The organism is uncultured Campylobacter sp. (assembly GCF_937997535.1).
Lineage (GTDB): Bacteria > Campylobacterota > Campylobacteria > Campylobacterales > Campylobacteraceae > Campylobacter_B.
On record NZ_CALKTT010000075.1, the window covers coordinates 1 to 89307 of the forward strand.

General features: G+C 47.2%; 85 protein-coding genes, 1 tRNA gene and 3 pseudogenes. 40 read left to right on the plus strand and 49 right to left on the minus strand.

The annotated features are described in order from the left end of the window. From Q0117_RS06845 to Q0117_RS06855, 3 genes are all read right to left on the minus strand, one after another. Positions 1-991: ABC transporter permease (locus Q0117_RS06845; RefSeq protein ID WP_297924020.1), on the minus strand; the 991-nt coding region annotated here is incomplete at its 3' end. Beyond that, entirely contained in the window at positions 988-1818 is an 831-nt protein-coding gene (locus Q0117_RS06850; RefSeq protein ID WP_297924022.1) for a hypothetical protein, read from the minus strand. The genes Q0117_RS06845 and Q0117_RS06850, both read right to left, overlap by 4 nt. Next, complete coding sequence (locus Q0117_RS06855) at positions 1805-3694, minus strand: ATP-binding cassette domain-containing protein (protein ID WP_297924024.1); 1890 nt, start codon at positions 3692-3694, stop codon at positions 1805-1807. Before Q0117_RS06855 ends, Q0117_RS06850 begins: the two co-directional genes overlap by 14 nt. A 427-nt stretch (positions 3695-4121) precedes the next feature. Between Q0117_RS06855 and Q0117_RS06860 the strand changes: the two genes are divergently transcribed. Beyond that, positions 4122-4766: a hypothetical protein gene (locus tag Q0117_RS06860; protein WP_297924026.1), complete on the plus strand. Its 645-nt coding sequence runs from the start codon at positions 4122-4124 to the stop codon at positions 4764-4766. A gap of 113 nt (positions 4767-4879) precedes the next feature. On the opposite strand, the gene Q0117_RS06865 is transcribed toward Q0117_RS06860, so the two are convergent. Together Q0117_RS06865 and Q0117_RS06870 are read right to left on the minus strand one after the other, a co-directional pair. Next, positions 4880-5845: an HlyD family efflux transporter periplasmic adaptor subunit gene (locus Q0117_RS06865; protein WP_297924028.1), complete on the minus strand. Its 966-nt coding sequence runs from the start codon at positions 5843-5845 to the stop codon at positions 4880-4882. Between the two features lie 349 nt (positions 5846-6194). Further along, the gene (locus Q0117_RS06870) at positions 6195-6677 is read right to left on the minus strand and encodes a flavodoxin domain-containing protein (RefSeq protein WP_297924030.1); all 483 of its coding nucleotides are present in this window, start codon (positions 6675-6677) and stop codon (positions 6195-6197) included. Positions 6678-6886: 209 nt separating this feature from the next. On the opposite strand from Q0117_RS06870, the gene Q0117_RS06875 reads away from it, so the two are divergent. From Q0117_RS06875 to Q0117_RS06885, 3 genes are all read left to right on the plus strand, one after another. Beyond that, positions 6887-7384 carry a hypothetical protein gene (locus tag Q0117_RS06875; RefSeq protein ID WP_297924032.1) on the plus strand — a complete coding sequence of 166 codons (498 nt, stop codon included), beginning with the start codon at positions 6887-6889 and terminating at the stop codon, positions 7382-7384. A 291-nt stretch (positions 7385-7675) separates the two neighbouring features. Beyond that, entirely contained in the window at positions 7676-8107 is a 432-nt protein-coding gene (locus Q0117_RS06880; RefSeq protein WP_297924034.1) for a hypothetical protein, read from the plus strand. A 2-nt stretch (positions 8108-8109) separates the two neighbouring features. Beyond that, a complete protein-coding gene (locus Q0117_RS06885) occupies positions 8110-8610 on the plus strand; it encodes a hypothetical protein (RefSeq protein WP_297924036.1) in 501 nt (166 codons plus the stop codon). 219 nt (positions 8611-8829) lie between these two features. Here Q0117_RS06885 and Q0117_RS06890 read toward each other — a convergent pair whose 3' ends face one another. From Q0117_RS06890 to mltG, 6 genes are all read right to left on the minus strand, one after another. Then, positions 8830-9384 carry a 2-oxoacid:acceptor oxidoreductase family protein gene (locus Q0117_RS06890; RefSeq protein ID WP_297924038.1) on the minus strand — a complete coding sequence of 185 codons (555 nt, stop codon included), beginning with the start codon at positions 9382-9384 and terminating at the stop codon, positions 8830-8832. A 1-nt stretch (position 9385) separates the two neighbouring features. After that, positions 9386-10231, minus strand: coding sequence for a 2-oxoglutarate ferredoxin oxidoreductase subunit beta (locus Q0117_RS06895; RefSeq protein WP_297924040.1), 846 nt, complete (start codon positions 10229-10231; stop codon positions 9386-9388). After that, on the minus strand, positions 10232-11353 hold the full coding sequence (locus Q0117_RS06900; protein WP_297924043.1) for a 2-oxoglutarate synthase subunit alpha: 1122 nt from the start codon (positions 11351-11353) through the stop codon (positions 10232-10234). Beyond that, positions 11353-11664, minus strand: coding sequence for a 4Fe-4S binding protein (locus tag Q0117_RS06905; protein ID WP_297924045.1), 312 nt, complete (start codon positions 11662-11664; stop codon positions 11353-11355). Before Q0117_RS06905 ends, Q0117_RS06900 begins: the two co-directional genes overlap by 1 nt. Positions 11665-11978: 314 nt before the next feature. Next, positions 11979-12860 carry a malate dehydrogenase gene (locus Q0117_RS06910; protein WP_297924046.1) on the minus strand — a complete coding sequence of 294 codons (882 nt, stop codon included), beginning with the start codon at positions 12858-12860 and terminating at the stop codon, positions 11979-11981. A gap of 109 nt (positions 12861-12969) precedes the next feature. Further along, positions 12970-13920 (minus strand): endolytic transglycosylase MltG, encoded by a 951-nt coding sequence (mltG, locus tag Q0117_RS06915; RefSeq protein WP_297924047.1) that lies wholly within the window; start codon positions 13918-13920, stop codon positions 12970-12972. A 49-nt stretch (positions 13921-13969) separates the two neighbouring features. On the opposite strand from mltG, the gene Q0117_RS06920 reads away from it, so the two are divergent. Together Q0117_RS06920 and Q0117_RS06925 are read left to right on the plus strand one after the other, a co-directional pair. Then, positions 13970-16639, plus strand: coding sequence for an AsmA-like C-terminal domain-containing protein (locus tag Q0117_RS06920; RefSeq protein ID WP_297924048.1), 2670 nt, complete (start codon positions 13970-13972; stop codon positions 16637-16639). Next, the gene (locus Q0117_RS06925) at positions 16636-17697 is read left to right on the plus strand and encodes a tyrosine-type recombinase/integrase (protein WP_297924049.1); all 1062 of its coding nucleotides are present in this window, start codon (positions 16636-16638) and stop codon (positions 17695-17697) included. The genes Q0117_RS06920 and Q0117_RS06925 overlap by 4 nt, the downstream gene beginning before the upstream one ends. A 947-nt stretch (positions 17698-18644) precedes the next feature. Here Q0117_RS06925 and Q0117_RS06930 read toward each other — a convergent pair. From Q0117_RS06930 to Q0117_RS06945, 4 genes are all read right to left on the minus strand, one after another. Next, complete coding sequence (locus Q0117_RS06930) at positions 18645-19289, minus strand: ferritin family protein (protein ID WP_297924050.1); 645 nt, start codon at positions 19287-19289, stop codon at positions 18645-18647. Between the two features lie 414 nt (positions 19290-19703). Next, positions 19704-20378 (minus strand): histidine phosphatase family protein, encoded by a 675-nt coding sequence (locus Q0117_RS06935; protein WP_297924051.1) that lies wholly within the window; start codon positions 20376-20378, stop codon positions 19704-19706. A gap of 44 nt (positions 20379-20422) precedes the next feature. Then, positions 20423-20980, minus strand: a complete 558-nt coding sequence (locus Q0117_RS06940) for a rhomboid family intramembrane serine protease (RefSeq protein WP_297924052.1) — start codon at positions 20978-20980, stop codon at positions 20423-20425. Between the two features lie 760 nt (positions 20981-21740). Then, positions 21741-22376, minus strand: coding sequence for an NlpC/P60 family protein (locus Q0117_RS06945; RefSeq protein ID WP_297924053.1), 636 nt, complete (start codon positions 22374-22376; stop codon positions 21741-21743). Positions 22377-22500: 124 nt separating this feature from the next. Here Q0117_RS06945 and murA point away from each other — a divergent pair, with 124 nt between their 5' ends. The 11 genes from murA to Q0117_RS07000 all read left to right on the plus strand — a co-directional run bounded on the left by murA (position 22501) and on the right by Q0117_RS07000 (position 33552). Next, positions 22501-23769: a UDP-N-acetylglucosamine 1-carboxyvinyltransferase gene (gene murA, locus Q0117_RS06950; RefSeq protein ID WP_297924054.1), complete on the plus strand. Its 1269-nt coding sequence runs from the start codon at positions 22501-22503 to the stop codon at positions 23767-23769. Positions 23770-24243: 474 nt separating this feature from the next. After that, positions 24244-25425, plus strand: a complete 1182-nt coding sequence (locus tag Q0117_RS06955) for a molybdopterin molybdotransferase MoeA (protein ID WP_297924055.1) — start codon at positions 24244-24246, stop codon at positions 25423-25425. Positions 25426-25486: 61 nt separating this feature from the next. Further along, a tRNA-Gly gene (locus Q0117_RS06960) sits at positions 25487-25561 on the plus strand. Positions 25562-25637: 76 nt separating this feature from the next. Next, positions 25638-26192, plus strand: coding sequence for a UbiX family flavin prenyltransferase (locus tag Q0117_RS06965; RefSeq protein WP_297924056.1), 555 nt, complete (start codon positions 25638-25640; stop codon positions 26190-26192). Beyond that, positions 26192-26668 (plus strand): pantetheine-phosphate adenylyltransferase, encoded by a 477-nt coding sequence (gene coaD, locus Q0117_RS06970; RefSeq protein WP_297924057.1) that lies wholly within the window; start codon positions 26192-26194, stop codon positions 26666-26668. The genes Q0117_RS06965 and coaD overlap by 1 nt, the downstream gene beginning before the upstream one ends. 73 nt (positions 26669-26741) lie before the next feature. After that, complete coding sequence (locus Q0117_RS06975) at positions 26742-27830, plus strand: hypothetical protein (RefSeq protein WP_297924058.1); 1089 nt, start codon at positions 26742-26744, stop codon at positions 27828-27830. A gap of 340 nt (positions 27831-28170) precedes the next feature. Continuing rightward, positions 28171-28299: a hypothetical protein gene (locus Q0117_RS06980; protein ID WP_297924059.1), complete on the plus strand. Its 129-nt coding sequence runs from the start codon at positions 28171-28173 to the stop codon at positions 28297-28299. Positions 28300-28340: 41 nt separating this feature from the next. Further along, complete coding sequence (tmk, locus tag Q0117_RS06985) at positions 28341-28967, plus strand: dTMP kinase (protein ID WP_297924060.1); 627 nt, start codon at positions 28341-28343, stop codon at positions 28965-28967. A 119-nt stretch (positions 28968-29086) separates the two neighbouring features. Then, a complete protein-coding gene (locus Q0117_RS06990; protein WP_297924061.1) occupies positions 29087-29245 on the plus strand; it encodes a hypothetical protein in 159 nt (52 codons plus the stop codon). A gap of 15 nt (positions 29246-29260) precedes the next feature. Further along, the gene (locus tag Q0117_RS06995) at positions 29261-29848 is read left to right on the plus strand and encodes a hypothetical protein (protein WP_297924062.1); all 588 of its coding nucleotides are present in this window, start codon (positions 29261-29263) and stop codon (positions 29846-29848) included. 653 nt (positions 29849-30501) lie between these two features. Further along, positions 30502-33552 carry a TonB-dependent hemoglobin/transferrin/lactoferrin family receptor gene (locus Q0117_RS07000; RefSeq protein ID WP_297924063.1) on the plus strand — a complete coding sequence of 1017 codons (3051 nt, stop codon included), beginning with the start codon at positions 30502-30504 and terminating at the stop codon, positions 33550-33552. A gap of 903 nt (positions 33553-34455) precedes the next feature. On the opposite strand, the gene ychF is transcribed toward Q0117_RS07000, so the two are convergent. The 12 genes and pseudogenes from ychF to secA form a co-directional block, all read right to left on the minus strand. Then, complete coding sequence (gene ychF / locus Q0117_RS07005) at positions 34456-35559, minus strand: redox-regulated ATPase YchF (RefSeq protein WP_297924064.1); 1104 nt, start codon at positions 35557-35559, stop codon at positions 34456-34458. Beyond that, positions 35560-37020 carry a leucyl aminopeptidase gene (locus tag Q0117_RS07010; RefSeq protein WP_297924065.1) on the minus strand — a complete coding sequence of 487 codons (1461 nt, stop codon included), beginning with the start codon at positions 37018-37020 and terminating at the stop codon, positions 35560-35562. It abuts the gene before it with no gap. Next, positions 36995-37612: a DedA family protein gene (locus Q0117_RS07015; RefSeq protein WP_177388946.1), complete on the minus strand. Its 618-nt coding sequence runs from the start codon at positions 37610-37612 to the stop codon at positions 36995-36997. The genes Q0117_RS07010 and Q0117_RS07015 overlap by 26 nt, the downstream gene beginning before the upstream one ends. Before the next feature lie 2 nt (positions 37613-37614). Next, on the minus strand, positions 37615-38163 hold the full coding sequence (locus tag Q0117_RS07020; protein WP_291937052.1) for an adenine phosphoribosyltransferase: 549 nt from the start codon (positions 38161-38163) through the stop codon (positions 37615-37617). Beyond that, positions 38160-38402, minus strand: coding sequence for a hypothetical protein (locus tag Q0117_RS07025; protein WP_177388948.1), 243 nt, complete (start codon positions 38400-38402; stop codon positions 38160-38162). Before Q0117_RS07025 ends, Q0117_RS07020 begins: the two co-directional genes overlap by 4 nt. Positions 38403-39052: 650 nt before the next feature. Further along, positions 39053-39295: pseudogene (locus tag Q0117_RS07030) on the minus strand (RpiB/LacA/LacB family sugar-phosphate isomerase); the annotation flags it as partial. A 306-nt stretch (positions 39296-39601) separates the two neighbouring features. Continuing rightward, positions 39602-39766: pseudogene (locus tag Q0117_RS07035) on the minus strand (RpiB/LacA/LacB family sugar-phosphate isomerase); the annotation flags it as partial. Between the two features lie 9 nt (positions 39767-39775). Beyond that, the gene (gene lepB, locus Q0117_RS07040) at positions 39776-40621 is read right to left on the minus strand and encodes a signal peptidase I (protein ID WP_297882772.1); all 846 of its coding nucleotides are present in this window, start codon (positions 40619-40621) and stop codon (positions 39776-39778) included. After that, complete coding sequence (folD, locus tag Q0117_RS07045) at positions 40622-41479, minus strand: bifunctional methylenetetrahydrofolate dehydrogenase/methenyltetrahydrofolate cyclohydrolase FolD (RefSeq protein ID WP_297924066.1); 858 nt, start codon at positions 41477-41479, stop codon at positions 40622-40624. It abuts the gene before it with no gap. Positions 41480-41798: 319 nt separating this feature from the next. Beyond that, positions 41799-41936 (minus strand): hypothetical protein, encoded by a 138-nt coding sequence (locus Q0117_RS07050; RefSeq protein WP_297924068.1) that lies wholly within the window; start codon positions 41934-41936, stop codon positions 41799-41801. 359 nt (positions 41937-42295) lie between these two features. Next, entirely contained in the window at positions 42296-43486 is a 1191-nt protein-coding gene (locus tag Q0117_RS07055; protein ID WP_297924070.1) for an ABC transporter permease, read from the minus strand. Positions 43487-44216: 730 nt separating this feature from the next. Continuing rightward, the gene (gene secA / locus Q0117_RS07060) at positions 44217-46835 is read right to left on the minus strand and encodes a preprotein translocase subunit SecA (RefSeq protein WP_297924072.1); all 2619 of its coding nucleotides are present in this window, start codon (positions 46833-46835) and stop codon (positions 44217-44219) included. 122 nt (positions 46836-46957) lie between these two features. Between secA and lolA the strand changes: the two genes are divergently transcribed. The 6 genes from lolA (at position 46958) to Q0117_RS07090 (ending at position 50431) form a co-directional block, all read left to right on the plus strand. Beyond that, a complete protein-coding gene (lolA, locus tag Q0117_RS07065; protein WP_297924074.1) occupies positions 46958-47470 on the plus strand; it encodes a LolA-like outer membrane lipoprotein chaperone in 513 nt (170 codons plus the stop codon). A 6-nt stretch (positions 47471-47476) separates the two neighbouring features. After that, the gene (locus Q0117_RS07070; protein ID WP_297924076.1) at positions 47477-48064 is read left to right on the plus strand and encodes a low molecular weight protein-tyrosine-phosphatase; all 588 of its coding nucleotides are present in this window, start codon (positions 47477-47479) and stop codon (positions 48062-48064) included. A gap of 65 nt (positions 48065-48129) precedes the next feature. Then, positions 48130-48582, plus strand: a complete 453-nt coding sequence (locus Q0117_RS07075; protein WP_297924078.1) for an FxsA family protein — start codon at positions 48130-48132, stop codon at positions 48580-48582. Continuing rightward, positions 48579-49508 (plus strand): hydroxymethylbilane synthase, encoded by a 930-nt coding sequence (hemC, locus tag Q0117_RS07080; RefSeq protein ID WP_297924080.1) that lies wholly within the window; start codon positions 48579-48581, stop codon positions 49506-49508. Before Q0117_RS07075 ends, hemC begins: the two co-directional genes overlap by 4 nt. Positions 49509-49517: 9 nt before the next feature. Further along, positions 49518-50153, plus strand: coding sequence for a hypothetical protein (locus tag Q0117_RS07085; RefSeq protein ID WP_297924082.1), 636 nt, complete (start codon positions 49518-49520; stop codon positions 50151-50153). A gap of 68 nt (positions 50154-50221) precedes the next feature. Further along, positions 50222-50431 carry a hypothetical protein gene (locus Q0117_RS07090; protein WP_297924086.1) on the plus strand — a complete coding sequence of 70 codons (210 nt, stop codon included), beginning with the start codon at positions 50222-50224 and terminating at the stop codon, positions 50429-50431. On the opposite strand, the gene Q0117_RS07095 is transcribed toward Q0117_RS07090, so the two are convergent. From Q0117_RS07095 to Q0117_RS07125, 7 genes are all read right to left on the minus strand, one after another. Then, on the minus strand, positions 50418-50651 hold the full coding sequence (locus Q0117_RS07095; protein WP_297924088.1) for a hypothetical protein: 234 nt from the start codon (positions 50649-50651) through the stop codon (positions 50418-50420). The two genes, Q0117_RS07090 and Q0117_RS07095, sit on opposite strands and share 14 nt — an antisense overlap. Positions 50652-50834: 183 nt before the next feature. After that, positions 50835-51602 carry a hypothetical protein gene (locus Q0117_RS07100; protein ID WP_297924090.1) on the minus strand — a complete coding sequence of 256 codons (768 nt, stop codon included), beginning with the start codon at positions 51600-51602 and terminating at the stop codon, positions 50835-50837. Between the two features lie 117 nt (positions 51603-51719). Then, positions 51720-52076 carry an MmcQ/YjbR family DNA-binding protein gene (locus tag Q0117_RS07105; protein WP_297924093.1) on the minus strand — a complete coding sequence of 119 codons (357 nt, stop codon included), beginning with the start codon at positions 52074-52076 and terminating at the stop codon, positions 51720-51722. Next, positions 52073-53275: a replication-associated recombination protein A gene (locus tag Q0117_RS07110; protein WP_297924095.1), complete on the minus strand. Its 1203-nt coding sequence runs from the start codon at positions 53273-53275 to the stop codon at positions 52073-52075. Before Q0117_RS07110 ends, Q0117_RS07105 begins: the two co-directional genes overlap by 4 nt. A gap of 694 nt (positions 53276-53969) precedes the next feature. Beyond that, entirely contained in the window at positions 53970-54884 is a 915-nt protein-coding gene (cysK, locus tag Q0117_RS07115; protein WP_297924097.1) for a cysteine synthase A, read from the minus strand. A gap of 9 nt (positions 54885-54893) precedes the next feature. Then, the gene (locus Q0117_RS07120) at positions 54894-55307 is read right to left on the minus strand and encodes an Rrf2 family transcriptional regulator (RefSeq protein WP_297924100.1); all 414 of its coding nucleotides are present in this window, start codon (positions 55305-55307) and stop codon (positions 54894-54896) included. Continuing rightward, positions 55307-56578, minus strand: coding sequence for an aminotransferase class I/II-fold pyridoxal phosphate-dependent enzyme (locus Q0117_RS07125; protein ID WP_297924102.1), 1272 nt, complete (start codon positions 56576-56578; stop codon positions 55307-55309). Before Q0117_RS07125 ends, Q0117_RS07120 begins: the two co-directional genes overlap by 1 nt. Positions 56579-56772: 194 nt before the next feature. Between Q0117_RS07125 and Q0117_RS07130 the strand changes: the two genes are divergently transcribed. From Q0117_RS07130 to Q0117_RS07160, 7 genes are all read left to right on the plus strand, one after another. Beyond that, positions 56773-57129, plus strand: a complete 357-nt coding sequence (locus Q0117_RS07130) for a hypothetical protein (protein ID WP_297924104.1) — start codon at positions 56773-56775, stop codon at positions 57127-57129. Continuing rightward, entirely contained in the window at positions 57130-58044 is a 915-nt protein-coding gene (locus Q0117_RS07135) for an HAD family hydrolase (RefSeq protein ID WP_297924106.1), read from the plus strand. Positions 58045-58417: 373 nt separating this feature from the next. Beyond that, positions 58418-58801 (plus strand): hypothetical protein, encoded by a 384-nt coding sequence (locus tag Q0117_RS07140; protein WP_297924108.1) that lies wholly within the window; start codon positions 58418-58420, stop codon positions 58799-58801. Between the two features lie 176 nt (positions 58802-58977). Then, a complete protein-coding gene (locus Q0117_RS07145) occupies positions 58978-59223 on the plus strand; it encodes a DUF2018 family protein (protein ID WP_297924110.1) in 246 nt (81 codons plus the stop codon). A gap of 1 nt (position 59224) precedes the next feature. After that, positions 59225-60217 (plus strand): polyprenyl synthetase family protein, encoded by a 993-nt coding sequence (locus Q0117_RS07150; RefSeq protein WP_297924112.1) that lies wholly within the window; start codon positions 59225-59227, stop codon positions 60215-60217. Continuing rightward, positions 60217-61773: a glutamyl-tRNA reductase gene (gene hemA / locus Q0117_RS07155; protein WP_297924115.1), complete on the plus strand. Its 1557-nt coding sequence runs from the start codon at positions 60217-60219 to the stop codon at positions 61771-61773. Before Q0117_RS07150 ends, hemA begins: the two co-directional genes overlap by 1 nt. Beyond that, on the plus strand, positions 61763-63481 hold the full coding sequence (locus Q0117_RS07160) for a proline--tRNA ligase (protein ID WP_297924117.1): 1719 nt from the start codon (positions 61763-61765) through the stop codon (positions 63479-63481). Before hemA ends, Q0117_RS07160 begins: the two co-directional genes overlap by 11 nt. 89 nt (positions 63482-63570) lie before the next feature. Here Q0117_RS07160 and Q0117_RS07165 read toward each other — a convergent pair whose 3' ends face one another. Both Q0117_RS07165 and Q0117_RS07170 read right to left on the minus strand, forming a co-directional pair. Beyond that, positions 63571-63987 (minus strand): cyclophilin-like fold protein, encoded by a 417-nt coding sequence (locus tag Q0117_RS07165; protein ID WP_297924119.1) that lies wholly within the window; start codon positions 63985-63987, stop codon positions 63571-63573. 53 nt (positions 63988-64040) lie between these two features. Continuing rightward, a complete protein-coding gene (locus Q0117_RS07170; protein ID WP_297924151.1) occupies positions 64041-65060 on the minus strand; it encodes an alpha/beta hydrolase in 1020 nt (339 codons plus the stop codon). Between the two features lie 226 nt (positions 65061-65286). On the opposite strand from Q0117_RS07170, the pseudogene Q0117_RS07175 reads away from it, so the two are divergent. Continuing rightward, a pseudogene (locus Q0117_RS07175) lies at positions 65287-65808 on the plus strand (AraC family transcriptional regulator); the annotation flags it as partial. 114 nt (positions 65809-65922) lie between these two features. Then, positions 65923-66192, plus strand: coding sequence for an AraC family transcriptional regulator (locus tag Q0117_RS07180; protein WP_297924153.1), 270 nt, complete (start codon positions 65923-65925; stop codon positions 66190-66192). Positions 66193-66282: 90 nt separating this feature from the next. Here Q0117_RS07180 and Q0117_RS07185 read toward each other — a convergent pair whose 3' ends face one another. The 6 genes from Q0117_RS07185 to Q0117_RS07210 all read right to left on the minus strand — a co-directional run bounded on the left by Q0117_RS07185 (position 66283) and on the right by Q0117_RS07210 (position 72335). Next, positions 66283-66861, minus strand: coding sequence for an NAD(P)H-dependent oxidoreductase (locus Q0117_RS07185; protein WP_297924121.1), 579 nt, complete (start codon positions 66859-66861; stop codon positions 66283-66285). Between the two features lie 137 nt (positions 66862-66998). Beyond that, on the minus strand, positions 66999-67619 hold the full coding sequence (locus Q0117_RS07190) for a Type 1 glutamine amidotransferase-like domain-containing protein (RefSeq protein ID WP_297924123.1): 621 nt from the start codon (positions 67617-67619) through the stop codon (positions 66999-67001). Positions 67620-68005: 386 nt separating this feature from the next. After that, complete coding sequence (gene lpxD / locus Q0117_RS07195) at positions 68006-68956, minus strand: UDP-3-O-(3-hydroxymyristoyl)glucosamine N-acyltransferase (protein WP_297924125.1); 951 nt, start codon at positions 68954-68956, stop codon at positions 68006-68008. Between the two features lie 31 nt (positions 68957-68987). Further along, entirely contained in the window at positions 68988-69458 is a 471-nt protein-coding gene (gene ilvN, locus Q0117_RS07200; RefSeq protein ID WP_005870631.1) for an acetolactate synthase small subunit, read from the minus strand. A 1-nt stretch (position 69459) separates the two neighbouring features. Further along, positions 69460-71154, minus strand: a complete 1695-nt coding sequence (locus Q0117_RS07205) for an acetolactate synthase large subunit (protein WP_297924127.1) — start codon at positions 71152-71154, stop codon at positions 69460-69462. Positions 71155-71609: 455 nt separating this feature from the next. Beyond that, positions 71610-72335: a helix-hairpin-helix domain-containing protein gene (locus tag Q0117_RS07210; protein ID WP_297924129.1), complete on the minus strand. Its 726-nt coding sequence runs from the start codon at positions 72333-72335 to the stop codon at positions 71610-71612. A 113-nt stretch (positions 72336-72448) separates the two neighbouring features. Between Q0117_RS07210 and pta the strand changes: the two genes are divergently transcribed. The 3 genes from pta to Q0117_RS07225 all read left to right on the plus strand — a co-directional run bounded on the left by pta (position 72449) and on the right by Q0117_RS07225 (position 76427). Then, a complete protein-coding gene (pta, locus tag Q0117_RS07215; protein WP_297924131.1) occupies positions 72449-74047 on the plus strand; it encodes a phosphate acetyltransferase in 1599 nt (532 codons plus the stop codon). Continuing rightward, positions 74047-75279, plus strand: a complete 1233-nt coding sequence (locus Q0117_RS07220) for an acetate kinase (protein ID WP_297924132.1) — start codon at positions 74047-74049, stop codon at positions 75277-75279. The genes pta and Q0117_RS07220 overlap by 1 nt, the downstream gene beginning before the upstream one ends. 524 nt (positions 75280-75803) lie before the next feature. Continuing rightward, positions 75804-76427 (plus strand): hypothetical protein, encoded by a 624-nt coding sequence (locus Q0117_RS07225; protein WP_297924134.1) that lies wholly within the window; start codon positions 75804-75806, stop codon positions 76425-76427. Between the two features lie 204 nt (positions 76428-76631). Here the strand turns inward: Q0117_RS07225 and Q0117_RS07230 are convergent, their stop codons facing one another. The 7 genes from Q0117_RS07230 to Q0117_RS07260 all read right to left on the minus strand — a co-directional run bounded on the left by Q0117_RS07230 (position 76632) and on the right by Q0117_RS07260 (position 84220). Further along, positions 76632-77804, minus strand: coding sequence for a HAMP domain-containing sensor histidine kinase (locus Q0117_RS07230; protein ID WP_297924136.1), 1173 nt, complete (start codon positions 77802-77804; stop codon positions 76632-76634). Continuing rightward, a complete protein-coding gene (locus tag Q0117_RS07235) occupies positions 77797-78459 on the minus strand; it encodes a response regulator transcription factor (RefSeq protein ID WP_297924138.1) in 663 nt (220 codons plus the stop codon). The genes Q0117_RS07230 and Q0117_RS07235 overlap by 8 nt, the downstream gene beginning before the upstream one ends. Continuing rightward, the gene (locus Q0117_RS07240; RefSeq protein WP_297902676.1) at positions 78459-78701 is read right to left on the minus strand and encodes a hypothetical protein; all 243 of its coding nucleotides are present in this window, start codon (positions 78699-78701) and stop codon (positions 78459-78461) included. Before Q0117_RS07240 ends, Q0117_RS07235 begins: the two co-directional genes overlap by 1 nt. A gap of 443 nt (positions 78702-79144) precedes the next feature. Beyond that, entirely contained in the window at positions 79145-80134 is a 990-nt protein-coding gene (locus Q0117_RS07245; RefSeq protein WP_297924140.1) for a methionine ABC transporter ATP-binding protein, read from the minus strand. 43 nt (positions 80135-80177) lie between these two features. Further along, positions 80178-81164: a diaminopimelate dehydrogenase gene (locus Q0117_RS07250; RefSeq protein ID WP_297924142.1), complete on the minus strand. Its 987-nt coding sequence runs from the start codon at positions 81162-81164 to the stop codon at positions 80178-80180. 58 nt (positions 81165-81222) lie between these two features. Beyond that, entirely contained in the window at positions 81223-81369 is a 147-nt protein-coding gene (locus Q0117_RS07255) for a hypothetical protein (RefSeq protein WP_297880516.1), read from the minus strand. Positions 81370-81409: 40 nt separating this feature from the next. Next, positions 81410-84220: a valine--tRNA ligase gene (locus tag Q0117_RS07260; RefSeq protein WP_297924145.1), complete on the minus strand. Its 2811-nt coding sequence runs from the start codon at positions 84218-84220 to the stop codon at positions 81410-81412. Between the two features lie 233 nt (positions 84221-84453). Between Q0117_RS07260 and Q0117_RS07265 the strand changes: the two genes are divergently transcribed. From Q0117_RS07265 to Q0117_RS07285, 5 genes are all read left to right on the plus strand, one after another. Continuing rightward, positions 84454-85230 (plus strand): MetQ/NlpA family ABC transporter substrate-binding protein, encoded by a 777-nt coding sequence (locus Q0117_RS07265; RefSeq protein ID WP_297924147.1) that lies wholly within the window; start codon positions 84454-84456, stop codon positions 85228-85230. 114 nt (positions 85231-85344) lie between these two features. Next, the gene (locus tag Q0117_RS07270; protein ID WP_297880512.1) at positions 85345-86169 is read left to right on the plus strand and encodes a peptidylprolyl isomerase; all 825 of its coding nucleotides are present in this window, start codon (positions 85345-85347) and stop codon (positions 86167-86169) included. A gap of 235 nt (positions 86170-86404) precedes the next feature. Further along, positions 86405-87004, plus strand: coding sequence for a DedA family protein (locus tag Q0117_RS07275; protein ID WP_297916153.1), 600 nt, complete (start codon positions 86405-86407; stop codon positions 87002-87004). A gap of 315 nt (positions 87005-87319) precedes the next feature. After that, entirely contained in the window at positions 87320-88726 is a 1407-nt protein-coding gene (locus tag Q0117_RS07280) for an aspartate ammonia-lyase (RefSeq protein ID WP_005870686.1), read from the plus strand. A gap of 286 nt (positions 88727-89012) precedes the next feature. Next, the coding region (locus Q0117_RS07285) for an anaerobic C4-dicarboxylate transporter family protein (protein ID WP_297924150.1) at positions 89013-89307 on the plus strand (295 nt) is incomplete at its 3' end.

An 89307-nucleotide genomic window follows, 5' to 3' on the forward strand; every position in this document is an offset into this window, starting at 1 on the left:
AATCTTGCGCCAAAACCTGCTCGATTACGCCTGCTACGTAAACATAGCTAAGAAGCGCAAGCTGCGACTGCGTGGCGTTTTGGATAAGGAAAATTTCGGCGCCGTCTTTATTCGAGCTGCTCGCGCCGCCTCCTGCACCATTTGGGCCGCCTACATTACTTGAGCTGCCGCCTGCACCGCTTGCTCCGTCGCCTGCACCGCTTGCTCCGTCGCCGTTATTTATAGCGTCGCCTGCACTACCCGCGCCGTTAGCGGAGGGGCTCGCATTGACGCCGCCGCTAGTATTTCGGATATCGCCTGCGCCGTCGATAGGGCCTACATTCGTATCGCCTGCCCCGCCGATTAAATTTACGCCGCCTTGATCTGCGCCTATGTCGCTTGCGCTGCTGCCGGTATCTACTCCAATGCCGCCGCCAAAAGAATTTGCGTTGCTACCCGCTTCCGCGCCGTTGCGGTGCAAACTCTCGCCGCTTGCACCGCCTGCGGAGGCGTTTATGCCGCTCTCCGTGCCGGCGTCTGCGCCTCTGTCCTCAAGCGGACGGACATTTTCGCCGCCGCTAGTATTTTGGATATCGCTTGCGCCGCCCGCGAAGGAGCTTTCGTCGATAGAGAGGTTTAAATTTATGCCGCCGCTTGCGCCGCCGAGCCCGCTCAAGGTGTTTTGAAATTTGGCCGCAAAGCGCGGATCAAAATACAAAATGCTCTCGATCTCGTGCGCCCTAAAATCCTTCCTCGCGCTCCCTAAGTCCGTGTAAACGCGGGTTTGCAGGTATTTTGAGCCCAAAAATCCGTCGAGCAGATCCCGCTCGATTTTTGAGCCCAGATCGCTTACGAAGCCCACCTTGACGGGCTTTATGTCCATTCGCATCGCGTATCCGTAGATCACGACCAAAATTAGCGGCATCAAAAACGCGATCACGAGCGCCGATCGGTCCTTTGCGATCTGCGCAAATTCCTTTTTTACGAGGATTTTTAAAAAGGTAAAGTTCATCCGCCCTGCCCCTGTGCTCGGATTTTGCGAAACTGCGCCGTTTGCGGTAAGCCTCTAAATTTTGATCGCGCAAATGCGGCGACTATCGCGCTTTGAAATTTTAGCCGCGGGGTCGCATTTGGCGCGCCCCTAAATTTTAATTGCGAAAGTGCGGCAACCGAGATTTGAAATTTTAGCAGTGCAGACCGACTGCCTGCGCCCATTTTACTCATCGCGCCCTGAAATTTTAATCGCGCGAGCGCATACGGCGAGCTTTGAAATTTCAAGCAGTTGCGCGGCACGGTCTCGCTGCTAGATTTTTGACGTAAAAGCTCTACGGCGGCGCAATATCCGCGATAAAATTTTTGCATCAGGGTTTTAAATTTACAAGCTACTCGCAGACTGACCGCCATTTTAAATTTGCGATCTGTTTGCAGAGCGGTCGCCCTTTTAAATTTATTATCTATTTGCGAGCTGCTCGCGCTTTGAAATTTATGGCGCAGATGAAGCGGGCTCGCTTTGACGCAGAGCTCGCGCAGTATCCGTCTACAAAATTTGCGCCGTGTCCTGCTGCGCGATGTCTCATTCAAAATTTCGCCGCCATTTAAAATTTTACTATCGCTCCAAATTTCGCCGCTGCTAAAAATCCCGCCGCCGCTTGGAATTTTACCGACGTTCAAAGCCCGGTCGCTCAAAATCCAGCCGCCGTTTAAAATTTCATCGCCCCGCAAGAGCCTTTCGCCGCTTAAAATTTTACCGTGCGGGCGCGCAGCTTTTCGCCCGGCTCGCATAAAATTCGGATCAAAAATCCTAGCCGCTCGCGCAAAATTCAGATCAAAAGCCCTCATCGCCCGCCTCGCTTCTAAATTTTTGCACCTCGTTTATGAAGGCCTGCTGCACGCTAAGCCGCCGCCCGTGCTGCACGCAGACCTCGTCGGGGCTGCCTAGCGCTAGGATTTTGCCGCGATCTTGGATCAAAAACCGATCGCAATACTCCGCCTCCTCCATAAAATGCGTCGTCACGACCACGCTCACGCCGGTGCGCGCCAGCGCGTTTATGCGGTTCCAAAAGAGCCTGCGCGAGAGCGGATCGGCGCCGCTGGTGACCTCGTCGAGAAACAAAATCTCGGGGCAGTGGATGAGCGCGCACGCCATGCTGAGGTTGCGCCCCGCGCCGAACGGCAGGTTTTGCCACGTCTCGTTTCGCAGCCGCTGCAAGCCAAACTCGCTCAAAAGCTCCTCTATGCGCCGCTTCAGCGCTACTCCGCCGATGCCGTAGCTGCGGCCGAAATACTCTAAATTTTGATAGCAGCTTAGCTTTTTATAAAGCGAAAATTTCTGCGAGACGTAGCCGATGCGCGATCTGATCGATGATTTGGCGTAGCGCAGATCCTCGCCCATGACCGAGATCTCGCCCCCGCTCATCCCCAAAAGCGCGCAGATCATGCGAAAGGTCGTCGTCTTACCCGCGCCGTTTGGGCCCAGAAGGCCGAAAATCTCGCCCTTTTTGACCTCGAAACTCGTATTTTCCACGGCGGTGAATGAGCCGAATTTTTTACTCACGTCGCGCACTTTGATGACGGTTTGAGCCGCATCGAAGCTCCTTTTTTCGTAGCCGAAGTTTGCCGCGCCGATTTCGGCTCTATTTAAAAAAATATACGCATCCTCTAGGCTCGCCTCGCGCGGGCTCAGTTTAAATTTAGCGCTTTCGCTCTCGTTAAATTTAATGCCCTCGTTGAATTTCATGCTTTCGTTTGAAATTTTAAAATTTTCGTCGCCTCCGTTTTCGCGCTCCGTGCTTTCGCTGCCTCCATTTTCGTCGCTGCCGCTTAGGCTCGCGTTTAAAAACTCCTGTAGATCGCGCAGGCTTATCGGCTCTTCACTTAGCAGATCGACGCTGCCGTCTCTGGGGCAGATATCGATGAGCGGGGAGTTTTTTAAAAATCTTTGCGTCTTAAACATAAGGCGGCGCGCCAGGCTCTGATAATCCTCGCTGCATATGCGAAAGGTGCGGTCCCGCAGCGCCGCGGTGATCTTTGCGGCACGCTCCTGCGCTATGATCTTGCCGCCGAGTAAGATCAGCGTCAGATCGGCATCCGCCGCCTCGTCGAAATACGCCGTCGAAAATATGCATTTCGCGCCGCTTTGATCCAGGTACTCGCGCACGATCGCCCACAGCTCGCTGCGCGAGAGCGGATCGACGCCGACGGTGGGCTCATCGAGCACCAAAAGCCGCGGACGAGCTGCAATCGCGCACGCAACGCCAAGCTTTTGTTTCATCCCGCCGGAGAGCGAATCCACGGCGTAATCTTTAAAGCTCAAAAGCCCCACGCGGCGCAAAAGCCCGCGCAGATACTCCTCGCCGCTTTTTAGATCAAGTCCTTTTAGGCCTGCGAAGATGTTTAAATTTTGCCAGACGCTAAGCTCCTCGTAAAGCCCCAGGCTCTGCGACATATAGCCGTTTGCGCGGACGAATTCTTTATTTTCGCCGCTAGGGATGAAGCCTGCGAACTTTATCTCGCCGCAATCGGGCGCGATGATGCCGCAGATGAGCTTTAAAAGTGTGGATTTGCCTGCGCCGTCTGGGCCCGCGAGGCTGATGAGCCGCGGCGTATCGTCAATTCGTAGATCAAAATTTTCAAAAACGACGTTTTTGCTGCGATCTTCGCGTAGGTAAAATTTCTTTAAATTTACGATATTTAGTAGATCCAAGCTTAGCTCCAAATTTTATTGCTCGCCCCGTCGCTTGGCGCGACGAACGAGACCTACGCATGCCTAAAAGGCACTCTTTGTCGCGGCGTCTTGCTTCTGCAGCCGCCGAGACGTCGTGGTTTTGCGGCCGCTACGGCATCTCGGTTCTACAACCGCCGCGCGCTTTAAATTTCGCAACGCACGCCGAACAATTTCGCCCAAACCTCGCATAAATTCGACGCAACTTACCGCAAGCGCGCGAAATCAAGCCCTATCGCGTCGGGGCGCCCTGCAATCGCCCGCTCGAATTTTGCGTGCCTGCACGATCGGTGTTGCTTACGGCTCGCGCCGAATATTCCGCGCGACGCCCGATCCGGTCTTGAGCGTGTGCTATAGCATCGGCTAGCCACGCCGCTAACAATGCGCACACAACGCGCATGGACGGGGCGGTCTCCAAAACATGAAGCGACCCGTAAGTATCCGCGATAAATTCGCTTCAAAACGCAAACAAAAGCGAGTTTTTAGACGCCTGGCGAGCTGTGAGCGCCGAGCTCTCTATCTGCGCTACGCCTTTTGCGGTGAAATTTTACCGCTGCCCGCCCTTTGGGTAAAATTTCACTTCCGCCTGCTTTTCGGGGTAAATTTACCGCCACCATCTCTTTTGGCGAAATTTTACCTAGTCTCGGCTTTCCTTAGCATAGTACCGACTTCGGCTACCGCGTCCTTTGGGCAAAATTTTACGCCGCTCGCAATCGACATTAATCGCGTCGCTTGTTTTGTAGCGAAATTTTACCGCTATCCGCAGTCGGCACTCAATTGCCGCTCGTTTATCGCAAAACGCCAGCTAGAAACAAAGCCCGTTACCTGCTATGCCGCCCTGCTTGTACTCGTTTCCGAGCCGCAAATTTTAAATTTAACTCACACTGCTTTGCGCCAAAATTTCGCCAAAATTTTACTCGCCGCCGAGACGATGTATTTTAGGAGCGGTGCAATTTCATCGCCCTACTCTCTGCCGAACAGGCGCCGTTTAAATTCCGCCTCGAAGCGCGTTTTTAAAATTTCATCAGGTTCACACCGTATGCACGGCTCGCGCAACATTGCATAAAATTTCTCGGACAGCGAGCTTGGCTATCCAAATTTTGCCCGCAGTGTTCGAAGTGCCGTCCGCGCGCTAAAATTTCGCTCATGCATTAAAATTTCACTCGCAGCGCTTGCATGTTAAAATTCCACGCTGATCGGCTGACCTAAGCGAAACTGCCCATCTTCGTCGCTAAAATCGGCGCGCGCCTCCCACACGAGATCGGCGCGCAGCTCCTCGGTCTGCACCGTGCGCGGCGTGTACATCGCGGTTTGGCTCACGTAGGCGACCTTTGCGCTCGCGCTAGAGCCGTCCGCAGCGATGATCCGCACGCTCTGTCCGGCACGCAGGAAGCGGAGCTGATTTTCGCTCAGATAAAATTTCGCGCGCTTGTTTTTTACTTCGCTGAGCTCAAAAACGCCCACGCTTGGTATGCTGATGTCGCCGAGCTCCTTAAGGCGCGCTCTGATCTGCCCGCTAAATGGCGCTTTTAGCACGCTTTGCGTCTCGATTTGGTAGTTCAGATATTTCAAATTTTCCTCGCAGCTTGTCAAATTTGCACGGGCGGCGCCGACATCCTCGCCGCGGTAGCCGCTTTGAAGCTGGCGCAGATTAGCCTGCGCGCTCTGCAACTGGGCTTGCGTGCGCTTCATCGAGTAAAACGCCTCGTCGATCTGCTGCTTGGACGCGGAGTTGGTTTTACCTAGGCTCTTTAGGCGCTCGTTCGTCAAAGTAGCGAGCTGTAGGGCGTTTTGCAGCGCGCTTACGTTCGCCGCCGCCATCTCGATCTCCTCGCTACGAAAGCCGCTTTGCAGCTTTTGCAAGCTAAATTTAAGCCCGTCGCACCTCGCGATCTGAACCTGTCTTTGAAAACTCAGATCCGCCGTATCCAGAGCCGCCAAAACATCGCCAGCCTGCACGAAATCGCCCTCGTCGCGGTAAAGCGCGCTAATGCGGCCGCTGCGCTCGAAGCTAAGCGAACTCTGCCTGATGTCGATGATGCCGTAGGCCTTGTGCGCGACCTCTTCGCGCCTATCGAGATTGAAGTAGATCGCCGCGGCGAGAGCGACCAGCGCAAAAACGACGAAAATTAGAAGCCTTTTCATAGATCGCCTTAAATTTTGATATACGGTTATTATAAAATAACTTTTCTAATGCGGCGCTGATATTTGAAGTTCGGGCGGTGATTTTATAACTTGATCGCATTAAATTGCCGTATTGAATTGGTCGCCGCGAGCGGGCTAGATTTTGAGCTTGGGAGGATAAAATTTCATCCTATCCGCGCGATTTTAAGCGGTACGGCTTGTAAAATACGCGACTTTTTGAATTAAAAATTTTAAAATTTTGACGAGGAGACCCCGCTCGGAAGCGGAGCGCGGAATTTAATGGCGAAATTTAGCGAGCATTGGGCTTTATGGGCCCAATGCTCGCTCGGTCGTACAAAAATTGAAATATTTAAAACTCGCCTTTAACCGCGGCGATCCATTTATCAGCCCTCGCCTGCCAGTGCTCGTCGCCTTTAAAATCGATCGTAAGACCTACGAATTTGCCGTTTATGAAGGCGCGCGAATGTTTAAATTTATAGCCCTCTGCGCCCCAAGCGCCGATGAGACGAGCCTTTTTAAGCACCGGCAAAAACGCGCTCATGCCGCTGCAAAAATCGCTGCCGTGGCGCTCGACATTGCCGACGCCCACGAGCGCAACCTTTCTGCCATCGAAGTCGGTTTTATTCAAAAGCTCCAATTTGTCGTCAAATTTAGCCTGGATCTGTCCGTCGCCGTGCGTCGAAGCCGCAAAAATAAACGCGCTAGCGCCCGCCAAATCCTCCTCATTTAGCTCTTTGGCTTCCTTGATCTCAAAGCCGAGCTTTGAAGCGATGTATTCGCTCACGACCTTCGTATCGCCGCCTTTGGTGGCGTAAACTAGTAGTTTTTTCATTTTTTCTCCTTTAAAATAATAACGATTCTAACAAAATAAGATAAATTTTGAATGAAATAAAAATTTTATAAGGCGCCTAGATACGGCGCGATGCCTCGTATCCAGCTAATTTTAAGCGGCAGCGAGCCGGTAAATTTTAACGCCGCCGCTTAACCGCTCGTATAAAAATCCGCAGTATAATGTCGCCAAGCTCATTACAAGGAGAGGATATGCGAAATTTTACATTATGTTTGATCGCAGCGATAGCGCTTTGCGGCTGCGCGACCCCGCAGGATCGATACGGCGGAGATATTTATGACGCGAGCGAGACGAACCGCATGAGGCAAAGCGATCGGATCGAGATCGTCGATGTCCTGCCCGCCAAAATAAACGTAGAGCGCTCCGAGGGCAATACTGGTAAAATTTTAGGTGGCGTCGCGGGCGGCACTACGGGCGCCATCATCGGGCATAAGCTCGGCAAACATAGCAGCAGTAGGCGTCTAGCCGAAACCGTGGGGCTCATAGGCGGCGCAGCAGTGGGCGCGGTCGCCGGAGATGCGATCCAAAACTCCCAAAAGACGGTGCAGGGCTCCAACATCATCTACAAGCTAAACGACAAGGAATACTCATCCGTGCAAGCCGATCCGCCGTGTAGATTTAAGCGCGGCAAAGCTCTGCTGATCCACACGGGCAGCGAAACGCGGGTGCAGCCGAACTCGGGATGCTAAATTACGGCCGCCCAAAGCTTGCGGTGAAATTTTAAAATTTCACCGCAGCGCTTAAATTTAATAGCGACGTTTAAAATCCCAAAGCGGCGCGGCTTACAAAAATAGCGCCGCTAAATTTAGCGGTGATCGAAATTTTAACTATGCAAAATTTTAAGAGCCCGCTAAAATATTTTAATATATAATCGCCGCTTAAAAACAGGGGGCGGCGATGAAAAAATTCTATCTTTTAAAATTTCTATACTCGTTTTTATAGTGGTATTTGCGGCGATCCCCGCTGCGGCGGCGGAAGGCTTGGATTATTTATTAAAAACCAAAGAGGAAAAAGATTTAGCGATTGCTTGCGATAGCGGCGAGGGAAAATACAGCGCATGCACGAGGCTAGTCGAAATTTTATCCAAAAAGTGCGACGGCGGAGATTACGAAAGCTGTGGGGCCGTCGGGATGATATTTACGGATTTGGGTCAATACGAATTTTCATCCGCTCCTTTGATCAAAGCATGTGAAGCAAATATCATGTCTTACTGCTCCTATCTTGCCATTAACGATATACTTTTTACGGGAAATCTTGAAAGAGCCGCTAAGGTTTTTGACAAAATTTGCAAAGAGGGAATTTCAGAGGACAAAAGGCTTGCTTGCAGCATAAGGAAAGAGATTGAAGACTGCTCTAAAGATGCAAAGTGCGATCCGCTAATGAAAGCCAAAGAAATTATCAAAGGACTATAACCATGAGAAAAATTTTATCATTAGCGCTACTTTTATCTATGCCTTTGCTGGCAACAAACGATATAGACATTGATATCTCTGCCGCAATAAACGATACAAACTTAAAAAATTTAGCGAATAAATGCGATTGGAACAAAGGCGATTATGAAGCTTGCTCGATATTAAAAGATACTTTATCGGCAAAATGCGACGAAAAAAATTTTGAAAGCTGCGGTGCATTGGGAATTTTATTAATATATTTGCGCAGAGATGAAGACTCAACAAAAGCGTTAAACAAAGCTTGCGATGCCGGATTATTAAATTTTTGCCTAAATGCAGGAATGCACGATTTGTACTATACGGGCAACATAAAAAGAGCATTTGTAAATCTTAAAAAGGTATGCGATGCGGCGATAGAGCCTTCGAAGAAAAAATTGGCTTGTAAGATGAGCTATGGTTTGGAGCCATGTTTAAATAACGACGAATGCAATCCTGTTAAAAAAGCTAAAGAACTTTTGGAATAAGATTAATTTAACAGGATAAAAGAACGGCAATAATTTATAAAGTTTGAAAAGATAAAAGGTCGCGGCGGGCAATTTGAATTAATACAACCCATCAAAAAAATAATGTAAGCAGTTGGCTATATAATTTTGAAATTCTAATCCAGAAACTTTGTATCTTACCTATAAAAATTTCTAAATTTTACTCTTGCAATTTTTTAATCATAAATTTATTCAAGCCTTTTAAATTTCCTCTAAAACATCTCTTGCGTATTTCATCCCCAAATCATACGCCTTTTCATTTAGCGCACGGGTTTTTTCAGGCACAGAGCGGAGCATTTGCTCTTTTACTAGTCCTGAGTCCATACAGCGGCTAAGCTCTACTGCGATCGCTAAAGCCACGACACTTTGAGTGATGACATTCCCAACTTCGTATTTTGCGATGGTGATGATCGGAATTTCATAAATTTTAAAGTTCATCCTATCCTCATCGCTCGGCGCTACTAAATTCGGCTCAATTACGATCACGCCGCCTTTTTTCACGCCATTTTTGAAAGCATCGTAGCTACTCTGCGCCGTTGCGAGCATGAAATCGATCTCGCCCTCACTCGCGTAAGGATATAGAATTTCTTCATCGCTTAAGATAATATCCACTTTCGTAGGTCCGCCGCGTACCTGAGAGGTATACGTAGATGCCTTGATTCCATAGCCGCCGTGTGCGATCTTTGCCGCAGCTAGAATCTCACCTGCTAGGATTACGCCTTGACCGCCCACTCCCACAAATCTTAATTGATTCATCTTATCTTAGTCCTTCAAAATTTATCGCTTCGCCGCTTTGTGCCGCGTCTATCACCTTTTGATACGCCTTTGTGTATTCGGTATGCTCATTATCTTCATGTAAAACCCCAAGCGGAAATAGCCCCGCTCGCTCATCCTTGCTAAGAGCGTCAAATTTTGCTTTGGAAATCGTGCGCGAATCAAGCCACTTTAGCATTTGCACTGCCTCGCTCATTTTATTTTTACGACCCAAATTTACGTGGCAATTGCTAAAAATATCAAAAAAACTATAACCCTCGTGCTCAAAGCCCTTGGCTAGAAGTCGCTCGATTTTTTCGGGATTTGTCACGCTCTCGCGTCCGACAAAAGTTGCTCCGGCAGCGATCGCAAGTTTCGCCGCATCAAAGCTGGGATCGACATTGCCGTATTGTGCCGTAACCGTCCAAAACCCGCGCGGTGTCGTAGGACTCGTCTGCGAGTTCGTAAGCCCGTAGATGAAATTGTTTACTAAGATATGATTTAGATCGATATTGCGGCGGCATCCATGGATCGTGTGATTGCCCCCTATCGCAAGCCCATCGCCATCGCCAGTGACTACTATTACGTGTTTGCCTGGATTTGCAAGCTTGATACCCGTAGCATAAGCTATCGCGCGTCCGTGCGTCGTATGGACGGTATTGCAGTCTATGTAACTCGACATCCTGCCACTACAGCCGATACCGCTTACCACGCACACATCGTCCATACTCCAGCCTATGCGGTCAATCGCGCGGATGATCGCTTTTAAGATCACTCCGTCGCCGCAGCCCCAGCACCAAAGCGTAGGCATCTTGTCCGTTCTTAGATATTTGTCGTAATCAAACGCCATTTAAAGCTCCTTTACTTTCTCGATAATCTCGCTAGGGCTGATCGGTCTGCCGTTTGCCTTAAGAAGCGTCTTAAAATCATCCCTCAAACAAGCGCGCTGCACCTCTAGCAGATACTGCCCTAAATTTAGCTCGGCGATCAAAATTTTATTAAATCTCTCCCCTAGCTCTCTTAGCTTGCGCACAGGGCTTGGCCACAGCGTGATCGGGCGAAAAAGTCCCACACGCACGCCTTGTCCTCGTAGCTTTAAAATCGCGTCTTTTGCTGCCAGGCTAACGCTGCCGTAGGCGATGATGCAAGCATCAGCGTCATCTAGCATAAATTCCTCATATTGCACGATCTCATCTTCATGCGCCGAAATTTTATTAAAAAGCCTTTTTATAGAGTGATCCACGATCTGCTCGTTTTCGGTCGGAAAGCCCTTCGCGCCGTGATGCAGCCCCGTTATGTGATAGTGATATCCCCTAAAAAATGGATTTAGCACCGCAGGCTTATCGGGTGCAGCGTCGTAGGGCTCATAATCTTTCGGACTACTTTTAAATTCCGCCCTGCGTTCGATTTTTAAATCCGAAATTTCAGGCAGCACCGCCTTAGCCTGCATATGCCCAAGCGTCTCATCAAGTAGCAAAAATACCGGCGTCATAAACCGCTCGGCTAGATTGAAGGCGCGCACGGTTTGCGTATAAGCCTCCTTTAGTGAGCCAGGGCACAGCGCGATGCTTTGAAAATCGCCGTGAGTGGGGTTGCGAGCTTGCAAAATATCGCCCTGCGCCACTCGCGTAGGAAGCCCGGTGCTAGGACCTCCGCGCATAACATTTACGATTAAAAGCGGAATTTCAGCGATGAAGCCAAGCCCGATCTGCTCTGATTTCAGCGAAATTCCAGGACCGGAGCTTGCCGTCATCGCCTTCGCACCGCTCATAGACGCGCCCAAAGCTACAGAAATGCCCGAAATTTCATCTTCCATCTGGATAAATTTACCTCCGACCTTAGGTAGCAAGCGACTCATCTCGTGCGCGATCTCGCTGCTCGGCGTGATCGGGTAGCCGCCGAAAAAATTACAGCCACAATCAATCGCCGCACGCGCAATTAAGGCGTTGCCTGTGGAAATTACCTCTCTCATTATGCGTCCTTGGGTTTCATAAAATTATTGTTTTTGATCTTTTCAGCCATCTCTCTAGCCTGAGAGCTTATACGAGCGAATTTAAAGCCCTTGGGCGCGACGAAAATCGCAAAATCTGGGCAGTGCAACTCGCACTCCCTACAGCCGATACAGGCGCCCTCATCCACCACGTCGATCATCATGCCCTGCACGGCGCCCTCGTCCTGTCTCATCGCGATCGCGCCGCTAGGACAGACGCTTACGCAGATGTTGCACGCCTTACAGCGGCTCTCATCCGTCCATACGGCGCGCTGGCTCTCATTTTCGCTCATATTTTCTCCTTAATTTATCAAAATCCGCACTAAATCCCGCTTCGCGATTTATTGAAATTTTGCGGCGTTTAAAAATTTTACGTCACGCAGAATTCTGAGCCAAAGTAAAATTTTAATCTACGAAATTTCACAGCGAGCAAAATTGCGCAAATTTTAAAATTCCGCAGCGAATGAAATTTTACGCTGCAAAATTCCGCGAGCTTAAATTTCTTGCCAAAGTGAAATTTGATGCTGCAAATTCTATCACAAGAATTCTGCGCTTTAAAATTTTAGCTCTGTAAATTCCGCGTCGCGTCAAATTCGCTTTATTTCCACTAAAACTTTAGCTCCGCTATCCGCTCACGCATCCGTTCAAGCTGCTCGTAAAACTCGCCCGAGTAGGCGAAATTTCTCTCTATCGCGCCCATTTTGCCGACGCTTACGAAGCGCCCCAAAGGCACTCCAGATCTATCCGCGACGCAGCAGGCAAGCGTGCCGCAGGTATCAAAAAGGATGTATTTTATGATCTTTACGATGCCCGCTGCAGGCGCCAAATACGCCGACGTACCCAGTAGCTCGCCGATCTGCGCGCCGGCGCATTTGGTATTTTGCACCGCACGATCAAAAATTTCATCCGAAATTTCAAATCCCAGCTCGTTTTTAAGCGCGATCATCTCTTCGCTATGCGGACCCACGATCGCGCTTCTCATTGATGAAATTTCCTTGCCGCTTGCGCGCGCGAGTTCAAATTTAAGCCGCGCGCCGTCTAGCTCGCCCGCCATGCCGATGACGCGCTCCTTTGCAAACCCGCTAGCCTGCAGCGCCGCATAAACCATCATATCAAGCGGATTGGTAACGACGACGATAATGGAGCCAGGCGCGTATTTTGCGGCATCTCGCGCGCATTGCGCGACGATGGCGGCGTTGCTGCCAAACAGCTCCTCCCTGCTCTGCCCCGCCTTTCTTGCATGCCCCGCCGTGATCACGACGATGCCTGCCTCCGCTATGTCGCCGGGCTCCGTACTGCCGCTTATACGTAGGTCGCGCTCATAAACCGCCGCCGTATGGGCTAGATCGAGTGCCTTGCCGCGCGCGATCCGCTCTACAGCATCCACAAGCGCAATGCTATCTATCTTTTGGCTCAAAGAATCGCTTACGATAAGATCGTTCGCTACCGCTGCGCCGATGTTTCCGGCGCCGAATATCGCTATTTTCATTGTTATCTCCCAAATATCGGCCCGCATTTTTATAACTGCGGGGGTTAAATTTTAAAATTTAAAGACGAAATCTCGTTTTTTAAATTTAATTCCGAAACGGCCTTAAATTTTACCTCTGCGCCTTTACGTTGCGCTCGTGCTCGGCTTGCGTGCGCGCAAAATCGTGAAGTCCCGTCTTTTTATTTCGCATAAAATACAGATACTCGCTCTTTGCAGGCGCGAAAACGGCGCGTATCGCATCGCGAGAGACCACGCACACGGGCTCTTTGGGAAGTCCGTCGTTGAGGTAGGTATTGTAGTGGCTGGTGTCGGTGCGGATGCGCTGCGGAGTGATCTTGACATGCGAAAACTCACCGTAATTTAGCGTACCGTCCATCTGAAGGCGCATATTTTTGGCTAAGCGGTTGTCGATGACGGAGGCTACGAGGGGCATCTCATCTGCATTTGCGGCCTCTTTTTGAATTACAGAGGCTTTGATCAGCACCTGCTTCCACGCCGTGGCGTTATATTCGCCGATAAGCTCGCGCGACAATCCTTCGTGGAATTTTTGTGCGCTTGAAACAAGGTGGTCGATGATATTTTTTTCGCTTTCGTTTTTGCCTATTTTATAGGTTTCTGGGATCAAAAAGCCCTCGTAAAACGGCGCTGTGGCGTTGTATTCGCGCTCAAGCTCGCTAAAGCTTAGCCCGCGATCTTTCGCAAGCTGTTTTAAAAACACGATCGTAGTCTCGCCCGGGATCAGCTTAATCTCGTTCATCACGGGTTTTGCGACGCTTAGCTCATATAAAAACTGATATTTGGGCAAATTTTCGCCGCTAAGCTCCAGCTCGCCGGTTTTTGCGCCGCCGTAAAAAGAAAGTAGCCTCGCATCAAATTTCGTAAATTTAGGATAGCTCTTTGAGAGTTGCGATAAAATTTTCGTTGAGCTGCCCTGACCTATCTGCACGGTTTTTGCGTTGCCGACGCGCTCGTGCAGATCAAAGCCCACGGCCAAAAGGACGATAGCCGCAAGCTCGATACAAACGCACGCCGCCTTGATGAGCTTTATAAAGAATTTCATGCGTTCCTTTCAAAATTTAGCTGAAATTATAGGCAAATAAGCCAAAATTTTGAATAAATTTCATATTATAAGCGCAGTTTTTCGGCACGCCCGATTTGGTTTTGGGGCGGAGTTTTTTGATGAGGCGATGATGTTTAGAACTTTGGCTAGATTTTTTTTGTGCATAACCATACTTTTTATAGTCTGCGCGGTAGGCCTAAAACACGGTGTTGCGATTTCGCAGCTGGACGTGGGCTTTGCAAAGCTTGAAAGGTTTTATCTCAAGCTAAATAAAGGTCTCGTGCTGCGCATCAAAAATCTTGAAATTACGCAAAATAATACACAAAATTTAGAGCAAAATTCCACCGATCTGCGCACGCAAAGCGAGAAAATTTTAGAATTTAGCAAAAAAATCTCGCTCATCAACTCCTTTTTTGAAGAGATCGATGTGCAAAATTTGAAGATCAAGGGCGAAAGCCTAAAGCTAAAATACAAAAGCGACGTTTTTTACGCCGACACGCGGTTTTTTAGGCTAAACTCGAAGATCACGCCTGGCGCAAACGGGCTAAACTTCGATCCGATCGAGCTTGAACTAAATGATTTTAATCTCACTTTGCACGGCACGGCGCGGGCAAATTTTAGAGCCGATACGTATGATTTTAACGGCACCTTCGCTTCACACGAGATCGCGGGCGAGCTTGACGTGCACAATATCGGTTCACAGCTAAATATCGAAATAAACCGCGCCTCGGCCTTGAGTCTGAAAAATTTTATGAATGAGCTGGGCGCACTTACGGGGCTAAATCCTCTTGCGAACGAGTGGATCTACGGCAAGGCGGTCGCGCAAAACTACTATATCGAAAATCTGCATGCCAAAGTCGATCTGAAAGATCCGCGCCCGATCGCCAAAAATGTCAGCGCCACGGCTTACGCGCAGGATCTTACGATAAAATTTCAGCCGCAAATCGAAGCCGTAACGGTAAAAGATGCCAACATCACGCTCAAAAACGATTTTCTAAGCTTCACGCTAAATGAGCCTAAATTTAAAGGTAAAAGCCTGGAGGGAAGCAGCGTGCGTATCGGCGGACTCTTTGAAGAGAGGCCGGTCGTATATCTGGATCTGCGGACCAAGGAGAGCTTGGGCAAGGACCTTGTGGATATTTTGCAAAGCTACGGCATAAACGAGCCCGTATATCCGCTAGGCGGCGGAATCGATGCGCGCGTGCTGATAGACGTGGACGTCGAAAAAGAAAGCGCCAAGGTGGATGCGAACGTGACGCTAAAAGACGCCGATCTGATGATCTCTAAAGCGAAATTTCACTCCAAAGCCGCGCGGGTGCATATCACCGAGAAAAAAATCGACATCAAAGACGCGAATCTGCAAAATGAAATTTTTAACGCCACTGCAAGCGGCAGTATCGATATCGCCACGCGCAAAGCTAAATTTAACGGCGTTATTCATAGCTTCAATCTCTCCCCGAACGGCAAAGAAATTTTAAAATTTGGCGACGCGCGAGATAATATAAGCCTTGATTTTAGCGGCAAAGCGCCGGTGCTGAGCTCGCAATTTTTAGGCGCGAAGATGAGCTTCGGCGAGCGGATCGAGATTAGCTCGCCCGATATTAGCGGAATTTTGCCCTTTTCTAAGACGCTTAAAAACGCGGGCATTAGCGGCGGAGATCTTAAAATTTTAACCAGCGATTTTACAAACTTAGATATCAGCAGCAGCAATCTCATCTTTGATTTCGGTCTGCTAAACAAAGACGGAAGCCATTATAAAAACGACTCTTTCGTGCTTCGGGTGCGCGGCGGCGATCTGGACGGCTCTAGCGGAAGCGGTAAAATTTCTCTTAAAATAAACAAAGGCGGTAACTTCGTCTCTTTAAAAGACGTGGACGTCGCGATCAATACGAGCGTGCAAACCAGCGAGTTTAATAGCGGCACGAAGGAGCGCTCGCCGATAAATTTCAGCGGGCAAAACTCTTCCATCGTGCTATCCGATCTTAATAAGACGCTGAAATTTACGCACTTTAACGGCGTGCTGGACGGTAAAAATATGAACCTGAACGCAAGCTTTAAACGCGGCGACGTGAAGTTGATCTTTAAAAAGAGCTTGCTTCAAATTTTTGCGCAAAACATCAGCGGCGAGGCGCTTAATCAATTCCTAGGCTCGCAGAGCTTCGACGGAGGGGTATTTACGCTAAAAGCAAGCGGCATCGATCCGCGAAACTACCGCGGCGAGATCAACGTGCAAAACACCTATCTGAAGGACTACATCATCTATCAAAGGCTGCTTAGCTTTATAAACTCCGTGCCGTCGCTGCTTACGTTTAAAACGCCCGATTTCAACGATCGCGGCTTTAGCGTGCAAAAGGGTAAAATTTACTTTCGCCGCAGCGGCGATAAAATTTATATAAACGCGATGAACTTTACCGGCAGTAGCGCCGACATCGCGGGTAACGGCGAAGTGGATATGAAAAGCGGCGCGCTAAATATCGATCTGGAGCTTAAATACCTCAAAGACGCAAGCTCGATAATCTCAAAAATCCCGCTGCTAAATCATATCATCTTGGGCGAAAACAATACGATCTCAACGATCATCGAAATTCGCGGCACGACGAAAAAGCCCACCTACTCGACCGGCGTTGCGACCGACGTGCTAAAAACGCCGTATAATCTTATCAAAAACACGCTGATGCTGCCTTTTGTAATCTTCGGCGACAGCGAGGAGAGCAAATGAAATTCCCGCTCGATTATAAGGATAGCTTTGAAAAATCGCTGCTGTTTTGGCTCGTAAAATTCGTGCGCTATAAGCTAAGCGCGCTATCGAATAAGGAGCTGAAAAACGACGCGCTGTTTCGCCGCGCGAGCCTGGCTCTAAATCACGAAGTAGCAAGTATCGGCGAACTCGAGCGCCTTGCAAAAGATGCGCGAAATGCAGGTCTTACGGGCATTAACACTTACTTCAATCCGCTTAAAAAATTTTACGAAGCGATCATGCAGTACGGTCTTGAGAGCATGAAAAATATCGACGAGGAGCTTTTGAGCGAAATTTTAGCCTCGATTACGGGCGGGCTGAGCGATGCGAGCAAAAAAAACTACCGCATCGCCGTGATTAATTTTTTCGGCTTCATCGACCGCCAAAACGAGCAGGACGGCACCTCGCACAACTTCGGCATCGAGCTTAAGCACTGGGGCGGCATTAGCGGCAGCCGCGGCACGAAGCTTCCGGAGTTTATGAGCGAGGAGGAGCTGAAGCGGTTTTTGGACGCGATAAATCTAAGCGAGTTTCCCTCATTTGCCCATCGCAACCGCCTGATCGTAAAAATCATCGTCTACACCGGCATCCGCGTGGGCGAGGCGATAAATCTCAAGCGCAAAGATATCGCGCCCGAGGGCGATCTTTTCGTCATCAGAATCCGCGGTAAGGGCAACAAATACCGCATCGTAATGATTAAACGCCACCTGATCGAGGAGCATCTAAACGCGCTGGAGACGAATTTTGCAAACAAAGAGGGCTATCTTTTCGTCACCAAAAACGGCGCGCCGCTCACTCAGGCATACGTCAGCGGCATCGTGGAGAAAATTTTAATGAGCGCGGGTATCCGCAAGGAAAAAAACGGCGCTCATATGCTGCGCCACACCTTCGCGACGATGCTTTATAAAAAGCAAAAGGACCTCGTGCTCGTCCAAGAAGCCCTCGGTCACGCGAGCCTCAATACTTCGCGCATCTACACCCACTTTGATAGCGACAAACTGCGCCTTGCGGCGAAGGTCGCGGAGGAATTCGAAGAGTGAAATTTTAAAATTTGAGATGGCGCGAGGCTTGCTTGAGCGAGATTTTTTGAATTTCGTTTTGAAGCAGCTTTGAAATCGTTTTTTATGGAATTTATTTTCTAAAAAATTTGGAATTTTATTTTGAAAAATTCTGAAATTTGTTTTTCATACTCGCATAACAAAGCCCAAAAAATTTTACCCTGCGAGCTTTAGAATTTAACTCATTAACTCGGCAAAATTTAAAATTAACGCGCGAGCCTTAGAGCTTGATTGCAAAAAATCTAAAATTTTATTCTTTTGGAGTATAGAATAATTTATTTTTTAGATTTTCTCATGTGATTTTGCCTAAAATTCCAGATAAATTTAGTGCAAAATTTCATTTAAATTTTTACGATACGGGATTTCATCCGAGGATTTTATAAGCAAAAGATAAACGGCATATTAAGAGGTAGCGGATATAAAATTTATCTGCAAATTTCACAAGGATGGAATTTATGATTTAAAATTTAAACCCTCAAAATTTTATAGTTTGATATGCCTTCAAATTCTTATCGCACCGAATTCTCCTTAAAATTTAAAAATGCAAAAGATTTGCCACCAAAGTTTGCTGCAAAATTTACTGACGCGAAGCTTGTTTTGTAAACAGCACAGGAATCATATATAAATTTCTAATAAAATTTAAAAAGATAAAATCATCGGCATGATTATTTTAGATTTATTTTACGACAGAAATCCCGCTCTTGCGAGCAGGATTTCATTTCTTAGGGGGATAAGAAAAGGAGTTTAGGCTAAATAAATTTAGCCCGAGATTTCGTCTAGCCACGGAGTCCCGCGGCAAAAAGGAGCAAAAAGACGAAATCTCGCGCAAAATTTTAAGCCAAGATTTGAACGATCAGCTCGCGACAATAAACGAAATTTGCGACGGCTTCGAAAGCTATCGCAAAAAACGCCGTGCCGCAAGCATCAAATCAGACAAGCCTTTGTTTTTTGAAATACTCGCGCGGAGCCTTGCAGAGCGGACAGGCGCCCGGGGCTTTCTTACCGCGATGAACATGCCCGCAGACCTCGCACACCCAAACTTCCTCGTCGAAACTCTCGAAAAAGCCCTCTTCCAGCAGGATCTTTTGAAGCTCGTTGTATTCGCGCTCGTGCTCCTGCTCGACCTTGCCGATAGCGTTAAAAAGGCGCGCAACCTCTTTTTTACCCTCTTCGGTCGCGATTTTAGCGAAGCTCGGATACATGCTCTCGTGCTCGTAACGCTCGCCCGCGGCGGCATCGAGCAGATTTTTATCCATCTTATCAAGCGGAATACCCGCAGCCGCGTGATGTGCCTTTAGCTCGGCTCTGGCGTGCCATTTTTCGTTTTCGGCAGCCTCATAAAAATGTCGCGCGATGGCGTGAAAGCCCGCCTCTTTAGCCAAATCGCCGTAAAGATCGTATTTGTTGCGCGCTTGCGACTCGCCCGCGAATGCCTTCATTAAATTTACCTGCGTCAGATCCTCGGTAATGCATTTCATCGGCTCGCCGCAGCAGCTAAGCGTGCCGCCGCCTACTTTTTGCACTTCGACCTCCGCGCCGCATTTGTCGCATCTGTAAGTTTCGTACTGTCTCATTTCTAACTCCCCCTATCAAAATTTTTGCGGAATGATACCACAGCTACTATTAAATTTTACTTAATAAATTTTATTCTTCTCAATAAATTTATGTTTTTGAGAAAATTTTGGCACGGAATTTCCATCCGCAAAATCTAAACTTAAGATTTTCCAAAGCAAATGAAATTTCAAGCAAAAGCGCTAACGAACGATTATCTAAAAATATAAAATTTAGTTTTCTGACTCATTTAGTCTACGATTTTCAAGGCGAGCCACATCATTGGAAATTTTTTAAAATTTAAAGTTATCTCAAAAATAATTTGCTATTTTGCCATATGGTCTTATTTTACGAGTATATGACAATGCTCGGCAAAAAGTAGCTTTAAATGCGCCAACGAGCCGCCCGATTGTAATTATGAAGCGTTAAAAGCGTAATTAAGGGCGTTGTAGCATTACCATTCTACCGCTATGATCGGTAATATCTGAGAATTTATGAACGTCAAATTCTAAGCCGCAAATCGAGCAAGGAGGAAATTTATCGACTTCCTTCTCGCCTAAAAGCGAGCAAATTCCGCCTATTGCCGGATTATGTCCAACGATAAATACGCATTCCGCGCTAGCTGCATTAAAATTTTGCACAATATCTGCGCTAGAAATTTCAACATCATTGGAATATATCGCATTATTTTCGCCAATGCTAGCGGGAATTTTAGTGCTCTTAAAAGTAGAATTTTCAGTGTTTGCGTCGCGATGTTTTTCGCTACTCAGACCAACCGTATTGTATTTTTCAACATTCACACCGCACCCAGAAAATCGTTTCTCATCCAAGCTGCGAACAAACTTTGCCAAACCCCATAAGCCTACGTCGTATAACTCTCGCAATGACGCTATCTTTTTTGTCGCACCCAGCGCATTAGCGATAATTTGCGCCGTATGGAGTGCGCGTATAGCCGAGCTTGTAATAATCAAATCAGGCGCAAGTCCCAAGCTACACAGCTTTTCTCCGAGTTTAATTGCGCAAAGTTCGCCCACTTGGCTTAATGCCCGCTCAAAATCGCTTTTGCCGCCGCTTTGCGCCTCGGCATGTCTTATAAAATATATCCGTTTCATCTGCATCCTTTCATAAAATTTTTTGTATAATTTAGCGTTAAATTCTACAAAATTCTAAATTTTTTCTGGATCATTCCAAAACCATAACCGACCACAAATCCCGCTATGTGCGCATACCATGCCACATTTACGCCCATTAACATCGGCGCAAAGCTCATTATCAAAATCGCGACAAAAATCCCGCCCGCATTGCGTTCATCAAAATAAGCAATCACGCCTAAAAGCACGCAAATAGCGCCACTAGCGCCTACGATATTGACGATTTCTCCCATGCTCATGGCATAACGGATATAAATCAGACATAAAACGCCGCTCAGCAGCCCGCCTGCGATGTAAAGTAGCGTAAATTTTATCCCACCGAACGCTCGCTCTAAAATCCCGCCGAATTGATACAAAACTGCCATATTCATCGCTAGATGCATCACTCCGCCGTGCATAAAAAATGAACTTAGTAACTGCCACGGCATCCCTTCGAAAAAATACGGATTGAGCCCGAAAAACAGGTAGGACTTAAAGCCGAAAAAATATTCTAATGCGAATGAAATCACGAAAAATAGGACATTCGCCACAATGATCGCGAGAGTAAATTTGCCTGTTTGCATGAAACTCCTTAAATTTTTCACGCATAGTAGCAAAATTTTGATTAAATTAAAGGCGTCGCGTGTTTTTATGGGTTAGAGAAAAATTATAGATAAGTTCTAGCATCAAAATTTTGACAATGGTTTTAATTGCAAGCGCCTTATCAAAATAGCTGCGTTAAAGTTAAAATTTAGATATAGCGGCTTTAAAGTAAAATTTTCATGATAAAATTTAGACCATAAATCTTTTTTGAAAGTTTTACGTAATTTATAAAGTTTATCTGATATCAATTAAAAAACAAACATGCCGTTAAATTTAATAACGATAAAATTTCAGCTATATGAAGCTATTTCGTAGAATTTTATGTATAATTATAAGTATAATTTCACTAAAAATAATAAAAATTTGAGTTCAAATTAATTCCAAAATAAATTTTAGAGTAAATATTTTAAATGCTTATTATATTGCGCGTTAAAAATGCTAATTTGATTTGCTATAACAGCATCAAAATGAGTTTTTATTCATAAGTTTTTGCTGCAAGAGTTTAAAAGCCATAAAAATTTTAAAATTTGATTAGAATTTTAGAAATTTAATAAATTTTGCAAAGCTAAGTTACAGCTAAAATCCCAAACGAATTATCTGAAAAATTTTACTTGGAATTCTAGAGCATAAATCAAACCGCCGCGAATTTTTAAAAGGTCTAACGAAATTTCATAAAATCTAATAAATTCCAAAAGTTATGAGAAATTTTTCAAAAAATACGGCGAAAGAATTTTCAAAATTCTAGTTATTCACCCGTCCGTATCCTGCGAAGCGGTTCGATGCTAGGCAGCTTATGCGGTCTTTGCCGCAGCGCACGATATAGCTATTTTCCATCTTTTGCCCCGCTACATGGACATTTTTCTTATTTAAATTTACGAAGTCCGCTTGATTTCTACCACGAGTATTGTGGACAAATTTCACGCGACCATCAGCATAGATCTCACGCACGATACCGATATGGCTGATCTCGTTATTGACCTTGCCTTTGTTAGAGCGCAAGGTGTTTTGAAAAAACACCAAATCCCCCACTCGCGGCGTATTGCTGAGTAAATTTTTACGGCTGTAATAATTATATATTGCTTGGGATTTGCGTCCGTTTGTGAAGTATTTTGGCAGATCTTTTGAGTTAAAAAATAGATCATCGTATTTATCATTTAGCACGGTGATAAATCCGCTGCAGTCCCCTCCCGCGCGAGTGCCGGTGTAATCGTCTACAGATGCGATTAGCAGGCGGTTAAACTCGCTTCCCGGCACCGAAGTTATTCCTTCTTCATGATCGTTTAAGACATACGCTTGCTGGCTGCCGGCAGACGGGGCTTTTGAGGAGCAACCGACCAGCAAAAACGCACCCAAAGCGCAAATAATTAGTTGTTTCATATAAAAATCCTCATAAAATTATGTAGTGGTTAATTTTGGGCGTAATTTTAGCGCTCAGTGGTAACAAAATGGTAACTTTAAAGCTAAATTCTGTATAATCGCCGAAATTTTACACGGAGAAATCATGCATTATCTACGAATTAACGGGGGCAAAAAACTAAGCGGCAGCGTCAAAATAAGCGGCGCAAAAAACGCCGCACTGCCGCTCATAGCTCTATCTATCCTTTCAAAAAACGAAGTTGTAATTAAAAATTTACCCGCAGTTTCCGATATCCACACGCTAATTCAGCTGCTTTCAAATTTAGGCGCAAAGTGCGAGTTCCTTGACGCCAATACCGCCAAAATCGATCCGCGCGAGATAAACTCGACTAAGGCGATCTACGACATAGTGCGTAAAATGCGCGCTTCGATCTTGGTGCTAGGGCCGCTTTTAGCGCGGTTTAGACACTGCGAGGTAAGCCTTCCCGGGGGCTGCGCGATCGGCGCAAGACCGATCGATCTGCACCTTAGCGCGCTTGAAAAGATGGGTGCGGAGGTTAAGATCGAGCAGGGTTACGTCGTTTGTACAGCAAAGAAGGGGCTTAAGGGCGCGACTATAAATTTTGACAAAATTACCGTCACCGGTACCGAAAACATCGTAATGGCGGCGGCTTTAGCAAGCGGTACCACACATATCATAAACGCGGCAAAAGAGCCCGAAGTAATCGCCGTTTGCAACGCATTAAAAAGCGCAGGCATCGACATAGAGGGCATCGGCACGAACGAAATCCTTATCAAAGGAAGCGGCGGCGAGCTTTTAGGCTTGGATGAAATTTCGATAATTCCCGATCGCATCGAGGCGGGCACCTATCTGTGCGCGGGCGCGATTACCGGCTCCCGTATCACGATCACGCACGCCTGCGCGGCTCATCTTGGTGCCGTGCTTGCAAAATTTGAAGATATGGGCTTTAAATTTGAAATTTCAAACGGCGGCGAGGAGATAACGATCTTGCCCGCTTCAAAGATCAAACCCGTAGAGATCATCACGAGCGAATATCCGGGCTTTCCTACCGATATGCAGGCGCAGTTTATGGCGCTTGCGTGCATCTCCTCGGGCGTCAGCACCATCGACGAGAGGCTTTTTGAAAACCGCTTTATGCACGTAAGCGAACTTTCAAGAATGGGCGCGGATATCCGCTTAAACGGACACATCGCGACGATCAGCGGCGGCAAGCTAAACGGCGCGGACGTTATGGCGACCGATCTGCGCGCTAGTTCGGCTCTCGTTTTAGCCGCCCTTGCGGCGCGCGGCGAGAGCAAAATACATAGAATTTACCATCTAGATCGTGGATATGAGAGGCTGGAAGCTAAGCTTGGTGCGCTTGGTGCCGATATACAGAGGCTGGAGGAATGAAGACTTCGGAATAAAATCTTGTGCGAGCAAGTGATGCGGGATTTTATGCAAAACGTGTTTTGAAATAACGCGCTGCGTAAGAGCCACGTAAATTCTATCAGCAGCAATGCATTTAAATCGCTAAAGCTAAGTGTGGTGAAATTTTAAAGGTAAATCTTGGTAGAATTTCGAAGGATGAACCCCTTAAGAATTTAAGTGGCGAGCTTTGGTAAAATTTAATGAACGAGTCGTGGTGGAATTTTTTAAGCAAATGTGGGTGGAATTCCTAGGGCAAAGCGGAATTTTACGAGTGATATGCTTTGAAATTTTAAGCAACGCTCGCATTAAAATAAGGCAAGTTTGAGCCCGTGAAATTTTGCGCACTCATTTGGGTAAATTTTGCTTTGCAAGCTTTGGCAAAACATAGAATTTAAGACTATGTGAGGTCTTAACTGCGCGAATTTAAAATGTAAAAAATGATAAAAAGGACTTAAAATGATAGGAATAAATGAGGCTATAGATTTGGCTACGGCTAGAATCACATCAAGCAGGCGGAGCGAAATGGTGCCTCTTCCCAGCACTCTAGACCGCATCCTTTCTAGCGATATTTCAGCGCTTAAAAACCTGCCCTGCTTCGATAATTCGGCACTTGACGGCTATGCCTACGCGGCGGAATTCAAAGACGAAGAGCTAGAGATCGTAGAGCCTACGATTTTTGCAGGAGATGAGAAATTCTACGAAATAAAGGCTACGCAAGCGCAAAAGATAATGACCGGCGCGCCAATGCCTGCAGGCGCAGACTCTGTCGCGAGGCTAGAGGATGTAGACGCGCAAGGTGGAACTCTAAAAATCCCTGCTTCCGTTCATGCCCACGACGGCTTTCGTAAAAAAGGCGAGGAGGTGCGCGTGGGCGAGCTTTTATTGCGCCGTGGCGAAATTTTAAACCCTGCTAAAATCATGCTTCTTGCCGCGCAAGGAATTTACGAAGTGGATGTTTACGCGCGTCCTAAAATCGCCTTATTTTCCAGTGGAAACGAGCTAAAAGAGCCGTGGCAGAGCGCAAGTGAGCGCGAAATTTATAATGCCAACTCTAGCGGCATTGCTGCATTGCTGCAAAAATACGGCTTTGAAAACGAGTATTTAGGAATTTTAAAGGATGATTTTAGCGCGGTGTGTGAGGCGCTAGATACTGCTACGCGTAAATTTGACGTGCTAATTACCAGCGGTGGAGCAAGCGCCGGGGAGGCGGATTTTATGCAAAGCGCTATGAGTGAACTTGGATTTTTGCAGATTTTCGATCACATCGATATCAAGCCCGGCCGCCCCAGCAAGTGCTTCGCAAAAGACGGCAAATTCGTCTTTGCAATGGCAGGCAATCCAATGGCTGCTTTCGTGCTTACGCGCGCAGTCATACTGCCGATCCTATTTAAGCTTAGCGGCGCAAGCGAGGCTTTTAGCGCAGAAGCGGCGATCTATGCCAAGCTCGCAAGCGATCTGAAGCTAAAAGGCGGCAGAGTAAATTTAACCGTAGGCGCATATGAAGGCGGAGTTTTTACGCCTATGCCGTCGCCTTCTGGGCGCATCAGACCGCTGGCTGCGGCATCGCATTTTTTCTTGGCTGATCCCGAATGTGACAAAGTTCGCGCTGGAGAAATCGTAAAAATTTATGAAATTTAAGCGAGAAATTATTGACAAATGAAAATTTATAGGCTACAATCGCGCTTTATTTTTACCGCATGCGGGAATAGCTCAGTGGTAGAGCGCAACCTTGCCATGGTTGATGTCGCGAGTTCGACTCTCGTTTCCCGCTCCATCTTAACTTCAAATTTTAAAATTCATTCCGCCGCGTTTGTTTTTAAACCGCAAAATTTCGAGATGAAAGCCTTGAAATGAAAATTTTAGTTTGCGTAAGCGGCGCGAGTTTTTGCGAGATCGGGCTTGATCTGCTTAAATTTCTTGCCAGCTCGCCGCATGAAATTCACGCCGTACTTACGCAGGGCGCGCGCCGCGTCCTGCGCGCCGAAAGCGGCATAGACGCGGACGAGGCTTTAAAATCCACGGAATTTATAAGTGTAAAATTTTATCCCGACACCGATCTGGGCGCGCCGCCCGCTTCAGGCTCGTTCGGCATTGACGCCACAATCTTTGCGCCCTGCTCTATCGGCTCTTTGGCCAAAATCTACGGCGGGCTTTGCGACAGCTTAAGCACCCGCGCCGCCGCAGTCGCGTTAAAAGAGCACAAGCGGCTGGTTCTTGGCGTGCGCGAGATGCCGCTTTCTGCGATCAGCCTGCGCCAGATGAGCGAACTAGCCGCACTCGGCGTCATCATCGCTCCGCCCGTGATCGCAGGCTACTGCGGCGTGCAAAATTTAAAAAATTTCATAATCGGCAAGTGGTGCGACGCGTTGGGCGTGCAAAACGAGCTATTTAAAAGGTGGCAATAATGCAAAACTCAAGAAAATGTATCTATCCGGGCACCTTCGATCCTATCACGAACGGTCATCTGGACGTCATCAAGCGCGCGCTAGGGCTTTTTGATGAGGTTATCGTCGCAGTGGCGCTCAACGAGAGCAAAAAGCCTTACTTTAGCCTAAAATCCAGACTAGAGATGGCGCGAGCCGCGACACGCGAACTTCGCGGCGTGAGCGTGCAAAGCTTTGATAATCTACTCGTGGATTTCGCCAGATCCTGCGGCGTGCGCTTCGTTATCCGTGGACTCCGCGCGGTTAGCGACTTTGAGTACGAGCTGCAGATCGGCTATGCAAACGCCTCGCTATGGGAGGAATTTGAGAGCGTGTATCTGATGCCGACGCTCAAAAACGCCTTCATCTCAAGCTCGATTGTCCGCTCCGTTTTGAGCCACGGCGGCGATGTTTCGCACCTGGTGCCGAGCGAAATTTTAAAATTTTTAAAAAAATGAGCTTGCAAGCGACTGAAATTTAGCCCGCAGGCGCGGCTAAATTTAAAATTTGCAAGCTGCACGGGAGATAAAAATGAGCGAAGCAATGGATGAGATAGAAAGACTGCGAACGTTTTTAAAAAGCGTGAGAGATGAATACAAAGCCTTACATAAAATAGCCGAAGCGCAGGTCGTAAGTAGGCGCTGGGCGTCTGGTAGCTATATCAATTTAGAGCCGTTTTATTTCGAATATAACCGCTTCTTTAAGGGCAAAATTTTAAAAGCTAAACCGAAAAAGATCGTAAACGCCTACGAATACGGCTTTGACGTGCAAGATCGCGTCGTTTTTGAAAGACAACATGACGGCAAAAAAAGTTTCTTTGAAAGCCTTTATTTTTGGGGGCGGGACGAAGTTTTAAAATATCATTTCGGTTGCTATAACAAAAAATGCTCAAAATGCTTCAATATAAAAAGATTTATCTATGAGGATGGCGAGCTAAAGTCCATCTACTCGGCCTTTGACAACAACGCCTATGGGATAGAAAATTTTACTTACGAAGGCGGCAGGCTTACACAAAGACGGGAGCATGTAGAACACCCTCGCGCAGGCAGAAGGAATGACGTAACAAACTATGAATTTGACGAAATGGGCGAGCTAAGCTTAATAACCGAAAATGGTTATGTGCGCTATCAAAAGCCGGATAAGAATATGAGCTACAAAAAGCTCTATGAGCTCGCCGCGCAGAGACTGCTGCCAGCGATTAAAGAGACGATCAAGAAGCATGCGCCCGGCTGCAAGCTCTACTGCATAAATTTAGCTTGCGACAATAGGAGTTTGCCGCCGATCATCGGATTTGGCTCGCAAGAGCAGCGCGCGCAGTGGCTTGCACGAAAGGATGGCTGGCTTCTTTGGCTAGTTCCTGATTACGAGTTTCGAGCCGAGGTCGAAATAGACTACGAAACGGCGAAACTTTTCGATCTTTTCAATCAAGAAACGCAACTAAACGATAAATATGCGCAGGCTAAAAAGCTTATTTGGGAGTGCGTGAAGCAGCTTAAAGCAGATCTTGGCGAATTTGCGCTCGATATGACGGAGGATTTTACGATCACGGCTACCGATTGCGATCTTGGCGATCTGAGGAAAGATTTCATAGCGATAAATCCCGAACCGATAGGCGCATAAGGGCAAAATTTAAAATTTCATCGTCGCGGTTTTATCATCGCGCACAGCACTCGCCCGCCCCAATACGCCCCACTCTGCATAACGCCGCCCTGCTCCGCCAGAAGTGCCGCCATTTCCGTCTAACGCCATATGCTTCGTATGGTACATGTCCTGTTCTGTATGATGACGCCCTGCTTCGCCCAATGTGCCATTATTCTATCCGCACGGTGCGCTGTCTTCATCGACCGGCGCCCTGCTTCGCTCGGTACATGTCCGTAAGCGCAAATTTACTCACTCGCTGTTTATGCGACGCATCCGTCCGAGCGCTAAATTTAACCGCGAGCCGTGCCGCAAAGAATAAGTGTTTAGCAACAAAGCGCCCGATAAAATTTTACGCCGAAAGATCAAAAGCGGCTTGCACAAGCTCGCGCAAAAGCCCGATTTTGAGGCGAAATTTAGCGCCCGGCTGTTTAAAAAAGCCGCCATTTAGCTATAAATTTGTAAAATAGCGCACAAATTTAAAGGCGAAAAATGTATGTAATATTCGAAGGTATCGACGGCGTGGGCAAAAGCACGCAGATAGCGCGGCTAGCGGCAGCTTTTCCGCAGGCGATCGTGACCAAGGAGCCGGGCGGCACGAAGCTCGGCGAGGCGGTGCGAAGCCTCGTTTTGGGCAAGGATTTTAAGTGGCGGCGCGGCAGCGTAAATCTGCGCGAGGTCTGCGGCGAAATTTCAAAGCGCGCCGAGCTGCTTTTATTCCTCGCAGACCGCGCCGAGCACTACGAGCGCGTGATAAAGGGCGGCGCGGACAGGCTCGTGCTAAGCGATCGCGGCTTCATATCGGGGCTTGCCTATGCGCTGGCAAACGACAAAAACGCGGATCTTAGCGAGCTTATCGCGCTTAATAAATTTGCGCTCGGGGGCAAATTTGCAGATAAAATCGTGCTGTTTTCGGCGGACGAACAGCTCGTCAAAAAACGGCTCAAAATGCGCGCTAGCAGCGATATAATCGAGGCTCGCGGGCTGAGATACCTAATGCGTGTGCAAGATCTTATGGCGCAGGCGTGCACGGCGTGCGGCGTTCAGACGCTGCAAATCGACGCCGCACAGTCCGAAGAGGCAATCTGCGATCAGATAAAAAATTTCATACTTTCTTAAAATTTTAAGACGCGGAATTTTGCCGCGGAAAAGAAATTTTAGCTGTGAAATTTCATCGTGAAATTTTAGCTTTAAATTTCGTTATGGAATTTTACAGGAGAGATTCTAGGTAAAATTTCATGGGCGAAATTTGTTTTATAATTTCGCGGCAAAATTTCGCCATAGAATTCTGTCTTAAAATTCCGCCGCAGACTGAAAGGGCGCGGGATTTCATAAGCGAAATCCTGCGCGGAATTTTAAGCCACGGATTTGCGGGTGGAATTCCGCTTAAGCTTTAGATTGAAAGGATAATGATGAAGACGTTAAAGTTCGTTTTGCGTAAGATTTTTAAATTTATATTTCTGTTTTGGGTGGTCATAAGCTCGCTTTTTGGCACATATATGATCGCCGATAAATTTTTCGGCCGCACCGTCGTAGCCTGGACGCTCATCCGTGATTTTAGCAGCGCTTTGCTGGATCTGGAGGATTTTAGCATCAGCGCCCGCTTAAGAGCTACCACTATCGGCGGACGACTATGGCGCGACGAGCGCGAGCCGAAGCCCGACTTCTCGGACGACAACTCCACCGGCGCTCCGTATGAACTAAGTATAAATTTTGAGCACGTGAGTGCGCCCGGGATCGTGCTGAAAAACATCAAGCTCGAGCAGGTGCAAAGCGGACGCATCGTGTTTGAAAAGGATGAGCTAGAGGTGCCGCTAGAAATGGGCTACAGCGGTTACAAAAGCGGTAGTTTAGTGATACCGGGTCTTGATTCTACGCATGTCAGACACAGACTGAGCGCCGAAATATGCGTGTTTGAGGGCGCTTGCACAAACTTCGTGCATTTTTTCTTGCCGTACAGGCACGTAGAGGGCACAGCGGCTCTGCGGGGCATTTTTTAACCGCGAAAGATTCGGCGTGAAATTTTAAAACATCAAATTTACGGCGGCATGGGTTATTCAGCGCAATAAACGAGTAGATTATCAATGCCCGCAACGTAGTGATATGGTTTATTTGTGAGATAGAATTTTGCCGCTCGCCGTATTTGTGCAAAACAAAATTTCAAAATTTCGCGGCGCATAAAATTTATAGCGCAGCGTGAAATTCTACCCGGCAAAAATTTATGCCCTATTCCGGCACCGATAAATAAATCTGCTAACAAATCCCGAGAGGCGACAATCTATAAAATGATAAATTTACAATGCAGCGATTGGGTATAAAATTTTAAAATTACCGGCAAAAATATCATGATTTAAAAGTGCGTTACATATTATAAAATGCGCTTTATTATCATTCGTCCTTTTATAATTTTCAGTATTTTTGCTAGCCGTTTCAAAAACGCTTTGCAAAATTTAGCGCTATATTAAAGCTTAAAATGCGTCTATTACGCATTTCTTGACTATTCAAAATTTTTTACTTCTTAAAAATCAAAATTTTAGCCATTTAAAATTTATACTTGAATTTAAACTGCAATTTAATTAAACATTAAAAATCTTTGTATTATTATTCGCCGTGTTAATAATCAATTCTATAATCATTAAGTAAGGAAATATGAATGTTTAGAAGATTCTCTCTCTCTCTCTATGTCTCGCTGCTCTTTTATGGCTCGCTTTACGCGGAAGACCAGGCAAATTCGCAAGAATTAGGAACTATCCAGGTAACGGGCAATGTCGATTCGCAAAGCGTAGCCGAGCAAAAGGTCGGCGAGACTAAGACTACTGCGCAGACTATTAAGAAGCAGCAGATCACCGATAGTAGAGACTTGGTGCGATACCAAACCGGTATCACGGCGGTCGAGACTGGCAGATTCGGCGCTAGCGGATACGCTGTTCGCGGCGTGGACGAAAACCGCGTGGCTATCACGGTGGACGGACTTCGTCAAGCAGAGACTTTAAGCTCGCAGGGCTTTAAAGACCTTTTTGAAGGGTATGGAAATTTTAACAACACAAGAAACGGCGTAGAGATGGAAAATGTCAAAACAGCCAATATCACCAAAGGAGCCGATTCCATAAAAGCGGGAAGCGGCGCACTCGGCGGATCGGTTATGTTTGAAACCAAAGACGCCAGGGATTTCTTGACGGAAAAGAATTACCATTTCGGCTTTAAGCAGGGCTATCAAAGCGCAGATAGTCAAAATTTTCACTCCTTCACCGGCGCAGCTAGGTACGGCTGGTTTGATTTTTTAGTTATAAATACCGATAGACACGGACATGAGAGAAAAAACTATTTCTACGATATATATGATAGTAAAGAGGATAAACTTCACATAGGAAAAACTCGCGAAAAGGCAGATCCATACACCATAACCAAAAAGAGTACGCTCGTAAAGGTTGGATTTCAACCCGGCGACGAGCATAGATTTTCCGTTGCGGTGGATAACTCAAAGCTCAATTCCGACGGCGAAGACCTATCTTACACGCTCAGGCTCGGCAGTCGCCCGGGCGCTCCGGAACGATACGGAAGCAGGACGAACCACGACAGCTCCGATCGAAGAAACGTGCAATTCAGCTACGAAAATTTCAGCGAGACGCCGCTTTGGGATCACGTTAAAATTTCATACTCAAAGCAGAGTATTAAAAACCGCGCGATAAACAGAGAGGGCTGCCAAGGAAGCGCCTGCCAGCAAACACAAAATCCATCGGGAATGCATTTAGACTCGAGCTCCGGTACGCATAATCTAGTAGATAAAAATAATAGACCTATAAGTGTCGATCCCGGGGATGTAGCGGAGGAAGCTTATATCGTAAGAGATGGCTCGGGTAATGTGCTTAGGCTTAACGACGATTATAAAGCACATCTTGGATCCGCAATTGACATGTGGGGAGATGTTTATCATTCAACTTATGTAGATTGCTCTAAAATAGATTGCAATAAAAAATTTAAAGTATTAAAAGAAACATACGATGGGAATACTTGGAATTATAATTATGAACTCGTAGAAAGAGAGATCGAAAAACATACCCTTGCCGACGGAAGAACTTACGGAACCATAAAAAGAGATTCTAGCGATGCAGATGATGGAACAAAATACCATAAATTATCTTTTTTAACTCCAGGAACGGACGGCTATAATTCCATACAATATACCGATAGGACGCTGGATACCGAAACGCAACAATTAAATTTAGATTTTGAGAAAGAGCTTAGCCTATTTAACGTCATCGATAATTCCATATCATACGGCGGGCTTTTAGATAAGACCGATAAATCGATGACGAACAAAGACGGATTTTATGCGGGCGATTCACAATGGTGGGATAGTATATTTTTCGGCAATGTAAATAATGTGCCAAATCCAGATTGGCATATGAATGGCAATCTAAGAAGCAATACTACGGCGGTTAACACCTATCTGATCCCCGTGCAGACCCTAACTACGGCAGGATATATCGGGGATGAAATTCAAATAACCAAATACGTAGGCTTTGATCTCGGCTATCGCTACGACAGAGTAAAGCACAAGCCGAAATATACCGGCTATCCCGAAGTGCCGCGAGGCATCATAACCGGTATGTGGGTACCGTATCCTTATAATCCTTTCGACGGAGTGCACGGCTACTATACATCTTACGGCGAGGAGAACTACCAGGAAAATTTAAAATTCTTGTTACGGGAGAAGGAATACAAAAGCGGCTCATACAAACTAGGTCTAAATTTAGACCCGCTCGATTGGATAAGAATTCAGCTAAAAGGCTCCAAGGGCTTCCGCGCGCCGACGGCGGACGAGGCGTATATGACCTTTAAGCATCCGGATTTTTCTATCCGCCCGAATATTGATTTGGAAGCCGAAATCGCAAGGACGAAAGAGGTAGCTCTTACGTTTTATAAAGAAAGAAGCCGCATAACCTTCGATGTTTTTAAAACGGATTATAAAAATTTTATAGATCTTGAATTTTTAGGAAATTTGCAAGTCGTAGATCAACAAATACCCTATCCGTTTTATCAAAACGTAAACCGAGACAACGCAAAAGTGCATGGATTTGAGATCAATACCGTTTTAGAGCTCGGCGATATATCAGAAACTTTGGAAGGATTTAGGCTCGGCTATAAATACAGCAGACAAAAGGGCAAAATGTCGTGCGCCAGCAACGGCTCAAATGCCAACGATTCAAACTCCGGATGCAGCAGGGGCGAAGAGGTGCCGATGAATGCGATCCAACCGCCTACTTCCGTCTATAATATCGGCTATTCTACGCCCGGCGACAAATATGGCATTGATCTTTTCATCACCGACGTAGGAGCCAAGAAACGCAAAGATACCTACAATATGTATTGGAAAAGCCAAATCGAAAGAACGGATCCGTATTGGGGGCACATCGATGCTTCTATAGTAAACGGAGAGCCCGTAACCGATAATACCAAAGGTTGGCGAAGCGGTGATTATACGGTAGTGGACGTTATTGCTTATGCAAAGCCGCAAAAAAATTTTAACTTTAGTCTAGGCGTTTACAACCTAACCAACGCCAAATATATCACTTGGGATAGCGCGCGCTCGATCAGGGCTTTCGGAACGGTCAATATGATCGATCAAGCGACGGGTGCGGGCATTGGTAGGTTTTACGCGCCGCGCAGAAATTTTAGATTTAACTGGGAGGTAACGTTTTAGGTCGGCCTCTCTTAAATCGGTTGCCTAAGCACCGGCGCGAAGCGCGATTAAAATTTTATAAGAATTTTTGGCTCAAGCAAGTTTGGCTTGTTTGAGCTTTCGTAGCTTTAAAATAAACGGGAAACGATCAGAAAACTTAGAGGCGATTTTGAAAAACGTAAATTTTGCGGCGGTATGATTCTTAATGTGACTGGATTTTATCGCTTATTATATTCTTTCTTTCAAAACGTAATTTGCAATTTAGTAGTGCATAAAAAATTTATAACGCGATGTGAATTCTGACTGGCAAAATTTGAAACGACGTAATTATGAAATTCCGCGCAGTGTATTTGTGCAGCAGAGTAGCGCTATTTTCTTACTTTTATGAAAAAGTTTACGCCACAACGCGCGCTTTGATAAATTTTACGCGCGCAACATCCGCGCCATGCACTAAAACATACACATTTAAATTTAAGATCATAAAAATTTAAAAATCGCCGAATGTCAAATTTGTAAGCCATAAATTTAAATATAGAATTTAAATACTATCGCGCGCAGATACAAGATATGCGATCTTTAGTAAAATTTTGCCTCTTTAAATTTACGCGCAGCTTTCGCCGCGTATAAATTTTGGCGCGATTTTGGAAGTATTTCTTAGACGTATTTACTAGGCGAATTTAAGCGCAAATCCAGCGCGGATGACTTCGCTTGCGTAAAATTTTTAACGCGAGCAAAGCCGATTAAATTTCGCCGCGAAATTTAACGAGGCTTTAGCGCGCGTCTCGTTTTGTTCTAGCGATACAAATTTCAGCTAAAATCCGCTGCTCGCAAAAATCAAAATTTATTAAATCCGCATTTGAGCTAAAATTTTACAAAATTTTAAAGCTAGCGCAAACCAAATTTCAATGCGCCTAAAACCAAATCTCAAACATTAAATCTAAAATGCATCACGTCGCCGTCTTGCACGACGTAGTCCTTGCCCTCAAGGCGCATTTTGCCCGCTTCTTTCGCCCTACTCTCGCCGCCGCACGCGATGTAGTCCTCGTAGCCGATCACCTCGGCGCGGATGAAGCCGCGCTCAAAGTCGTTGTGGATCACGCTCGCGGCCTTCGGAGCCTTCCAGCCCTTCGTGATCGTCCACGCGCGCACCTCCATCTCGCCCGCGGTAAAGTAGCTGATGAGGCTGAGCTTCGCAAAGGAGCGCTTGATGATGAGCTCCAACCCGCTTTGCTGCACGCCCAGGCTTTGCAGCATCTCGTGCGTCTCCTCGTCGCTTAGCCCTATCAGCTCCTCTTCGATCTTGGCACAGAGCTTGATCACCTCGGCGCCGCGGGCATTTGCGTATCCTCTTACGCGCGCGACATATTCGTTATCCTGCGAGATGCCGTCTTCGTCCACATTTGCGCCGTAGATTACATCTTTGGCGCTAAGTAGGCGCAGCTCGCGATTTAAAGCGATGTAGCTTTCGTCCTCTTTGAGTGCAAAATTTGAAGCGGGCTTGCCGTCGTTTAGATGCGCTAAAAGCTCGTTTGCCACGGCTAGCGCCTCTTTAGCGCTCTTTTGATTTGCTTTGGCTTCCTTGCCGAGACGCTCGATCTTGCGGCCAAGCTGCTCGATGTCCGCTAAAATAAGCTCGGTTTCGATGATCTCGATGTCGCGGATAGGATCGACACAGCCTTCGACGTGGGTTATGTCGCCGCTTTCGAAGCAGCGCACGATATGAAGGATGATCTCGCACTCGCGGATATTTGAAAGAAATTTATTCCCCAGCCCCTCGCCTTTGCTAGCTCCGCGCACGAGGCCCGCGATATCTACAAACTCGATGGTTGAATGCACGATGCGACCGGGCTTAACGATGTCTGCTAACTTTGCTAGCCGCGCATCGGGCACGGGCACGACCGCTTTATTAGGCTCGATCGTGCAGAACGGATAATTCTGCGCCTGTGCGTTTTGCGCGCCGCTAAGAGCGTTAAAAGTCGTGGATTTACCGACGTTCGGAAGCCCTACGATCCCTACTGAAAGCCCCATCTACGCGTCCTTCAACTCTTTGGCTAGAGCCTGCAAGAAATATAAGTTTGCTCTCACGCCCGCACCAGTCGCGCCCGCGGCGTAATAGCCCCACGCCTTTTCCAGATACGCAGGCCCCGCGATATCAAGGTGCAGCCACTTGTCTTTATACTCGTCTTTTATAAATTTATCCAAAAACAGCCCCGCGGTTATCGCGCCGCCGTACCTACTGGAAGCGCAGTTGGAGATGTCCGCGATACTGCTTTTGATTAGCTCGCGCAGATAATCGTTAAATTCCAAAATACTAAATAGCTCGCCGCTTGATCCGCTAAGATCTTTAAATTTACGTTTTAACTCCTCGCTATTTCCCATGATGCCGCTAGTGTATTCGCCTAGGCCCACGACGCAAGCGCCGGTAAGCGTCGCCATATCGATTAGCAGATCAGGCTCAAGATCCTGCGCATAGCTTAGGCAGTCGGCAAGCACGAGCCGCCCCTCCGCGTCGGTGTTTCGCACCTCGATACTCACGCCGCTGCGGCTAAGCAGCACATCGTCGGGTTTATACGAATCGCCGCCGATCATATTTTCGGTAGCGCCGATAACCGCGTGTATCTCAAACGGCAGCTCGAGCTCGGCAGCGCCCTTGATGATACCCATCGCAGCAAGCGCGCCGCTTTTGTCGCTCTTCATCGTAAGCATATAATCGCTCGGCTTCAAACTTAGCCCGCCGCTGTCATAAGTAAGCCCTTTGCCCACGAAAACGACGCGCTTTAGGCAGCGCTGCGGCTTATAGATCAGATGGATGAGGCGCGGCGGATGAGCGCTGGAGCGATTGACCGCCAAAAACGCATTCATATTCTGCTCGCGCAAAAAGTCCTCGTCGTAAATTTTAACGCTCACGTCGTCGTAGTTCGAGGCTAAAATTTCAGCCTCGCTCGCCATCTTTTCGGGCGTGTAAATTTCAGGGATCTCATTGACGCCGTCGCGCGCAAAATTTGCGGCGTTTGCCATCACGGTGCCCTGCTGCACGCCGTAGTTCATCTTTTGCACGTCGGGGCTACTGCCGCCGTACTCCTGCGTCGAGATTAAAATTTCACTCAAACTGGAGTTTTTCTTGTCGCTTTTGTATTTATTAAACTCATAGCCGCCCAAAAGCACGCCCTCGACCATCGCCATCGTGCTTCTGCGGTCGCAGCCGCATTTGTAAAAGGCAATTTTAAAATTTTTGATCGTGTAGCCCTTAAGCGCGTTGTATGCGCTTGCAAGTGCTGTGCGAACACGGTCATATTCTAGCGCCTTAACACCGACGTACAGCCGTCCGCTCTCGGCAAGCAGCAGATTGCCCTCGCCTTTGTAATTAAAAAGCGCAAACTTATCCGTGTCTTTAATAAATTCGTGATTTAAATTTTTATCCACGACTAAAATAACTTCAAAATCCGCCTCTATCTCGTTAATTTTACGATCTAGCAGTTTTACTTTCATCTCGTTCCTTTCGTGAGTTCATAAAGTGATTTTCCATACGTTTAAATAACCTAAAAAATAAATATAAAATTCCGCCTATAATAGGTATCGCAAAATACCAGTGTTGCTCGATTAGCCGCAGCCCACTCCAAATCTCCTCGCCGAAATACCACGCCAAAACCATCGTCGCACCCGACCAGCACCAAGCACTAAAAAGATTGATAATCGCAAATTTCTTTGCGCTGTAGCGAGTGATACCGATACTCATCGGGATGATGACGCGAAAGCCATACATATAGCGCTGCATTAAAATTATCGGCCAGCCGTAGCGTTGCAAAAGCAGGTGCGCAATCGCAAATTTTCGGCGCTGTGCCGCGAGCTTTTTACTGATATATTTTTTATTGTAGCGACCGATATAAAAATAAAACTGATCGCCGCAAAATGCCCCAAGACCCGCGACAAAGATACCTAGCGGCAAATTTATATGTCCCTCGTGCGCCATTATGCCGCCTAAAATCAGTGCGATTTCGCCTTCTAAAATACACCAAACAAAAAGCACGATATAGGCGTATTGGTGGTATTCTTGTAATAAATTTTTAAGTAGCTCTTCCAAAATCACGCCTCTAAAACGCAATAAACATTTGTACGTCGCGAAAACTCGCCTAGATCGTTTAACTCACGTAAATTTAGCAAAAAGCAGGCTTCAACGCACTTAGCCTGCGTCTGCGCGATGAGATCTAATGCCGCTCGTGCAGTGCCTCCGGTGGCGATAAGATCGTCGATTAGTAACACCTTGGCATCTTGCACGCCGGAGAATGCATCCACATGCATCTCGACCTGATCAAAGCCGTATTCAAGGCTGTATTTTTGCGAAATCGTGATATAAGGAAGCTTCTTTGGCTTTCTAATTGGCACAAAAGCAACCCTCAACCTCGCAGCAAGTGCCGCTGCAAAAATAAATCCGCGACTTTCTATGCCTACTATGTAATCAAGTCCGTAATCGGCGTAGCGCTCGGCTAGATGATCAAGCAGGAAATTAAACGCCTCGCGATCGCCTACGAGCGTCGTGATATCGTAAAACAAAATACCGGGCTTGGGGAAGTCGCGCACGGTGCGGATCGAGCGAAATAAATAGCTTTTTTGCTCGCTGCTTAGGCTTTTCATAGCTTACCTCTTTTCAATCTTGCGTTTTGGATTTTTAAGCTGCAGTTTTCGCTCTCCTCATTTTGCAGGGCCTCAATACCGAAGCGAAGGGCAGTTTTGAGCTTTTCGTTATCGCTTTTAAGCTTTGAAATTCTTTCTTCGCTCTTTCGAAGTAAGGCGTAAATTTTAGAATTTTTTCGGATCGATAGAATAAGTAGTGCTGCAAAAAATAGCGCTAAAACACCCAATGCTACGCTCATTGCTTGCCTCCTTCATTTGGATTTACAAAGCGCATAGTAACGGGAGTCGCGCTAAAATAGACAGAATTTATGCTCCTAAAATACGCACTAGAAAGATTTGCTCCCTTTAAATTTACGCTCGTAATAGCAGAATTCTCATCTGTTAAACCCGCACTAGAGCAATTTGCGTTTTCTGGCTTAACGCTCATGCAAACAGAATTTTTAGCCTTGAAATTTATAATTGCTGGGTTCAAACTGACAAAATATTTGTGGCTAGCTTTTTGAGTGAAATTTTTCTCGCAAACGCTCGCGCGCGTAAAATTTAACGTAGAATTTGTGCTAGTGAAATTTTTATCTAGCGGATTTTTCTCATTAAAAATTATCTTTGCGTGCGTCGAATCTAAATTTATATGACGTGCACCGCAAAAGCTTATCAAGGAATTCTCGCCGGTAAAGAAGGAATTTTTATCGTTAAAGCTCCGTGCACAATTTAATTCGGAATCCGTGCCGATAGGATTTTTGCAAGAAGGGGTTTTACCACCGAAGTTTAATTTGGAATTCCGCCCATTTAAATTAGCGCCACTGCTTTGTTCCGCAAAATTTTGAGCGGAATTCTGCATGAAATTCTCCCCATCAAATCCATGCGCGCAATTCGAACTACCGCAAGCACCTAGCTTTGCGACGCGCTTAATGTGCCTACCGCCCGCAAAATCGGTGCTAAAAAACGCCCTAATCATATCTTCGATCACCAGCGCGCCCATCAATCGCTCGCCGAAGGCTAGGACGTTGGCGTCGTTGTGCTCTCTAGCTAGTCTAGCGCTCGTCGCGTCATGACACAGCGCGCAGCGGATGTGAGCGCGGCGGTTTGCGGCGATGCTGATACCGATGCCCGTACCGCAAATCAAAATACCGTAAATGCCGTAGTCGGTGGAATTTAAAATTTTATCTTTGCTCGCGTTTGCGGCAGCTATGCTTGCGCAGGCAGTCGTATTTGCGTCCGCATCAAAATTCTTGCCGTCGCCGCTCTTGACGGCGTTAAAATTTTTATCTTTCTCGCCGTGCTGCGCGGTAGCACTAAAATTCCCGCTACCGTTTATACTTGCGCCGAAATTTTCACTGCCGCCCGCTTCGGAATTTTCCGTGGCTGCAGCGGAATTTTTGCCGCTATTTTCTTTAAAATTTTCACTTCTCGCGCAGGCTTCACATTCGGCTAAAATTTTATCCGCCAACGTGCCTGCAAAATCGGGATAGTCCACGCTCGCTTCGGCACTATGCGTGCCAAGATTGACCGCTTCGTAACCTAAAGCGGCGAGCGCTTTTTTGGCTTGCTCTTTGGCATGAAAGCCCGCATGATCGCTCGCTATGAAAATTTTATTTATTTGCATTGCCGCTCCTTATTTTTGCTCATAGATTAGGCTCTCGTCGTTTTGCAAGGTATCGACGAAACGCCCGATTCGCTCCCAGCGGATCTTGCGATCGGCATCGATACTAAAATATGTAAACCATGGCTTGCCGACGATCAGACGATAAGGTACCGGACCCCAGAAGCGGCTATCGGCGGAATTATTTCGATTATCGCCTATCATAAAATACTCATCCTGCGGCACTTTGATGTAAAAGGCATTGAAGCTTATTCCCGCAGCTTCGAAGCTATGAGGAATTTCGCTTAGACTAATGGGTTTCATAGAAAATTCACCCTTCTCAAGTGCGATTTTGACATTTGTTAGCATTGAGTTTCTAGCATTAGGGTCGTAGTGAATGCCCTTAAATTTATACGGCTCTTTGACATATTTTTCGCCACCTAAAATCACAATGTCGCGAGCATCATAGTTCGCAGCAATGAACTCGTCGCCTTCATGCGGACGAAGGTAGAAATTATTCAGATCAAATATCACCTCGTCACCGCCTACGGCAAAATTTCGCTTTACAAAGTGCATTTTTTCATTAAGCGGATAGCGGAAAACCACGATGTCGCCGCGCTTCGGACCCTCGCCACGGATGATATGCCCATCTCCGTCGCTATCTGGAGCAACCTGCCACTCTACAAAGGGAATATGCGGAGTCGGGATACCGTAGCTAAATTTTTTAACGAATAAAAAATCACCCTCCAAAAGCGTAGTGCGCATCGATCCGCTGGGGATCACGAAGGCTTGCGCAACAAAAAGAATGACGAATAAAACGACGATGACCGTCCCCGTCCAACTTGATAAAAAGTGATAAATTTTGCTTAGTATTTTCATTTAGGCTCTTTGTCTTAAGCGATTTTTCGCCGATTTTATCGTGTTACTCAAAAGCATCGCAATCGTCATCGGCCCCACGCCCCCCGGTACGGGCGTGATGAACGAGCATTTCGGCGCGACTGCTTCGAAATCGACGTCGCCTCTTAGCTTGCCGTCCTCGCCGCGATTAATCCCCACATCGATCACCACTGTGCCTTGTTTTACCATATCGGCACCCACAAAATGCGCCCTACCGACCGCCACGACCAAAATATCGGCGTCTGCGCAAAGCCGCTTTAAACCTTTCGTCTTGCTATGAGCGATAGTGACGGTGGCGTCGGCATTTAACAGCAGGCTCGCCATCGGCTTTCCGACAATATTGCTGCGGCCTAGTACGACGGCGTTTTTACCCGCTATCTGCACGCCGTATTCCTCAAGCAGGCGCATCACGCCAAGCGGAGTACAAGGCACAAAACCGTCCGCAAGCCCGCTAGTAAGCTTACCTACGTTTATCGCGCTAAATCCGTCCACGTCCTTTTGCGGGCTTATTTTTTCTAAAATTTTATTCGTATCAATGTGCTTTGGAAGCGGCAGCTGCACCAAGATGCCGTCAATACTTTCGTCTTCGTTTAAATTTTCTATCAGTTCTAAAAGCGCCGCCTCGCTCACATCGGAGTTCAAGCGGTGCGCTACGGATCGGATCCCACAGGCGGCGCAGGCTTTTTCCTTGCTCGCGACATAGGTCTTGCTAGCCGCGTCCTCGCCTACCAAAATCACCGCCAGCGCGGGCTCTACGCCCTTTGCGGCAAGATCCGAAGCGGCCGCTTTGATCTCATCTTTTACCTTCGCACTTATGCTTTTGCCGTCGATTAAAGTCATTTAAAGCCTTTTTGAGAAATAGGGAATGTTACCCTAAAATTTATAAAATTTAGATTTATTCAGCGGGATTTTATGGGAATTTGAAAGAATTTTAAAAAGAATTTCGTCCTAAATTTAAGCCCGTTTAAACAAGATGAAATTTTATCGTCGCATCATAAGCGGATGGGCGTCTTGGCGCCGCTATGCTCAGGTTTCAGCGTTCGTACAACCAGTATTGCAGACTCGAAGCCTTTTTTTACTTCGAGCGAGCAGGAACTGCAATTTATTATTTGCCTGCCGTTAAACGCCTATTATCGCGGCTCGCTGCGGTATATCCATCCTATGCGTAATAGTAGCCTGTATAATGATAATGGTGGCTTGGTGTCGTATCTTGCTCGGCGGGGGAGTCTTGCGGCCCGCTCCTGGAGCAGCCGCATAAAAACAGCGTCACGCACAGCAATAAAACGATCTTTTTCACCATAAATCCTTTCAAAATTTTTATGATTTCATCCTTGGCTGATTGTAAAATTTTACAAAATTTAGAAAAGCGCTCATAAAAATTTTATCCCCTTTGAAATTTAAAATTTTGAATAAATTTAAACGACCAAATTTATCAAATTTAGGCTTTGCGCGGGTTGCGATCTCGCGCAAAGAGCGTAGCTCTAAGGGCGCTAATAGTATTTGTGCGACATTTAATACAGCGCAAACTCGCGACGTGCAAGATCGCGCAGCCTCTGTCCCGCTCGCCGAAATAGCGCGCTAATACACTGCTAAATACAACCACGCCGCTTTGGAATTTTAAAATTTCGCCGAATTTTTAAAGCGCCGCGCTTAAATTTACTCGTTGCGCAGTGTTTGCAGCACGTCGATCTGCGTGGCTTTTTTGGCCGGGTACCACGACGAAAGCGCCACGATAAGCACCGCGCCGATTAAAATCATCGCCAAATCGCCTAGCGAGAGCTCCATTGGCAACTTTGAGCTTCCGTAAACGTCGGCGGGTAGATTTACGATGTCGAAGCTTCCGAGCAGCCACACGCCGAACAAGCCCAAAATCAGCCCGAATATGATGCCGCCGCCGCCGATCGTGGCTCCGAGCGCGAAAAAGGTCCTTTTGACCTCCTTTTTGCTGGCACCCAGGCTAAGTAAAAGCGCGATCTCTTGGCGGCGGTTCATCACGGTCATCAGAAGCGAACTTACGATATTTAGGCTCGCGACCAGGATTATCAGCATCAGCACGATGAAAAGCGCACGTTTTTCAAGTGCAAGGGCGCTGAAAAAATTGCCGTTTTGCTGCCACCAGCCCACGGCGTTAGCACCGCCGGGAAGGCTTTTTTTGATGCGCTCCAGGTCTTTAAACGGATCGTTTGAAAAAACATGCACGCCGTCGAACGTCCCCTCGTCGTAGCCTAAAATTTTGGCTAGATCGCTTGCGTCTGCGTAGGAATACGCCTTGTCGTAGGCGATCAGCCCCGAGCTGAAGTCCGCGCGCACATCAAAGCGCTTCATCTTGGGGATCAGCGCAAAGCCACCCGGATCGCTCTTCGTAAAGATCATCGTGATCTTGCTGCCCTCATCCAGCATAAACTCGTCCTTGATCCCGCGCCCTATCATGATGCCGTAGTCCGTTAGATTGGCGTCTTTGGCACCCGCTGCGACGACGGAGTTGATCCGCTTTTCGTCGTTTAAATTTACGCCGAAAATCAGCCCACCCTCGAGCTTCTCGCCGCTTTTGGCGATGACTTGCGAGCTGATGTAAGGGCTAAAGATCAGATCGGGAAAGTCCGCCCGCAGCCCCTCTACGTCGTCTTTTGAAATGCTACCGCGAAAATGGCTGTGGATCGTGATCGGGTAGTTCATCGTAAAGAGCTTACGCTCAAATTCCTTATCAAAGCCGTTCATTATCGCCATCGCGACGATCAGCACCGTAAGCCCCACGCCGACGCCCAAGAACGCAAGCAGCGCCGAAAGCGTAATGAAGGGTTGAGAGCGGTCGAATCTGAGATATTTGAATAATAAATACTTTACCAAAAAGCCATCCTTGTAAAATTTCACATAAAATTTAGCGCTAAATTCTATGTGAAATTTTAAGTATTTTGGAATTTTAAAATTTCAAAAATGGGTTTCGCACCTTCAAATATGAAAGCTTTAGCCTGCTTTAAAAATTTAAAATCGCGCCGAAATATCTATTTATATGCAACGAAATTTAACCCCCAAGATATATTCGGATACTGCAAATCAAACAGATCGTCTTGCCAAAACCTCGAAATTTTAAACCCGAATTCTAAATTTTAAAATTTCAAACGCCTCGAAATTTTAAAATTTTAGAAATTTAAAACTTTTTTAGAATTTTGAAATTCTTAAAATTTAAAAGGCAAATTTCCCTTGAAAGCTCGCCCGCAGTCGCATAAATTTAAAATTTTAACTGCGCGCAGTATATTTCCTAGTCGCACGCTAAATTTAAGCACCGTGCGCCGTTCACGTTTTACCGCGCGGTGCGCCGAAACAGCGCTATGAAAATATACAGCAAAGCATCAGGCACGCTTTGAAATTTTAAAATTTCAAAACCAAAATTCCGCTCTCTCGCGCAGCTTTGCGCGCCGTCCACGCCGCCTCGCGATCAAGCTCCCCTTTAAAATTTTATGGCGCCTTGCGCCCTCGACCGATCCGCTAAATACAAAAGCAAGATTGAAAAGTGCCGATTGCGCAATGCTTGCAATCGAGATCACCGATCGTGCGTACTTACCACCGATCGCCGCGCCTACCTTGCAAAGCCGCCTTTTTTCGGACCGCCCTTGCCGTGGCAGTCTTTGTATTTTTTGCCGCTGCCGCAAGGGCAAGGATCATTTCGCTTAGGCTTTTTGTCGCCGAACTCATCGGAGCCCTTTAGCTGCGCCTCATTCGTGCTTGCGGCGGCGAGTTCTTTGGCGTTTGAGCTCTCCATACGCTCCTGCATCGCACGCTGCTCGGCTTCTATCTCCTCCCTAGATTTAAACTGGATCGAATGCAGCAAGCGGATGCTATCGGATTTGAGGCGCATTACAAGCTCCATAAAGAGATTGTAGCTCTCCTTTTTATACTCCGTAAGCGGGTCTTTGTGGTTGTAGCCGCGAAGTCCGATGCCCGCCTTTAGGATATCCATCTGATACAGATGCTCCCGCCAGTCGCGATCGACGATCTGCAGATAAAGCATCTTTTCTATACTTTTGCGCTGCTGCGGATCGATCGGCGCCATCTTGTTTTCATACGAAACGGCAAGCGCGCCGATGATCTTTTCTTTCAGCTCTTTGAAATCATCGACCTTATCAAGCTCGCTGTTTTCGAGCACCTCGCCCGTTTCTTGAGCGATTTTAGCGACGATCGGGAATTTATCTACCTCTTTGATATTTACGCCGTCGAAAATTTCAAGCTCCTCAAGCACGCTAGAGATGTACTCCTCGCGGTTTTGGATGATTTTATCTTTCAGATCGTAGTCGGGATCCAAAAGCTCGTTGCGATATTTATAGATCGTTTTGCGCTGCTCGTTTGCGACGTCGTCATATTCTAGGATATTTTTACGCGCTTCAAAATGCAAGCTCTCGACCTTTTTCTGCGCGTTCTCTACTGCGCGCGAAACCATGCCTGATTCGATATGTTCGCCGTCTTTTAAACCCAAGCGATCCATGATATTTTTGATCTTGTCGCTGCCAAAAATTCTAAGCAGATTATCCTCCAAGCTTAAGAAAAACCTACTCTCGCCCGGATCACCTTGGCGTCCGCTTCGACCGCGGAGCTGATTATCGATACGGCGACTTTCGTGACGCTCGGTACCTAAAATATACAGCCCGCCCAAAGCGCGCACTTCGTCGTCTATGCGGATATCCACGCCGCGTCCCGCCATATTCGTAGCGATCGTAACTGCACCCTTTACGCCCGCGTCTTTGATGATCTGCGCCTCGCGCTCGTGATTTTTGGCGTTTAGCACGGAGTGCGCGATGTTTTCTTTAACCAAAAGCTCGTGCAGCTTCTCGCTCTTTTCAATCGACGCCGTACCCACTAGCACGGGCTGACCTTTAGAATTTAGCCGCTTGATCTCATTTATGACGGCGTCAAATTTCTCGCGCTCGGTCTTGTAGATAAGATCGTTTTGATCCTTTCTGATGACCGGCACGTTTGTGGGGATAGAGACCACTTCGAGCTTGTAAATTTGAGAAAATTCCGTCGCTTCCGTCTGCGCCGTACCCGTCATACCGGCGAGCTTTTCGTAAAGGCGGAAGTAGTTTTGAAAGGTAATGTCGGCAAGAGTCTGGCTCTCCTCTTGGATCTGTACGCCCTCTTTGGCCTCAAGCGCTTGATGCAAGCCTTCGCTGAATCTGCGACCCTCGCTCAGACGCCCTGTAAATTCATCCACGATTACGACCTGTCCGTCGCGCACGACGTAGTGCACGTCCTTTTCAAATAGATAATTCGCCTTAAGTGCTTGATCAAGGTAGTGGCTAAGCACTGCATTTTCGAGACTATAGAGATTATCCACGCCAAAAAGCTTCTCGGCTTTTGAAATTCCTGCCTCCGTGATCAAAACGGCGCGGTTCTTCTCATCTACGGTAAAATCGCCCGTCGCCTTGCCTTTCGGATCGGCTGGCGCCTCGCCGCGGATCATTTGGCGAGCTACTTCATTTGCCTTGATGTAGCCGTCTAGAGTGCGGTTCGTAGGGCCAGAGATGATAAGTGGCGTTCGTGCTTCGTCGATCAGGATGCTATCTACTTCATCGACGATTACGAAATGATGCCCGCGCTGCACCTTTTCATCCGCACTAAATTTCATATTATCGCGCAGGTAGTCAAAGCCAAACTCGTTGTTTGTGCCATAAGTGATGTCGCACGCGTATGCGGCCTTGCGCTTGGCGTCATCGTATTCGCCGCCTACGATCACACCAGTACTAAGCCCTAAAAATTCATATAGCTCGCCCATTTGCGCAGCATCGCGCTTAGCTAGGTAGTCGTTTACGGTCACGACATGCACGCCTTTACCCTCCATCGCATTTAGCACTACTGCCAAGGTCGCTACGAGGGTCTTTCCTTCGCCCGTTTTCATCTCGGCAATCGCGCCGTCGTTTAGCACCAAACCGCCTATTAGCTGAACGTCGAAGTGGCGCATATTTAGCACTCTTTTGCCCGCCTCTCGCACGATAGCAAACACTTCATTAAGCACGTCATCCGTGCTCTTTTCGCCCGCGCGAACTTGCGCTCTTAACGCTTCAAATTCCGCCTTAAGCGCCGCATCGTCCATCGCCGCGTAGTTTTCTTCAAGCGCACTGATCTGCGCTGCGCGCTTGGCGTATTGTTTGACGATCCTATCGTTTTTAGTGCCGAAAATCCCGTGAATGACCTTTTTAAACATTACCGAACCTTACTTTTAAAATTTTTAATCGCGCATATTAACATATTTTTAGTTTTTATTTAATTAAATCCTAGAAAAACGGCTATAATACGCGCAAATTTCCAAAAATAAAGGTCAAATTTATGAAAAAAACTCTTATTTCTTTAGCGGCGAGCTGCGTTTTTGCGTTTGCGGGCGGGATAGAATTCGATACGCTGAGCGCAAATTTTTCGCAAACCGTGCAGAGCGACGACGCGAAAATCAGCTACGGCGGCGATTTTAGCGCCACGAAAGAGCACGCCGTGTGGCATTATAAGACCCCTACGATAAAAAATATCTTTTTTAGCTTCACAAAGGTCGTCGTAATCGAGCCTGAACTCGAGCAGGCCATCATCACGAATATCAAAGAAACGCCGAATTTAACGGCGATCCTAGCGAACGCAAAGCCAAATAAAAACGGCGTTTATGAGGCGAGCTTCGACGACGTGAAATACCTAATCGAGATGAAAGAAGGTCTGCCGAGCAAGATCAGCTACACGGACAAAATGGACAATAAGGTCGTCATAAATCTAAGCAACGTCCGCAAAAACATGCCGATAAACGAGGCAATCTTCAAGCCCGCAATCCCCAAAAACTACGACATCATCACGCAGTAGGCGCGCGTGAGGCTACTTTTCGTCTGTCACGGTAACATCTGCCGCTCGCCGATGGCGCAGTCCGTGATGCAAAATTTCATTAATCAAAGCGACCTAAGTGCGTGCGTGAGCGTGGACTCTGCGGCGACGCACGCCGACGAGATCGGCTCGCCGCCCTACTATGAGACGCAGCGCGTGCTAAAAGAGCAAAAGGTGCCGCTCGTAGCGCATCGCGCCGTGCAGGTCACGCCCGCGGACTACGAGCGCTACGATCTAATCCTTTGCATGGATGATGAAAATATGCGCTCGCTGGGGCGAATTTTTCGCGGCAAGGATATGGCTAAGGTAAAATTTCTTTTGGAATTTGCAGGGGAAAATTTTACAGACTGCGATGCGCCAAATTTTAAAGGCGCCGCAGCTTGGCCAAATTTCGGCGCTACATCGCAGCAAAACGCTTCAAATTTAAAAGATGCTGGTTCAAATTTGACCGATCCCCAACGCCTACAAATCGCCGACCCCTACTACACGCGCGATTTTGAGCGCTGCTACGCAGATATCAAGCGCGACTGCGAGGGACTCTTGCGATACATTAAAAATTCAGACGGAATTTGCTAAAATCCGCGATTAAATTTTAGCGTCTTTAAAAAGGCGCGGCTTAAAGCGATAATTCAAGGAAAAATATGTTTAGGCTTTTGATCGTTCCATATCTGATAATTGAGGCATTTACGACCTATTATTTCGTAAGCGCAAACGGCTTCGCGGCGTATGCGGTGGAAATCGTCATAAGCGCGATTTTAGGCGGATACGTCGTAGCAAACCGCTCGTGGATGGGCTTTTTCAATCTAATGAAAATCTCGCCGAAGGAAATTTTAAGCGGCGTAGGCTTCGTCGTAGGCGGCGTTTTTCTCATCGCGCCTGGCATTTTCGGCGATATTTTAGGCGTTTGCATAATCACCGCGTCGTTTTACTGCGTCACCAGCGACGTGCCCAAATTTAACGCTAGCAGCGAAAATTCCGAAAAAAGAGAGCGAAAATTTTGGCGACGCAGCCGCGCAAGCGACGACGTAATCGACGTAGAGGTAATCGAAGAGAACGAAATCGAGATTCGAAAAAGCATAGGAGAGAAAAAATGAAAAATTTGATCATCGCTACGCGCGGCAGCGTGCTTGCGCTGTGGCAGAGCAAACATATCGCATCGCTACTTAACGCCCGCGGCATCCAAGCGCAGCTAAAAAGCATGAAAACCAAAGGCGATAAAATTTTGGATACGCCGCTTGCAAAGATCGGTGGCAAGGGGCTTTTTACGAAAGAGCTTGAGGAGAGTATGCTTCGCGGCGAAGCACACATCGCAGTGCATAGCCTAAAGGACGTGCCCGTGGAGTTTCCTCAGGGACTTGTGCTAGCTGCAATCTGCGCGCGCGAGGATGTGCGCGATGCGATGATCAGCGAAAAATACTCTAAATTTGACGAACTACCACACGGCGCAAAAGTCGGCACTACGAGCCTTCGCCGCAAGATGCAGCTGCTTGGCATGCGCCCGGATTTAGAGATAATCTCCTTGCGCGGCAACGTCCAAACCCGCCTGCGAAAGCTCAAAGACGGAGAATTCGACGCGATCATCTTGGCGATGGCGGGCATCAACCGATTAAATTTGCGCGCCGAGGTAAAGCACGTAGCGCCCTTTGAAATCTCGCAGATGATCCCTGCGATGGGGCAAGGAGCGCTCGGCATCGAGGCGGTGGACGAGCCGCAAATTCTACGCGCGATAGAATTTTTAAAAGATGAACGCGCGATCATTGAAACGACTGTGGAGCGGGATTTCGTCAGGGTTTTAGAGGGCGGCTGCCAGGTGCCGATCGGCATCAACGCGCGCCTTGACGGCGAAAATATCCACATCAGCGCGATCGTGGGCCTACCGGACGGCAGCGAGAGCATACGCCAAGACATCGTCGCGCAAAAATCGCAATACCAAGGCGTAGGCGCGGAACTCGCGCGAGTTTTTATCGAAAAGGGCGCAAAGCAGCTTCTCACGCGCGCCGAAGAGATGGCGAGCCTATAAGAAGCCCTAATGCAAAAAGAGCAAATGCCGCTTTTTATCATCAAAGATTATTGGACCAAGATTTATATCGATTTGGGCGTTACTTCGTCCATCGTCATGCTTGTTTTTGAACTCGTCACTAGGGGTATTCACTGGCATTACTGGGTTGGGGTTTGGATTTTAACCTTAATAGGTCTTTTAGGGATAAATAAAAACAAATTTTTAAGCTTCTATCCCGGCAGAATAGAATATAACAAATCCTCTGCAAACTATCAAGAAACGATAGTTACAAAAAAATCTATCGACATAGCGCGTATTGATAAGGTAGCGATTTATAAATTCGTAGATTTTGCGGTAGAAGAATTTAGCTATGATAAAAATATTGGCACCTTTAAAAAGCTTATTTTAACGGCTTTTTCGTGGATATTGTATTTGATGGATTTGATATGCTTTGCCGTTTTACGGCTAAGGGGTAGGATAAAAAGCATAAATTTATATGTCTTAATATTTTTAGACAGCGAAAATGGGGTATTCGTCGGTATCCCGCTTGCGATGTTAAGCGATTTTGAACGAAAAAATTTGGAAAAATATTTAAGAGATGAACTCAAACTAAACCTGGAGGATATCGAGGTTAGAGATAGGCTTTTGAATATAAATTTTATGTAACGCCGCTAGCTTACGTGACGATGTGGAATTTTACGTCGATATGAAATTTCTGAGATTTATTTGGCAAGATGCTAGACAGATCTGAAAGCGGCGAAGTAGCGTATAAATTCTGGAATTTATACGGCGACAATGCGGAAATTTTATGCTGCTTATCGGCGGGTAACTCCGTGGGCTTTTTGCGGGTGCAAGATGAGGCGGATCTGCCTCAAATGAGCCCTAGCGAGTTTATAATGATAGAAAAAATTGCGCCGAATTGGTATCTTTTTAAAACCACATAAAAAGCCGCGCTGCAAGCGTGTTTGAAGCTTCGCGGCGATCTAAATTTAAAAGCAGTACCCGCACCTTAACCATACCGCCGATCAAAAATCGAGCGAATTTTAAATTTAAACAGACGGTCTGCAAATTCCGTCTGCTGCGACTTTTGGGCGAAATTTTAAAATTTTGAAGTCTAAATTTAAACAAAATATCGCCAAAGCGCGCCGCGATAAATTTAAACATAGCGACGAAAGAGGCTTAAACATAGCGCTCAAACGATGCACCTAAAAACGCCGGCCCAGGCTTAAACTGCACAAAGTTCACTCCCGTCGCGTCCAAAACCGCCCGCAAATAAAAATAGAGGCTGTAAAATAGCTCATCGTCGTAAAAGTGCTCCTCCCAGCGCTCCTCGTCATTCTCGTCGCTCTACGGCCACAAATATTTTTCCGCAAGTATATCCGAAAAGCTCGCCAGCGGCGCTACGTGCGAAATCTTATCGGCGTCATCGCAAATCTCAATCATAAACGCAAAAAATCCGCCGAGCCGAGCCGCGATAAAGCCTGCCGCTTCGTTTTCGCCTTTTGCGTTTTCGCGGTTTTCGTTTTTTCCGTTTATGTCCGCTGTGGTGTTTTGATTATTTTTATTCGCGTTTTTACCCGCTGTAGCGCGCGCCTGCATAAAAATGCGCGCCAAAAACAGCAGCGCAAAAGGGGTTGCGTGCCAAAGCGTACTTTGATGCTCTATCTCGTTAAAAATTTTGCTAAGCGCGCCCTGGGCGGCTTTAATATCAAATTTCTCCCGCTCGCTCGCATCCGAGCCCTTATCCGCCGCGCTCGCTTTAAATTTTATTGCCGCGCTATCCGTGCTCTTAAATTCCGCCCTACCCGCTTTAAATTTCGCCGCCTCGCTATCCGCCTTTTTAAATTTAGACTCGCTCTTTTGCGCTAAATTTACGAAATTTTGTGCCGCGCCGCATCTTGCCGCATCCGTAAAATTTTGCCCGCAACCGGGCCCACTTTTTAAATTTTGCTCGTCGCCCGAACCGCGTGCCGCATCACAAACTTCGATTGCCAGCGCGAGTTTCTTAAAAATTTCGAGAAATCCGCTCGCCCTGCCGTAAGCTGTCGTGAGCCTGCTCCACGGCACGTCCTGCGCTTTTAAATTTGCGATATACTTCAAATTTTGCTCATTCATCCACGCTCCTTGCGAATATTTTTAAAATTTAAGCCATGCGAGCCGCTAAAATCTGCGCTCTCGGTTCAAATTTAGCCTCTTTCGCACGCAAATTTAAACCGAGCCCAGGCGCAAATTCTACCTCGTAAGCTCCCTACTTTGCTCGATTAGATCCTCGATCTGTTCGCGCGGCACCGTATCAAGGCAGACGCTGATCCAGTGCTTTTTATTCATATGATAGGCTGCAAAAATTCCCTTTTCGTCACGCAAAATCGCCGCTAAATCGGGCTTTATCTTTAAATTTATCACGTCGCTTGAGCCGGGGAGTGCGCGACCGAACTTTTCATTAGCAAGCCCGCGCATCAAAAGCGCAAACCACTTGCGCTTCCCTCCTGCGTGACGGAAAACCGCAAAATTAGGATATTCATCCCACATATACTCTGCATTCGCGCCGTAGCGCTGCTTCATTAGTTTTAGGACGCTGCTGAAGTTCATTCTCGTTCCTTGATATCGATCTTTTCTTTGCGCAATCGCGCCAGCCACTCATCCAGCGTCTTTTCAAAGCCGATCCCCTTGCTTTCGTAAAATTTTGCCGCCTCGCTCATATAAGCCTGCTCGACCCAGCCGCCGAAGTCGTGCGGGTATTTGTAGTCCGCTATCTGCTTGTCCGAGTTGATGAGATAGCGCGGCGTAGGCAGCGGAGCGGCGGAGCGGACGAACTTCAAAGCGGCGTTGATGCCCAAATACGCGGCGTTTGATTTGGGACTGTGCGCCAGATAGATCGCGCATTGTCCTAAGATAATGCGAGCTTCGGGATAGCCGATCTTGCTGACGGCAGTTAGCGTGCTAGTAGCAATATTTAGGGCGTTTGGATTGGCATTGCCGATGTCCTCGCTAGCTAGGATCACCATCCTGCGCGCGATAAAATCCGCGCTCTCGCCCGCATCTATGAGCCTCGCGACATAATACAGCGCGGCGTCGGCGTCGCTTCCGCGCAGGCTTTTTATCATTGCGCTTGCTAGCTCGTAATGCAGATCGTCGCTGCTAACGCCCGCAGCCACGGCATTTGCGCGCAGCGTGCGAAGCGTATCCAGCGTAATGGCGCTGTCCGCTAAAAGCGCAAATTCCAGCAGATTTAACATACTCCTTGCATCGCCGCTGCTGGAGTTTAGTAGGTATTTTCGCGCCTCCTCGTCCATCTCAAAGCCGATCTCGCCCTGCACCCGCGCCAAAAGCGCCTCCAAATCCTCGTAGCTAAGCGGCTCGAACTCAAAGATCATCGAGCGCGAGCGGATGCCGCTGCTTAGCACGAACTGCGGATTTTCCGTCGTCGCGCCGATGATGATCGCGGCGTAGTTCTCCATCGGGATTAGCAGCACCTCCTGCTGCGTCTTGCTAAGGCGGTGGATCTCGTCGATGAAAATGAGCGGCTTGATGAGTGAGCCGGCGTGCGAGGATAGAATTTTGCGGATATCCTCGACCTTCAGGCTCGTGGCGTCAAGCTCGTAAAAATCATAGTTCAGCTCGCTTGCGATCACACGAGCCATCGTCGTTTTGCCGCTGCCTGCGGCGCCGAAAAATATACTGTGCGGGATGTTGCCTGCGGCGACGAATTTTTTAAAAACCGCTACGATCTTGCCCTGCCCCACGATCTGCTCTAAGCTTTTGGGGCGAAATTTCAAGCTCAAACTCATTTTGCAACCTTAAAAATTTTGCTCCGATGATAGCGTTTTTATGATTAAATTTTGAAATTTGGCTAAATTTAAAAGGCGGTTTGGGTTTTACATACGGCGAGGGTTTGAAATTTATGCACGGTGAGAGCTTGGAATTTACGTCGCACGAGCGAGCTTTAAAATTTTAGACAGGATTTTAAAATTTATGCCGCGTGTGCGGACGGCGATATAAAATTTTGCGGCGTACGGATCGCGCAGATTTGGCGGGCCTAGGCAGCTTTAAATTTAATGCCCTGCGTTTCGCGGTCGCGCCGTCATACATAGCGCGCCCGCAATCAGCGAGGCGCATAAAGATGAAATTTTAAAATTTAGACCGTTTTGGGGCTAAATTTTATCTCGCGACGAGCCGCTAAATTAGCAAATTAATAAACGTAAAATCGACAAAGCAAAAAATCGTTATGCTCACATAAACTCATCGCGCAACCATCGCAATAATCGCCGCGCCCGCGCAGAAATTATCGTATTAATTCTCGCGCCGGCATAGCGCGAAAAATGCAAAATATAATCTCTAATCGTCGCAATAATCCGCGCGATTGCGCAAAACTCATCGCGCCAATTCCGGCACCCGCATAAAATTTAATCTCGCGAAGCTGCGCGCCCGCGTAAAATGCGTAAAAGTTACCGCGCTAACGCCGCACCCACGCAGAACCGCCGACTATTTGAAAAGCTCGGTAGAAAGATACCTCTCGCCGGTATCGCAGAGGATCGTAACGATCACTTTACCCCTGTTTTCGGCCTTGGCGGCGATCTGTGCGGCGGCGGATACGTTCGCACCGCTTGAGATACCCACGAGCAAGCCCTCTTTTTGTGCTAGCTGTCTAGCTGCCGCAAACGCATCGTCGTTCTCAACGCTCAAAAAGCCGTCGATGACGCTTCTATCAAGATTATCAGGGATAAAATTTGCACCAATGCCCTGGATTTTATGGCCGCCCGCACTGCCGCACGTAAGAAGCGGCGAACTAGCAGGCTCCACGCCGTAGGCTTTTAGGTTTGGATTTTTAGATTTTAAAAATTTCGCCGTGCCGCTGAGCGTGCCGCCGGTACCAAATCCCGCGACTAAAATATCTACCTTACCGCCGCTTTGCTCCCAAATTTCAGGTCCAGTGCTTTGAAAATGCGCTTTTGGATTGCTCGGGTTATCAAACTGGCTCGGGATGAAGCTATTTGGAGTGCTCGCCGCTAGCTCATTTGCCCTATCTACCGCGCCCTTCATTCCGAATTTCGGATCGGTCAGCTCGATTTTAGCGCCGAATGCGGCTATGAGCTTTTGGCGCTCGATACTCATCGAGCTTGGCATCGTTAGGATGAGCTTCATACCGAACTTCGCCGCGATCATCGCAAGCCCCACGCCCGTGTTTCCGCTGGTAGGCTCTATCAAAACGCTATTTTTATCGATTTTGCCCGAGCTTAGCGCGTCTTTTACGATCTGCCACGCGATGCGATCTTTGACCGAGTGGCTCGGATTTAAAAATTCCGCCTTGGCTAGGATGAGGGCATTTTTGCCAAACGTATTGATTCTGACTAACGGAGTATTGCCGATGAGCTCCGTAACATCGTTTGCTATTTTCATATTTTTCCTTTAAATGCTGAAATTTAAATACTGGACGCTTCGCGCCATCATCTCCTCGTAGCTGCTTAGAGGCTCGTTAAATATCTCTGCCAGCTTAACGTCAAATTTCTCAAAAAACGCCCGCAGTCCAGGATCGTTCATCTGAATGCTAGTCATCCGCAGATCCTTTTCAAGAGCGGTAAAAATTTCACCAAAAGTTATCTCGCTAGCATCTCTGGCTAGGTGATAACCGCCGTTTTTACCTTTGATGCTACACACTAGCTTTTCGTTTCTAAGGGTATTTAGAATTTGCTCCAAATAATTCTTAGAAACTCCCGTACGCTCGGCGATCTCTTTTATACTTATCGGCGCTACTTCGCTAGCTTTGGCGATCTGCAAAATCGCAGCCAGCCCATAAACGCCCTTTGTGCTTAAAAGTGCCATTATTTCAGTGCCTCACTAAGATCGGAAATCAAATCATTCGCGTCCTCTATACCCACGCTTAGGCGGATTAAGCTCGCAGGCACGCCAGCGCGGTTTAGCTGCTCCTCGTTTAGCTGCGAATGCGTCGTGCTCGCAGGATGAGTGATGATCGACTTCGTATCGCCGATATTTGCTACGACGGAGAAAATTTTAACCTTGCTAACCGCCTTTAGCGCTGTTTCTTCGCTATCTACGATGAAGCTCATCAGACTGCTTGCATAGCCGTTTTTAAATTTAGCTTTGATTGCGGCATTAAACGGCGAGCTTGCAAGCCCCGGATAATTGACCTGCTTTACCTTCGGATGATTTTGCAAAAATTCTGCTATCTTTAGCGCGTTTTGCGAGTGTTTTTGCATGCGAAGCGGCAGTGTTTCAAGCCCCTGGATGAGCTGAAACGCGTTAAACGGCGATAGCGTCGCACCAATATCGCGAAGCAGGGACAAGCGAATCCTAAGCGTATAAATGTCGAAATTATCTACTAAATCCGCATAAACTAAGCCGTGATAGCTCTCATCAGGCTCGTTGAAATGTGCGTAACGCGGATTGCCTTTGAGTTTGGAATTTAATCCTTTGCCCGCAACGATCGCGCCTGCGATGCTAAGACCTTGTCCGCTTATATATTTGCTAGCGCTGTGGATTACGACATCGGCACCGTCATCAAGCGGATTGTAAAGCGCAGGGCTTGGGATCGTGTTATCCGCAATCGTTACTACGCCGTGCTTATTTGCGATTGTAGCGATTTTAGCGGTATTTGCAACCGAAATTTGAGGATTTGAAAGCGTCTCGAAAAAGATCGCTCTAGTCTTATCGTCGATTAAACCTTCCAAATTATCTGCCGTTTCGGAGTCAAAAACCCTAGCTTCGATGCCGAAACGCTTGATCGTATGCGCCAAAAGCGTAGTTGCGCCACCGTAAATTTTCTCGGCAATGATGATATTTTCGCCCGCCGCGGCTAAATTTGCCACCGCAAAAAATATCGCCGCCTGCCCGCTAGAGACCGCGATTGCGGCTTTGCCATTTTCCAGCGCCGCAAGTCGCGCCTCAAAAACATCAGTAGTAGGATTTGTCAAACGCCCATAAATCGGCCCTAGATCACGCAGCGCGAAGCGATCGGCGGCCTTTTTGCTAGAACCGAAGTTAAACGCGGTGCTTTGATAAATGGGAACTGCCATCGTGCCGTAGCCGGCGATAGAATCGTAACCGAAGTGAGTTGCGAGGGTTTCTTTTTGCATTTTCGTCCTTTGTAAAAAATTTGACGAATAATAGCTAAATTTTAAAATAAGGTCAAGTATTTTTATATGATTTTAAAATGCCTATAATACAGGATTTATAGAAAAAATATTATTAAAATATAGTTTTACAATATGCGTAATTTTGCCAAAATTTCGAATTTTGCTATAATGCGCGCTTTAATTAAGGAAAGGTCATGCAAATCAAAGAAAAAGATGAGCGCGTTAAATATATCCGCGCGTTAGAACGCTTCGTAAAATCCGCCGTAGCACTGCTAAAGCGCGAGGATTTCGACGCAGAGCTTTTTGCGAAGCGAATAGCTAAAAACTACGAAATTTTATCTAAAGCGGTCGCCGTAAATTTAGATAGTCCCTACACTAAGGCGCTTGAGAGCTTTGCTAAAAACGTCCTTGGTGCTAGCGAGGCAGGACAGATCAGCGATGCTGTGTTTAGATCAGCGCTACAGCATGAAGCAAACGCTCTGCAAAAGCTCAAAAATAATAAGTGTTACAAAAAAGATAAGCACAAAATCGATTTTTTAAAGGATTATTAGATGAAAACCGTGATTTTTGATATGGATGGCACGCTGCTTGACTCCTCGCGCGCGATCGAAATCAGCGTCAACAACACTCGCCGCGAGCTCTATGGCTTAGCGCCACTGCAAAAGAATTTCATCGTCCACACCATCAACGATCCTAGCAAAAACGCCTTTTTAGAATTTTACGGCAAAACCGAAGCGAGCGCCGAAGAGCTTGCGTTTTTTGAAAAAGAATTCGTAAGCAATTACCGCGATTTTGCCGTGCTTTACGAGGGTATCGAAGATCTTTTGCACTCGTGCAAAAAAGCAGGATTTTTTCTCGCAGTCGCCTCCAATGCGCCTTCCTATACCCTAAGCGCGATCTTAGAAAAGACGGGGGTGCGCAGGCTATTTGATCTGGTCGTAGGCGCGAACGAGCAGATGCCATCAAAGCCCAACCCTGCGATGCTGCTACACGTAATCGCACGCTCACCGCACAAAAACGCGATTTTTTTAGGCGATAGCAAAAAGGATGAGTTAGCCGCGATCCGTGGCGCAGAATTTTTACAAAATTTAGAATTTCAAGGCGGCAATGACGATGGGAGCTTAAATGCTAGCCGCGATACGAGTAGAAAGAATTTCAGCGCTAGTAGCGGAAGCTTAAGCTCTTGCGGCGAAAATCTTAACGCAGATGAAAAATTCCGCCCTAACGACACAGATGCTGACGGAGCGGCAACGCTAAGCTTTAAAGGCGCCAAAATTTCCGCAAAAGCAGAAACGACGGAAAGCGCACAAGCTGCAGTAGCGCGATGTTTTCAGGCAAACTTGGCAGATCTAAGAGGCGCAAAACTTGAGTATTTGCAGGTATGCTGGGGGTTTGGCGAGCCTAGCAAACTAAGCCGCAATGCCCTAAGCATCACGCAAGCGCGCAAAATCATCGGCGGAATTTAAAGTAGCCTGGCTTTTGAGACATAGCTAATTAAAAGTAGTATTGTAGCAGGGTAAAATCACGCTTAACTCTTAAAACGGAACAAATTCCGTCCTCGTGCGCAACGTAAGCGAGGTTAAATTTAAAAATAATCCTTGCGCAGAAAATTCCCGCTAGCACAAAAATAGAAATTTCATTTACAAGAGTAAATTTAAAATTTTAAAAGTAGCTCTTGTAGTGCGCGATTTTATCTGCGTGAAAAATGAAATTCTATCTGTAAAAGGTGGCGAAATTTTAAAATTTAAAGACGCCCTCTCGCGGCTTAATTTAAAATTTGCCTCAAAAACCAGACTTAAAATTTAATGCTAAACGCGATTTTGGAATTTTACTGCGTCCATGAAATTTCAAATTCTCGCAAAGCGGCGGCTTTTTAAAATTTTAAAAAGCCTGATCTGTGTTATGCACACGATTAGATTTTGTGAGAATAGAATTTATCCGCCGTGCAGAAATCAAAATTTTACCGCACAAGCAAAGCGAAAATCCTCTCCGCCTGCGCAAAATCCAAAAATTTTATCGCTCAAACAAAGCGGAATTCTATCCATTCAAGCGAAATCTAAAATTTTACTCGCGCCACGGAATTTTAAAATTTCCGCAAAAATCAAGCCGCTTATCTATAAATGTAAAATTCCGCCTATCTGCAAAGCTTCGCGTTTAATCTGCCACGCGACCAAGATTAAATTTTTAAATTCCGCTCGCTCTACCTATCTCGCAAACAAGTAAAATTTTAAAATTTATAGATTCAAAGCCCAAAATCCCGCGCTTAAGCTTAAAATTTACCGCACGCAAGTGCAAAATCTGCGTAATTACTCATGTTTAAAAGCCCCCGATAGTTTGCCGCGCCCTAACCTAAATTAAATTTTACATTTGCTATAATCGCGAAATTTTAAGGAAGGTAAATGGATATTTTTGAAGGCAGCCCAAGAGAGAAATTTTTTGAAATTTTATCCGCTGCAAGCCCTACTTTAGTGCAAAACGAAATTGAAGAAGCTCTAATCCGCCTAATCGCCTGTGAGCGGCTCTGCGAAGCGCGCGGCATTAGCGAGCGCGAGATCGAAAACTTCATCGCGCAGCAGGATCTACAAGACGAGCTAAACGACAAATTTTTGCAAATAAGCGGAAATATCCTAAGTAACGACGAGTAAAATGCTAGATCAAATTGATTTAATTATGAAAAGCTTCATCGCAGACTGCGGCTACGAGCCCGCTAATGAGATGTTTGCGAAACTTAGCTCAGGCAAAAAACTGCGCTCCAAGCTACTGCTAAACATCGCGCAAAAGGATGAAAAATCGTTGCGTCTATGCGCGATCATCGAGCTAATCCAAGCTGCGAGCCTGCTGCACGACGACGTCATCGACGAAAGCTCGGTGCGCCGCGGCAAGCCCTCGATCAACGCCACTTACGGCTCCAAAAACGCCGTGATGTTGGGCGACATACTCTATTCCAAGGCATACTTCGAGCTTAGCAAATTTGAAAGCCGCATCGCCGCCGCGCTTTCGGGCGCCGTCACGAAGCTGGCCGTGGGCGAGCTGATGGATGTGAGCTTAAGCAATGATTTCAACGACGATGCGAGCAAATATCTGCAGATGATCTATCTAAAAACCTCCGCTTTGATCGAAGAAGTCGCGCGCTGCGGGGCGTTTTTAAAATTCGGCAGCGCAGAAAATCTCGGCGAAATTTCAGATATGAGCGGCACAAAAAACGAAGTAGAAATTTCAAATGCCGCGAAAGATCATAATAAAATTTCAAGCGCGAGCGTAAAATTCGGTGAATACGGCAAAAACCTTGGGCTTGCGTTTCAGATCATCGACGACATCTTAGACGTGACGCAAAGCTCAGAAGCGCTCGGTAAGCCGAGCCTGAGCGATTTTGCGGAGGGCAAAACCACCCTGCCCTACATCTATTTATATGAAAATTTAGATGATGCACAGCGGCAAAAGCTAAAATCGTTTTTTAAAAAGCAGCTCTGCCAGAGCGAAATTTCATGGATCAAGGCAAAATTTAGCGAGCACGGCATTATCGAGCGCTGTATAAACGAAGCTCGCGCCTACGGACAAAAGGCGCTTGAAGCCGTGGCGGAATTTAAAAACGATAAGTTAGAGCAGATCGTGCGAGATATGATAGATAGGGAGTTTTGATGGCGTATATGAGCGTGAGCTTCACCCACAAAAACACGGACATCACGGTGCGCGAGAAACTTTCTTTTTCAAACGACGTGCGCAAGAAAGAAATTTTGCGCCTTTTGGCTTCAAACTCCGCGATAGAGGAGTGTTTGGTGCTTAGCACCTGCAACCGCGTAGAAATTTTTACCGTCGTAAGCGACTTTGATGAAGCGCAGAAATTTGTGCTTTTGGCACTCTCGCGCATTAGCGGCGTGAGCTACGACGAGCTAGCCGAGCGTGCCGATATTTACGAAGATTACGGCGCGATACACCACCTTTTCGCCGTCGCAGCCTCTCTTGACAGCCTCGTAGTGGGCGAAACGCAGATCGTAGGCCAGCTCAAAGACGCCTATAAATTCGCAATGCAAAACGCTCGCGCCGGCGCTCAAATCGCAAAAGCCATAGATGAAGCGCTAAAGTGCGCGGCGCGTATCCGCAATCAAACCGAAATTTCAAAAAACCCAATCTCGGTCTCAAGCGTCGCCGTAGCGATGGCAAAGGACAGACTGGGCTCCTTGCAGGGCGCGGACGCCGTGGTAGTGGGCGCGGGAGAGATGAGCGAGCTAGCGTGCAAACACCTGCTCGCAAACGGCGTGAATATCACGATCTTAAATCGAAATTTAGTCGGCGCGCAGAGGCTAGCCGCCTCGTTGCTTGGCGAGAATTCCTTGGATGCGAAAGATTGCGCGGATGAAAATCCCGGCGCAGGAAATAACTCAGACGACTTGAATTCCGGAAATGTCGCGAATTTCGCGGGCGAAAATGTCGCGCAAAAACAAAATTCCAAAGACGGCGTAAATTTTAATAAAGAGACTTTTACAGACAGCAATGAATCTCGCATAGCAGGCGAAAATCCAAAGGACGATAAAAATTCCACCGCCTGCGCAAATTCCTCCGCGCAGGTACAATCCCATATTAAAATCGATAGCCTTGATAATCTCAAAAAATATCTAAACGTAAATAGCCTATTTTTCAGCGCCACCGGTTCGCAAGAGCCGATCATTACCGATAGCTTGCTCGAGCCCAAAAGCTTTAAACGATATTTTTTCGATATCGCCGTGCCGCGCGACGTAGAGCTCACCCAAAGCGAGGACGTCGAGGTTTATAGCGTCGATGATCTGGAGGAGATCGTAAAGAAAAATTTGCTGCTTCGCGAGGAGCAGGCGCAGATCGCTTACTCGATCGTGGCAAAATGCACAAACGAGTTTTTCAAATGGCTCAAGGCGGCTGCATCCACGCCGATCATCAAGGCTTTGCGCCAAAGCGCGAAGCAAGTAGCCGAGCTGGAGCTAGCCAAGGCGCTTAAAAAGGGCTATCTAAAGCACAGCGATGCAGAGGAGGCGCGCAAGCTGATCCATCAGGTTTTTAAAGCGTTTCTGCACGCTCCGACGGTAAATTTAAAAAACCTCGGCGAAGCGGACGATGCTGACGGCACGGTAAACGCGCTGGTCGAAATTTTTGAACTGCAAGAAAACTACGAAAAATTTTTAAATCAAGAAAACGAGAAAAAGGACAGACAGAATGAAATTTAGCAAGCTTTTCGCTCCGAGCCTAAAAGAGGCCCCTAGAGACGCGGTACTACCTAGCCACGCGCTTTTGATCCGCGCGGGATTTATCGAGCAGCTGGGCAGCGGGCTTTATAATTTTTTGCCGCTAGGAAAGATAGTGCTAGAGCGGATCTGCGCCGTCATCAGGCAGGAGATGGACGCTGCGGGCGCGCAGGAGGTCTCTTTTAGCGTCGTGACGTCCGCAGATGCGTGGAAAAAAAGCGGCCGCTACGCCAAATACGGCAAAGAGCTGTTGCGCTTCAAAGACCGCAAGGATAACGACTTCGTGCTAAGCCCAACTAACGAGGAAGCGGCGGTTTTGATGGTAGCGGATAAGATCACGAGCTACAAGCAGCTGCCGCTAAATATCTATCAGATCAATACGAAATTCCGCGACGAGGCGCGCCCTCGCTTCGGGCTTCTGCGCGGACGCGAGTTTACGATGAAGGACGCTTATAGCTTCCACGCAGACGCTGCGGATATGAAGCGCGAGTTTGAGGTGATGAGGCAGGCGTACTCGCGGATTTTTACGCGACTAGGGTTAAATTTTCGCGCGGTCGATGCGGACAGCGGCGCGATCGGCGGCAGCGGCAGCAAGGAGTTTATGGTGCTAGCGGACAACGGCGAGGACGATATCGTCGTGTGCAAGCGCTGCGACTACGCCGCAAATATCGAGGCTGCGCGCCGCGCGCCCAAAACCACGAACGCCGCCGCGCCCGAAACCGACGGCATGATGAAATTTAAAACGCCCGCGATGAAAACGATCGACGCGGTGGCGGAATTTTTTAAAGTGGATAAATTCTACACCATCAAAGCGGTGATCAAAAAAGCGCTATATGAGGATCGCAGCGAGATCGTAGCGTTTTTTATCCGCGGCTGCGACGAGCTGCAAGAGACCAAGGCGCAAAATGCCTGCGGTGCGCTTGAGCTAGTCGATGCTAGCGAAGATGAAATCGCGCGAGCTGGCTTTACGGCAGGCTTTTGCGGACCTTTCGGGCTCGGCGAGGGAGTGAAATTTTACATTGACGCCGAGCTGAAAGGAGCGCGCGAGATAATCGCGGGCGCAAACGAGCCGGATTACCACTACGTGGGCGCTAGCGTGATAAATTTTAACGAATCGCGCTTTGCGGATCTCGCGGCCGTGGGCGCAGGCGACGCATGTCCGTGCTGCGGCGGCGAGCTTAGCATCACAAAAGGCATCGAAGTGGGCCATATCTTTCAGCTCGGCACGCGCTATTCCGAGCCGATGGGGGCGCGATTTTTGGATGCAAACGGCAAGGCTCGTGCGTTTTACATGGGCTGCTACGGCATCGGCGCAAGCCGCCTCATAGCCGTGGCGATCGAAAGCAGCCACGATGAGCGAGGCTGCGTGTGGCCGCGCGAGCTGGCGCCTTTCGAGCTTGAGATCATTATCTCAAATCACAAAGACGCGGCTGCGGTAGAATTTGCCGAGAAACTATATGAGCAGTGCCGTGCGCGCGGAGTTCGCGTGCTACTCGACGATCGCGCGGAGCGCTTCGGCGTGAAGATGAACGACTTCGAGCTGATGGGCTTTCCGTACGCGGTGCTCGCGGGTAAGGCCCTAACTGAGGGAAACGTCGAGTTCATCACTCGCGCAGGCCTAAAGCGGCAGAGCGTAAGCGCGGATGAAATTTTAAAGCTTATCGAGAAGAAATTAATCGAGAAAAATTAAGAAGCGCGTAAAAATTTAGCCCTAAATCTGGGCTAAATTTTGCCGCTATATTTTGAAATTTGCGAGCTGATTTTGCGGCTACGGCGGATTTATTTTGCTGGCTCTATCCTGATCTCTGCGTCTTTTGCGACCAAGCTCACATCGCCATCTATCACGCCTAGACGTACGATGCCCTCGTAGTAGGGCTGATAGCCGTAGTAGATGACGAAGTTATTCCACGGAGCAAAGTACGAGATCTCGCCTTTTTTGCCATCGCGTCCTTTTGGCTCGCCGCTTACGTCAAGCGGTTTTGGCAGTTTGGCGACCTTTTCGTGTCCGGCGTAGTCGCTTAAATTTAGCGTTAGCGGTAGCTGTGCGGCAAAGCTCCTAGCCGCTGCCGTATCATCTAAGACAGCAGTGACTTCGCCGCTAGAGCTTTTTAGAACTATCTTTAAATTACGCATTTTCTCCCCAGCTACTAAATTTAGCCCTGCAAAAAGCATAAAGATGGCTAAAATTTTTCTCATTTTTACCTTCCTTATCTCTCGAATTTACCCCTGCAAAGCGCAGGGGGGCTTGTTTATTTCAAATTTGCTTTGAAAAATTCCTCAAATTTATCGTATGGGATCTTGTTGTTTTTATTGTCATATAGATCGGTATGCACGGCGCCAGGGACGATAACTAGCTCTTTATTTTTGTTGCCAAGCGATTTAAAAGCGTCCTCGCTAAAGTATCTTGAGTGCGCCTTTTCGCCAGCTACGATAAGAGTCGGAGTCCTCATCTCGCTTGCGTAAGCAAGGATCGGCATATTTATAAACGAGATAAGATTTGTAACGATCCAGCCGCTCTCTCCGCTGTTTGAATTTACAGAGCGTTTGTGATATCCGCGCGGCGTACGGTAAAAGTCCGCATATTCAGCTATAAACTGCGGCGTGCTTGCGTCTATCTTTTTTGGATCAACGTTTATCGCACCAGTAAGTGCCGGTTTGCCATTTTTAGCATCGACCCAGCGTTGCTCGGCTAGCTTCTTTTTATTTTCATATCTCTCATCCACGCCTATGCTATCGTTGTAGCCTTTTGCTGCCACTCGCGTTATATCATACATCGTGCTGGTTGCAACTGCCTTTATGCGAGGATCGCTAAGAGCCGCGTTTAGAGCAAAACCGCCAAAGCCGCATACGCCTAAAATGCCGATACGCTCGCGATCTACATTGTCTTGAAGCCCTAGAAAATCAACCGCCGCACTAAAATCATCGGTATTTATCTCTGGGCTTGCTAAATTCCTCGGCACGCCGCCGCTCTCGCCTGTGTAACTTGGATCAAAGGCAAGCATGATAAAACCGCGCTCAGCTAGCGTTTGCGCATAAAGTCCGCTTGATTGTTCTTTTACCGCGCCAAAAGGCCCGCTAACTGCGATAGCAGCTGCTTTGCCTTTTAAATTTTTAGGCGTATAAAGATCGCCTACTAGCTCCACGCCGTAGCGATTTTTAAATTTGACTTTCTTGTGATCTACTTTGTCGCTTTTGGCGAAAATTTTATCCCACTCGCTAACCATAGAGACCGCCTCTAGCGGTGATTTTGCCACGTTTGCACCTGCCATTGCATTGCCTACTAAAATAAAACTTGACGCTATAAGCGCCGCTGCAAATTTCTTAAGATACATCTTTGTCCTTTTGGTTTTGATTTAGCTTTACAAGCTATTTTGTAATGTGCATTCTAGCAGGATTTTAAATTTTGCGTTAGAACGATCCTCCAAATTTCATGCCTAATCCTGTAAAATTTCTAAAAAGGGGTATAATTTCATAAAATTTGAGGCGGAGAGCAAGATGAGCGAGCTAAATTTACTAAAAGAGCAGACAAAAGAGTTTTTACTAAATAGATACGGCGTAAACGGCCTTGTTCAAAGCGACATCGACTCGCTTGATTTTTACATTAGCGAAAAGACGCATGATTTTATCAATGTGATCTACAATCCATCTTTGTGCATTATCTTGCAGGGGGCAAAGTCGGTGGGTTTTGGCGATGAGATGAGCGGATACAACGAGTAAAGGTATCTGCTCACATCGACCTATATGCCTCTAAGAGTGAGCCTAACCGACGCCTCAAAAGAGAGGCCATATATCTCGCTTACCCTTAATTTTAGCATGGATGAAATTTATGAAGTGCTAAAAAACGTCGAGATAAAAGAAGATAACATGCAAAAGAGCCAAAAGGGGGTATTTTTCGGCGATCTTACGGAGGAGATACTAGAGCCTGTTTTGAGGTTTGTTTGGTTGCTAGAAAAGCCGAAAGAGAAGATCAAATTTCTATCGGATCTTGCCAAAAAAGAGATCCTTTATACACTTGTAACAAGCGATAAAAGCGGCTACTTTTTAAATAAATTTGCTATGCAAGGCAGCGTTTCTAATAAAATTTTGCATGCCGTCGCAAAGATAAAAAACGAATTTTCACAAAAGTTAAGCATGAAAGACGTCGCGCGCGAATGCGATATGAGCGAGTCGTCGTTCTATCATAACTTCAAAATCGTAACCTCGCTAAGCCCCATAGCTTTTCAAAAAAAGATCCGCCTTGAAGAGGCAAAAAATCTGCTCGCGACCAAAAATATCGGCGTAGCGCAGGCCGCCTTTGACGTAGGATACGAGAGCGCATCGCAGTTTAGCCGCGAATACGCAAGGATGTTTGGCGTACCGCCTAAAATTCACAGCGAAATTCTACGCTCCGGCGTGGCATGAGTTTAAATTTAGATCAAATTTAACGGCACAAAGGGCAGGGTAAAATTTCTACTGTCTAGCTTATAAATTTGCGCTAAAGTCTGCTTAAATTTAGCCGAAAATCCTTTTTAAATGCGCTTCGTAATCTCTCATAAAACGCTCTACATCAGGGTTTTTAACGACGTCGTTGCACATAAAAGTAGGCAGCCTTTTCGTACCTAAAAACTCATTTGCCTTATGAAAATGCAGATAAACGCCGTCCACGCCCACGCCCTCGAAAAAATCGCCCGGCTTCTCAAACGCCTGAAGCGGCGCATTCCAAGTAACGCTTAGCATGTGAGATTTGCCCTTTATCAGTCCACCCGTGCCGTAGCCGTCGTTTGGGCTCGCGCTGTGCCGTCCGTCGTTTGCCACTATCTTGCCTATGCCGCCCATAAACACCTCGTCCACGTACTTTTTGACTAGCCAAGGCTCGCCCATCCACCACGCGGGCATCTGCCAGATCACAGCATCCATCCATAGAAATTTTTCTACCTCAGCATCTATATCGTAGCCCTCAAATATCGTAGTTTCGCGCGTTTCATGCCCTAGGGCTTGTAGCGTTTTTTTGGCTAGCTCGTGCAGCGTCTTGCTTAGCTTGCCGCCATTGCCGTTAAACGGCGCTCCGCCGTTGATAAGTAGTATTTTCATTTTAATCCTTTGATTAAATTTATTCGTTAGCGACACTCGCACACCTAAGTTAAAATTTCACCTCGCAGCCCTATGCGAAAATATAAGCGTAAATTTTATGAAGCGTTTAATTACTAATTTTACTTTTACGCCGCAGTTTACCGCCCTAAAATTTCAAATTTATCGCCGTGCACCGCGATCGCTTCGGCGTTATTTATCGGCACCAATTTTAACTTGCCGCCGTAAGCTTTTAAAATTTTAGCCGTGCTTTGCACGAAAGGCTCCTCGCCGTAGTGTACTACTGGATAGAATTTAACAAGATCTAGCCCGGTTTGCGCTGATACTAATTCACTACCACTCGCATCATCCATCGCGCTCGCGTAATCCACGCTGGGGGCTACGATCATAGCGCCCGCCGACTCACCCACATACACGAGCTCGCCGCTTTGGACGCGCTTAGCGATCAGCCCGGCAAGACCTTTCTTTTTAAGCTCGCGCAAAAGATAAAAGGTGTTGCCGCCGCTTACGTAAAGCACCTGCGCTGCGCCGATTTTTGCCTTTGCTTCGACCTCGCTCGCTTTTGAAACGTCTAAAATTTGAACCTCAAAACCCATTTTAGCAAACGCCTCTTTCGCCTCGTCCACGTAGTCTCGGTACTCCTCTACGTTTGCGGCGGTCGGGATAAAAAGCACCTCTTTAGCGCGGATATTTTGCCTCGCATAGTCCTCAAAAAGCGTCGCCGCACCCGCAAAATAGGAGCATAAAAACATCTCTATCATTGTTTTTCCTTTCATTAAATTTGCGCTGATTTAAAGCGCTCGTAAAGCTTGGCCGCAATGACTGCGAGCAATGCGACCCAAACTAGCAGAGTAAATTCTACCGCGCCCACAAAGCAAGCACACGATGAAAAATGGCGAGGGCGGAATTCTACCGATAAAATGGTAAAAATTTATCGCCGCAGCGGTTTGCAAACTATACAAAAACCCGAACGGCAACGCCAATTGCTCCTTGATCACTAACTGCCTGGCGATTTTAAACTTCACTGAAACGACGCGAGCCTGCTAGATTAAGCTGGCTAGAGGAGTCGATCAGAGCGAACGATCAAAACGATCAAATTAAGCCGATCGATCTAACCGATCACGGCAAGTCAGCCAAGGCAAAACGGCTAGTGCTTTTTATCTTTAAAAAATCTAACGATCTTAGCCTGCAGCTTGAACCACTCGCTAAGCTCCATTATAGGCTGCCCCGCGTAGTTTTTACCGCCCGCCAGATCCTTGCTTATGCCGCCGCGCGCCGCGATCTGAGCAAAATCGCCCACGCTTACGTGCCCGCCGCTGCCGCTCTGTCCGCCCATCACGACGTTGCGCCCAAGCGTCGTCGAACCCGCAAGTCCTACCTGAGAGACGATGAGGCAGTTTTGCCCAAGCTCGCAGTTGTGCCCGATCTGAACGAGATTGTCAATCTTGCTGCCGCGCTTAACGATCGTAGAGCCGAACACCGCACGGTCGATCGTCGTGCACGCGCCGATCTCGACCTCGTCTTGCAGCACGACGTTGCCGTTATGATAAATTTTAACGTGCTCGCCCGTTTTGGTGTGCGCGTAGCCGAAGCCGTCGCTTCCGATAACGGCGTTTGCGTGGATTATGCAGCGCTCGCCGATGATCGTGTCGTTGTAGATGACGGTGTTTGCGTGGATCACGCAGCCGCTTCCGATATGCACGTCATCGCCGATATACGCGCCGCTTAAGATGATGCAGTTCTCGCCGATCGTGGAATTTGCGCCTATATGCACGTTCTGCCCGATCTGTGCGCTAGCGGCGATTTTTGCTGGCGCGCCGCTACGAATGAGCGGCTTGGCAAAATGCGCGCTTAAGATCGCAAAAGCTAGATGCGGATTTTCGCACTCCAGCGCTCGCACGCCGCTTGGGGCTGCGGTGCCGATTTTTACCAGCACGACGGCTGCTTTGGTGGCAGATAAAAATTTCTCGTTTTTGTCGCTATCGCAGTAGCTTAGCTCGCTTTGCTTTGCGTTTTGAAGCGAATTTATCGCGGTAATCTCCGCGTCCGCTCCGTTAAGCTCTATGTTTAAAATTTCGGCAATTTTTGATAATTTCATTTGCGCTCCTTTGATTAAATTTTATCGCCGCTCACATATCCAGCGCGACGCTGCCGCCTCGGACGATGTCGATCGGATTGTATTTTTTTATCGTCTTTAAAAAACCGTCGATGCGGTCTGCGTCGTCGCACGCCATGATGACGATCTTGCTGTCGTCGCTGTTTGCGATGCTGCCGTTGTAGGCTTTTAAAACGGCGTCAAGCCCCGCTAAATTTTCGCCCAGCGCGATCTTTACCAAAACCATCTCCTTTTCGACGAATTTTGCATCCTCAATGACCTTGTAGACGGGGATCAGCTTATGAAGCTGCTTAGTGATCTGCTCTATGACGCGCTCGTCGCCCGAAGTGACGATGCTAAGGCGCGATAGACCGGTATTTGGGATCGGTGCAACGGTGAGACTGTCGATATTATAGCCGCGCCCTGCAAAAAGCCCCGAGATCCGCGACAAAACGCCGTGCTCATCGGTAACGACGACCGAGATTACTCTTCTTATGCTATTCATCCTAAGACTCCTGCTCAAAAATCATATTATAAAGCGCGCCGCCTGCGGGCACCATCGGCCAGACGTTTTCAAAGCGATCGATCTTGGCCTCGATGACGCTCACCTTTTTGCTAGCAAGAGCCTGCTTCAGCGCATCTTCAAATTCCGCTTTGGTGCTAACGCTAAAGCCCACGCCGCCGAAGCCTTCAGCAAGCTTTATAAAATCGGGTTGAACTTTAAGATCGGTCGCTGAGAAGCGCTGCCCGTAAAATAGACTCTGCCACTGCCGCACCATACCTAAGAAATTGTTGTTTAATACGATATTTACGACGTTTAAGCTGCTCTCGCTCGCAGTCATCAGCTCTTGGATATTCATCAAAATCGAGCCGTCGCCGCTGAAATTTATAACAGGTCTATCTCCCGCATAGGCCTTCGCGCCCAATGCCGCAGGAAGGCCGTAGCCCATCGTGCCCTGCCCGCCGCTACTTAGCAGAGTGCGTGGCTTGCAAAACGGATAAAACTGCGCGACCCACATCTGATGCTGCCCCACGTCCGTAGCGATGATAGCGTCCTCGCCCGCGATTTTTGCGGTACTTTGTATAACCCACTGCGGCTTTAAAATTTCATCGCTGTCATTAAATTTAAGCGGGTGAATTTCATCGTATTTGCGGATGAGCTCGCGCCACTGCTCGAAATTTGCAGGGCTGACCTCGTTTTTAATGCGAGGCAGCATCTCCTCTAGCACCGATTTCACATCGCCCACGATCGGATAATCCGCGTTTATGATCTTTGAGATCGAGCTAGGATCGATATCGACGTGGATGATTTTTGCATTTTTGCCGAATTCGCTAAGCTTGCCGGTGACGCGATCGTCAAATCTCGCGCCCAAGCAAATTATCAGATCAGACTCGCTAAGCGCCATGTTTGCGGCGTAACTACCGTGCATGCCGACCATACCTAAATTTAATTTATCGTCGCTTCGCACGGCTCCTAGCGCCATAAGGGTTTGCACGACCGGGATCTGCGCAAACTCGCTAAGCTCGCGCACCAGCTCGCTTGCGCCCGCGCTAATAACGCCGCCTCCGATGTAGAGGATAGGCTTTTTGGAGTTTGAGATTAGCTCGACGGCTTTTTTGATCTGTTTAGAATTACCCTTATAATTCGGCTTGTAAGTCTGCATCTTGATTTCGCTAGGATATTCAAAAACACCAAGCTTCGCCGTTACGTCTTTAGGGATGTCGACGTGCACGGGTCCCGGTCTGCCGCTGCGAGCGATATAGAAGGCTTCTTTTAAAATTCTAGGTAGCTCTTCTATCGTTTTAACTAGATAGTTGTGCTTGACGCAGGGGCGCGAAATTCCGATCGCATCGATCTCTTGAAAGGCGTCGGTACCAATAAGCGAGGTCGCAACCTGACCGCTGATAAGCACGATCGGGATGCTGTCGCTATACGCCGTAGCAAGCCCCGTAAGCGCGTTCGTAAATCCAGGACCGCTCGTGACGACAGCCACGCCGACCTTGCCGCTAGCGCGCGCGTATCCGTCCGCAGCCATCGCCGCGGCCTGCTCGTGGCGCACCAAAATGTGTCTGAAGTATTTTTGTTTGTAAATTTCATCGTATATGTTAAGCGCCGCGCCGCCCGGATAGCCGAAAACCACCTCGACCCCCTCCTGCCGCAACGCCTCCACGATCATCTGCGATCCGCTAATTTCTTTCATACGCCCATCCTGTTTCGTTGGAATAATTTTGTGATTATATTATTTTGTAAATTAAATTTCACGAATTTTAGGCGCTAAATCGGGTCGAATTTAAAATTTAATAGCGGCGCAGACGGGGCAAAATTTCGGAATTTAGAAAGAGTGGAAAAGGCAAAATTAAAATTTTGCCATAAATTTAAAACGGACGGGATGTTCGGATTTAAAATTTTAAAGTGCAGATTTTATCTTGACAAAATGCGGCGCATCAGTTTTAACGTAAAATTTTAGCTTGAAATTTTACCACGTAAGCTGCTGATTAAATTTATAAAATTTTTTGGAATTTTATCATAGCGCAGAGCAACTCCTGCGCAAATTTTAAATTCTACGTTACGAAATTTTAAAATTTATCCGTAAATTTAAAACGGGCGGAATCTCGACTGTAAAATTCTAAAATTCCGCCCGCGTAAAATTAAATTTTAAAATCCTCTATCTACCTGCACGCCTACGCCCACGCTAGCGCAGTTGCCGCTTTGCGGATCGCAGTCGCCGAAGCTTGTGACGCTACTGGATCTTTTCGAGCGGATCGTTCCCATATGCATAGGCACCGGCATGTTACGGCGCGAGCTTCCGCCAATCTCGCTATCGCTCATACTGTCAGAACTTCTCCTGCGAGAATAATCATCACGCGAAGGTGGCGGTGGAGGAGGCGGTTTTATACCTCCGTGCGGAGGTGGTGGCATGCCGCCAGGAGGTGGGGGAGGCGGAGGAGGCATCATTCCGCCGTGCCTACCATATCCTCGCGGAGGGGGAGGCGGCGGTAAAGTACCGGTCTCTGTGATCGTGATGCCATTGCCGTAATTTTCAACGCGTTTGTAAGTAGAGCCTCCGTAAACCGTGCGGGTGCGGGTCTTTTCGACTACGACTATGTCGCGCTCAGGCTGCACCAGCTGCTGAACGTTAGCTTTAGGCGATATTTCAAAGCTCTTCTGCAGTTTAGCAGTATCGTAACTTGCAAAGCCGTTGATGCCCTTTAGCTCATCTGCACTTGAAATTTCGCGCTTTTGGCGGTATTGCATAAGCATATCCGCCCTACCCGCATCAAGTCCGCCGATAGTCATCAGCTCGTAGCGACTAGCTTCGTTTATGTTGATTTTCGCCGCGGCGAGGCTCACTAAAAGAGCCAAAATCACTAAATTTTTCATGTGCGCTCCTTTGTTGGAAGTTACCAAATTCTAAACCCTCACGATAAATCTTTGATTAACACGCAAGCAAAATTTTGCTACAATTGCCTATCTTATTTCAAAAGGATCAACCGATGAACGGAATTTTGCTCCTATGCGACGAACCCGCCGCCTACCAATCCGAGCTAAAAAAACTAGATAAAATTTTATCCATGAGCTTTCACAACGTTTTGCAACTTTGCATCGCTGGCGATAATGCCCTTTTTAGCGGAAGCGAGCTCGAAAAAGCGCTTGCAAACGAGCAGGATGAGCGTGTGCGAAAGGCGGCGATAGAGCGCTTTACACAGATTTTAGAGCAGTGTAATTTTGTGCTGGTTCACGGCGTAGCGGGATCCGATCTGCGCGAGCTAAATTTACAAATCGCAAAGGATCTAAATATCCCCGTTTGCGGATTTTATCCTAACGAAATTGCCGCGCGCATCGGCACGCACTCGATCGCTGCAGCAAAAGCGGTAAGCTTTGCCAGCATATATGAGGATAAAATTTCATTTTCCGCGCTAAGACCTGCACAAGAGGGTGCAAATTCTAAAAAATCGGAGCTTTACGGCAAAAATTCCGCTTGCGAAAGTGATGCAAAATTTCACGACGAAAATTCTGCTTGCCAAAGCGGCGCGATAGAGCTTGATAAAGTCGTTGCCGACAAAAGCTACTTCACGGACGCTGCAAACTCCACGCGCTGTGAAATTCTAACTCCGTTGAAATTTGAAAGCAAGCTCTACGCAAAGGCTCGCACGAACGTTAAAACCGTCGTGCTTCCAGAAAGTGATGACGAGAGAATTCTGCGCGCAGCTGCGATTATAAAACAAAGCGGCGCTGCAAATTTGATCCTTTTAGGGCGACAAGACGAAGTGCAAAAAAACGCAAACAAGCTAGGTCTCGATCTAAGCGGCGTTAAAATTTTAGATCCGCAGACGGATGCGAGCTTAGAAAAATTTGCGCGCGATCTATATGAGCTTCGCAAGGCAAAGGGCATGAGCGAGGCGCAGGCGCGCGATTTAGTGCGCGATCGCACCTATTTCGGCACGATGCTCGTGTATGAAGGGCTAGCCGATGCGATGGTAAGCGGGGCGAGCACGACTACTGCGGAGACGATCCGCCCCGCGCTTCAGATCATCAAGACAAAACCGGGCATCGCGACCGTTAGCGGCGCGTTTATAATGTGCCTGGATACGCAGGCTCTGCTTTTTGCCGACTGCGCCGTGGCACCAAGCCCGAGCGTAGAGTATCTGGCGGGTATCGCGATCTCAAGCGCCGCGACCGCAAAGGCGTTCGGGCTTGAGCCGCGTGTGGCGATGCTGAGCTACTCCAGTGGCGATAGCGGTAGCGGTGAAAGCGTGGAATTCATAAAAACTGCGACGCAGAAAGCGCGCGAAAAGGCGCCGGCGCTTTTAATCGACGGACCGCTGCAATTCGATGCCGCAGTCGATGCAGCGGTCGCTAAGAAAAAGATGCCAGGCTCCGCGGTCGCAGGGCGCGCGAACGTATTTATCTTCCCTGATCTTAACTGCGGAAATATCTGTTATAAGGCCGTTCAGCGCACCGCAGGCGCCGTGGCGATCGGGCCGATTTTACAAGGCTTAAAAAAGCCGGTAAACGATCTAAGCCGCGGCTGCAAGGTCGCCGATATCGTAAACACGATACTTATCAGCGCCATTCAAGCGGGAGAGAATTAATGGATATCCTAGTCATAAATTCCGGCTCGAGCTCGGTTAAATTTAAATTCCACGATATGCTAAATCACGCCTGCATCGCAAGTGGGCTCATCGAGGAGATCGGCTCGACGCACGCAAGCGGAAGCATCAATTGCGCCAACGGACGAAGCATAAAAGTTGAAAACGAGCAAATTCCAAATCACGAAACCGCGATCGCAATCGCGATTGATCTTTTAAAACAAAGCGGAGTAATCAAAGATCTAACTCAAGTAGGCGGCATCGGACACCGCATCGTTCAGGGCGCGGATTATTTCGATGCTCCTGCGCTCATAGATGAGGACGTAATGGCTAAAATCGCCGAGCTTGCGCCGCTTGCGCCGCTACACAATCCCGCAAATTTAGCGGGCATCAAATCCTGCCTGAAGATCGCTCCTAAAATTCCAAACGTCGCGGTTTTCGATACGATCTTTCATCAAAGCATCCCACCTTATGCGTATATGTACGCGCTGCCGTATGAATTCTACGAAAAATACAAAGTTCGTCGCTACGGCGCGCACGGCACGTCGCATTGGTTCGTCTCGACAATGGGAGCGAAATTTTTGCGTAAAAAATACGAAAACTTCAACGCCATTACGCTACATCTTGGCAACGGCTCTAGCGTAAGCGCCATAGAAAACGGCAAGTGCATCGACACCTCAATGGGGCTAACGCCGCTTGAAGGTATCATCATGGGCACCAGATGCGGCTCGATCGATCCCGCTATCATCCCATACATCGAGCGCGTCGCGGGCTACAACGCGCAGGATATGGACGTCATAATGAACAAAAAAAGCGGACTTTTGGGCATCTGCGGTGCAAGCGATCTGCGAAAGGTATATGAAAAGATGGAGGATGGCGAGCCACGCGCGAAACTCGCGTTTGAGATGCTCGTGTACAGCGTCGTTAAGATGATCGGAGCGTATTATGCCGTGCTCGGGCACGTGGACGCTTTGATCTTTACCGGAGGTATCGGCGAGAATGCGCCGCATTTTAGACAAAATGTCTGCGAAAAGCTCGCTCATATCGGCATCGAAATCGATGCGACAAAAAACGCCAAAAATACCGGCTCGATTAGAAATTTAAGCGCGGCGGATAGCAAAATCAAAACGCTCGTAATCCCTACCAACGAGGAACTTGCGATCGCCGAAGCTACGGTCGATACGATCAACAAAAACTCCGCGCAGATCGACTATCAGAAATACTCGGAATTTTAAATTTAAATTTTATTTAGCAGGATTCCGCGGTTATTTCGCGAGCAGCAACGCCAACTTGCTTTTTTGTTAGGCAATTAAATTTTGGGTCTTGGCTGTGAGCTTGCGTGAAATGAAAGGGCTTTCTTTATTTTAGTGGCTTTCTGGCTCCGACGATACGAGAAATTACTACGCTACGCGCGGGTTTAAATTTTATTTGTCGCTTCCGATAAGGCTTAAATTCTTGCTCGGAGGAGGCGGAGCGGAAGGGACTATACTTGCGAAGCACCCTTTTACTTTGCTTCGGCTAGCAACCGCAAGCAGGTCTACCGCCCAAACCCCGCCTAGATCACTGCGCGTTAGAAGCGGCAACTCTTTGTTTGTAAAAAAGCATTGCTCGGTTAAATTTAATAAATTTTATTTCAAATTTGACCGCAAAATTCCAAAACAGGTCCTTATTGTGAAATTTACCGGATAATAAGGCATAAAATTTTAAAATTTAGCGTGAGCTGGATTTTAACGCGCAAATTTTATTAAAGGAGCGAACGATGAGCGATCTGCTAAATTCACAAGGCGCGCAAGAGCAAGAGGTGCCGTATCCCGATACGAAATTTATTAAATTTTTCGGGCGACTTTACGTGGCGGTTTTTGCGCTGTTTGCGATCACGGCGCTTAGCGTATTCGTGCTGCCCGAAAATATTTTAGACGCAAGCGCGGCATGTGCGGACTTCGTTAAATTTATGAAGCAGTTTTTTCCAAACATCGCCGCGATCGGCAAAATAAGCCCGCACACGCAGCTTGCGGAATTTTACGTCGCGGCATTGTGGGTACCTATTTTAACGGCTTTCGCGCTAAGCTGCGTGTATTGTCCGATCGCCACATTCTTATACAAAAAAGAGCTTCCCGCCGTCAAGACGCAGCTATTTGTGATATTGCTCGCTATACCTTTTGCTTACTGGGCATTAAACAATTATTTCTACGCCGATTTTGCCATAAACGGCATCCCACGCAGAGTAAGTAGCGGACGGATATTTCCTACTTTTGCGAGCAGAGAGAGCCTATTTGGCTGGATATCGTTTTTCACAGCCACTTCGATGTTTATGAGTATGCTTGTCGTGATTTCGCTTAGCGATATAGTCCACTGGATATATCTATCGAGAAATAAAAGCTAAATTTTATAAAATCGCGGACGAATAACATTCCGCACCCATAACTTTTAGAGTCATTTTACGAGCGCAAAGCGAGCGGGCGATTAAATTTTAAACGCTCCGGCAATTAGACCCTTTTTGCGCGGAATTTGAGCGACCAAGCGACGATTAAATTTAAACCGCAAGCGGCCGCTTTTAAATTTTAAAATTTCACTAAATTTTAAAATTTTATTCGCGCCATGTAAGGCGGAAGGTCGTTACCTCGCCCGGCACGCTATCGTAGGAGATATCGAAGGAGTATTTTTTGCAGACCTCGCTTACGATGCTAAGCCCGATGCCAAAGCCGCCCTCGCTTGAGTTAAAGCGCGCAAAGCGCCTAAAAATTTCGCCGCCCTTTTTACTATCGATCCCCTCGCCGCTGTTTGAGATCGCCAACTCGCCGTGCCTTAGCTGCACATCCACGCAGCCGCCCGCGTTTGCGTATTTTACGGCGTTGCTTAGCAGATTGTCGATCAGGCGTGAAATTTCATAGACGTTCGCACTCATGCTCGCATCCGAAAGATCGGTTTTAAGGCTTAGTCTGCGCTTTTGAATAAACGGCGCGAAGTATTCGCAACGCGAAGCGACGAGGTTTTTTAGATCGATCGAGCTAATCTCGCCCTCCTTATTCATACCGAAGGTTAAAAACACGAGATCCTCGTAGATGCGAGAAAGCGTCTTAGCGGCAAGATCGATATTAGCGACGCGCTTGGCGTTGTATTCTCCAAGCTCTGCGTGCCGCATCGTCTCGACGCTCATAGAAATAATGCTAAGCGGAGTATTGATCTCGTGAGTACTATCCTTGATGAAGCGATTTAGCGTGTCAATCTTGTCGTAAAGTGGCTTTGTGCCTAGCCGCACCAGATAAAACGCCACGGCTAGGATTACGCCCAAAAGCGCTATCATCATCGCTGCTGTTTTGATACGAAGCGTTAAAATTTCGCCCTGCACGCTACTTCCAAGCAGAATGATTTTAGCCTTGGAAAAGGCGTTTCGCTCCTCCATATTTTGCAGATTCTCATAAATTCCTAGCCTTCCGCCACTTATAAATTCCGCCTTTAGCTTCGCTTTATCAAGTGCGCCAAGCTCACCACTGCAGCCGTAAATTTCATCAGAGTTTGGCTTAAATATACACGCACTCACGCCCTTTTCGCGCTCAAAGTCCGCTAGCGATTCCAGCCCGTCCATGCTCGCTTTCATATAGATCATCATTTTGATCTCTTTTAGCTCTTTTATCCTGTGCGAAAGTAGCGCGGCTTCGTTCATCCTGTAATTTATCTTGAAAAAATATCCCAAAAACAACGCACTTGAAATGAGATATAAAGATAGAATTTTAAGCGTTAAAGCAGTCTTTTCAGACATACAGATACCCTGCGTTACGGCGATTTATGATATGCTCTTCGCCTAGGACGCGGCGCAAATTTTTGATATAAGTTCGCAGCGCCTCTTCGCTTGGCGTTTCGTCAAAAGCGTAGATCGCAGAGAAAATTTCATCCTTGCTTAAAAGCCTGTTTTTATTTTGTAAAAAAAGCGCCAGCAGCTCGCGCTCTTTGTTTGAAAGCGCGACGGGTACACCCGATCTGCGTAGCTCTTTGCTTGCAAAGTAAAATTTAAACTCGTCGTCAATAGTTACAAAATCATCAAAATTATGGCTGAAGTTTCGCTTTATGAGCGAATTAACGCGCAGCAACAGCTCTTTTAATTCATACGGTTTTTTGAGATAATCGTCGCAGCCGCTTTTAAAACCGACCTCAAGATCATCAAGTGTATTTAGCGACGTAGCAAATATCGCAGGAGTGTGATCGCCGTTCTTGCGTAGCTCTTTTAAAAGTGAGAATCCGTCGCCTTTGGGGATTTTTACGTCAAAGATAAAAAGATCAAATTTTTGCTCATAAGCAAGATCTGCAGCGCTTTGAGCGTCGCTGCAAACGCACACATCAAAGCCTGCATTTCTTAAATATTCGCCGATGAGATCGCAAAGGGTCTCATCGTCCTCTACGAGTAAAATTTTACTCACTACATCTCTTTTTTAATCTCTTTTTTCATCTCTTTTTTTGCATGAGAGCCCTTTTTAACGGCATCTTTTTTCATACCATGCGTCTCGTGCTTCATATGTTTCATCTCAGCTTTCACCTCTTTCGCACCATTATGCATTGATGTATTGGCGTCCTTCATCTCATCTTTCATGCCCATATCGGCAGCTACGGCAAAAGTGCCAGCAAATAGCGCACTAAGCGCAAACAAAGTAAGTTTTTTCATTACGTACTCCTTAAAAAAAATTAGCGGAATTATACTTCCGTAAAAGTGAAGTAAGTGTGAAATTCCGAAAAAATTCAAATTTAAATTTAAACGCCTGTAAATTCAAATGCGGCGCGGCTTAAATGCGGTCGGTCGGTCGCGATCTCTGAAATTTAAATCGCCTCGCTACGGCTAGTCAAATTCTAAACGTAAATCAAAGCTAGCGAGGGCGCACGCCAACAGCGCATCGCCGAGCTTACTTTACCGCGGCGAGATAAAAATTTAAACCGCCGGCGAAACTAATTAAATTTATAATGCCACGACTAATGCCACGACGCGATCGTCAAATCAAAAACGCCGAGCCAGCCTTTGAGTTCGCGACCTCGCGCGAGCTTTTAAATTCGCCATGCCGCATAAGCCCTTAAATTTAGTGCAGCGCAAGCGCACAGGGCGCGAAATCACACCTAGATCGCGGCGCAGCTTTTGATCTCATCCTCGCTTACGATCTCATAGATCACGCCCGCGTTTTTGATAAACTCCTCCACGCGCGCGACGTGAGCGGGCTCTACGTTGATCACGAGGCTTCCGACGACGTTTTTATCGAGGCGCTCGAGCTTGCCCCAGACGATGTTAAAATTTATCTCCAAAGCGCGCGCCATGTGCGTGATCACGCTGTCAAACGCGACTGCGGGCGGGAAAAAGAGCCTGATATTCACGCCGCTTGCGGGCAGCACCTCCTCCTCGCCCAAAAACTCCTTCATATTCTCATCCGGGTGCAGAAACAGCGAGACGATATCGCCCGAGTTGCTCACGCGCCCGCCCTTAAGCAGGATCGCTCTCTGCGCGATGCCCTTTACGACCTCCATCTCGTGCGTAACGAGCACGATCGTAATGCCTAGCTCGCGATTGATGCGGCGCAGAAGCGATAAAATTTGCGCGGTGGTGTTGGGATCAAGCGCCGAGGTCGCCTCGTCGGAAAGCAAAATTTTAGGGCTCAAAGCAAGCGCGCGCGCAATCGCCACGCGCTGCTTTTGTCCGCCGCTAAGCTCGCTAGGATAGGCGTTTGCTTTATCCGCAAGCCCCACGAGCTCCAAAAGTTCGGCTACGCGGCGCTTCGCATGGTCATTCGAATAGCCCCAAAATGCTAACGGCGTGGCGACGTTTTGCGCGACGCTGCGGCGACTCATAAGCGCGAAGTGCTGAAAAATCATACCGATATTTTTGCGCAACTCGCGGATCTGAGCGGCGCTTAGCTCTCTTACCTCCCTGCCCTCTACCTTAAGGCTTCCTTCTTGATAGTCCTCAAGGCCGTTTATGCAGCGCAGCAGAGTGCTTTTACCCGCGCCGCTGCGACCGACGATGGCAAAAATTTCGCCCTGTTTCACCTCCAGGCTCACATCGTCGATCACGCAGGTTTTTCCGTAAAATTTCTTTAAATTTTCTATCTTTATCACTCAGATTTCCTCGTTCATAATTCCGCCGAAACGCCCCAGAAATTTATAAAATTTCGCGCCTTAGTTCATCTGCGCTCTCTGGCGAAAGAAGCGCCGGAGCGATGTCAAACACGCTAAACGCGCCGCACTCACCTCTTTGCGCCAAGCGATACGCCGCGCGGGCGTAGGCTACGAGCACGCTAGCTGTAAATTCGGGATTTGAGTCAAGCTTTAGCGAAAACTCGATCAAGTGTTTATTTTCGCCGTGCTCGCCAGTCGCTCCGCTTCGCAGGACGAATCCTCCGTGAGGGATGCCGCCGTGCTCTTTTTTAAGCGTTGCAAGACCCACGAAATGCACGCTCGTGTCGTAGTCGGCGAAGTAATTCGGCATCGTTTTTATCTCGCGCTCGATACGCGCTTTATCGGCGCCCTCTTCGGCCACGACGTAGCACTCGCGCAGGTGTTTTTCTCGCGTGCTAAGTTTCGGATTTTCGCCCGCGCGGACTCGCCTCAAGGCGCTTTCTATCGGCACGGTATATTGGCGCGCATCCACGACGCCATCAATCCTGCGGATAGCGTCGGAGTGGCCTTGGCTCACGCCTTTACCCCAAAATGTGTAGCTACTGCCGTTTTGCAGCACGCTCTCGCCAAATAGACGGCTTAGCGAAAATAGACCCGGATCCCAGCCTACGGCGATGATACCAACTTTTCCGCCCGCTTTGGCGGCGGCGTCTACCGCGGCGAAGTGCTCTGGGATTTTTGCGTGCGTATCGAAGCTATCTACGACGTTAAAGCTCTGCGCAAACTCTGGCGTCTGCGTCGGTAGATCGGTCGCACTACCGCCGCAAAGAACTAAAATGTCAAATTTGCCCTTGTGCGATAAAATTTCATCCGCGCTAAATACCGGAGCGCCGCATGTTTTTACTTCGCTTGGATTTCTGCGGCTAAAAACTGCCGAAAGCTGCAAATCCTTGCTATTTCGCGCGGCAAGCTCTACGCCGCGACCTAAATTTCCATATCCCAAAATCGCTATTTTTATTTTTTCGCTCATTTTTTACCCTTCAAATTTTAAAATTTAGCGCGTAAAACGGCGCGCCGCCGATAAAATTTTACCTCAGTAAGAAATAATAAATCACGTATAACCAACTTAAAAATCCGTGGATTATCGCCCACATTATGCTTTTATTGACTCCCCATGATAGTGCGACGGCTATGACCGTGCCTAAAGTAAATCCACCGATGCTACCCTTTGACATATTTTTCTCCTTGATTTAAATTTAGACTCAAACGAGCGGACTACTCGCCAAACGCCTTTAACTCGTCGCATACTTTGGCGAATTTTTCCTGCGCGCTTTGCAACCCTTCGCGGTTTGCGGCGACGACGTCAGCGGGCGCGGAGGAGATAAATTTTTCATTGCCAAGCATTGCAGAGAGCTTTTCGATCTCTTTTTGCAGCTTCGTTTTCTGCGCATTAAGGCGTGAAATCACGCCGCTAAGATCGACCCCCTCAAGCGGCACGAAAGTTTCTAGGCTCTCGCTTACGTCGCGGGCGGAATTTACGATATTTTGCTGCGTAAATTCCACTTCATCTACCTTTGCTAGCGTTTTGATGTAGTCCGCGGCGGCGCTTAGATCAACTGCGGATTTGACGTAGGCTTTGGCTACGCGCGCATTGCCGAGCTCGATCGTCGCCTTTGCGCGGCGAATGCTAACGATCGCTTCGATAACGAGCGAAAATAACTCTTCGATCCGCTCGTCGCGCTCGCCAGGATGTGGGTATCGCATCACCATGATGGAGCGCGCGTCTTGTAGCTTCGTGCCGCTTAGCTCCTGATACAGATACTCGCTTAGAAACGGCATAAACGGGCTTAGCAGTTTCATCGCTTCTTTAAAAATCATCCCCAGCTCGCCGATCGCGGCCTTGTCCGCCTTGCTAAGCTCAATGCCCCAATCGCAAAACTCGTCCCAAAAAAACTTATAAAGCTCGGTCGCAGCGTCGTTGAAGCGGTATTCATCTAAATTTTCCCGCACCGCGCTCACGCAGCAGTTAAAGCGCGAAAGCATATATTTGCCGAGGCTCGTTTTGATCCGCGCCGCGTCCAAATCGTCAAATTTAGAAGCGTTTAAAAGCAAAAATTTGCTCGCGTTATAGAGCTTATTCGTAAAATTTCGGTAAATCAAAAGCTTATCGTCGCTAAGGCGCAGATCGCGCCCCTGCACGCACAAAATCGTAAGCGTAAAGCGCAAAATATCTGCGCTAAATTCATCGATTTTTAGCAGCGGATCGACTACGTTTTTGCTCGATTTGCTCATCTTTTTACCGTCTTTATCCTTTACCAGAGCATGAAGGTAGATGTCGCGAAACGGCAGCTCGCCCATAGCGTTTTGGCACTGAAACATCATGCGCGCGACCCAGAAAAACAAAATGTCAAAGCCGGTAATCAGCATGGTATTCGGATAAAATTCGCTCAAATCCTCCTCAAACCACTTCTCGTTTTTCAGCGCCTCGCCGTTGCCCCAGCCAAGCGTGCTGATCGGCCAAAGACCGCTTGAAAACCACGTATCGAGCACGTCGGGATCTTGAGTAAAATTTTTACCGCCGCATTTCGGGCAGGCATCAGGGCACTCTCGCTCATCCGCCCACTGATGGCCGCAGTCGCAGTAAAACACGGGAATTCTATGTCCCCACCACAGCTGGCGGCTGATGCACCAGTCCTTCAGCTCGCGCATCCAGGCGTTGAAGCTATTGATCCAGTGCTTCGGGAAAAATTCCGCCTCGCCGGAATTTACTTTGGTAATTGCTTCTTTTGCGATATCCGCGCGCACGAACCACTGCTGCGAGATGTACGGTTCGACGACGTTTTTGCAGCGGTAGCAGTAGCCGACTTGATTTTCGTAATCCTCTATTTTTTCGATAAAACCCAGCCTCTCAAGCTCCGCTACGATCTGATCGCGCGCGGCAAGCCGCTCTAGGCCTTGAAATTTACCGCACTGCTCGTTTAAAATTCCTTTTTCGTCAAAAACGGTGATAAAGCCCAGCTCGTGGCGCTTGCCGACCTCGTAGTCGTTGGTATCGTGCGCGGGCGTGACCTTCACGGCACCCGTTCCGAAGCTCATATCGACGTATTCGTCGGCGATGATCTCTAGCTCGCGGCTGATTAGCGGCAGCACGACTTTTTTACCGACCAAATTTTTATAGCGTTCGTCCGCGGGATTTACCATTACGGCGGTGTCGCCAAAGTAAGTCTCTGGGCGCGTAGTCGCCACGACTATGTAGTTGCGGCTCGTCTCGCTCGAATCTTTGCAAGAGTTTGAATTTTGCTCGCTTAATGAACTATTTGTTCTATCTGCACTCGCAAAATTCTGCGCAACTTGCAAATCTTCATCGCGATACTTTGCCTCGTCATTTTGAGTTAAATTTAAAACAGAATTCTTACTTAAATTTGATGCTCGGCATCCATTTAAATTTGATAAATTTTGTCCGTCCGCAAAGTAATAGCGCAGATGATAGAGCTTGCCCTTGTTCTCCTTGTGCTCGACCTCCACGTCGCTTAGCGCGCCGTCGTGCGTACACCAGTTTACCATGTAGTTTCCGCGCACGATGAGCCCCGCGTCGTATAGGTTTACGAAGGCTTTGCGAACGGCGTTTTTAAGCCCCTCATCCATCGTGAAGCGCTGTCTGCTCCACGCGGGCGTGACGCCAAGACGCTTCATCTGCTTTACGATCTGCCCGCCGCTTTGCTCCTTCCAATGCCAAACGTGCTTTAAAAACTCCTCGCGCCCGATCGCTTCTTTTTTGATCCCTTGCGCCAAAAGCTCGCGCTCGACGACGTTTTGCGTCGCAATGCCAGCGTGATCGAGTCCAGGCTGCCACAACGTACGGTAGCCGTCCATTCGCTTGTATCGCGTCATAATATCTTGCAAGGTAAAAGTGAGAGAATGCCCGATATGAAGCACTCCGGTGACGTTTGGAGGGGGCATCATAATGCAAAAGTTTTTGCCTTTTTGCTGGATATCTTTATTGCCGTCGATCTCGAAGTAGCCGCGCTGCTCCCAAATTTTATAAAAGCTCTCCTCTACGGCTTTCGCGTCGTAAAAATCTGCCATTTTCAGCCTTTTTTTAAAATTTTAAATTTTGCGATTTTAGCGGAATTTATGTAAAGCGCTCATTAAAGCGTGCCAATTCTGCATTATACAATAAAATGTAGTATTTAAATATATATAAAAATATCGAATTTTAGAATATTTTAGATAAAATTTTAAAAAATCATATAAAAGCACTTGACATTAAAAATTCTACCTGCTATAATACCGCGAAATTTTAACCAAAAGGATTAAATATGAAGAAATTTCTTCTCGCTTCGCTTCTTAGCGCTAGCGTCGTCAGCTTCGCTCTTGCCGAAAAAATCGTAGTCGCCGCTACTCCGATACCACATGCCGAAATTTTAGAGCAGATCAAACCCGATCTAAAAGCCCAAGGCTACGATCTTGAAGTCAAAGTTTTTAACGACTACGTAACCCCAAACCTCGCTACTGATAGCGGCGACGTGGATGCGGGATTTTTCCAGCATGTGCCGTATATGGTGGAATTTAACGCTAATAAAGGCACAAAATTAAAGGCAACCGTCGGCGTGCATTTAGAGCCGATGGGCATCTACAGCCATAAGATTAAAAATTTAAAAGATCTTAAAAACGGTGCCAAAGTTGCCGTGCCGAACGATCCAACTAACGAAAGCCGCGCTCTTGATCTGCTCGTAGCCGCGGGGCTCATCGAAGTGGATCAAAACGCTAAACTTCGCACGCCGCTAGATGTAACGAAAAACCCTAAAAATTTAGAAATTTTAGAGCTTGAGGGGGCCGCACTTCCACGCACTTTAGGCGATGTCGATATTGCGGTTATCAACTCAAATTTTGCCTTTAACGCAAATTTAAACCCGATCAAAGATTCGCTGTTTTTAGAAAAGGCTGAGGGCAACCCTTACACAAATGTCATTAGCGTTAAAGAAGGCAACGAAAACAGCCCTAAAATCAAGGCGCTAGATAAAGCGATTCAAAGCGAGAAAGTGAAAAAGTTTATCGAGACGCAATATAAAGGCGCAATCATCCCGTCGTTTTAACTCCCCTCTTTTTAAAATTCGGCGCAGGATTCGCGCCGAATTTGCTGGCATTCGCTATTTTATTTACTATCTTTTTTTATAATTGCGCGAAATTTACCGAATAAAGGAAAAATAATGAAAAGAATTTTATCTTTCAGCTTTGTTGCCGCTATGGCTATATCTTCGCTTAATGCAGGCGTTTTGGCTACTGCAAAAGACGCAAATATCACTATTACGGATGAGGATGTTGCACCGTTTTTAGCTCAAGGCATGCAGCACGGCGGACAGGAACCGACCGCCGATGAGAAGAAAAAACTAATCGACGATCTAATCAAATACAAACTCCTAATCGCAGAGGCGAAAAAATCAGGTATTGAAAACAGCGACGAATATAAACATCAGCTAGAGCTTGCTAAAGATGGCATTGCATTTAATCTATGGCAACGCGAACAGGCTAAAGACGTAAGCATCAGCGACGAGGAAGCTAAAAAAATTTATGATGAAAATAAACAGAATTTCATGCAACCAGATTCCGTTACTGCAAGCCATATCTTAGTAGCAGACGAAAAGGCTGCTAAAAACGCGATTGCGAAGCTATCAAAAGTCAAAAAAGAGAATTTAAAAGAGGAATTTAATAAGCTAGCTAAAGAAATTTCAATCGATCCAAGTGCGAAAGAAAACGGCGGCGATCTAGGCTCTTTCGGCAAAGGGATGATGGTGCCGGAGTTTGAAAAAGCGGCGTTTGCGCTAAAAGATGGTGAGATGAGCAAAACGCCGGTAAAGACGCAATTCGGATATCATGTAATCTACAAAGAAAGCAGCAAAAAGGCTGAGACTATGCCGTTTGAAAAGGTAAAAGATCTCATTAAAAACCAATTACTTCCAAGCAAAGTAAACAAAAAAATCGATGACAAGGCTAACGAGCTATTCGGCAAACTAAACATCGAATACGCAAAATAGTTTTAATTTTAAGGCGCGAGGCTATTAAATTTATATGCAAGTTCGCTGCGGCAGTAACTTGCAAGGATAAAATTTAGCCCGCGCCTTTGTTTTATATGCGCTAAATTTTGTGAAATTTTAAGCTCACTATTATATTGCCGGGTTGTTAAATTTCAAACTTATTTGCTTTGCTGATGCTAAATTCCGCGAAATTTTAAGCGGAGCCGGTTTTTACACATTAAATCAAGGAATTCAAATGCTTTCTAATATCGTAAATTTTATCGTAGAATTTGTCGCGGGCTGGGGATACCTTGGCATTTTTGTGATGATGTTTTTAGAAAGCAGCTTCTTTCCTTTCCCAAGTGAAGTCGTGATGATCCCTGCGGGCTATCTGGCCTCAAAATCACAGATGAGCTTTGTTATAGCATTTGTTTGTGGGCTTGGCGGCAGCATCACCGGCGCGCTGTTTAATTACTATCTATGCTACTTTTTTGGACGTAAGATTATCGCTAAATACGGCAAATACGTAGGCATCACCGAGGAGAAATTTGCAAAATTCGAAGCGTTTTTTAACCGCCATGGCGAAATTTCAACGTTTAACTGCCGCCTAATCCCTGGCATCCGTCAATACATCAGCCTTCCTGCGGGGCTTGCAAAGATGAATGTCGCGCGCTTCGTGCTATTTACCGGGCTTGGAGCTGCGATTTGGACACTAATACTAATGAGCTTGGGATATTTCATCGGCGAAAACGAGGAGCTAATCAAGCAAGATCTGCATCTAATTACGATCGCTCTGTTCGCCGTCGTCATTATAATCTCGCTTCTATATGTTTATTTTATAAAACGCAAAAAATAGTTTCACGCCAGTAAATACAAATACAATGAAAAATTCCATTTTATCGCCTTTAAGTTCAAATTTTTCAAATTATAATTTAAGCTAAACAAGAATTTTTATAATTTCACTTTCATAATCTGCGTGCAATACGATATTTCTATTAAAGTGTAATTATGCCTTAGTAGCGAATTCCAAAATATTTTTTAAGTAAAATTCTATTTAAAGCCTTAAACAATCATACTAATTTCTAAATTTTAATTTTTCGTTACGTTTTAAGCTGTTTTTAATACTAAAAGCTTTAAAATTCCATTAACAATTTCAACGAAAGGACTTATTATGGCAAAGACCAGAAAAGAACACGATTTCATCGGTGAATTAGAAATTTCCGACGATTTTTACTACGGTGTGCAAACATTTAGGGCACTAGAGAACTTCCATCTAAGCGGACGAGCGCTCAAAGACTATCCATTTTTTATCAAGGCATTTGCACAAATCAAAAAAGCAGCTGCACTAGCCAATAAAGAGGTCGGAGTCCTAGACGCGCAAAAAGCCGATGCGATTGCAAAAGCTTGCGATAGGCTCATCGCAGGAGAGTTCAGAGATCAATTCGTAGTCGATATGATCCAAGGTGGCGCCGGAACTTCGACGAATATGAATACCAACGAGGTCATTACCAATATAGCTTTGGAGAGCATGGGACATAAAAAGGGCGAATACCAATACCTCCATCCAAACGATCACACAAATTTGGGTCAAAGCACCAACGATACCTATCCTAGCTCGATCAAAGTCGCCGCTTACGCCAAGCTAACCGACTTATTAAAAGCTATGGAAAATTTGAAAAAAGAGCTTGAAGTTAAAGCCAAAGAATACAAAGATGTCATCAAAATGGGAAGGACGGAGCTTGAGGACGCCGTTCCTACTACTCTTGGAAACACTTTCAACGCTTTTGCTACCTACATCAAAACCGATATCGCACTTATCAAAGCTGCTAGAGAGTCGATGACTTACCTAAATATGGGCGCTACGGCGATTGGTACAGGCATCAACTGCCATCCTGATTACAAAAACGTAGTCGAGAAAAAACTGGGCGAAATCACCGGCGTTAAATTTAAAGCCGCAGAGGACTTCATCGCCGCCACACAAGACACTGCGGACTTCGTCCACGTTAGTGGCGCTCTAAAAACTGCAGCCGTCCGCCTAAGTAAAATCGCAAACGACCTACGTCTTATGAACTCCGGTCCTAGATGCGGACTAGGCGAAATCGAGCTTCCTAAGATGCAACCGGGCAGCTCCATCATGCCGGGCAAAGTAAACCCAGTCATCGCCGAGGTCGTAGGCGAGGCTTGCTACGAGGTAATCGGCAACGACGTGACTATTATGCTTTGCTCCGAGCGCGGAGAATTTGAGCTTAATGCGTTTGAGCCTGGCATCGCATATGCGCTATTTAACTCGATCGTGCTTTTGGAAAATGCGATGAATACACTAGCTGAAAAAGCTATCAAACATCTAAAAGCAAACCCTGAAGCTTGCCTAAAATCGGTGCTAAATTCTGTCGGTATCGTTACTGCATTCAATCCTTACATCGGTTACGAAAAATCCGCAAGTATCGCCAAAGAGGCGCTTCAGACAGGAAAATCCGTCGGCGAAATCTGCCTAGAGCGCGGATATTTGAAAAAAGAGGAGATCGATAAGATCCTAGAGCCTAAATCTATGCTCAACCCACATATGAGCAAAAAATAGTTTCAAACTAAGTGCGGCGCGGAATTTCGTCGGTTAATTTAATAGGCGAAATTCCGCAAAGTAGAATTCTAAATAGATAAAATTGATCGTGCAGAATTCCGTAGATGTAGAATTTCATCAAGTTAGATTTAGCTTCCGTGGAGTAAAATTCCACTTGCGAAATTTTAGGATAAAATTCCGCATAGAATTCCGACCACTGAATTATAAAGATAATTCGGATTTTACCTGCTGAAATCTTTAGAATTCTGCGCGCCGTTAAAAAAATTACTTTATAAGGAGTTTTGCAATGGACTTTATGGTGATATTGCAATTTATCGTGTTGCTCGGCGGCATCTACCTAGGCGTTAAGCTAGGCGGCATGGGCGTCGGTTATGCAGGCGGCTTGGGCGTTGTCGTCCTAGCCATTTTGGGCATGAAGGTCGATATGAAGGATATCCCGATTGACGTTATCCTAATTATCGCATCGGTAATCTCCGCGATTACAGCGCTGCAAGTCGCAGGCGGACTTGATTATTTGGTGCAGGTAGCATCTAAAATTTTAAGGAAAAATCCTAAACAGATCAACTTCCTAGCGCCTATCG

Bases quoted from the DNA above. Each gene is read 5' to 3' on its own strand.
- Q0117_RS06900 (WP_297924043.1), bottom strand. From the start codon at position 11,353: ATGAGAGAGGTAATTTCCACAGGCAACGCCTTAATTGCGCGTGCGGCG.
- Q0117_RS07220 (WP_297924132.1), top strand. From the start codon at position 74,047: ATGGATATCCTAGTCATAAATTCCGGCTCGAGCTCGGTTAAATTTAAA.
- Q0117_RS06890 (WP_297924038.1), bottom strand. From the start codon at position 9,384: ATGAATCAATTAAGATTTGTGGGAGTGGGCGGTCAAGGCGTAATCCTA.
- Q0117_RS06990 (WP_297924061.1), top strand. From the start codon at position 29,087: ATGGGCGAAATTTGTTTTATAATTTCGCGGCAAAATTTCGCCATAGAA.
- Q0117_RS06870 (WP_297924030.1), bottom strand. From the start codon at position 6,677: ATGAAAAAACTACTAGTTTACGCCACCAAAGGCGGCGATACGAAGGTC.
- Q0117_RS07135 (WP_297924106.1), top strand. From the start codon at position 57,130: ATGAAAACCGTGATTTTTGATATGGATGGCACGCTGCTTGACTCCTCG.
- hemC (WP_297924080.1), top strand. From the start codon at position 48,579: ATGAAAAATTTGATCATCGCTACGCGCGGCAGCGTGCTTGCGCTGTGG.
- Q0117_RS07265 (WP_297924147.1), top strand. From the start codon at position 84,454: ATGAAGAAATTTCTTCTCGCTTCGCTTCTTAGCGCTAGCGTCGTCAGC.
- Q0117_RS07010 (WP_297924065.1), bottom strand. From the start codon at position 37,020: ATGAAAGTAAAACTGCTAGATCGTAAAATTAACGAGATAGAGGCGGAT.
- Q0117_RS06975 (WP_297924058.1), top strand. From the start codon at position 26,742: ATGAGCGAAGCAATGGATGAGATAGAAAGACTGCGAACGTTTTTAAAA.
- secA (WP_297924072.1), bottom strand. From the start codon at position 46,835: ATGTTTAAAAAGGTCATTCACGGGATTTTCGGCACTAAAAACGATAGG.
- lpxD (WP_297924125.1), bottom strand. From the start codon at position 68,956: ATGAAATTATCAAAAATTGCCGAAATTTTAAACATAGAGCTTAACGGA.
- Q0117_RS07090 (WP_297924086.1), top strand. From the start codon at position 50,222: ATGCTAGACAGATCTGAAAGCGGCGAAGTAGCGTATAAATTCTGGAAT.
- Q0117_RS06940 (WP_297924052.1), bottom strand. From the start codon at position 20,980: ATGCAAACAGGCAAATTTACTCTCGCGATCATTGTGGCGAATGTCCTA.
- Q0117_RS07125 (WP_297924102.1), bottom strand. From the start codon at position 56,578: ATGCAAAAAGAAACCCTCGCAACTCACTTCGGTTACGATTCTATCGCC.
- Q0117_RS07000 (WP_297924063.1), top strand. From the start codon at position 30,502: ATGTTTAGAAGATTCTCTCTCTCTCTCTATGTCTCGCTGCTCTTTTAT.
- Q0117_RS06905 (WP_297924045.1), bottom strand. From the start codon at position 11,664: ATGAGCGAAAATGAGAGCCAGCGCGCCGTATGGACGGATGAGAGCCGC.
- coaD (WP_297924057.1), top strand. From the start codon at position 26,192: ATGCAAAACTCAAGAAAATGTATCTATCCGGGCACCTTCGATCCTATC.
- Q0117_RS07240 (WP_297902676.1), bottom strand. From the start codon at position 78,701: ATGAAAAAACTTACTTTGTTTGCGCTTAGTGCGCTATTTGCTGGCACT.
- Q0117_RS07100 (WP_297924090.1), bottom strand. From the start codon at position 51,602: ATGAATGAGCAAAATTTGAAGTATATCGCAAATTTAAAAGCGCAGGAC.
- Q0117_RS07180 (WP_297924153.1), top strand. From the start codon at position 65,923: ATGAAAGACGTCGCGCGCGAATGCGATATGAGCGAGTCGTCGTTCTAT.
- cysK (WP_297924097.1), bottom strand. From the start codon at position 54,884: ATGAAAATAGCAAACGATGTTACGGAGCTCATCGGCAATACTCCGTTA.
- Q0117_RS07210 (WP_297924129.1), bottom strand. From the start codon at position 72,335: ATGAAAAATTTAGTGATTTTGGCTCTTTTAGTGAGCCTCGCCGCGGCG.
- Q0117_RS06995 (WP_297924062.1), top strand. From the start codon at position 29,261: ATGAAGACGTTAAAGTTCGTTTTGCGTAAGATTTTTAAATTTATATTT.
- Q0117_RS07165 (WP_297924119.1), bottom strand. From the start codon at position 63,987: ATGAGAAAAATTTTAGCCATCTTTATGCTTTTTGCAGGGCTAAATTTA.
- Q0117_RS06965 (WP_297924056.1), top strand. From the start codon at position 25,638: ATGAAAATTTTAGTTTGCGTAAGCGGCGCGAGTTTTTGCGAGATCGGG.
- Q0117_RS07105 (WP_297924093.1), bottom strand. From the start codon at position 52,076: ATGAACTTCAGCAGCGTCCTAAAACTAATGAAGCAGCGCTACGGCGCG.
- Q0117_RS06865 (WP_297924028.1), bottom strand. From the start codon at position 5,845: ATGAAAAGGCTTCTAATTTTCGTCGTTTTTGCGCTGGTCGCTCTCGCC.
- hemA (WP_297924115.1), top strand. From the start codon at position 60,217: ATGGCGTATATGAGCGTGAGCTTCACCCACAAAAACACGGACATCACG.
- lepB (WP_297882772.1), bottom strand. From the start codon at position 40,621: ATGAAAATACTAAGCAAAATTTATCACTTTTTATCAAGTTGGACGGGG.
- Q0117_RS07145 (WP_297924110.1), top strand. From the start codon at position 58,978: ATGGATATTTTTGAAGGCAGCCCAAGAGAGAAATTTTTTGAAATTTTA.
- Q0117_RS07250 (WP_297924142.1), bottom strand. From the start codon at position 81,164: ATGAGCGAAAAAATAAAAATAGCGATTTTGGGATATGGAAATTTAGGT.
- Q0117_RS06930 (WP_297924050.1), bottom strand. From the start codon at position 19,289: ATGAGACAGTACGAAACTTACAGATGCGACAAATGCGGCGCGGAGGTC.
- Q0117_RS06895 (WP_297924040.1), bottom strand. From the start codon at position 10,231: ATGGCGTTTGATTACGACAAATATCTAAGAACGGACAAGATGCCTACG.
- Q0117_RS07255 (WP_297880516.1), bottom strand. From the start codon at position 81,369: ATGTCAAAGGGTAGCATCGGTGGATTTACTTTAGGCACGGTCATAGCC.
- Q0117_RS07230 (WP_297924136.1), bottom strand. From the start codon at position 77,804: ATGTCTGAAAAGACTGCTTTAACGCTTAAAATTCTATCTTTATATCTC.
- Q0117_RS07130 (WP_297924104.1), top strand. From the start codon at position 56,773: ATGCAAATCAAAGAAAAAGATGAGCGCGTTAAATATATCCGCGCGTTA.
- murA (WP_297924054.1), top strand. From the start codon at position 22,501: ATGCATTATCTACGAATTAACGGGGGCAAAAAACTAAGCGGCAGCGTC.
- Q0117_RS06875 (WP_297924032.1), top strand. From the start codon at position 6,887: ATGCGAAATTTTACATTATGTTTGATCGCAGCGATAGCGCTTTGCGGC.
- Q0117_RS07260 (WP_297924145.1), bottom strand. From the start codon at position 84,220: ATGGCAGATTTTTACGACGCGAAAGCCGTAGAGGAGAGCTTTTATAAA.
- Q0117_RS06910 (WP_297924046.1), bottom strand. From the start codon at position 12,860: ATGAAAATAGCGATATTCGGCGCCGGAAACATCGGCGCAGCGGTAGCG.
- lolA (WP_297924074.1), top strand. From the start codon at position 46,958: ATGAAAAAAACTCTTATTTCTTTAGCGGCGAGCTGCGTTTTTGCGTTT.
- Q0117_RS07275 (WP_297916153.1), top strand. From the start codon at position 86,405: ATGCTTTCTAATATCGTAAATTTTATCGTAGAATTTGTCGCGGGCTGG.
- Q0117_RS07280 (WP_005870686.1), top strand. From the start codon at position 87,320: ATGGCAAAGACCAGAAAAGAACACGATTTCATCGGTGAATTAGAAATT.
- Q0117_RS06955 (WP_297924055.1), top strand. From the start codon at position 24,244: ATGATAGGAATAAATGAGGCTATAGATTTGGCTACGGCTAGAATCACA.
- Q0117_RS06860 (WP_297924026.1), top strand. From the start codon at position 4,122: ATGAAGCGACCCGTAAGTATCCGCGATAAATTCGCTTCAAAACGCAAA.
- Q0117_RS07225 (WP_297924134.1), top strand. From the start codon at position 75,804: ATGAGCGATCTGCTAAATTCACAAGGCGCGCAAGAGCAAGAGGTGCCG.
- Q0117_RS07190 (WP_297924123.1), bottom strand. From the start codon at position 67,619: ATGATAGAGATGTTTTTATGCTCCTATTTTGCGGGTGCGGCGACGCTT.
- Q0117_RS07110 (WP_297924095.1), bottom strand. From the start codon at position 53,275: ATGAGTTTGAGCTTGAAATTTCGCCCCAAAAGCTTAGAGCAGATCGTG.
- Q0117_RS07270 (WP_297880512.1), top strand. From the start codon at position 85,345: ATGAAAAGAATTTTATCTTTCAGCTTTGTTGCCGCTATGGCTATATCT.
- Q0117_RS07085 (WP_297924082.1), top strand. From the start codon at position 49,518: ATGCAAAAAGAGCAAATGCCGCTTTTTATCATCAAAGATTATTGGACC.
- Q0117_RS06925 (WP_297924049.1), top strand. From the start codon at position 16,636: ATGAAATTCCCGCTCGATTATAAGGATAGCTTTGAAAAATCGCTGCTG.
- ilvN (WP_005870631.1), bottom strand. From the start codon at position 69,458: ATGAATAGCATAAGAAGAGTAATCTCGGTCGTCGTTACCGATGAGCAC.
- Q0117_RS06935 (WP_297924051.1), bottom strand. From the start codon at position 20,378: ATGAAACGGATATATTTTATAAGACATGCCGAGGCGCAAAGCGGCGGC.
- Q0117_RS07185 (WP_297924121.1), bottom strand. From the start codon at position 66,861: ATGAAAATACTACTTATCAACGGCGGAGCGCCGTTTAACGGCAATGGC.
- tmk (WP_297924060.1), top strand. From the start codon at position 28,341: ATGTATGTAATATTCGAAGGTATCGACGGCGTGGGCAAAAGCACGCAG.
- pta (WP_297924131.1), top strand. From the start codon at position 72,449: ATGAACGGAATTTTGCTCCTATGCGACGAACCCGCCGCCTACCAATCC.
- Q0117_RS07140 (WP_297924108.1), top strand. From the start codon at position 58,418: ATGAAATTTCAAATTCTCGCAAAGCGGCGGCTTTTTAAAATTTTAAAA.
- Q0117_RS06885 (WP_297924036.1), top strand. From the start codon at position 8,110: ATGAGAAAAATTTTATCATTAGCGCTACTTTTATCTATGCCTTTGCTG.
- Q0117_RS07025 (WP_177388948.1), bottom strand. From the start codon at position 38,402: ATGAGCGTAGCATTGGGTGTTTTAGCGCTATTTTTTGCAGCACTACTT.
- Q0117_RS07075 (WP_297924078.1), top strand. From the start codon at position 48,130: ATGTTTAGGCTTTTGATCGTTCCATATCTGATAATTGAGGCATTTACG.
- Q0117_RS07020 (WP_291937052.1), bottom strand. From the start codon at position 38,163: ATGAAAAGCCTAAGCAGCGAGCAAAAAAGCTATTTATTTCGCTCGATC.
- Q0117_RS07170 (WP_297924151.1), bottom strand. From the start codon at position 65,060: ATGGCAGGTGCAAACGTGGCAAAATCACCGCTAGAGGCGGTCTCTATG.
- Q0117_RS07160 (WP_297924117.1), top strand. From the start codon at position 61,763: ATGAAATTTAGCAAGCTTTTCGCTCCGAGCCTAAAAGAGGCCCCTAGA.
- folD (WP_297924066.1), bottom strand. From the start codon at position 41,479: ATGACTTTAATCGACGGCAAAAGCATAAGTGCGAAGGTAAAAGATGAG.
- Q0117_RS07095 (WP_297924088.1), bottom strand. From the start codon at position 50,651: ATGTTTAAATTTATCGCGGCGCGCTTTGGCGATATTTTGTTTAAATTT.
- ychF (WP_297924064.1), bottom strand. From the start codon at position 35,559: ATGGGGCTTTCAGTAGGGATCGTAGGGCTTCCGAACGTCGGTAAATCC.
- Q0117_RS07120 (WP_297924100.1), bottom strand. From the start codon at position 55,307: ATGGCACTTTTAAGCACAAAGGGCGTTTATGGGCTGGCTGCGATTTTG.
- Q0117_RS06850 (WP_297924022.1), bottom strand. From the start codon at position 1,818: ATGAGGGCTTTTGATCTGAATTTTGCGCGAGCGGCTAGGATTTTTGAT.
- Q0117_RS07150 (WP_297924112.1), top strand. From the start codon at position 59,225: ATGCTAGATCAAATTGATTTAATTATGAAAAGCTTCATCGCAGACTGC.
- mltG (WP_297924047.1), bottom strand. From the start codon at position 13,920: ATGAAATTCTTTATAAAGCTCATCAAGGCGGCGTGCGTTTGTATCGAG.
- Q0117_RS07205 (WP_297924127.1), bottom strand. From the start codon at position 71,154: ATGAAAGAAATTAGCGGATCGCAGATGATCGTGGAGGCGTTGCGGCAG.
- Q0117_RS06945 (WP_297924053.1), bottom strand. From the start codon at position 22,376: ATGAAACAACTAATTATTTGCGCTTTGGGTGCGTTTTTGCTGGTCGGT.